Annotated in this window: 103 protein-coding genes, 3 tRNA genes, 1 pseudogene and 1 riboswitch (2 of these 108 running past the window's edge); of the genes and pseudogenes, 36 read left to right on the top strand and 71 right to left on the bottom strand. The window is 70.8% G+C overall.

Annotation, left to right across the window (positions count from 1 at the left end; genetic code table 11):
* The 11 genes from KV102_RS15880 to KV102_RS15830 form a co-directional block, all read right to left on the bottom strand.
* Positions 1-595, bottom strand: the 5' portion of a protein-coding gene (locus KV102_RS15880) for a TenA family protein (protein WP_220346853.1). 86 nt of this gene lie to the left of the window's left edge; only the first 595 of its 681 coding nucleotides appear in the window; its start codon is at positions 593-595; its stop codon lies beyond the left edge, outside the window.
* The gene (gene thiD, locus KV102_RS15875) at positions 592-1,377 is read right to left on the bottom strand and encodes a bifunctional hydroxymethylpyrimidine kinase/phosphomethylpyrimidine kinase (RefSeq protein ID WP_220346852.1); all 786 of its coding nucleotides are present in this window, start codon (positions 1,375-1,377) and stop codon (positions 592-594) included. The genes KV102_RS15880 and thiD overlap by 4 nt, the downstream gene beginning before the upstream one ends.
* 14 nt (positions 1,378-1,391) lie before the next feature.
* Entirely contained in the window at positions 1,392-2,057 is a 666-nt protein-coding gene (gene thiE, locus KV102_RS15870) for a thiamine phosphate synthase (RefSeq protein ID WP_220346851.1), read from the bottom strand.
* The gene (gene thiM, locus KV102_RS15865) at positions 2,057-2,848 is read right to left on the bottom strand and encodes a hydroxyethylthiazole kinase (protein ID WP_220341184.1); all 792 of its coding nucleotides are present in this window, start codon (positions 2,846-2,848) and stop codon (positions 2,057-2,059) included. The genes thiE and thiM overlap by 1 nt, the downstream gene beginning before the upstream one ends.
* Positions 2,837-2,928, bottom strand: a riboswitch (TPP riboswitch). It overlaps the preceding gene by 12 nt.
* Positions 2,929-3,231: 303 nt before the next feature.
* Positions 3,232-4,260, bottom strand: a complete 1,029-nt coding sequence (gene ilvC / locus KV102_RS15860; RefSeq protein WP_220341183.1) for a ketol-acid reductoisomerase — start codon at positions 4,258-4,260, stop codon at positions 3,232-3,234.
* 81 nt (positions 4,261-4,341) lie between these two features.
* Positions 4,342-4,878, bottom strand: a complete 537-nt coding sequence (gene ilvN / locus KV102_RS15855) for an acetolactate synthase small subunit (protein WP_220341182.1) — start codon at positions 4,876-4,878, stop codon at positions 4,342-4,344.
* Positions 4,878-6,632 (bottom strand): acetolactate synthase large subunit, encoded by a 1,755-nt coding sequence (locus tag KV102_RS15850; RefSeq protein WP_220341181.1) that lies wholly within the window; start codon positions 6,630-6,632, stop codon positions 4,878-4,880. Before KV102_RS15850 ends, ilvN begins: the two co-directional genes overlap by 1 nt.
* Positions 6,633-6,916: 284 nt before the next feature.
* Complete coding sequence (gene ilvD / locus KV102_RS15845; protein ID WP_220341180.1) at positions 6,917-8,602, bottom strand: dihydroxy-acid dehydratase; 1,686 nt, start codon at positions 8,600-8,602, stop codon at positions 6,917-6,919.
* Between the two features lie 57 nt (positions 8,603-8,659).
* Positions 8,660-9,235, bottom strand: coding sequence for a hypothetical protein (locus tag KV102_RS15840; RefSeq protein ID WP_220341179.1), 576 nt, complete (start codon positions 9,233-9,235; stop codon positions 8,660-8,662).
* Positions 9,236-9,247: 12 nt separating this feature from the next.
* Positions 9,248-9,838 (bottom strand): SatD family protein, encoded by a 591-nt coding sequence (locus KV102_RS15835; protein WP_220341178.1) that lies wholly within the window; start codon positions 9,836-9,838, stop codon positions 9,248-9,250.
* A gap of 115 nt (positions 9,839-9,953) precedes the next feature.
* Entirely contained in the window at positions 9,954-11,075 is a 1,122-nt protein-coding gene (locus KV102_RS15830; protein WP_308290351.1) for an exo-alpha-sialidase, read from the bottom strand.
* On the opposite strand from KV102_RS15830, the pseudogene KV102_RS19765 reads away from it, so the two are divergent.
* From KV102_RS19765 to KV102_RS15815, 3 genes and pseudogenes are all read left to right on the top strand, one after another.
* Positions 11,029-11,367, top strand: a pseudogene (locus tag KV102_RS19765) (PadR family transcriptional regulator); the annotation flags it as partial. The gene KV102_RS15830 and the pseudogene KV102_RS19765 sit on opposite strands and share 47 nt — an antisense overlap.
* A gap of 359 nt (positions 11,368-11,726) precedes the next feature.
* Complete coding sequence (locus KV102_RS15820; protein WP_220341176.1) at positions 11,727-12,626, top strand: hypothetical protein; 900 nt, start codon at positions 11,727-11,729, stop codon at positions 12,624-12,626.
* Between the two features lie 9 nt (positions 12,627-12,635).
* On the top strand, positions 12,636-13,508 hold the full coding sequence (locus tag KV102_RS15815) for an oxygenase MpaB family protein (protein ID WP_220346849.1): 873 nt from the start codon (positions 12,636-12,638) through the stop codon (positions 13,506-13,508).
* On the opposite strand, the gene KV102_RS15810 is transcribed toward KV102_RS15815, so the two are convergent.
* The 10 genes from KV102_RS15810 to KV102_RS15765 form a co-directional block, all read right to left on the bottom strand.
* On the bottom strand, positions 13,483-14,400 hold the full coding sequence (locus tag KV102_RS15810) for a 2-hydroxyacid dehydrogenase (protein WP_220341174.1): 918 nt from the start codon (positions 14,398-14,400) through the stop codon (positions 13,483-13,485). The two genes, KV102_RS15815 and KV102_RS15810, sit on opposite strands and share 26 nt — an antisense overlap.
* A gap of 5 nt (positions 14,401-14,405) precedes the next feature.
* Positions 14,406-15,920: an Asp-tRNA(Asn)/Glu-tRNA(Gln) amidotransferase subunit GatB gene (gene gatB / locus KV102_RS15805; protein WP_220341173.1), complete on the bottom strand. Its 1,515-nt coding sequence runs from the start codon at positions 15,918-15,920 to the stop codon at positions 14,406-14,408.
* Positions 15,917-17,440: an Asp-tRNA(Asn)/Glu-tRNA(Gln) amidotransferase subunit GatA gene (gene gatA / locus KV102_RS15800; RefSeq protein WP_220346848.1), complete on the bottom strand. Its 1,524-nt coding sequence runs from the start codon at positions 17,438-17,440 to the stop codon at positions 15,917-15,919. Before gatA ends, gatB begins: the two co-directional genes overlap by 4 nt.
* On the bottom strand, positions 17,437-17,739 hold the full coding sequence (gatC, locus tag KV102_RS15795; protein WP_220341171.1) for an Asp-tRNA(Asn)/Glu-tRNA(Gln) amidotransferase subunit GatC: 303 nt from the start codon (positions 17,737-17,739) through the stop codon (positions 17,437-17,439). The genes gatA and gatC overlap by 4 nt, the downstream gene beginning before the upstream one ends.
* Before the next feature lie 76 nt (positions 17,740-17,815).
* Positions 17,816-18,754 (bottom strand): hypothetical protein, encoded by a 939-nt coding sequence (locus KV102_RS15790; RefSeq protein WP_220346847.1) that lies wholly within the window; start codon positions 18,752-18,754, stop codon positions 17,816-17,818.
* Between the two features lie 589 nt (positions 18,755-19,343).
* A complete protein-coding gene (gene ligA / locus KV102_RS15785; RefSeq protein WP_220346883.1) occupies positions 19,344-21,491 on the bottom strand; it encodes an NAD-dependent DNA ligase LigA in 2,148 nt (715 codons plus the stop codon).
* A gap of 53 nt (positions 21,492-21,544) precedes the next feature.
* Entirely contained in the window at positions 21,545-23,902 is a 2,358-nt protein-coding gene (locus tag KV102_RS15780) for an Ig-like domain repeat protein (protein WP_220346846.1), read from the bottom strand.
* Between the two features lie 72 nt (positions 23,903-23,974).
* Positions 23,975-24,922 (bottom strand): methionine synthase, encoded by a 948-nt coding sequence (locus KV102_RS15775; protein ID WP_220346845.1) that lies wholly within the window; start codon positions 24,920-24,922, stop codon positions 23,975-23,977.
* Between the two features lie 23 nt (positions 24,923-24,945).
* Positions 24,946-26,046 (bottom strand): tRNA 2-thiouridine(34) synthase MnmA, encoded by a 1,101-nt coding sequence (gene mnmA / locus KV102_RS15770; RefSeq protein WP_220341167.1) that lies wholly within the window; start codon positions 26,044-26,046, stop codon positions 24,946-24,948.
* The gene (locus tag KV102_RS15765) at positions 26,046-27,251 is read right to left on the bottom strand and encodes a cysteine desulfurase family protein (RefSeq protein ID WP_220341166.1); all 1,206 of its coding nucleotides are present in this window, start codon (positions 27,249-27,251) and stop codon (positions 26,046-26,048) included. Before KV102_RS15765 ends, mnmA begins: the two co-directional genes overlap by 1 nt.
* 62 nt (positions 27,252-27,313) lie before the next feature.
* Here KV102_RS15765 and KV102_RS15760 point away from each other — a divergent pair, with 62 nt between their 5' ends.
* From KV102_RS15760 to KV102_RS15750, 3 genes are read left to right on the top strand one after another with little or no spacing between them, the layout of a single operon-like run.
* Positions 27,314-27,748 carry a hypothetical protein gene (locus KV102_RS15760; protein WP_220341165.1) on the top strand — a complete coding sequence of 145 codons (435 nt, stop codon included), beginning with the start codon at positions 27,314-27,316 and terminating at the stop codon, positions 27,746-27,748.
* A complete protein-coding gene (locus tag KV102_RS15755; protein WP_220346844.1) occupies positions 27,738-28,595 on the top strand; it encodes an aldo/keto reductase in 858 nt (285 codons plus the stop codon). Before KV102_RS15760 ends, KV102_RS15755 begins: the two co-directional genes overlap by 11 nt.
* A gap of 9 nt (positions 28,596-28,604) precedes the next feature.
* Positions 28,605-29,477: an LLM class F420-dependent oxidoreductase gene (locus KV102_RS15750; protein ID WP_220346843.1), complete on the top strand. Its 873-nt coding sequence runs from the start codon at positions 28,605-28,607 to the stop codon at positions 29,475-29,477.
* 30 nt (positions 29,478-29,507) lie between these two features.
* On the opposite strand, the gene KV102_RS15745 is transcribed toward KV102_RS15750, so the two are convergent.
* The 12 genes from KV102_RS15745 to KV102_RS15690 all read right to left on the bottom strand — a co-directional run bounded on the left by KV102_RS15745 (position 29,508) and on the right by KV102_RS15690 (position 46,151).
* Positions 29,508-30,458, bottom strand: coding sequence for an SDR family oxidoreductase (locus KV102_RS15745; protein WP_220346842.1), 951 nt, complete (start codon positions 30,456-30,458; stop codon positions 29,508-29,510).
* Positions 30,455-31,402: a bile acid:sodium symporter family protein gene (locus tag KV102_RS15740; protein ID WP_220346841.1), complete on the bottom strand. Its 948-nt coding sequence runs from the start codon at positions 31,400-31,402 to the stop codon at positions 30,455-30,457. The genes KV102_RS15745 and KV102_RS15740 overlap by 4 nt, the downstream gene beginning before the upstream one ends.
* Positions 31,399-32,727 (bottom strand): NAD(P)/FAD-dependent oxidoreductase, encoded by a 1,329-nt coding sequence (locus KV102_RS15735; RefSeq protein WP_220346840.1) that lies wholly within the window; start codon positions 32,725-32,727, stop codon positions 31,399-31,401. Before KV102_RS15735 ends, KV102_RS15740 begins: the two co-directional genes overlap by 4 nt.
* Positions 32,728-32,840: 113 nt before the next feature.
* Positions 32,841-36,338 carry an error-prone DNA polymerase gene (locus KV102_RS15730; protein WP_220346839.1) on the bottom strand — a complete coding sequence of 1,166 codons (3,498 nt, stop codon included), beginning with the start codon at positions 36,336-36,338 and terminating at the stop codon, positions 32,841-32,843.
* A gap of 15 nt (positions 36,339-36,353) precedes the next feature.
* Positions 36,354-37,907 carry a DNA polymerase Y family protein gene (locus KV102_RS15725; protein ID WP_220346838.1) on the bottom strand — a complete coding sequence of 518 codons (1,554 nt, stop codon included), beginning with the start codon at positions 37,905-37,907 and terminating at the stop codon, positions 36,354-36,356.
* Positions 37,907-38,590: a hypothetical protein gene (locus KV102_RS15720; RefSeq protein ID WP_220346837.1), complete on the bottom strand. Its 684-nt coding sequence runs from the start codon at positions 38,588-38,590 to the stop codon at positions 37,907-37,909. Before KV102_RS15720 ends, KV102_RS15725 begins: the two co-directional genes overlap by 1 nt.
* A 128-nt stretch (positions 38,591-38,718) precedes the next feature.
* Positions 38,719-40,425: an ABC transporter ATP-binding protein gene (locus tag KV102_RS15715; RefSeq protein WP_220346836.1), complete on the bottom strand. Its 1,707-nt coding sequence runs from the start codon at positions 40,423-40,425 to the stop codon at positions 38,719-38,721.
* Positions 40,422-41,396, bottom strand: a complete 975-nt coding sequence (locus tag KV102_RS15710) for an ABC transporter permease (RefSeq protein ID WP_220346835.1) — start codon at positions 41,394-41,396, stop codon at positions 40,422-40,424. The genes KV102_RS15715 and KV102_RS15710 overlap by 4 nt, the downstream gene beginning before the upstream one ends.
* Positions 41,389-42,315 carry an ABC transporter permease gene (locus KV102_RS15705; RefSeq protein WP_220346834.1) on the bottom strand — a complete coding sequence of 309 codons (927 nt, stop codon included), beginning with the start codon at positions 42,313-42,315 and terminating at the stop codon, positions 41,389-41,391. Before KV102_RS15705 ends, KV102_RS15710 begins: the two co-directional genes overlap by 8 nt.
* 151 nt (positions 42,316-42,466) lie before the next feature.
* The gene (locus tag KV102_RS15700) at positions 42,467-44,101 is read right to left on the bottom strand and encodes an ABC transporter substrate-binding protein (protein ID WP_220346833.1); all 1,635 of its coding nucleotides are present in this window, start codon (positions 44,099-44,101) and stop codon (positions 42,467-42,469) included.
* Between the two features lie 300 nt (positions 44,102-44,401).
* Positions 44,402-45,358: an electron transfer flavoprotein subunit alpha/FixB family protein gene (locus KV102_RS15695; protein ID WP_220341152.1), complete on the bottom strand. Its 957-nt coding sequence runs from the start codon at positions 45,356-45,358 to the stop codon at positions 44,402-44,404.
* Positions 45,359-45,371: 13 nt separating this feature from the next.
* Entirely contained in the window at positions 45,372-46,151 is a 780-nt protein-coding gene (locus KV102_RS15690; RefSeq protein WP_220341151.1) for an electron transfer flavoprotein subunit beta/FixA family protein, read from the bottom strand.
* Between the two features lie 270 nt (positions 46,152-46,421).
* Between KV102_RS15690 and KV102_RS15685 the strand changes: the two genes are divergently transcribed.
* From KV102_RS15685 to KV102_RS15665, 5 genes are all read left to right on the top strand, one after another.
* Positions 46,422-47,546: an AI-2E family transporter gene (locus KV102_RS15685; RefSeq protein ID WP_220346832.1), complete on the top strand. Its 1,125-nt coding sequence runs from the start codon at positions 46,422-46,424 to the stop codon at positions 47,544-47,546.
* A gap of 30 nt (positions 47,547-47,576) precedes the next feature.
* The gene (locus KV102_RS15680; protein ID WP_220341149.1) at positions 47,577-48,089 is read left to right on the top strand and encodes a DUF6069 family protein; all 513 of its coding nucleotides are present in this window, start codon (positions 47,577-47,579) and stop codon (positions 48,087-48,089) included.
* A 28-nt stretch (positions 48,090-48,117) separates the two neighbouring features.
* The gene (locus KV102_RS15675) at positions 48,118-48,864 is read left to right on the top strand and encodes a class I SAM-dependent methyltransferase (protein ID WP_308290350.1); all 747 of its coding nucleotides are present in this window, start codon (positions 48,118-48,120) and stop codon (positions 48,862-48,864) included.
* Between the two features lie 94 nt (positions 48,865-48,958).
* Positions 48,959-49,570 carry a ClpP family protease gene (locus KV102_RS15670; protein ID WP_220346831.1) on the top strand — a complete coding sequence of 204 codons (612 nt, stop codon included), beginning with the start codon at positions 48,959-48,961 and terminating at the stop codon, positions 49,568-49,570.
* Positions 49,567-50,181, top strand: coding sequence for a ClpP family protease (locus KV102_RS15665; protein ID WP_220341147.1), 615 nt, complete (start codon positions 49,567-49,569; stop codon positions 50,179-50,181). Before KV102_RS15670 ends, KV102_RS15665 begins: the two co-directional genes overlap by 4 nt.
* Here the strand turns inward: KV102_RS15665 and KV102_RS15660 are convergent, their stop codons facing one another.
* The 4 genes from KV102_RS15660 to KV102_RS15645 form a co-directional block, all read right to left on the bottom strand.
* The gene (locus KV102_RS15660) at positions 50,182-50,577 is read right to left on the bottom strand and encodes a helix-turn-helix domain-containing protein (protein WP_220346830.1); all 396 of its coding nucleotides are present in this window, start codon (positions 50,575-50,577) and stop codon (positions 50,182-50,184) included. It lies immediately after the preceding gene.
* Between the two features lie 85 nt (positions 50,578-50,662).
* Positions 50,663-51,364 carry an acyltransferase gene (locus tag KV102_RS15655; RefSeq protein WP_220346829.1) on the bottom strand — a complete coding sequence of 234 codons (702 nt, stop codon included), beginning with the start codon at positions 51,362-51,364 and terminating at the stop codon, positions 50,663-50,665.
* A 27-nt stretch (positions 51,365-51,391) separates the two neighbouring features.
* A complete protein-coding gene (locus KV102_RS15650) occupies positions 51,392-52,342 on the bottom strand; it encodes a class I SAM-dependent methyltransferase (protein ID WP_220341144.1) in 951 nt (316 codons plus the stop codon).
* A 9-nt stretch (positions 52,343-52,351) separates the two neighbouring features.
* On the bottom strand, positions 52,352-53,131 hold the full coding sequence (locus KV102_RS15645; protein ID WP_220346828.1) for an enoyl-CoA hydratase/isomerase family protein: 780 nt from the start codon (positions 53,129-53,131) through the stop codon (positions 52,352-52,354).
* A gap of 142 nt (positions 53,132-53,273) precedes the next feature.
* Between KV102_RS15645 and glgX the strand changes: the two genes are divergently transcribed.
* Both glgX and KV102_RS15635 read left to right on the top strand, forming a co-directional pair.
* Entirely contained in the window at positions 53,274-55,238 is a 1,965-nt protein-coding gene (glgX, locus tag KV102_RS15640; RefSeq protein ID WP_220346827.1) for a glycogen debranching protein GlgX, read from the top strand.
* A 32-nt stretch (positions 55,239-55,270) separates the two neighbouring features.
* On the top strand, positions 55,271-57,190 hold the full coding sequence (locus KV102_RS15635; protein ID WP_220341141.1) for an alpha-1,4-glucan--maltose-1-phosphate maltosyltransferase: 1,920 nt from the start codon (positions 55,271-55,273) through the stop codon (positions 57,188-57,190).
* 37 nt (positions 57,191-57,227) lie between these two features.
* Here the strand turns inward: KV102_RS15635 and KV102_RS15630 are convergent, their stop codons facing one another.
* Positions 57,228-57,878, bottom strand: a complete 651-nt coding sequence (locus tag KV102_RS15630) for a hypothetical protein (RefSeq protein ID WP_220341140.1) — start codon at positions 57,876-57,878, stop codon at positions 57,228-57,230.
* A gap of 50 nt (positions 57,879-57,928) precedes the next feature.
* Here KV102_RS15630 and treS point away from each other — a divergent pair, with 50 nt between their 5' ends.
* The 4 genes from treS to KV102_RS15610 are packed head-to-tail and all read left to right on the top strand — an operon-like array spanning position 57,929 to position 63,767.
* Entirely contained in the window at positions 57,929-59,644 is a 1,716-nt protein-coding gene (gene treS / locus KV102_RS15625) for a maltose alpha-D-glucosyltransferase (protein ID WP_220341139.1), read from the top strand.
* Positions 59,644-61,119 (top strand): aminoglycoside phosphotransferase, encoded by a 1,476-nt coding sequence (locus tag KV102_RS15620; protein ID WP_220346826.1) that lies wholly within the window; start codon positions 59,644-59,646, stop codon positions 61,117-61,119. The genes treS and KV102_RS15620 overlap by 1 nt, the downstream gene beginning before the upstream one ends.
* Before the next feature lie 13 nt (positions 61,120-61,132).
* Positions 61,133-62,938, top strand: coding sequence for a 1,4-alpha-glucan branching protein GlgB (glgB, locus tag KV102_RS15615; RefSeq protein WP_220346825.1), 1,806 nt, complete (start codon positions 61,133-61,135; stop codon positions 62,936-62,938).
* Positions 62,931-63,767: an NUDIX hydrolase gene (locus KV102_RS15610; RefSeq protein ID WP_220346824.1), complete on the top strand. Its 837-nt coding sequence runs from the start codon at positions 62,931-62,933 to the stop codon at positions 63,765-63,767. Before glgB ends, KV102_RS15610 begins: the two co-directional genes overlap by 8 nt.
* A gap of 8 nt (positions 63,768-63,775) precedes the next feature.
* Here KV102_RS15610 and KV102_RS15605 read toward each other — a convergent pair whose 3' ends face one another.
* The 4 genes from KV102_RS15605 to KV102_RS15590 are packed head-to-tail and all read right to left on the bottom strand — an operon-like array spanning position 63,776 to position 66,821.
* Positions 63,776-64,780, bottom strand: a complete 1,005-nt coding sequence (locus KV102_RS15605; RefSeq protein ID WP_220346823.1) for a hypothetical protein — start codon at positions 64,778-64,780, stop codon at positions 63,776-63,778.
* Complete coding sequence (locus tag KV102_RS15600; protein WP_220341135.1) at positions 64,777-65,505, bottom strand: hypothetical protein; 729 nt, start codon at positions 65,503-65,505, stop codon at positions 64,777-64,779. Before KV102_RS15600 ends, KV102_RS15605 begins: the two co-directional genes overlap by 4 nt.
* Before the next feature lie 46 nt (positions 65,506-65,551).
* Positions 65,552-66,469, bottom strand: coding sequence for a tetratricopeptide repeat protein (locus tag KV102_RS15595; protein WP_220346822.1), 918 nt, complete (start codon positions 66,467-66,469; stop codon positions 65,552-65,554).
* A gap of 37 nt (positions 66,470-66,506) precedes the next feature.
* The gene (locus KV102_RS15590; protein ID WP_220346821.1) at positions 66,507-66,821 is read right to left on the bottom strand and encodes a hypothetical protein; all 315 of its coding nucleotides are present in this window, start codon (positions 66,819-66,821) and stop codon (positions 66,507-66,509) included.
* Between the two features lie 44 nt (positions 66,822-66,865).
* Here KV102_RS15590 and KV102_RS15585 point away from each other — a divergent pair, with 44 nt between their 5' ends.
* Positions 66,866-68,281 carry an amidase gene (locus KV102_RS15585; RefSeq protein ID WP_220346820.1) on the top strand — a complete coding sequence of 472 codons (1,416 nt, stop codon included), beginning with the start codon at positions 66,866-66,868 and terminating at the stop codon, positions 68,279-68,281.
* A gap of 10 nt (positions 68,282-68,291) precedes the next feature.
* A complete protein-coding gene (locus KV102_RS15580) occupies positions 68,292-69,326 on the top strand; it encodes a mechanosensitive ion channel family protein (RefSeq protein ID WP_220346819.1) in 1,035 nt (344 codons plus the stop codon).
* Here the strand turns inward: KV102_RS15580 and KV102_RS15575 are convergent, their stop codons facing one another.
* On the bottom strand, positions 69,327-69,749 hold the full coding sequence (locus KV102_RS15575) for a globin (protein WP_220341130.1): 423 nt from the start codon (positions 69,747-69,749) through the stop codon (positions 69,327-69,329).
* A gap of 22 nt (positions 69,750-69,771) precedes the next feature.
* The gene (locus tag KV102_RS19655; protein ID WP_220365470.1) at positions 69,772-70,509 is read right to left on the bottom strand and encodes an acyl-CoA thioesterase; all 738 of its coding nucleotides are present in this window, start codon (positions 70,507-70,509) and stop codon (positions 69,772-69,774) included.
* A gap of 167 nt (positions 70,510-70,676) precedes the next feature.
* Between KV102_RS19655 and fabG the strand changes: the two genes are divergently transcribed.
* Genes fabG through KV102_RS15555 form a run of 3 tightly spaced genes read left to right on the top strand, consistent with a single transcriptional unit; the run spans position 70,677 to position 73,690 of the window.
* Positions 70,677-71,432 carry a 3-oxoacyl-ACP reductase FabG gene (gene fabG, locus KV102_RS15565; protein ID WP_301022839.1) on the top strand — a complete coding sequence of 252 codons (756 nt, stop codon included), beginning with the start codon at positions 70,677-70,679 and terminating at the stop codon, positions 71,430-71,432.
* A gap of 1 nt (position 71,433) precedes the next feature.
* Positions 71,434-72,462 carry a phosphotransferase family protein gene (locus KV102_RS15560; protein ID WP_220346817.1) on the top strand — a complete coding sequence of 343 codons (1,029 nt, stop codon included), beginning with the start codon at positions 71,434-71,436 and terminating at the stop codon, positions 72,460-72,462.
* 19 nt (positions 72,463-72,481) lie between these two features.
* A complete protein-coding gene (locus KV102_RS15555; RefSeq protein WP_220341126.1) occupies positions 72,482-73,690 on the top strand; it encodes an acyl-CoA dehydrogenase family protein in 1,209 nt (402 codons plus the stop codon).
* A gap of 12 nt (positions 73,691-73,702) precedes the next feature.
* On the opposite strand, the gene KV102_RS15550 is transcribed toward KV102_RS15555, so the two are convergent.
* From KV102_RS15550 to KV102_RS15535, 4 genes are read right to left on the bottom strand one after another with little or no spacing between them, the layout of a single operon-like run.
* A complete protein-coding gene (locus KV102_RS15550) occupies positions 73,703-74,485 on the bottom strand; it encodes an SDR family oxidoreductase (RefSeq protein WP_220346816.1) in 783 nt (260 codons plus the stop codon).
* Between the two features lies 1 nt (position 74,486).
* Entirely contained in the window at positions 74,487-75,251 is a 765-nt protein-coding gene (locus KV102_RS15545; protein WP_220341124.1) for an SDR family oxidoreductase, read from the bottom strand.
* Entirely contained in the window at positions 75,248-76,471 is a 1,224-nt protein-coding gene (locus KV102_RS15540; RefSeq protein WP_220346815.1) for an acetyl-CoA C-acetyltransferase, read from the bottom strand. The genes KV102_RS15545 and KV102_RS15540 overlap by 4 nt, the downstream gene beginning before the upstream one ends.
* Positions 76,472-76,510: 39 nt before the next feature.
* Positions 76,511-77,656 carry an acyl-CoA dehydrogenase family protein gene (locus KV102_RS15535; RefSeq protein WP_220341122.1) on the bottom strand — a complete coding sequence of 382 codons (1,146 nt, stop codon included), beginning with the start codon at positions 77,654-77,656 and terminating at the stop codon, positions 76,511-76,513.
* Between the two features lie 101 nt (positions 77,657-77,757).
* Between KV102_RS15535 and KV102_RS15530 the strand changes: the two genes are divergently transcribed.
* A complete protein-coding gene (locus KV102_RS15530; RefSeq protein ID WP_220341121.1) occupies positions 77,758-78,339 on the top strand; it encodes a TetR/AcrR family transcriptional regulator in 582 nt (193 codons plus the stop codon).
* An 85-nt stretch (positions 78,340-78,424) separates the two neighbouring features.
* Here KV102_RS15530 and KV102_RS15525 read toward each other — a convergent pair whose 3' ends face one another.
* Complete coding sequence (locus KV102_RS15525; protein ID WP_255559266.1) at positions 78,425-78,961, bottom strand: YceI family protein; 537 nt, start codon at positions 78,959-78,961, stop codon at positions 78,425-78,427.
* Between the two features lie 143 nt (positions 78,962-79,104).
* On the opposite strand from KV102_RS15525, the gene KV102_RS15520 reads away from it, so the two are divergent.
* Positions 79,105-79,590 carry a MarR family winged helix-turn-helix transcriptional regulator gene (locus KV102_RS15520; protein WP_220341119.1) on the top strand — a complete coding sequence of 162 codons (486 nt, stop codon included), beginning with the start codon at positions 79,105-79,107 and terminating at the stop codon, positions 79,588-79,590.
* A 15-nt stretch (positions 79,591-79,605) separates the two neighbouring features.
* On the opposite strand, the gene ettA is transcribed toward KV102_RS15520, so the two are convergent.
* The 5 genes from ettA to KV102_RS15495 form a co-directional block, all read right to left on the bottom strand.
* Positions 79,606-81,288: an energy-dependent translational throttle protein EttA gene (gene ettA, locus KV102_RS15515; protein ID WP_220346814.1), complete on the bottom strand. Its 1,683-nt coding sequence runs from the start codon at positions 81,286-81,288 to the stop codon at positions 79,606-79,608.
* A gap of 91 nt (positions 81,289-81,379) precedes the next feature.
* Complete coding sequence (locus tag KV102_RS15510; RefSeq protein WP_220346813.1) at positions 81,380-81,850, bottom strand: single-stranded DNA-binding protein; 471 nt, start codon at positions 81,848-81,850, stop codon at positions 81,380-81,382.
* A gap of 102 nt (positions 81,851-81,952) precedes the next feature.
* The gene (locus tag KV102_RS15505; protein WP_220346812.1) at positions 81,953-83,578 is read right to left on the bottom strand and encodes a GTPase; all 1,626 of its coding nucleotides are present in this window, start codon (positions 83,576-83,578) and stop codon (positions 81,953-81,955) included.
* Between the two features lies 1 nt (position 83,579).
* Positions 83,580-85,298, bottom strand: a complete 1,719-nt coding sequence (locus KV102_RS15500) for a dynamin family protein (RefSeq protein ID WP_301022093.1) — start codon at positions 85,296-85,298, stop codon at positions 83,580-83,582.
* Between the two features lie 105 nt (positions 85,299-85,403).
* Positions 85,404-86,819, bottom strand: coding sequence for a PrsW family intramembrane metalloprotease (locus KV102_RS15495; protein ID WP_220346811.1), 1,416 nt, complete (start codon positions 86,817-86,819; stop codon positions 85,404-85,406).
* Positions 86,820-86,879: 60 nt separating this feature from the next.
* On the opposite strand from KV102_RS15495, the gene KV102_RS15490 reads away from it, so the two are divergent.
* Positions 86,880-86,953, top strand: a tRNA-Arg gene (locus tag KV102_RS15490).
* A gap of 1 nt (position 86,954) precedes the next feature.
* Here KV102_RS15490 and KV102_RS15485 read toward each other — a convergent pair.
* The 3 genes from KV102_RS15485 to KV102_RS15475 form a co-directional block, all read right to left on the bottom strand.
* Complete coding sequence (locus KV102_RS15485) at positions 86,955-87,401, bottom strand: OsmC family peroxiredoxin (RefSeq protein ID WP_220341114.1); 447 nt, start codon at positions 87,399-87,401, stop codon at positions 86,955-86,957.
* Between the two features lie 111 nt (positions 87,402-87,512).
* Entirely contained in the window at positions 87,513-88,313 is an 801-nt protein-coding gene (locus tag KV102_RS15480) for a thioredoxin domain-containing protein (RefSeq protein WP_220341113.1), read from the bottom strand.
* A 3-nt stretch (positions 88,314-88,316) separates the two neighbouring features.
* A complete protein-coding gene (locus KV102_RS15475) occupies positions 88,317-89,111 on the bottom strand; it encodes a thioredoxin domain-containing protein (RefSeq protein ID WP_220341112.1) in 795 nt (264 codons plus the stop codon).
* A 119-nt stretch (positions 89,112-89,230) separates the two neighbouring features.
* On the opposite strand from KV102_RS15475, the gene orn reads away from it, so the two are divergent.
* The 3 genes from orn to KV102_RS15460 all read left to right on the top strand — a co-directional run bounded on the left by orn (position 89,231) and on the right by KV102_RS15460 (position 91,212).
* The gene (orn, locus tag KV102_RS15470) at positions 89,231-89,917 is read left to right on the top strand and encodes an oligoribonuclease (RefSeq protein WP_220341111.1); all 687 of its coding nucleotides are present in this window, start codon (positions 89,231-89,233) and stop codon (positions 89,915-89,917) included.
* A 48-nt stretch (positions 89,918-89,965) separates the two neighbouring features.
* A tRNA-His gene (locus KV102_RS15465) sits at positions 89,966-90,038 on the top strand.
* 127 nt (positions 90,039-90,165) lie between these two features.
* Entirely contained in the window at positions 90,166-91,212 is a 1,047-nt protein-coding gene (locus KV102_RS15460; RefSeq protein ID WP_220346810.1) for a biotin/lipoate A/B protein ligase family protein, read from the top strand.
* A 39-nt stretch (positions 91,213-91,251) separates the two neighbouring features.
* Here KV102_RS15460 and KV102_RS15455 read toward each other — a convergent pair whose 3' ends face one another.
* The 4 genes from KV102_RS15455 to KV102_RS15440 all read right to left on the bottom strand — a co-directional run bounded on the left by KV102_RS15455 (position 91,252) and on the right by KV102_RS15440 (position 96,404).
* Positions 91,252-92,076, bottom strand: coding sequence for a pseudouridine synthase (locus KV102_RS15455; RefSeq protein WP_220346881.1), 825 nt, complete (start codon positions 92,074-92,076; stop codon positions 91,252-91,254).
* Positions 92,077-92,245: 169 nt separating this feature from the next.
* Positions 92,246-93,988: a glycerol-3-phosphate dehydrogenase/oxidase gene (locus tag KV102_RS15450; protein WP_220346809.1), complete on the bottom strand. Its 1,743-nt coding sequence runs from the start codon at positions 93,986-93,988 to the stop codon at positions 92,246-92,248.
* Position 93,989: 1 nt separating this feature from the next.
* A complete protein-coding gene (gene glpK, locus KV102_RS15445; protein WP_220341108.1) occupies positions 93,990-95,507 on the bottom strand; it encodes a glycerol kinase GlpK in 1,518 nt (505 codons plus the stop codon).
* Between the two features lie 9 nt (positions 95,508-95,516).
* Positions 95,517-96,404 (bottom strand): LysR family transcriptional regulator, encoded by an 888-nt coding sequence (locus KV102_RS15440; RefSeq protein WP_220346808.1) that lies wholly within the window; start codon positions 96,402-96,404, stop codon positions 95,517-95,519.
* A 92-nt stretch (positions 96,405-96,496) separates the two neighbouring features.
* On the opposite strand from KV102_RS15440, the gene KV102_RS15435 reads away from it, so the two are divergent.
* On the top strand, positions 96,497-97,852 hold the full coding sequence (locus KV102_RS15435) for an MFS transporter (protein ID WP_220346807.1): 1,356 nt from the start codon (positions 96,497-96,499) through the stop codon (positions 97,850-97,852).
* A gap of 103 nt (positions 97,853-97,955) precedes the next feature.
* Here the strand turns inward: KV102_RS15435 and KV102_RS15430 are convergent, their stop codons facing one another.
* Complete coding sequence (locus KV102_RS15430) at positions 97,956-98,360, bottom strand: hypothetical protein (protein ID WP_220346806.1); 405 nt, start codon at positions 98,358-98,360, stop codon at positions 97,956-97,958.
* Between the two features lie 8 nt (positions 98,361-98,368).
* Positions 98,369-98,674: a pirin family protein gene (locus KV102_RS19285; RefSeq protein ID WP_255561121.1), complete on the bottom strand. Its 306-nt coding sequence runs from the start codon at positions 98,672-98,674 to the stop codon at positions 98,369-98,371.
* Positions 98,675-98,759: 85 nt separating this feature from the next.
* On the opposite strand from KV102_RS19285, the gene KV102_RS15420 reads away from it, so the two are divergent.
* The 4 genes from KV102_RS15420 to KV102_RS15405 all read left to right on the top strand — a co-directional run bounded on the left by KV102_RS15420 (position 98,760) and on the right by KV102_RS15405 (position 105,218).
* Positions 98,760-100,277, top strand: a complete 1,518-nt coding sequence (locus tag KV102_RS15420) for an NAD(P)/FAD-dependent oxidoreductase (RefSeq protein WP_220346805.1) — start codon at positions 98,760-98,762, stop codon at positions 100,275-100,277.
* A gap of 251 nt (positions 100,278-100,528) precedes the next feature.
* Positions 100,529-104,020, top strand: a complete 3,492-nt coding sequence (locus tag KV102_RS15415) for an indolepyruvate ferredoxin oxidoreductase family protein (RefSeq protein ID WP_255561119.1) — start codon at positions 100,529-100,531, stop codon at positions 104,018-104,020.
* A gap of 12 nt (positions 104,021-104,032) precedes the next feature.
* The gene (locus tag KV102_RS15410) at positions 104,033-104,536 is read left to right on the top strand and encodes an Lrp/AsnC family transcriptional regulator (RefSeq protein ID WP_220341104.1); all 504 of its coding nucleotides are present in this window, start codon (positions 104,033-104,035) and stop codon (positions 104,534-104,536) included.
* 4 nt (positions 104,537-104,540) lie between these two features.
* Entirely contained in the window at positions 104,541-105,218 is a 678-nt protein-coding gene (locus KV102_RS15405; RefSeq protein ID WP_220346804.1) for a bifunctional 2-polyprenyl-6-hydroxyphenol methylase/3-demethylubiquinol 3-O-methyltransferase UbiG, read from the top strand.
* Here KV102_RS15405 and KV102_RS15400 read toward each other — a convergent pair.
* Both KV102_RS15400 and KV102_RS15395 read right to left on the bottom strand, forming a co-directional pair.
* A complete protein-coding gene (locus tag KV102_RS15400; protein WP_220346803.1) occupies positions 105,207-105,812 on the bottom strand; it encodes a class I SAM-dependent methyltransferase in 606 nt (201 codons plus the stop codon). The two genes, KV102_RS15405 and KV102_RS15400, sit on opposite strands and share 12 nt — an antisense overlap.
* A 16-nt stretch (positions 105,813-105,828) precedes the next feature.
* Positions 105,829-106,935: an alpha/beta hydrolase gene (locus tag KV102_RS15395; RefSeq protein WP_220346802.1), complete on the bottom strand. Its 1,107-nt coding sequence runs from the start codon at positions 106,933-106,935 to the stop codon at positions 105,829-105,831.
* A 140-nt stretch (positions 106,936-107,075) separates the two neighbouring features.
* On the opposite strand from KV102_RS15395, the gene KV102_RS15390 reads away from it, so the two are divergent.
* Positions 107,076-107,148: transfer RNA gene (locus tag KV102_RS15390), tRNA-Lys, on the top strand.
* Between the two features lie 483 nt (positions 107,149-107,631).
* On the opposite strand, the gene KV102_RS15385 is transcribed toward KV102_RS15390, so the two are convergent.
* Positions 107,632-108,597 (bottom strand): excalibur calcium-binding domain-containing protein, encoded by a 966-nt coding sequence (locus tag KV102_RS15385; RefSeq protein ID WP_220346801.1) that lies wholly within the window; start codon positions 108,595-108,597, stop codon positions 107,632-107,634.
* A gap of 477 nt (positions 108,598-109,074) precedes the next feature.
* A complete protein-coding gene (locus tag KV102_RS15380) occupies positions 109,075-109,557 on the bottom strand; it encodes a DUF6326 family protein (protein WP_220365626.1) in 483 nt (160 codons plus the stop codon).
* A 162-nt stretch (positions 109,558-109,719) separates the two neighbouring features.
* On the opposite strand from KV102_RS15380, the gene KV102_RS15375 reads away from it, so the two are divergent.
* Positions 109,720-110,859 carry a histidine kinase gene (locus KV102_RS15375; protein ID WP_220346799.1) on the top strand — a complete coding sequence of 380 codons (1,140 nt, stop codon included), beginning with the start codon at positions 109,720-109,722 and terminating at the stop codon, positions 110,857-110,859.
* Complete coding sequence (locus KV102_RS15370; RefSeq protein ID WP_220346798.1) at positions 110,856-111,512, top strand: response regulator transcription factor; 657 nt, start codon at positions 110,856-110,858, stop codon at positions 111,510-111,512. Before KV102_RS15375 ends, KV102_RS15370 begins: the two co-directional genes overlap by 4 nt.
* A 50-nt stretch (positions 111,513-111,562) precedes the next feature.
* On the opposite strand, the gene KV102_RS15365 is transcribed toward KV102_RS15370, so the two are convergent.
* The 4 genes from KV102_RS15365 to KV102_RS15350 all read right to left on the bottom strand — a co-directional run.
* The gene (locus KV102_RS15365; protein ID WP_255559270.1) at positions 111,563-111,880 is read right to left on the bottom strand and encodes a YciI family protein; all 318 of its coding nucleotides are present in this window, start codon (positions 111,878-111,880) and stop codon (positions 111,563-111,565) included.
* A 298-nt stretch (positions 111,881-112,178) separates the two neighbouring features.
* Positions 112,179-113,105 carry a hypothetical protein gene (locus KV102_RS15360; RefSeq protein WP_220346796.1) on the bottom strand — a complete coding sequence of 309 codons (927 nt, stop codon included), beginning with the start codon at positions 113,103-113,105 and terminating at the stop codon, positions 112,179-112,181.
* An 85-nt stretch (positions 113,106-113,190) separates the two neighbouring features.
* The gene (locus tag KV102_RS15355; RefSeq protein WP_220341094.1) at positions 113,191-113,916 is read right to left on the bottom strand and encodes an AAA family ATPase; all 726 of its coding nucleotides are present in this window, start codon (positions 113,914-113,916) and stop codon (positions 113,191-113,193) included.
* Positions 113,917-114,214: 298 nt separating this feature from the next.
* Positions 114,215-114,599: the 3' portion of an AAA family ATPase gene (locus KV102_RS15350; RefSeq protein ID WP_220346795.1), read on the bottom strand. 53 nt of this gene lie beyond the right edge of the window; 385 of the gene's 438 nt are visible here — the last part of the coding sequence; its start codon lies beyond the right edge, outside the window — the gene reads right to left on this strand; its stop codon occupies positions 114,215-114,217.

Below are 114,599 nucleotides of genomic sequence, written 5' to 3'. Positions count from 1 at the left end.
TCTTCGTACGGTGCTCGGGCGTCGCCGCCGTCGCGAGGTGGTCGGCCCACCCCTCGGCCCGCGTGACCGCGGCGTCGAAGGCCGGGTCGGAGTAGGTGTCGATCCAGGCGCGGTAGGGATGCGCAGCGTCGGTCGCCTGCGCCGCGATCGCGCGCCCAACCTCCAGATAGACGCGGAAGCACGGCAGAACGCCCGCAAGACCGACCTCGACCGGTGCGTACGCGGCGTCGGCGAGCAGCGTGCCGGCGTAGGCCTGACAGGTCGGCGTCGGCTCCGCCGCATCAGGCCCGTCCGGGTCGAGGCCGCGAGGCACGAGGAACTCCGCGTGCATCAGCCGCTCGGCCTCCACCGCCTCGGCGGCCGCGCGTGCGAGGCCGGCTGACAGCGCCGGGTCGCCCGCACGCGCGGCCAGCATCGCGAGCGCGCTGCCGTAGCGGGAGAGGTAGTGGGCATCGTCGAGCAGATAGCGGCCGAACACGTCCTCCGGCAACGTCCCGGCGGCGAGACCGACCACGAAGGGGTGCTCGAGGATCGCGTCGTACCAGCTCGCGACGTGCGCCCACGCGGCCTCGGAGAACGTCCTCTCGTCCGTCACCCGCGCGACCTCCAGAGGTGGTCGACAGGTCCGTGGCCGCGACCCACCGAGTGCTCGGCGCCGCTGCGCAAAGCCCCGGTCAGGTAGTCCTTGGCCTCACCCACCGCCTCGCGCAGCGGCAGGCCGAGCGCGAGGCCGGACGCGATCGCCGACGCCAGCGTGCAGCCTGTCCCGTGCGTGTTGGGGCTGTCGATCCGCGGTGCACGATAGGTGCACGCACCCTCCGCGTCGACGAGCACGTCGATGCTCTCCGGACCCTCGAGGTGTCCGCCCTTGACCAGCGCGGCTGCAGCGCCCGCTGCGCGCAACGCGCGCCCGGCGGCCGCCAGCCCGTGGGGATCGGTCGCCGGCGCGGTGCCGGTCAGGACCGCAGCCTCCGGCACGTTGGGCGTGACGACGGCCGCCAGCGGCAGCAACGTCGTACGGATGGTGTCCACCACGTCCTCCCCGACCAGCGTGTCGCCGGAGGTGGCCACCATGACCGGGTCAAGCACGACGGGCACGTCCGCGGCGTGCAGGACGTCGGCGACCGCGAGCACGATCTCCACCGTGCCGAGCATCCCGATCTTGACCACGCTCACGTCCAGGTCGTCCAGCACGGCACGCACCTGCTCGGCGACGAACGCCGCAGGCACCGGGTGGATCCCGAAGACGCCGCGGGTGTTCTGGACGGTGAGCGCGGTCAGGGCCGCGGCGCCGTACACGCCGAGGGCGGTCGCCGTCTTGAGGTCCGCCTGGATCCCGGCGCCGCCTGAGGGGTCGGAGCCGGCGATGGTGAGCATGACGGGCACGGCGCTCAGGGCTGGACCTCCGAGCGTGCGGCGAGGGCGGCGTCGACGACCTCGCGGAGCGTGCGGGCGGCCGCACGCGGCTCGGGTGCCGAGCAGATCGCGGAGACCACGCAGATGCCGTCGGCGCCGGCGGCGACGACCGACGCGGCGTTCGATGCGGAGATGCCCCCGATCGCGACGAGCGGGAGGTCGTCCGGCGTTGCCGCGCGCAGGCGGCGTACACCGTCGAGTCCCCACGGCGCGGTCGTGTCGGGCTTGGTCGGCGTCGCCCACACCGGGCTGACCGCGAGGTAGCTGCACGCGGCGAGCGCCTCGGCGTCGTCGAGCTGGGCCAGGTCGTGCAGCGACCACCCGACGACCGCGTCGTCGCCGAGCACCTCTCGCACTCGCGCGGGGTGGAGATCATCGGGCCCGACGTGCAGGCCCGCACCGGGCACGGCGCGCGCCGCCGCGAGGTCGTCGTTGAGCACGAACGACGCACGGTCACCGACGCGCGCGGCGATCCTCGTGGCCAGCCGGATGCGTTCGTCGGTCGACGCGTGCTTGTCGCGGAGCTGGACGGTCGTCGCTCCCCCGTCGACGGCGTCGGCGACGACGTCGACCAGGTCCGCACCGTGAGGCACGGACCCGGTGACGAGATAGAGACGGACGTCTCCGGCCGGGCCGACCATCAGCGCGCGACGACCTCGGCGACCGCCTCGGAAGACAACGTGGACAGCGCGTCCAGCAACCGCCAGCGCAGCGATCCGGGACCCTCGGCGAGCGGCGCGGCCTTCTCGATCGCGGCCGTCAGGATCGCCAGTGCGCTCGCCGACGCCTCGAACGCGTCGTCATGGACCGCGCAGGCCGCGGCGACCAGGGCGCTCGCGGAGCACCCGAGCGCGGTGATCATCGGGGCGCGCGCATCGCCGCCGTGGATCTCGGTCGTACGGGTGCCGTCCGTGACGATGTCGACGGCACCCGTCATGGCGACGACGGTCTCCAGCTTGGACGCGAGCGCCTCGGCGTCCGTACGGACGTCGGCCGTATCGGCGTCGGCGTCGACCCCTCGCCCTGCTCCCGTCGACGTCGCGATCGCAAGGATCTCGCTCGCGTTGCCCCGGATCACCGTCGGGCGGTGCTCGATCAGGGCAGCGGCGGACTCGCGCCTATAGGTGGTCGCGCCGACCGCGACCGGGTCGAGGACCCACGGCTTGCCCGTGGCCGAGGCGACCTCGACCGCGGCGAGCATGCCGTCGACCCACGGCGGGGACAACGTGCCGATGTTGGCGACGACGGCCTGGGCGATGCCGGCGAACTCCGCGGACTCGTGCGGGTCGTGGACCATCGCCGGAGAGGCGCCTGCGGCATTGAGCAGGTTGGCGGCGATGTCCATCGACACGTAGTTCGTGATGACCTGCACCAGCGGGGTCTGCGCCCGGAGCTGGTCGTGGACGTGGGCAGCGGTACGGGGTTCGAGCATCAGGCTCCCTCTCGCCGGTATGACCCGGATCAGGTTCGGCGGGTGTGTTCTCAGCCCTTCGGGCACCCCGGCCTTGCAACTGCTGGCGACGATAACAGAAGTGCCGGGAGCCCCTTCCGCGACGTCGCACCGGCCCGCTAGCGTTCGGGCAACCCACCCAACTCCTTCCCCCGAGGGGTATGCATGGCTTCCGCCCGTCGCGTCCGTCGCGCCTGGCGCCGCGGAGGGGTTCACGAGGTCTATCTCGCGTCCCGCCGCTGGCTCGCTCGTCTCATCTACCCCGGAGACCTCCCCGCGGCCCGCCAACGCCGACGGCGGTGAGTCCGGTCCCACGCCGTGATGCGCGTGGGACCGGGCTCACCGCCGGTCGGGACGTACGAGGGTCAGCGCGCAGCGGTGCCCTCGGTGTAGTCGTCGTCGCCGCTCTTGACCCAGGCCATGAGCTTGCGCAGCTCGCGGCCGGTGCCCTCGATCGGGTGCTCCTCGCCCTCGGCGCGCAGCTTCTTGAACTCCGCCGCACCGGCGTCCTGGTCGGCGATGAAGCGCTCGGCGAACGCGCCGTTCTGGATGTCGGCGAGGACCGCCTGCATGTTCTCCTTGACGCGCGCGTCGACGACCCGCGGACCGGAGACGTAGTCGCCGTACTCGGCCGTGTCGGAGACCGACCAGCGCTGCTTGGCGATGCCACCCTCGTACATGAGGTCGACGATCAGCTTGAGCTCGTGCAGGCACTCGAAGTAGGCGACCTCGGGCTGGTAGCCGGCCTCGGTCAGGGTCTCGAAGCCCGCCTGGACCAGTGCGGAGACGCCGCCGCAGAGGACCGCCTGCTCACCGAACAGATCGGTCTCGGTCTCCTCGGTGAACGTCGTCTTGATGCCGCCGGCACGCAGGCCGCCGATGGCCTTGGCGTAGGAGAGGACCAGGGGCCACGCGTTGCCGGTGGCATCCTGCTCGACGGCGACGAGGACGGGGACGCCACGGCCCTCGACGTACTCGCGGCGGACGAGGTGACCGGGACCCTTGGGGGCGATCATGCCGACGTCGACACCGGCCGGCGGCTTGACGTAGCCGTAGCGGATGTTGAAGCCGTGCCCGAAGATCAGGGCGTCGCCGTCGTTGAGGTTCGGCTCGATCGCCTCGGTGTAGAGGCTGCGCTGCGCCGGGTCGGGCGCGAGCACGACGATGACGTCGGCCTCGGCGCACGCCTCGGCCGGGGTGAGCACCCGAAGGCCCTCGTTCTCGGCCTTCTCACGGCTCTTCGAGCCCTCGGGGAGTCCGACGCGGACGTCGACGCCCGAGTCGCGCAGGGACAGCGCGTGGGCGTGGCCCTGGCTGCCGTAGCCGAGGACGGCCACGCTGCGGCCCTGGATGACGCTCAGGTCGGCGTCGTCGTCGTAGAACAGCTCAGGCACGGGGTTGCTCCTTCTCGTGGTGCCGTGTGGCACCGGGTGGTGCCGCTCGGATCAGACGTACGGCCCCTATCGACCGTACGCTCAGGCGGTCTGGGTGGACGCGCCGGGGACCGCCCGCAGGGTGCGGTCGGTGATCGACCGTCCTCCGCGACCGATCGCGACGCGTCCGGACTGGGCGATCTCGCGGATGCCGAAGGGCTCGAGCACCTTCAGCATCGCGTCGAGCTTGCCGGGGTCTCCGGTCGCTTCGATGGTCACCGCGTCGACGCCGACGTCGACGACCTTCGCCCGGAACAGCTGGACGGTCTCCAAGACCTGTCCGCGCGTCCGTGAGTCGGCGCGGACCTTGATCAGCATGAGCTCACGCTCGACCGAGGTGGTGGGCTCGAGCTCGACGATCTTGAGGACGTTGACGAGCTTGTTCAGCTGCTTGGTGACCTGCTCCAGAGGCAGCTCGTCGACGTTGACCACGATCGTCATCCGCGAGATCTCGGGGATCTCGGTCGGCCCGACCGCGAGCGAGTCGATGTTGAAGCCGCGGCGCATGAAGAGGCTCGCGACGCGGGCGAGCACACCAGGGGTGTTCTCGACCAGGACGGACAGGGTGTGCTGGCTCATCACAGTTCCTCGTCACCGAACTCGGGCGCCATGTCGCGCGCGATCTGGATCATGTCGTTGCTGACTCCGGCCGGGACCATCGGCCACACCATCGCGTCGCGGTGCACGACGAAGTCGATGACGACCGGCGCGTCGGTGATGGACATCGCCTTCTCGATCACCGCGTCGAGGTCCTCGGCCTTCTCGCACCGCAGCCCGACGCAGCCGTAGGCGTCGGCGAGCTTGACGAAGTCGGGGATGCGGGCCTCGTCGGCGCCGGTCTGCAGGTCGGTGTTGGAGTAGCGGCCATCGTAGAAGAGCGTCTGCCACTGCCGGACCATGCCGAGCGACGAGTTGTTGATGACGGCGACCTTGATCGGGATGCCCTCGAGCGCGCACGTCGCGAGCTCCTGGTTGGTCATCTGGAAGCAACCGTCACCGTCGATGGCCCACACCACCTCACCGGCGCGGGCGACCTGCGCTCCCATGGCGGCAGGGACGGAGAAGCCCATCGTGCCCATGCCGCCGGAGTTGATCCAGCGGGCGGGGCGCTCGTGCTCGATGAAGTTGGCAGCCCACATCTGGTGCTGTCCCACGCCGGAGGTGTAGGTCGCGCCGGGGCCGGCGATCTGGCCGATGCGCTGGATCACCCGTTGCGGCGACAGCGACCCGTCGTCCGGCTCCTCGTACCCGAGCGGGTAGCGGGCGGAGAGCGCCTGCATCTGCCCGCGCCACGGGGTGTAGTCGGCGGGGTGCTCGGCGTACTCGGCCTGCAGCGCGACGACCAGGTCGGCGATCACCTCACGGCAGTCTCCGACGATCGGCACGTCGGCGGTGCGGTTCTTGGAGATCTCAGCCGGGTCGATGTCGGCGTGGATGACCTTGGAGCCGGGCGCGAACGACTCCAGGTGCCCGGTCACCCGGTCGTCGAAGCGCGCACCCAGCGAGATGAGCAGGTCGCTCTTCTGGAGCGCACCGACGGCCGCCACCGTGCCGTGCATGCCCGGCATCCCGAGGTGGAGGGGGTGGCTGTCGGGGAACGCGCCGCGCGCCATCAGCGTCGTGACGACAGGGATGCCGGTCATCTCGGCGAGGACCTTGAGCTCGGTCGAGGCGTTGGCCTTCACGACGCCGCCGCCGACATAGAGGACCGGGCGCTCGGCCGCCGCGATGAGACGCGCCGCCTCACGGACCTGCTTGTTGTGCGGCCTGCTGGTCGGCCGGTAGCCCGGGAGGTGCAGCTCGGTCGGCCATGCGAAGGTCGTCGCGGACTGCAGCGCGTCCTTGGAGATGTCGACCAGCACCGGCCCGGGTCGGCCGGTGGACGCGATGTGGAACGCCTCGGCGATCGCTCGCGGGATCTCCGCGGCATCGGTCACGAGATAGCTGTGCTTGGTGATCGGCATCGTGATGCCGCGGATGTCGGCCTCCTGGAACGCGTCCGTGCCGATCGCGCGGCTCGCGACCTGCCCGGTCACGGCGACCATCGGGACCGAGTCCATGTAGGCGTCGGCGATCGCGGTCACGAGGTTGGTCGCCCCGGGGCCGGACGTCGCCATGCAGACACCGACCTTGCCGCTGGCCACCGCGTAGCCCTGAGCCGCATGACCGGCGCCCTGCTCGTGACGGACGAGGATGTGGCGGACCTTCTGCGAGTCCATCAACGGGTCGTACGCCGGAAGGATCGCGCCGCCCGGGATCCCGAAGACGACCTCGACCCCGGCGTGCTCCAGTGCCAGGACGAGGCTCTGGGCCCCGGTGACCTGCTCGCTCATCGCTGTCCCTTCGTACGGACCGGTCTCGCCGGCGTGTGGTGGGCGGCTGCCCTCGTGCTGGGGTCTTCTCGGACGGTCTGGTGGCAACAAAAAACCCCTCGGCCCGAGCGGGCATTCGAGGGGTGACGCGGAACCGTTGCCGGTCGCGCGTCAGTGGGGTACGAGAAGGAGGTTGCGCACGAGACAAGAGTGCGCGACGGGCCCCCGAGGGTCAAGCCAGCATCACTCGCGTCTCGCATCCTGAGATGTCCGTCCCACATGACGGCGTGCGCCCCTCCTCACGCTCAGCCCAGGACCGCCCCGTCCGCTGCCGAGCCGACGAGCTTGGCGTACTTCGAGAGCACGCCGCGCGGCGGCACGACGGGCAGCTTCGGCGTCCATCCGACCTTGCGCGCCTCGAGCTCGTCGGCGTCGATCTCCACGTCGAGGCGACGGTTCGCCACGTCGAGCGTGATGGGGTCTCCGTCGCGCACGAACGCGATCGGGCCGCCGTCGACGGCCTCCGGCGCGACGTGGCCGACGCAGAGCCCGGTGGTCCCGCCCGAGAAGCGGCCGTCGGTGAGGAGCAGGACGTCCTTGCCGAGACCGGCGCCCTTGATCGCACCGGTGATGGCGAGCATCTCCCGCATGCCGGGGCCGCCCTTGGGCCCCTCGTAGCGGATCACGACGACGTCACCGGCACCGATGGTGTCGTCGGCGAGCGCGGCCATCGCGGCCTGCTCACCGTCGAAGACCCGCGCCGTACCGCTGAAGACGCTCTCGTCGAACCCGGCGCTCTTGACGACTGCTCCCTGCGGGGCGAGCGTGCCCTCGAGGATCGTGAGTCCACCGGTCGCGTGGATCGGGTCGTCGAGGCGGCGGATGACGTCGCCGTCGACGGGCTGCACGAGCTCCGCGAGGTTCTCCGCCATCGTCTTGCCCGTCACCGTGAGGGTGTCGCCGTTCATCAGACCGGCGTCGAGCAGCGCCTTCATGACGACCGGGATGCCGCCGACCTTGTCGACGTCGTTCATCACGTAGCGGCCGAAGGGCTTGAGGTCACCGAGGTGCGGCACCTTCTCACCCACCCGCACGAAGTCGTCCAGCGTGAGGTCGACCTCGGCCTCGCGGGCGATCGCCAGCAGGTGGAGGACGGCGTTGGTCGAGCCCCCGAGCGCCATCACGACCGCGATCGCGTTCTCGAACGCCGGCTTGGTCAGGATCTGCCGGGCCGTGATGCCACGACGGAGCAGGTTGACCACGGCCTCGCCGGAGCGGTGCGCGAAGCCGTCGCGTCGACGGTCGACCGCCGGCGGGGCGGCCGAGCCGGGCAGCGACATGCCGAGAGCCTCGGCGACCGAGGCCATCGTGTTGGCGGTGTACATGCCGCCGCAGGCCCCCTCCCCCGGACAGATCGCGCGCTCGATGCGGTCGACCTCGTCACGCGAGATCATGCCCTTCAGGCAGGCGCCGACGGCCTCGAAGGCGTCGATGATGGTGACGTCCTTGCCGTCGACCTGCCCCGGCATCGTCGAGCCGGCATAGAGGAACACGCTCGACAGGTCGAGCCGCGCCGCGGCCATCAGCATGCCGGGCAGGCTCTTGTCGCAGCCGGCGAGGAGCACCGACCCGTCGAGCCGCTCGGCCATCATGACGGTCTCGACGGAGTCGGCGATGACCTCGCGCGACACCAGCGAGTAGTGCATGCCCTCGTGACCCATGGAGATCCCGTCGGAGACGGAGATCGTGCCGAACTCGAGGGGGTAGCCGCCCGCCGCGTGGACGCCGTTCTTCACTGCTCCGGCGAGACGGTCCAGCGAGAGGTTGCAGGGCGTGATCTCGTTCCAGCTGGAGGCGACGCCGATCTGCGGCTTCTGCCAGTCGTCGTCTCCCATGCCGACGGCACGGAGCATGCCGCGGGACGCGGTGCTCTCCAGTCCGTCGGTCACGTCACGACTGCGGGGCTTGATGTCGGGGGTCTCGGACGCCATGACTCAAGATTACGGCGGACGAGGCGGGGTCTGGACGACGGTCCCGGGGGCTGGGACTCAGCGGCCGGGCGGGAGCACGTACGGGGCGAAGGCGAGGTAGGCGCAGGTGACCGCCCAGATCACACTGGTCATCGTCCCGATGATGAAGCGCTCGGCCGTCCCCGTCGTCTCGCCCCGAACCCCGGTCGCCGTGCCCATCTTGAGCTCCGGATAGCGGCCCAGTCCTTTGACGGCGAGCACGATGGCGACGCCCTCGGGCCACCGGGCGGCGAGCGAGCCGAAGACGGCGAGCCGCTCGAGCGCCCCGATCCACACCCCGCCGCGCAGGATGTCGGCCGCGGCGCTCATCGTCTGGCCGTGCGTGGTCGCCGGTGAGCGCGAGGAGTCGATGGTGTCGAAGACGGCGGAGGTCACCACACCGCCCCCGGCGACCGCCAGGACCATGGCGAAGAGGATCAGGATGTCGTGCTGGACACCGGTGACGGGCTCTCCGAAGATGCTCGCGACGACGGCGAGCGCGACCGCGAGACCGAGCACTGCGCCGACCACCTGGCGTCCGGGCTCGCTCTGGACGAAGGCCCATCCGACCAGCGCCAGGCAGGCGGCAGCGACCACCAGCACGTAGGTCGTCATCGGCCTCGCTCCTCAGTGATTCTTCTGCTCCGGGTCGCAGGCTGCCAGGAGGTGCGCGGCGAGCGTACGGCCTCGGCGCTCCTCGGTCCAGCCCGCGACGGCGAGGCGGCTGCTCATCGCCTGCGCCGTGATCCCCAGCCCTGCCGCCGCGGACCGCTGGGTCCCGCCGTCCGCCATCGCATCGACCGCCTCCCACCCGGCGTCGGTACGCCGGGACAGCAGGCCGGCGAGCAGCCACAACGCAGTCTCGGCATCCTCCGCCGGACCGGTGTCCTCGGCGCGGACGCACACGGGCTGCGGCTCGGACTTGGCACGCTCGACGGCCTCTCTCGCGTAGACGTAGGCAGGGCCGCGCCCGGCCCGGGTCGTGTCGGGGAGCGGCCCTTCGACCACGCCGGCCCCGATCCCGATCCACCACCGGCGCTCGCGCAGGGCGTGCACGACGAGATCGGCGACCTGTCTCGGATCCTCCACCAGGCCCTGGACCTCGTCGCCGGCGGTGCGCTCGAAGGGGCGTACGGGATCGGCGATGCCCGCGAGGGTGACGAGGAGCTCGGGCACGGCGTCACGGTCTCGGCGGCTTCGCCGCTGGTCGAGCGTCATGACATACACGACGACCCTCCATCAAGGTTGCAGAGTGGATCCTTAGAGATCAAGCCTGCATCTTTGATTGTATGATGTCAAGCGGTCAGGGTTGATGATCGCTCTGCACGTCACCTCAGACCATGGCCGCACGCACGCACATCACGTCGGGAAGGTGCGAGGCGACCTCTGCCCAGGTCTCCCCCTCGTCGGCGCTGGCGAACACACTGCCGTCGCGCCCACCGAGATAGAGGCCTGCCGGCAGTCCGTACGCCGGCGCATCATCGGCCCGGAACGCGTCACGCATCACGGCCGCGTAGTAGGGGTCGGGCAGACCCTTGCCGAGATCGCGCCAGGTCTCCCCCGCGTCGTCGGAGCACCACACCCGCGCCTGCGCCCCCGGCGGCATCCGGTCGGAGTCGGCGACCAGAGGGAACACGTACACGGTGTCGGGCTGGGCGGGGTGCACCACGATCGGGAAACCGAAGTCGCTCGGCAGCCCGTCAGCGATCGACGTCCACGAGTCACCGCCGTCGTCGGACCGGTAGACACCGTGATGGTTCTGGGCGTACATCCGCTCCGGCCGGTCGGGGTGCGAGGCGACCTTGTGCACGCACTGCCCGAACTCCGGCCAGGGGTCGGGGAAGAAGTAGGCCTTGATGCCGACGTTGTGCGGGTCCCAGCTCGTCCCCCCGTCCTCTGTGCGATAGACACCGCCCGTCGACATCGCGACGGTGACGCGCGCCGGGTCGACCGGGTCGGGCACCACGGTGTGGACGGCCTGACCGCCGAAGCCGGCGTCCCACTCCGTCCGGTGAGGGTGGTCCCAGAGTCCGCGCACGAACGAGAAGGTCTCGCCGCGGTCGGTCGACCGGAACAGCGCGGAGGGCTGGGTCCCGGCCCACACCTCGTCGGTCTCGGTGCCCGGCGTCAGCTGCCAGACCTGCTCCAGCGCGACCCCCGCGTCCTCGGGGAAGCGGATGCCACCGCCGGGGGTCTCCGACCACGTCTCGCCGAGGTCGTCGGACCAGGTGACCTGAGGACCCCAGTGCTCGCTCATCGTCCCGACCAGCAGGCGTGGCGCCTCCCTGCGGGTGTCGATGCACGTCGCGTAGACCGCGTTCATCCCGAACAGCGGCCCACGCAGCTCCCACCTCGAGCGGTCGTCCGAACGACCGATCCACAGTCCTTTGCGCGTGCCGATCAGCAGCATGGCCTCCATGACGTCCCACCCGGTCTTCTCGCTCGACGTGCTCACCAGTGTTCCTAATTGGAATACTGGCTACGCTAAGGACGTGCCGAGCGCCCTGTCAACGACCTCGTACGCTCTCCTCGGTCTGCTCACGCTCGACCCGCACGACGCCGCGGGGCTTACCGGCTACGAGCTCAAGCAGCGCTGCGACCAGACGCTGCGCTACTACTGGGTCTCCCCTGCCACCAGCCAGGTCTACACCGAGCTGGCACGGCTCGCGCAGAACGGGCTGGTCGAGGTCGCCGACGCCCCGAACGGACGGCGGAGCACCCGCCGGTACGCGGTCTCGGAGGCCGGCAGGACCCACCTCCTGGAGTGGCTCGAGTCCTCCGAGCCGGCGTTCCCGGTCCTCAAGCACCCGGTGGCGTTGCGCCTGATGTTTGCCCACATGGTCTCGCCGGAGCACGTCCAGCGATGGCTGGACGTCTACATCGCCCAGCTCGAGGAGCGCACCGCCGAGCTCCGTGGCGTCCGCGAGATGCTCGGTGACGACCCCCGCCTGAGGTCGCCGGCGACCGTCGCCGACTGGGGGCTCGCCTACTTCGCGAGCGAGCGCGCCATCGCCGAGGACCTCCGCGAGGTCGGAGGGGACGTCCAGGGCTGACGCACGGGTCGCGTACCGTCAGGTCGGCTGTTCCACCTCACGAAGGGATCCCCGTGGCTCGCATCGCCCTCGCCAGCTCCGCGTCCGACGTCGACGACGCCGAGGTCACGCTGCTGAGCGACGCGCTCGGCGCCGACGGCCACGACGTCGCCGTCGAGGTGTGGGACGACGACGCCGTCGACTGGCATGCCTACGCGCTCACCGTCGTGCGCTCGACCTGGGACTACACCCCGCGTCGCGAGGCGTTCCTCGAGTGGGCCCGGCGGGTGCCGCGACTGCGTAACCGGGCGGAGGTGATCGCCTGGAACACCCACAAGACCTACCTTCGCGACCTCGCCCAGGCCGGCTGCCCCGTGATCCCGACCGCCTGGGACGTCACCGACGAGGAGACGCTCGTCGCCCACGCCGATGCCTGGGCGATCCCGGTCGACGAGACCGAGTGGGTCGTCAAGCCTGCCGTCTCGGCGAGCTCGCGCGACACCGCGCGCTGGTCGGACGTCGACGACGCGCTGGCCCACAGCCGGTCGCTCGTGGAGGCGGGCCGTACGGCGATGCTCCAGCCCTACATCGCCTCGGTGGACGACGAGGGTGAGACCGCGCTCCTCTTCGTCGGCGGCGAGCTCTCGCACGCCGTCGTCAAGGGCGCGATGCTCCGCCGAGGCGAGGGGGTGCGTCACGATCGTGACGCGCGCGAGAGCATCACGCCGACCACCGCCACCGACGCACAGCTCGCCGTCGCCGCGCAGGCGCTCCGGGCGGCCACCCAGGCGCTCGGTGGCGGCCCCGACCTGCTGTACGCGCGGGTGGACGTCGTCACCGGTCGGGACGGGGCCCCGCAGCTGCTCGAGCTGGAGCTGACCGAGCCGTCGCTGTTCCTTCCGTCGGTCGACGGGGCCGCCGAGCGGTTCGCGGCGGCGATCACCTCGACGGTGAACTCTTTGGGACGCGTCTAGAGTCGACGCATGGGCGTACGCGACCGGCTCGGGCACGAGCTGTTCGCCCGCGTTGCGGGCGACGACGGGGCGCGTCGTCGCGTGCGCATCCATGGCGCCGACGGTCCCCGTCGGTTCGGACCGGACGACCCGATCCAGCGTGTGCACGGGGACGCCTCGATGTTCGTGGGAGGCATCCGTGCCCTCCTCCTCCAGTCGCTCCACCCGCTCGCGATGGCGGCCGTGGACCAGCACTCCGGCTTCCGCGGCGACCCGTGGGGGCGCCTCCAGCGGACGAGTGGCTTCCTCGCCGAGACCACCTTCGGCACGGTGGAGACCTCGGAGCGGGCCGTACGCATCGTCCGGGCCATCCATCGACGGGTGCGCGGGACGGCACCGGACGGACGGCCGTACGCCGCCGACGACCCCCATCTGCTGACCTGGGTGCACGTCGCCGAGGTGGACAGCTTCCTGCGGGCGCACGACCGGTACGGAGGATCGCCGCTCTCTCCGGACGAGCGCGACCTCTACGTCGCGCAGGCGGCCGAGGTCGCGCGGGCCCTGGGAGCCGACGATCCGCCCACCGACACCGCCGGGCTGGCCGACCGGCTCCACGCCTTCCGGCCCGAGCTCGCCTCCACCGCCGCCGCGCGGGAAGCCGCGCGCTTCCTGCTGCTGACTCCGCCGGTGCCGTGGGCGCTGCGACCGGGCTACGCCGCACTGTCGGGCGCCGCGGTCGGTCTGCTCCCCCGCTGGGCTCGCAGGCCGCTACGGCTGCCGTGGCTCCCCGTCACCGAGACGCTCGCCTTCCGAACGGCCGGGTCGGCGGCGACGAAGACCATCAGATGGGCGATGCAGCCGGGACCGCCGAACGCGGTCAGCGGTGGAGCCGGACCTGGTTGAGCAGGTCCTCACCGGCCGCGAACCGCTGGAGCTGATCTCTGACCAGCGCGAGGATCCGGGGTCGCATCGCCGAGGTCCCGCCCGCGACGTGCGGCGTCAGGAGGAGGTTGGGCGCTTTCCACAGCGGGTGGTCGGCCGGCAGCGGCTCGGGGTCGGTCACGTCGAGCGCCGCGCGCAGGCGTCCGTCCTCGAGCTGGGCGAGCAGCGCCTCGGTGTCGACCACGGGGCCCCGTGCGAGGTTGACCAGCAGCGCACCGTCGCGCATCGCGGCGAGGAACTCCGCGTCGACCAGGTGACGGGTGGCGTCGGTCAACGGCGTGAGGACGACGACCACGTCGGCCGTCGGCAGCAGCTCGGAGAGCTCCGAGGAGGCGTGCACCCCTTCGCGTGCGTGCCCGGCCACGCGGACGATCTCGACCTCGAAGCCGGCGAGCCGGCGTTCGAGAGCGTGACCGATGCTCCCGTAGCCCACGATCATCACGGTCTTGTCCGCCAGGGAGTCCCACCACCGGTACGGCAGCCAGTGCTGCTCGTCCTGTGCCCGAACGAAGGCGGGGATGCCGCGCAGGGACGCGATGATTGCGCCGACCCCGAGCTCGGCGGTCGCCGCGTCGTGGACGCCGCGCGCGTTGCACAGGGTGACGCCGTCCGGGATCTGCGCCGCGATGCCGTCGGTGCCGGCCGACTGCGCCTGGATGACGCGAAGCCGAGGCATCCTCGCCGCGATCTCGCCGACGGAGAACGACAGGTCGTACGGGAGCACCCACATCTCCGCCTCAGCCAGGACGTCGTCCGGGGGGAGGTTCGACGCATCTCCCGAGAACGGCACGACGGTCAGCCCTTCGGGCGCCGACAGCTCGTCGGCGCCGAACGGCGTCACCACCACGGTCATCGCCGTCAGCCGAGCTTGCTGAGGATCAGCTCGCGGACCCTGCCTGCGTCCGCCTGACCCCGCATCTCCTTCATGACGGCACCGATGAGCGCACCCGCGGCCGCGACCTTGCCGTCACGGATCTTGGCGGCGACGTCGGGGTTGGCCTCGATCGCGCGGTCGACGGCCGCGGTGAGCGCGCCGTCGTCCGAGACGACCTCGAGTCCACGGGCCACCACGATCTCCTCCGGCGTGCCCTCGCCCGCGACGAGGCCGTCGAAGACCTGGCGTGCGAGCTTGTCGTTGATCCGCTTGGCGTCGACGAGCGCCTGCACCTCGGCGACGTGCGCCGGGGTGACACCGAGCCCGTCGATCGGCGTGCCCGTGTCGTTCGCACGACGCGCCAGCTCACCGAGCCACCACTTGCGGGCGGCCGTCGGGGTCGCGCCGGCGGCGACGGTCGCCTCGATGAGGTCGAGCGCACCCGCGCCCACGACGTCGCGCATCTCGAGGTCGGAGTATCCCCACTCCCCCTGCAGGCGCGCGCGGCGCTGTGCCGGCGGCTCGGGCAGGCTCGCGCGGAGCTCGTCGATCCACTCCTCCGAGGGGGCGACCGGGACCAGGTCGGGCTCGGGGAAGTAGCGGTAGTCCTCGGCGTCGGACTTCTCGCGACCGGACGTGGTGACGCCGGTGTCCTCGTGCCAGTGCCGGGTCTCCTGGACGATCTTCTGACCTGCGTCCAGGACGCCTGCGTGGCGCTCGACCTCGTAGCGCACCGCGCGCTCCACCGAGCGCAGGGAGTTGACGTTCTTGGTCTCCGACCGGGTGCCGAGCACGTCGGCGCCCTTGGGCATCAAGGACAGGTTGACGTCGCAGCGCATCGAGCCCTGCTCCATGCGTGCGTCGGAGACGCCGAGCGCCTTCACGAGCTCACGGAGGTGCGCCACGTACGCCCGCGCGACCTGCGGGGCGTACTTGCCGGTGCCGACGATCGGCTTGGTGACGATCTCGATCAGGGGGATGCCCGCACGGTTGTAGTCGACCAGCGAGTAGTCGGCACCGTGGATGCGCCCGGTGGCGCCGCCGACGTGCAGCGACTTGCCGGTGTCCTCCTCCATGTGGGCGCGCTCGATCTCGACACGGAAAGCCTGAGGGCCCTCGTCGGTCTCGATCGTCACCTCGGTCCAGCCCTCGAAGCAGATCGGCTCGTCGTACTGCGAGGTCTGGAAGTTCTTGGGCATGTCCGGGTAGAAGTAGTTCTTGCGTGCGAACCGCGACCACGGGGCGATCGAGCAGTTGAGCGCGAGCCCGATCCGGATGGCCGACTCGACCGCCTTGCCGTTGACGACCGGGAGCGCCCCAGGGAGCCCCAGGCACGTCGGGCACACCTGGGTGTTGGGCTCGGCGCCGAACACCGTCGAGCAACCGCAGAACATCTTGGACGCGGTGTTGAGCTCGACGTGGACCTCCAGCCCCATCACCGGGTCGTACGTCTCGAGCGCCTGGTCGAACGGGACCAGCTCCGTACGGGTGGCGGTCACTTGCTCTCCTCCTGGGGCGTCGCGGCGAGCCCGGGTGCGCGGCTCAGCAGCGGCGCTCCCCACTGCTCGAGCAGCAGCCGCTCGAGCGCGGCTCCGACGTTGTACAGACGGTCGTCGGCCATCGCAGGCGCGAGGACCTGCATGCCGACCGGCAGCCCGTCCTCGTCGGTGACGCCGACCGGCAGCGAGAGGCCCGGGATGCCGGCAAGGTTGGCCGGGATCGTGGCGACGTCCTGCAGGTACATCGACATCGGGTCGTCGAGCTTGCTCCCGAGCGGGAACGCCGTCGTCGGCGACGTCGGGGAGACGAGCACGTCGACCTGCTCGAAGGCGCGGGCGAAGTCCTGCGCGATGAGCGTGCGGACCTTCTGCGCGGAGCCGTAGTAGGCGTCGTAGTAGCCGCTGGAGAGCGCGTAGGTGCCGATGATGATGCGGCGCTTGACCTCGTCACCGAAGCCGGCCTCGCGGGTGGCCGCCATCACCTGCTCCGCGCTCGGGTCGGGCACGCCCTGCGGGCTGACCCGCAGGCCATAGCGCATCGCGTCGAACTTGGCGAGGTTGCTGCTGGCCTCAGCGGGCAGGATCAGGTAGTACGTCGAGAGCGCATAGTCGAAGCTCGGGCACGAGACCTCGACGATCTCGGCTCCGGCCTTGGTGAGGAGCGCGACGGCCTCGTCGAAGCGGGCCCGGACTCCCGCCTGGTAGCCCTCTCCGCCGAGCTCGCGCACGACACCGATCCGAAGCCCGGACACGTCGGCGCGGCGAGCGGCCTCGACCACAGGCGGGACGGGCGCATCGATACTCGTGGAGTCGAGCGGGTCGTGCCCGCCGATCAGCTGGTGCAGCAGCGCCGCGTCCAGGACGGTGCGGGTGACGGGACCGGCCTGGTCGAGCGACGACGCCAGTGCGATGAGCCCGTAGCGGGACACGCCGCCGTAGGTCGGCTTGACGCCCACGGTGCCGGTGACCGCGGCCGGCTGCCGGATCGAGCCACCGGTGTCGGTGCCGATCGCGAGCGGAGCCTCGTACGCGCCCACGGCGGCCGCAGAGCCGCCTCCGGAACCGCCGGGGATGCGGTCACGGTCCCAGGGGTTGCGGGTGGGGCCGTACGCGGAGTGCTCGGTCGAGCTGCCCATCGCGAACTCGTCCATGTTGGTCTTGCCGAGGATCGGCAGCCCGGCCTCGCGGAGGCGGCGTACGAGGAAGGCGTCGTACGGCGGGACCCAACCCTCCAGGATCCTGGAGCCCGCGGTGGTGGCGATGCCGGCAGTGGCGACGACGTCCTTGACCGCGATCGGCACGCCGGCGAGCGGGTGCAGCTGCTCCCCCGCGGCGCGGCGGGCGTCGACGTCGCGTGCCGTCGACAGCGCACCGTCGGCGTCGAGCGCCAGGAACGCGTTGAGGTCGCCGTCGACGGCGGCGATCCGGTCGAGGTGGTCCTGCGTCACCTCCGCGGACGAGACCTCGCCCGCGGCCAGCCTGTCGGCGATCTCCGCCGCACTCAGACGGATGGTGCTCATGCGTCCTCCCCGAGGATCTTCGGGACGGCGAATCGCTGCTGCTCCACGGCCGGCGCACCCGCGAGCGCCTGCTCGGGTGTGAGCCCCGGAGTGACGACGTCCTCGCGGAAGACGTTGGAGAGCGGCACGGCGTGAGAGGTGGGCGGCACGTCGGCGGCCGCCACCTCGGCGACCTTGGCGACCGACTCGAGGATGACCGTCAGCTCAGGCGTGAGACGGTCGAGCTCGGCGTCGGTGAGGTCGATGCGTGCGAGGTTCGCCAGGTGGGCGACGTCAGCGCGCGAGATCCCGTCGGACAACGGAGAGTCCCTTCGAGCGTGGGTGGGGATTACCGATCCATCCTAGGGCGTCGACCGAGAGGTCCGGTGCCCGCGCTCACCGGATCTGGCGCACCATCACCGACAGGTAGGTGCCTGCGCTGGAGCCGTAGGAGTCGAAGCCCAGCACGTAGCTCTTGAAGTCGCCCTCCTGACGGGCCGCGGCCGCTCCTGTGAACGCGGCACCGGACTCGTCGGTGAGACCGAGCGCGACCAGCTCCTGACCCACGACCGTGCGGCCCTGCCTCTCGTCGAGAGGTGCGTCGTACGACGAGCTGCGGACCGAGAGGTTCCAGGTGGTCGAGGTGGTCGACGTGGTCGAGGACTTCTGATCCATCCCCATCACGCGGATCGTCGCCGCGCCCTTCTCCTTGCCGCACGAGAGCGAGCCCAGCTCGGTCTGCTCGCAGGTGTAGCCCTGCGCCTCCAGAGTCGGCGTCAACGCCGTGGTGGTGGCCGGGGACGGCCCGCTCGCCGGGACCGACGGAGCATCGGATGCGCGGACCTGGAGGCCGTCGCCGTAGGCGTTGAGCGAGGCCTCGGTCCCCAGGTCCTCAGGCCCCAGCGACGCCTCGTTCTGGACCGCGGCGACCACCTCGTCACCGCGACCCGCGAACAACGCGTCACCGACCAGACGGGCGACGGCCTCGGTGATCGAAGCCGGGTCGTCGACCCGGTAGGCGAGGAGACTGACGGTGTCGACGGCACCGTCGGCGAGGTCGATCCGCAACATCGCCCGCTGCGGCTCCTTTGCGGCGACGAAGTAGTGGCACCGCATCAGCGAGCCCGGGACCGAGGCGTAGCAGGACCACCCGTCCTGCTCGCCCAGCGCCGCCGTCAGGGCAGTGGCGGCGCCCTCGCTCATCGGCTTTCCCTCGCCCGAGTCGTCGGACGAGGACCCGACCTTCTCGGGCTTGCTGGCCGACCCGCTGGCGTCGTCGTCACCGCCGAGAACGGTCATGCCCACGAAGACCATCGCCACGACGAGTGCGACCACGAGGACGACGCCGCCGGTGACGAGCGCGATCGTCCGTCCACGGTTGCCGCTGCTCGTGACGCCCTGCGGCGCGGGGGCCCACTGCGCGGTGCCCTGACCTGGCTGTGAGGAGTAGCCCGGCTGCGCCGGATAGCTGCTCTGCCCGGGTGGCGGGCCGTACGGCGGCGGGGGCGGACCCTGCGGCGGGCCCCAGGCCTGCGTCGGCGGGCCCTGATGAGGCGGAGGTCCCTGCGGCGGACCCCAACCCCCCTGCGGGCTCTGCGGCGGACCCCAACCCTGCGCCGGCGGGCCCTGACGGGGCGGAGGTCCCTGAGGCGGGCCCCAGCCTTGCGCGGGAGGGCCCTGCGGCGAGGCCCACCCTGGTGGCGGACCCTGCGGTCGGTCGCCGCGGGGAGGCTCGCCATCGGGAGACGGGCTCTGAGGCGGGACAGGCGGCTGCGGGCCGTTCGGGTTCGACATCGGTCCTCCGGGGAAGGGTGCGCTCCATTGTGGACCAGCCACATCTCGTCGCCGACGCCGGAGGTCGACGACCGTCACGACCGATCTGCGACCGTCCGTGCCGAGGACTCGCCGCCCTCAGGACGGGCGATCAGGCGTCTGCGGCCGGGGCCTCGTCGACCGCAGGCGGGCCCTCGCGCAGCAGGTCGACGAACCCGGCCTCGTCGAGCAGCGGCACCCCGAGCTCCTCGGCCTTGGCGGCCTTCGTGCCGGCCGCCTCACCGACGACGACGAAGCTCGTCTTCTTGGAGACCGACCCCGCCGCCTTGCCGCCTCGGGTCAGGATCGCCTCGCGGGCCTCGTCGCGCGTGAAGCCCTGCAGGGAGCCGGTCACGACGAGCGTCAGGCCCTCCAGCGTGCGCGCGATCGACGCGTCACGCTCGTCGGCCATCCGGACACCGGCAGCAGCCCACTGATCGACGATGTCGCGGTGCCAGTCGACCCCGAACCACTCCACGACCGACGCCGCGATGGTGGGGCCGACCCCCTCGACGGCAGCCAGCGTCGCCGAGTCGGCGTCGCGGATCGCGTCCAACGTCCCCAGCTCCGCGGCCAGCCCTCGTGCGGCGGTCGGGCCGACGTGCCTGATCGAGAGCGCGACCAAGACCCGCCAGAGAGGTTGCTCCTTGGCGTTGCCGAGGTTGTCCAGGAATCGGCGTCCGTTGGCCGACAGCACCCGGTCTCCGGCCCCGGCCTCGCGCTCGGCCTTCTTGGCCGCTCGGGTGAACAAGGGGACGCGGAGGAGCTGCTGCTCGTCCAGGGAGAACAGACCGCCCTCGTCGGTCAGCACACCCGCGTCGAGCAGCGCGCTCGCCGCCTCATAGCCCAGCACCTCGATGTCGAGCGCGCCCCGGCTGCCCACGTGGAAGAGACGCTCGCGCAGCTGCGCGGGGCAGCTGCGGGTGTTGGGGCACCGGATGTCGGCGTCGCCCTCCTTGGACGGCGCCAGCGTGGTGCCGCACGAGGGACACTGCGTCGGCATCACGAATGCACGCTCGCTGCCGTCGCGCAGTGCGGGGACCGGTCCGACGATCTCGGGGATCACGTCGCCGGCCTTGCGGAGCACGACGGTGTCACCGATGAGCACGCCCTTACGCTCCACCTCGGACGCGTTGTGCAGCGTCGCCATCTCCACCGTCGACCCCGAGACCAGGACGGGCTCCATGACGCCGTACGGCGTGACGCGGCCGGTGCGGCCGACGTTGACGCGGATGTCGAGGAGCCTGGTGTTGACCTCCTCGGGCGGGTACTTGAACGCGATCGCCCAGCGAGGCGCACGAGACGTCGACCCGAGCGCCCGCTGCAGCGCGATCTGGTCGACCTTGACCACGATGCCGTCGATCTCGTGCTCGACGTCGTGCCGGTGCTCGCCGTAGAAGGTGATGAACTCCTCGACCTCAGCCATCGTCGGCAGCACACGCACCCGGTCGCTCGTCGGCAGGCCCCAGGCGGCGAGGGCGGCGTACGCCTCGGACTGCCGCTCGGGCACGTAGCCCTCCCGGTCACCGATGCCGTGGCACACCATCTGCAACGGCCGGCTCGCGGTGACCCGTGGGTCCTTCTGGCGCAGCGACCCGGCGGCGGCGTTGCGCGGGTTGGAGAACGGCGTGTTGCCGGCCTCGCTCCACGCCGCGTTGAACTCCTCGAACGCCCGCGTCGGGAAGAAGATCTCGCCCCGGACCTCGAGCAACGACGGCACCGGGTGCTCGTCGGAAGCGGTCAGCCGGTGCGGGATGCCGTCGATCGTGCGGACGTTGGCGGTGACGTCCTCGCCGACCGTGCCGTCACCGCGAGTCGCCGCCCGAGTCAGACGGCCGGCCTCGTAGGTCAGGTTGATCGCGAGACCGTCGACCTTGAGCTCGACGAGGAAGTCGCTCTCCTTGCCCGCCTCCTTCTCGACGCGGGCCCCCCAGGCCGCCAGCTCCTCGAACGAGAAGCAGTTGTCGAGACTCTCCATCCGGCGCCGGTGCCGGACCGGCGAGAACGCCGTCGAGATGCCGCCGCCGACCGTCTGCGTCGGCGAGTCGGGCGTGCGCAGCTGCGGGAACGCGTCCTCCAGCTTGCGCAGCTCGACCATCAGCTGGTCGTACTCGGCGTCGGAGAGGGTCGGCGCGTCCTCGACGAAGTAGCGGGTGCGGGCCTGCTCGATGCTCTCGCTCAGCTCGGCATGTCGCGAGCGCGCGGCGGCCTCGTCCGGAGGGCTCTCGATGCGTTCGTCAGAGGTCGGCACGGACGCCAATCTACCGCTGCCCACGGACAGCCGTACGAGGTGAACCGGGCCTGGCCCGGAGGTCAGCGCACCCGTAGCGTGAACGCCTTCGACCGGTACGGGAGCACGTAGCCCTTCGGCCTGATCGCGACCCGCAGCCTCTGCGTGCCCCGACGGGAGGTCGGCATCTTCAGCACGACGCGCCCGCTGAGCTTCTTGGTCATCGCAGCCGACCGCAGCACCCTGCCTCCGCGGTAGACCGTCACCCGGCCCACGACCCGTCGGAAGCCCGGCGCCGTCGCCCGCACTCGCAGGACGACCCGTTGGCCGCGTCGCGCCGACCGGTCACTGAGCTTGCGGGTGACCTTGAGCTTGGCCTTCGCCACGGCCACCGTCCGGCGGGCGGTCGGGGCGGCGTTCAGGCTCCGCGACCCGGCGTACGAGATCGTGAACGCGCGCCGCTTCGTACGGCTCGGGGTGAGCCTCACGTCGGCGACCCCGCGCGACAGAGCCCGGGAGCCCACGACCCGCGCGCCCTCGCGGACGACGACCGTGCCCGTCGGCGTCTGCCCGTTCGCCCAGGCCCGCACCCGGAGCACGGGCTGCGCCCGCCAGCGCGGGACACCGACCCAGGCGTGCGACAGCGAGGAGCGGCCCTTCGCCACCCGGAGGGTCGCGGCGGGCGCCGTGGAGCCCGAGATCGCGTAGTGGCCGTCGTAGCGGGCGACGAGCCGGTGGGTGCCACCGGGGAGGTCGCGCCGCAGGCGTACCGTCGCGGCCGCGGCGTACCGGTCGCCCACCCGGGAGACGGTCGCTCGGCCGAGGAGCGTGGAGCCGGCGAGGATGCTGACCGTGCCGCGGGGCACCACGTTGGCGCCCTCCACCGTGACGCGGGCCGAGACCTGGTCGCCGGACGTCACCGATGTCTTGTCGAACGTGGCAGCGGTCGTGGTGGCTGCCTTCGTGACGTTGACCGTGAACGGCGCCGCCTGCCGCCAGGCGACCGCCGCATCCCCGCTGTAGATCACCGCGAGACGTCGCGCACCGGCGTACATGAGCTTGGGGAGCTTGATCGAGGCCTTGCCCGACGCCAGCGTCGCTTGGCCCAGCACGTCTCCGCGCTGGGTGTCGACCACCTGCACGGTGCCGGTCGGGACCCGCCCGGAGGCAGCCACCGTGATCGCGACGTCCACCCGGTTGCCACCGACGGTGTAGGCGGTCGGCGCGGGGGTCGCGGTGATCGTGGGGGTGATCCCGGTGTTCTTCATCAAGGCGCCCACCCGCGTGCGGATCGTGCCCATCTTGGAGTAGAGGTTGCGGCCCGGGCACGCCGTCTGGCCGACGTCACGGTGCCCGACGATCTTGGTGCGCGAGACCTTCTTGCCGGTGTTGGTGGTGAAGGTCCGGTAGCCGGTCGGGATCACGTGGTTGAGGGAGAACTTCCACGCGATCACGCGGGAGATCGTCTCGACCACCGCCGAGGACGCCTGGGCCGACTCGAAGTTGCCGAGGACGGAGATCCCGAACGTCGTCGAGTTGTTGTTGAGCGCGTGCGCGCCGACGACGTTGCGCGCCAGTCCACCCCAGCGTCCCTCCCACGCCTGGCCCCACTTGTCGACGACCACGTTGTAGCCGATGTCCCGCCACTTCAGCGCCTTGGTGTGGTAGGCGTAGATCGCCCGGATCACGGCGGGCACCTCGCCACGCGAGTACGAGTTGGAGCCGGCCGTGTGGTGGACGACGGCGCCCTGGACGGACCCGTAGTCGGGCGCGGAGCGGTCCCGGATGCGCTCGTCGGCTCCCCAGGCCGCCCGCGACTTGATCGAGGGTCTCGGCGTCGCCGCCGACGCCGCCGCGAGGGGCTCGACCTGCTGCGTGGTCGTGGTCGTCCCGAGGTCGAGCAGGTCGACCTGGACGTCGTCGGGGACCGATCCGTCCGGCGTGGCCACGGTGACCTGGATGGCGTCGGACTCGCCGACGATGAGCGGGGCGGTGCCCCCGCGTGCCTTCGCCGCCTCCCGGGAGCCCGGGTCGGGGCCGTCGTCGGTGGCGTCGTCGAGCCGGTACCACTTCGTCCAACCGCTCGTCTCGCGCGTACGGACGTAGGTGACCACCTCGCCGTCGACCGAGCCCCGGTCCCACGTGACGCCCGCGACGCGGAAGTCCTCGGTCGGCAGCTTGGGCGAGTCGACGGCGGTCGCGACGGCGTGCGTGGGGTCCGGTGCCGGACTCCCGTCGGGCGCGAGGGCCCCGTCGACCGGCGGATCGGTGCTCGGCTCGTCGTCAGCGCCGGCGGTGTACGCCGCGAGGGCGTACGTGGTCGGGTCCGGCGTCGTGCCGACGGTCACCGTCTCGTTCCAGGTGACCACGGGAAGAACGACCAGTCCGGCCGCGACGGTCGGTAGGACGGCGAGTGCGATGGCGCTCCGAGATGTGCTCATGCTGACCCCCCAGGGGTGGTGTGCTCCCAGGCAGCGTACGTGAGCCACGTCACGGCGCTACTCGGAGCGAGATCAGAGTTTTGTCGTGGCCGCGACACCGCGCAGAACGCGGCGGGCGTCGTCCGGCGACGCGTCGGCGAGCCCGCAGGGCGGCGACAGGACGGTCCGTGGGACGGTCGCCTCCTCCCCGAACCCGAGCCCGCTGAAGAAGCGGTCGCTCGTACGCCGCATCGCGCTCACGTCGTCGTCGGCAACTCCTGGCCACAGGTCCACCCCGGACTCGAGCACCGAGGCGTACGCGTCGCGCTCCTCGCCGCTCACCAGGCCGAGGTCGAAGGAGATCGCCTCGAATCCGGCCCCTGCGAGCAGCGACAGCGGCACCCGGGGCGCACAGGTGTGGACCACCGGGCGCGCTCCCGCGCCACGCGCCGCGTCGGCGACCTCGCGCAGCGCGGCGTCCACCTCCGGGGGGTGCACCCGCCGGTGGTTCCCGGCGCCGCTCGCGGTCGGGACCTGCCCATCGAGCACCGAACGCAGGCCCGGCTCGTCCACCTGGACGACGATCGAGGCCGCGGGGACGCGGCGACGCACCTCCTCGACGTGGGCGGCCAGACCCGACGCGAGCGACTGGGCGAGCTCTCGGCGGGCTCCGTGGTCGGCCAGCAGGCGGTCGCCCCGCGGACGCTCCATCGTCGCGGCCAGCGTCCACGGTCCGGCGACCTGGACCTTGAGGTCGCCCTCGTAGCCGTCCGCCTCCTCCTCGAGCACGTCGAGGTCGTGGGCCAGGAGCGAACGGGCACGTCGCTGGTCGAGGCCGGGACGGTCCGTCAGACGCCAGCCGGCCGGCTGGAGGTCCGCACCGAGACCGTCGAGGAGGCCGGCCGCCCGCCCGATCATCCCCGCCCCGTCACCGCGCGCCGGCAGCTCGGGCAGGAACGGCAGGTCGAGCGACTCCAGGACGAACCGGACGACGCCACGGAAGTCCTCCCCCGGCATCGAGCCGATACCGGTCGCGCGCATGCCTGTGGCTCCTCCGTCGACGCTCATCGGACCGGCACCGCACCGGCGACCCGCCGGGTGGCGGAGATCGTCGCGGACCCGACCACACGCGTGCCGTCGTAGACGACGACCGCCTGCCCAGGGGCGATGCCGTCGGCGGGGTCGTGCAGGTCGACGTGCAGCCGGTCGCCGTCGAGACGGACGGAAGCGCGGTGCTCGTCGCCGTGGGCGCGCAGCTGGACCGTGCACGAGAGCTCGCCGTCGGGCGGCGCCCCGCACCACAGCGGCCGGATGCCCACCAGACCGTCGACCGCCAGGTGCTCGCGGGGACCGACCGTCACCGTGCCCGAGACGGGCTCGATGTCGAGGACGAAGCGCGGCCTGCCGTCCGCGGCGGGACGGCCGAGCCGCAGCCCACGACGCTGACCGATCGTGAAGGCGAAGGAACCTTCGTGCTCGCGGAGGACCTCGCCGCCCTCGTCGACGACCACACCGGGACGGGTGCCGAGCTTGTCGTGCAGCCAGCCGGGCGTGTCGCCGTCGGCGACGAAGCAGATGTCGTGGCTGTCCGGCTTGTGCGCCACCTGCAGGCCCCGGCGCTCCGCCTCCCGCCGTACCTCGTCCTTGGTGTCGGTGCCGAGGGGGAACATCGAGTGGGCGATCTGGTCGGCGGTGAGCACGCCGAGCACGTACGACTGGTCCTTGGCGTGGTCGACGGCGCGGTGCATCTCGACCGTGCCGTCCGACGCGGTCTCGAGACGCGCGTAGTGACCGGTCACCACGGCGTCGAAGCCGAGGGCGAGAGCACGGTCGAGGACGGCGGCGAACTTGATCTTCTCGTTGCACCGCAGGCAGGGGTTCGGGGTGCGGCCGGCGGTGTACTCGGCGATGAAGTCCTCGACGACCTCCTCGTGGAACTCCTCGCTCATGTCCCACACGTAGAACGGGATGCCGATCACGTCAGCGGCGCGGCGGGCGTCGTTGCTGTCCTCGATCGAGCAGCACCCGCGCGCTCCGGTGCGGTACGACTGCGGGTTGCGTGAGAGAGCCAGGTGCACGCCGGTCACGTCGTGGCCGGCGTCCTTCGCGCGGGCTGCGGCGACGGCCGAGTCGACTCCCCCGGACATGGCGGCCAGGACACGCATCAGCGCCTCCCCGCCGTCGAGGCAGCACGTGCGCGCTCGTAGATCCCCGGGAGTGTGGCGAGCAGCCGGTCGACGTCGGCCGCGGTCGTGGTGTGCCCCATGCTGAAGCGCAACGACCCGCGCGCCGCGAGGTCGTCCAGACCCATCGCGGTCAGGACGTGGCTCGCCTGAGGCACCCCGGCCGAGCAGGCCGACCCGGTCGAGCACTCGATCCCGGCCGCGTCGAGGAGCATGAGGAGCGAGTCTCCTTCGGCGCCGGGGAACGTGAGATGGACGACGTGCGGCAGACGCGACTGCGGACCGGGCTCCGGGTCGCCGTTGACGACCGCCTCGGGGACCGCCTGACGCAACCCTTCGACGAGACGCCGCCGCAGCGCCTCGAGCCGCGCGGACTCGTCCTCACGGCGGGTGACGGCGAGGTCGACCGCGACCGCGAACGCGGCGATCGCCGCCGTGTTCAACGTGCCGGACCGCAGGTCGCGCTCCTGTCCGCCGCCGTGTACCAGCGGGACCGCCTCCAGCTCGCGACGGGCGACCAGGGCGCCGACGCCGGTCGGGCCGCCGACCTTGTGCGAGGCGAGAGACATCGCGTCGAGGCCGCTCGCGGCGAAGTCGACGGGGAGATGGGCGAGCGCCTGCACGGCGTCGCTGTGCACAGGGATGCCGTGCTCGCGGGCGAGCGCCACGATCTCGGGGATCGGCTGCACCGTGCCCAGCTCGTTGTTGGCCCACATGCAGCTGATCAGCGCGACGTCGCTCGGGTCACGCTCGAGGGTGGCGCGCAAGGCGTCGACGTCGAGCCGGCCCACCGCGTCGACGCCGACGAGGTCGACGACCGCCCCCTCGGACTTCTCCAACCAGGCCAGGGAGTCGAGCACGGCATGGTGCTCGATCGCCGACGCGACCGAGCGGCGGCGGGCGGGGTCGGCACGGTGGCGCGACCAGTACAGGCCCTTGACTGCGAGGTTGTCGGCCTCGGTGCCTCCGGACAGGAACACGACCTCGCTGGGGCGGGCACCGATCCGCTGGGCGATCAGCTCACGCGCCTCCTCGACCCGGCGCCGAGCCCGGCGTCCGGACCCGTGGAGCGAGGAGGGGTTGCCTCCCTCGAGCATGGCGTCCTGCATCGCCGCGATCGCCTCGGGGACCATCGGCGTGGTCGCTGCGTGGTCGAGGTAGGAGGTGGTGGCGGGCGCGAGACTCATGACACCTCCAACCTAGTCGCCGGTGTTCTGTGCGTGCGTCCGGTGCCTGCGACGCTAGAGGGATGAAGCACCTTCCGACGGGCCGGATGCGCACTCACGACAAGCATATCGACCTCGTCTACAACCGGATCCTGCCGCTCGACCGAGACGACGCCTGGGCGGCGGTGACGGGTCCTGAGCCGCTCGGCGACATCGAGGTGACGGTGATCGGCGAGAGCGAGCCCGACCATCTCGCGGTTCGCCTCGACACCGGCACCGTGGTCGACGCCTACCTCCGCACACGCGAGGACAGCACGACCGACATGCAGCTGGTGATCCACGACGTCACACCGGCCGACGTCGGCGAGCAGGGCCCTCGCGGCGACTACCTGCTCGGAGTCCTCGGAGCGAGGATCGTCGACGAGCCCGAGCCTGTCTGGACCGACTACTACCCTGCAGGTCGGGCGTACTACGACACGCTCGCCGATCTCGAGGAGGACGACAGCGATGACCGTTGAGGGCACCAGCGCGACCACGTTCGACATCGACGGTGTGGGCACCGTCAACCGGCTGGGATTCGGCGCGATGCGCATCACCGGCCCGGGGATCTGGGGCGAGCCTGCCGACCGTGAGACGGCGCGCGCGGTGCTCCGGCGGGCCGTCGAGCTGGGAGTCGACTTCATCGACACGGCCGACTCGTACGGGCCCGAGGTGAGCGAGTCGATCATCGCCGAGGCGCTGGCGCCGTACGGAGAAGGTCTGACCATCGCCACGAAGGCCGGCCTCGTCCGCACCGGTCCGGACGAGTGGTGGCCGGTCGGCCGTCGTGAGTACCTCCGGCAGCAGGTCGAGATGAGCCTGCGTCGGCTCCGGACCGACGTGATCGACCTCTTCCAGCTGCACCGGATCGACGAGCGCACGCCCCGCGACGAGCAGTTCGAGACGCTGGCCCAGCTGCGCGAGGACGGCAAGGTCCGAGCGGTCGGGCTGTCGCAGGTCACGGTGGCCGACATCGAGGAGGCGCGGACGTACGTGCCCGTCGTCACGGTCCAGAACCGCTACAACCTCGTCGACCGCTCCTCGGCCGACGTCCTGGCCTACTGCACCGAGCACGGCATCGGGTTCATCCCGTGGGCACCGGTCGATGCGGGCGAGCTCGCCGGGCCGGACGGACCCGTCGGCCACGCGGCCGAGCGGTACGACGCGACACCCGCCCAGGTCGCGCTGGCGTGGCTGCTCCAGACCTCGCCGGTGATGCTGCCCATCCCCGGCACCGGGTCGGTCGCGCACCTCGAGGAGAACATGGCCGCAGCCGCGCTCACCCTCGATCCCGAGACCGTTAATGAGCTGGACCGCGCACTGTAGCGTCTAGCCATGCATGTCTCGCTCCACCTCCCCCGTTACGACGTTCCCGGTGGCGCGACAGCGATCGCGCCGGCGTACGCCGAGGTGGGCGCGGTCGCCGACGCCGGCGGCCTGCGGTCCCTGTCGGTGATGGACCACTTCTTCCAGATGGAGGGCTACGCCGGTGGTCCGCGCGACCCGATGCTCGAGGCCTACACGACGCTCGGGTTCCTCGCCGCGCGGACGGAGCGGGTCGGGTTCCAGGTCCTCGTCACCGGTGTCCCCTACCGCCATCCCGGGCTGCTGGCCAAGATCGTCGCGTCGCTGGACGTGCTGAGCGGTGGCCGCGCGACCCTCGGGATCGGCGCCGGCTGGTACGAGCGCGAGCAGCGCGGGCTCGGGGTGCCCGTGTGGCCGGCGGGTGAGCGGCTGGCGCGGCTCGAAGAGACGCTGCAGATCGTCACGCAGATGTTCGGCGACGACGACGGCCCGTACGAGGGGCGCTACTACCAGCTCGCCGAGACGCTGTGCGAGCCGAAACCGCTCGGACCCGTGCCGATCATGGTCGGCGGAGGCGGCGAACGCAAGACGCTGCGGCTGGTCGCGCAGTACGCCGACGCCTGCAACCTCTTCGCGCAGGCCGGCGACGGGACAGACGGCGTGGCGCACAAGCTCGACGTACTGCGCAGCCACTGCGAGGACGTCGGGCGGCCGTACGAGGAGATCCGCAAGACGATCCTCTGGAACGGCTCGGTGCCGCTCGACGGCTCGTTCACGGGCTCTCTCGCCCCGTACGCCGAGATCGGCGTCGAGGAAGTGTTCGTGACGCCGTCCGACGACGACCCGGTGGGGTTCGCCCGCGAGCTGGTCGACACCGTCGTCGAGCCGGTCGCTGCGTTGTAGCGGCGGCGCCGTGCCGGGTGGGCCGCGACGTCACAGCCCCTGCGCGGCCCTCCACGCCTCGAACGCCTGCGCAGACGTGTAGGCAGGCTCGTACCCGAAGACCGTCTTGAGCCGTGTGTTGTCGAGCACCGGGCGGAACTGGAGGAACTTCGTCTGCTCGGGGCCGTACTGCGTCAACCGCAGCGGCTTCGCGACCGTGAGCGCCCCGCGGAGCACGACCTCGGGGATCGCCAGCGTGCCCCGTCCGAGGCGCACCGCGATCTCGTCGATCGTCAGCGCCCCGTCGCCCGCGACGTTGAAGGTGCCCGTCACGTCGGCGGTGACGGCGTGCACGACGATCGCGGTGAGGTCGGTGTCCCAGACGAACACGAAGGGTGAGTCGGCCCCCGCGATCTTGAGGAGGCGCTTCTTGCGGAACAGGTCGGTGATCTGGTTGTCGACCCGCTCCCCCAGGATCGTCCCGATGCGGAGAACCGTCTGCTGCAGCTCCGGGTGGTCGCGCCGGGCGTCGGCCAGCATCTCCTCGACGAGCCGCTTGTGCCGGCTGTACGCGAAGGCGTCGTTGCCGCGTACGGGCTGATCCTCGGTGATCCACGCGGGATTGTCGGCGTGGTAGCCGTACGCCGCGCCGCTGGAGGAGACGACGAGCCGGCGTACGCCGTGGGTGAGGGCCGCGTCGAGGACGTTGCGGCTGCCGTCGACGTCGACCCGGTAGGCCACGTCGTCGGTCATGCCGGGGGGCGGGTTCACGATCGAGGCGAGATGGACGATCGTGTCGACCTCGTACGAGGAGACCGCGTCGGACACGGCGCCGGGGTCGGTGACGTCGACCGTCGCGTACTCGACGCCCGTGACCCGCTCGCGCGGCTCCCGCACGTCGGCGCTCACGACGAGCGCGACCCCGGGGTCGGCCGCGAGACCAGGGACGACGGACGAGCCGAGGAAGCCCGAGCCACCGGTGACGAGGACGCGACGACTCATGCCGGCACCTCGACCTTCTCCTCGCGGACGGGTCTGCGCGCCCACAGGGACGCCACCACGAGACCCGCGATGATGTCCCAGATCCCCCACCAGGCCGCGACCAGCGCCATGCCCCCGAGCCCGTCGAAGAACTCGAAGACCAGCAGCAGCCCGAGCCCGGCGTTGCGGATGCCGACCTCGAACGTCATCGCCCGTGTCGACCGGTCGGACAGGCGTGCACCCCGAGCGACGCCGTACCCGAGGGCCATCGCGAGGGCGTCGTGGAGGAAGACGGCGATGACGACGACGCCGATGTAGTCGACGAACACGCCCCAGTTGCTGGCGATGCCGACCACGATGATGGCGCCGAGCGCGACGAACGCGACCTTGCTGACGATGCCGTGCGCACGCGCGGCGACCCGCGGCCACAGCCGCGCGATCGTGATCCCGAGGACGAACGGCAGGCCGATCACGAGGAGGACCTCGCTGAGCATGTCCCAGGGGCTCACCTCGATGTCGGTGAGGAAGTTCTGACCGGTCGGGTGGAGGCCGCCCCAGAAGGCGAAGTTGAGCGGCATCAGGAAGATCGCCAGCACGTTGCCGACCGACGTCATCGCGACCGAGAGCGCGACGTCACCGCGGGCGCGGTGGGTGAGGATGTTCGAGACGTTGCCGGGAGGGCAGCACGCCACGAGGATCATGCCGAGCGCGATCGACCCGCGGACGTTGAGCAGCAGCGTGAGAGCGAAGGTGATCGCGGGCAGCAGGAGGAACTGCCCGGCGATCGCGACTCCCATCGCCAAGGGCTTGCGTGCGGCGGCACGGAAGTCCTCGAGCCGCGTGTCGAGGGCGATGCCGAAGAGGATCGTGCCGATGACGATCTTGAGCAGCGTCAGCGACGACTCGTTGAACGAGATGCTGATCGCGTCGACGTCGCCGGCGGCGAGGAACACGAGGTCGGTCACGAGAGCTCCTCGATCGCGGCACGGACCGCCGTACGGTAGGCGTCCTTGTTGACGTAGTAGCTCATGCGCTCCAGGCCGAGGTAACGGTAGCCGCCGGACAGGTCCGGCAGCGGGCCACGGGTCTTGGCGGCGAACGCCTCCGCCTGGGCCGGGCGTGTCCGCCGAGCATCGACGTACGACGCGATCAGCTCGGCCTGCTCGTAGCGGCCCTGCCAGCCGAGCCCCGACGCCTCGACCATGCCCATCACGAAGAGGTCGTCGCGCTCGGGAGTGAAGATGTTGAGGTAGAGCTGCGGCGACCAGCCGTTCCAGCGCAGCAGGGCCGGATCGATGAACGGGTAGTGCAGCGTGTAGCCCGTCGCGAGCACGATCGTGTCGTAGTCGCGGCTCGTGCCGTCACGGAAGTGCACCGTCGAGCCGTCCACGTGGTCGACATCGGGCTTGATGCTGAGGTCGCCGTGGCCGAGGTGGTGGAGGATCAGCGAGTTCACGATCGGGTGCGACTCGTAGATCTTGTAGTCGGGCTTGGGGAAGCCGAGCTTGACGGGGTCACCGGTGAAGAGCTTGAGCACGCGGGTGTCGATCGCCTGCTTGACCCGAGGAGGGAGCGGCTTGCCCTGGTTGAGCGTGTCCGCGGGCTTGCCGAAGAGATACTTCGGCACGAAGTAGTAGCCGCGCCGCACGCTCATGTCGACCGATGCGGCGTGGTGCACCGCGTCGACGGCGATGTCGCAGCCCGAGTTGCCGGCGCCGATGATGAGGACGCGCTTGCCGGCGAAGGTGGTCGCCTTCTTGTACGCGCTGGTGTGGAACACCTCGCCGTCGAACTGGCCCTTGAGCTGGGGCAGGTTCGGCTCGGACAGGGTGCCGTTGGCGATGACGACTCCGGAGACACGGTCGGTGCTCGTCGAACCTGAGGACACCTCGCGGGTCGTGACCACCCAACCCCCGTCGGCGTGCGGCTCGACGCGGGTCACCTCCGTGCCGAAGCGATAGTGGTCGCGGAGACCGAAACGGTCGGCGTACGCGCGGAAGTAGCGCTTGAGCTCACGGTGGCTCGGGTAGTCGGCGGCCTCGTCGCCCATCGGCATCTCGGCGAACTGGGTCGTGGTCTTGGAGGAGATCAGGTGCGCCGACTCGTACATCGTGCTGCGCGGCCCATCGATGTCCCACAGGCCGCCGACGTCGTCATGGAGCTCGTACCCGACGACGTCGAGGCCGCGCTTGGTCAGTGCCCGGGTGGCCGCGAGGCCGGACGGGCCGGCGCCGATGACGGCGTACGGGAGTGCGGGCGGGGCATCGCCACCTGATGTGATCTTGGACACGCGCCCTAGTGTGCCAGACGGTTTGCGGCTGCTGGAGGGTATCCCAGAAGATCCTCCCGTTCGGCCGCCTTCCGCTCATCGTGGGGCGAACGGGCGAACCGCCCCCGCCGGCCTCAGTGGAAGTCGCGCGACGTCGTCCGCATCGTGATGGGGAGGCGCTCGAGCCGGTCGGCGTGCAGGTTGGTCGCGCCGTCGCGCCGCTCGACGATCCCGCGGACGACGAGCGCGCTGGAGTCGCGGGCGATCCGCCGGTAGCGCGACCACAGTCCTGCCGTGCAGATGACGTTGAGCATCCCCGTCTCGTCCTCGAGGTTGAGGAACGTGACTCCCCCGGCCGTCGCCGGGCGCTGCCGGTGCGTGACCAGGCCGGCGACCTCGATGCGGGTCCCCGGCTCGACCGCCGCCAGGTCGGACACGCGCAGCGCTCCGCGTACGCGCATCGCCTCCCGGACGTGGTCCATCGGGTGGCTGTCCGGCGCGATCGCCGTCGACCAGAGATCGGCCATCGTGATCTCGGCCTCGCTCATCCCCGGCAACGTCGGCGCGTCGCTGAGCACCGTCGTCCCCTCGAGCTGCCCAGGACTCTCCTGCGCGGCAGGCCCCGAGGACCACAGCGCCTCGCGCCGCGACAGCCCGAACCCGTCGAACGCCCCTGCGGTCGCCAGCGCCTCGACCTGCGTCGCGGTCAGTGAGACCCGGCGGGTGAGGTCGGTCATCGAGGCGTACGGCCCACCGCGAGAGCGCTCCGCGACGATCCGCTCTGCCGCGTCCTTGCCCACCGAGGTGACCCCGGCCAACCCGAGCCGTACGACGAAGCGTCCGTCGCGGCGGTGCCACGCGTGGTCGAACGGCACGTCCGCGTCGAAGTCACCGACCGGTGGCTGATCCTGCTCGAGGCAGGCGTCGTGACCCGCGGACGCCGGAGAGTGACCCGCGGGCGCCAGAGAGTGACCCGCGGTCGCCGGAGAGTGACCCGCGAGTGCCGGAGAGTGACCCGCGAGCTCGAGGTCGGCGCCTGCACCCGAGCGGTTCACGTCGGGGCGCAGCACCTCCACCCCGTGGCGCCGCGCGTCGGCGACCAGGCTCGCCGGCGAGTAGAACCCCATCGGCTGCGAGCGTAGGAGCCCCGCGAGGAACGCCCCCGGATAGTGCAGTCGCAGCCACGTGCTCGCATACACCAGCAGCGCGAAGCTGATCGAGTGCGACTCGGCGAACCCGAAGCTCGCGAACGCCTCGATCCGCTGGTAGATCTCGTCGGCCAGGTCGCCGGTGATGCCGTGCGCGGCCATGCCTGCGTACAGCGTCGCGCGCAGCCGCTCGATCTTCTCGACGCCGCGCTTGGACCCCATCGCCCGCCGCAGCAGGTCGGCCTCGTCCCCGGTGCAGCCGCCGACCTGCATCGCGATCTGCATCAGCTGCTCCTGGAACAGCGGCACGCCGAGGGTACGGCGAAGCACCGGCTCGAGCGCCGGGTGCAGATAGGTGATCTCCTCCTCGCCGGTCCGCCGCCGGATGAACGGGTGCACCGCGCCACCCTGGATCGGACCCGGCCGGATCAAGGCGATCTCGCACACCAGGTCGTAGAAGCGTCGCGGCTTCAGGCGCGGCAGCGTCCCGATCTGAGCGCGGCTCTCCACCTGGAACACCCCGACCGAGTCGCCGCGGCAGAGCTGGTCGTAGACACCGGCCTCCTCCTTGGGGATCGACGCCAGGCTCCACTGCTCGCCGGTGTGCTCGGCGACGATGTCGAACGTGTGCTGGATGGCGCCGAGCATCCCGAGACCGAGCAGGTCGAACTTGACCAGACCCATCCAGGCGCAGTCGTCCTTGTCCCACTGCAGGACCGTGCGGTCCTCCATGCGGGCGTGCTCGATCGGGCACACCTCCCCCACCGGTCGGTCGGTGAGCACCATGCCGCCCGAGTGGATGCCGAGGTGGCGCGGCGCCTTGAGGAGCTGCTCGGCCAGGTCGAGCACCGGCTCGGGTACGTCCTCGGTCGCCTCGTCGCGCGGCAGGCTGCTCCAGCGGTCGATCTGCTTGGACCACGCGTCCTGCTGCCCCTGGGAGTAGCCGAGTGCTTTGGCCATGTCACGGACCGCAGACTTCGGACGGTACGAGATGACGTTGGCGACCTGCGCGGCGTTGTGGCGGCCGTACTGCTCGTACACCCACTGGATCACCTCCTCGCGCCGGTCAGAGTCGAAGTCCACGTCGATGTCGGGCTCCTCCTCACGGCTCGCCGACAGGAACCGCTCGAACGGCAGGTCGAACGTCACCGAGTCCACCGCCGTGATCCCCAGGGCGTAGCAGACCGCGGAGTTGGCGGCCGACCCCCGACCCTGGCAGAGGATCCCGCGACCCTTCGCGAACGCGACGATGTCGTGGACGATGAGGAAGTAACCCGGGAAGTCGAGCTCCTCGATCACCGCGAGCTCCGCCTCCAGGCGCTCGTAGGTGCTCGGCGGGGCGTCGCGATAGAGCTCGGCAGCCCCGCGTCGCACCAGCTCGCGCAGCCACGACATCGGGGTGTGCCCGTCAGGCACCTTCTGCTTGGGCAGTCGCGGCTTGGCCCGGCGCAGCTCGAACGCGAGGTCGGCGGCGATGTCGACGGTCCGCTCCACCGCGCCGGGATAACGGGCGAAGAGGCGGGTCATCTCGAAGCCCGAGCGGAGGTGCGATGGCCCCGCCGCGGGCAGCCATCCGTCCATCGCGTCCAGGCTGCGACGCGCCCGGACCGCAGCGACCGCCCCCGCGAGACGGCGGTCGTGGGGCGTTGCCGCGTGCACGTTGCCGGTCGCCACGGTGGGAAGCCCCAGGCGGTCCGCGATCGCCGCGAGCGCGTCGTTGCGGACGGAGTCGTACGGGTCGCCGTGGTCGGTGAGCTCGACGAGGACCTGGTCCTCGCTGAACCGGTCGAGCAGCGCCCGCACCTCCTTCTCGGCGGCGAGCTCGTCGACCTCGACGCCGGTCGGACCGACCAACGCCTGGCGTACGGCGCCCTTGCGGCAGCCGGTGAGCACGACCGCGTGCCGGCCGAGGCGGTCGGCGAGGTCGTCGAGGTCGTAGAGGGGTCGGCCCTTCTCGCCGCCCGCCAGGTGCGCGGCGGTGAGTGCCCCGGCGAGGCGGTGGTATCCCTCCTGTCCACGGGCGAGCAGCAGGAGATGAGTGCCGTCCGGATCTGCGGCGCCGTTCTGAGGACCGCGCAGGTCCAGCGACAGCTCCGCTCCGAACACGGTCGGCAGACCGTGCACTGCAGCGGCCTCCGCCATCCGCACCACCCCGTAGAAGCCGTCGTGGTCGGTGAGCGCCAGCCCGGTCAGCCGCAGCCGCACCGCCTCCTCGACCAGCGCCTCCGGGCTGCTCGCACCGTCGAGGAAGCTGAAGTCGGAGTGCGCGTGGAGCTCGGCGTAGGGCACGTACGGCTCGTCCGGCTCCGGCGACGACTCCTCGACGGCGCCCGACGGCTCGTAGGGAGCACGCTTGCGGGAGAACGCCGGACCGTCGCCGCCGTCGGGGACGTCGAAGGCAGGCGACTGCTTCGCCGGCGGCAGCCGCCCCGACAGCCGCCGCTCGAGCTCGGACCAGGGCATGTCGGGGTTGTTGAAGCCCATCAGTCGGCCCCGGCCTCAGTCATATCGGGCCTCCACGCACCAGACTCCGTCGCTGACTCGCAGCAACCACGCGCTGCCGTCGACCCCGACCACCTGGAACCGAGCCGCCCGCACCGCCTCCCGCGCGTCCCACCAGCGCTCGTCGACCGGCCACGGCCCTGCCCAGGCGGCCACCGGCCGGAGCCCGGCGTCGCTCGCGGCGAACCGCGCAGGCGCGGCCGTCACCATGCCCCGCTCGCTGACCCTGACCGGCTGTCCGGAGGAACCGACCACCTGTGCCGGACGCGGTGGGTCGTAGACGGTGGCCGGCGCCGGTGCCGGCAGGCTGCCGGGCCACGGTGGTGCGGCCGGGCGCTCAGCTGAGAGCGGATCGCCCCACGGCACCAGCGTCCGTCGGTCGGAGGGACCTCGTCCGCCTCCGACGACCGCCGAGACCACGGCCTCCCGGCCGAGCATGCTCTGCACCTTGGACGCGGCTCGGTGGATGCGCGCGTCGGGGCCGCTCCCCCACAGGCCCTCGGCATGGTCGGTCACCGGCGCCACGTCCTCCGGGATCAGCTTCACCCCGATGATCGGCGCACTGACGGCCGAGACGGCCGTGCCCGATCCCGACGACGCCTGCAGCTGCCAGCGGACCCGGTCGACGATGTCGCCGGCGTCGAACCAGCGGGGATGCAGCCACTGACGCTCGGCGATCTGCCCGTCGTCGGTGTGCACCTCGACCCACAGGCTGGTGCAGACCAGCTGCCGCTCGGCGTGACCGGTGACGAACGCCTCGGCCGTCCGCCGGACGCTGAACGCGACCGCCTCCGCATCCTCGAGCGGCGGCTCGAACGAGACCTCGCGCTCGAGGTCCGAGGGAGGGCGGCGCGCCGCGAACGCCCGGTCGTCGGCGCCTCGAGCGAGCCGATGGGCGAGTGCCCCGTCGGGCCCGAACCGGGTCAGCACGTCGGCCGGACGCAGAGCGGCGAACGCCCCGAGCGTACGGAGCCCGAGCCGCTGCAGCAGGCTCACCATCTCGGGCCGGTCGAGGACGCTCACCGGCAGGTCGGCGAGGAAGGCGGCCGACTCCCCCGGCGGCACCACGAGACTGTCCTGCACGCTCGCCTGCCGAGCAGCCTGCTCGGCAGCGAACACGGCATCGGCGACACCGAAGCGCACGTCGTCGATGCCGTGCTCGACCAGCCTCTCGGCGAGGACCGCAGCCGCGTGCTGCTCACCACCGAAGTAGCGGCCGGGACCCGCCACGCGGACCGCGCAGGTCCCCGGACGCAGCGGCTGCACCCCAGGAGCGATCTCCTCGACCGCGGCGAGCACCGGCTCGAACGCACGCACGTCGAGCCCGGGGTCGTAGTCGAGCGTCACCAGGTCGGGACAGCGCGCCTGCGCGTCGCGCATCCGCTGGCCACGGCGCACCCCCTCGGCGCGCGCGGAGGTCGAGCACGCCCGGACCTCGCCGCGCTCGAACAGCGCGATCGGTGCCCCCGGCGGCAGCCCGGCGCCGGCACCGGTGTGCCGGACCGCCCGGACGGGCCAGTCGGGGCACCACGCCACCAGGGTGCGCGCCATCAGCTCGCCACCCCGTAGCCGAGCGCCCCGGGCAGCGCCACGACCGTGTCGTCCCCGACAGCAGCCGGCTCGACGACCGCGTCCAGCCACAGCCGGGTGCGGTGCGGCCGCCCCCAGCGACCGGTCGCGGTCACGGTGACATGACGACGGCGCAGGTGACCGTGCCCGTCGCCCATCCCGGTCCAGGAGCTCTCGGTGACCTCGAGCCGGCCGGCGGCACGGGGCCACACGCCCGGGTGGGGCGTCAGCGCGACCGCCGTGGTGCCGTGCTGTCGCAGACGTGCCGTGATCCGCTGCGCGTCACCGTCACGGACACGAGAGGAAGGGCGTACGACGATCGCGTCCGTCACGTCGGCGAGCGTGCTCACCACGTGCTGCCAGTGCTCACCGGGCGCCGGGACGAGGATGGTCCGCTCGAGCGCGAGACCGAGCGAGGCTGCGGCCTCGGCTCCCATCTCGGGCACCCCCACCACGGCGCACCAGGCCCCGTCGATCGACGGGCCGGCGGCCAGCGCGAGAGCCAGGGCGAGGGAGTCAGCCACCTCGTACGTGGTGCCGCGCAGCAGCCCACCCGGCACCACCTGGGCCAACGCGGGCAGCGTCGGAAGGCGGTCCCGCACCTGCGGGGACCCCTCCATCGCCCGCATCCGCGCGGCAAGCTGATCGAGAACGGCTCCGGTCACCTCTCCATGTTCGAACAGATGTTCGAAGGAGTCAAACGGGTGTCCACCGCCTGGCCGAGGGTGTGAACGACAGCACCGCCGTACCCCCGATCAGGGGGTACGGCGGCGCTGCGGCGTGCGCGTCGAGGTCAGGCCGAGGCCAGGAGATCCCGTCCGGGGATGGCGTCGAGCAGCCTGCGCGTGTAGCCCTCGCGCGGGTTGTCGAACACCTCGCCCACGCCGGCGGCCTCGACGATCTTGCCGTCCTGCATCACCAGCACGTTGTCGGCGATCTGACGGACCACCGCGAGGTCGTGGGTGATGAACAGATAGCTCAGACCCATCTCGGCCTGGAGGTCGTTGAGCAGCTCCAGGATCTGAGCCTGGACCAGCACGTCGAGGGCGGAGACCGCCTCGTCGAGCACGACCACCTCCGGCTCGAGCGCCAACGCGCGCGCGATCGCGACCCGCTGGCGCTGTCCACCGGACAGCTCGTTGGGGTAGCGCCGCATGATCGACCCCGGCAGCGACACCTTCTCGAGCAGGTCGCGGACCTTGGCCTCGCGCTCCGCCGACGAGCCGATCCCGTGAGTCGCCAGGGGCTCCTCGATCGACTTGAAGATGGAGTACATCGGATCGAGGGAGGCGTACGGGTTCTGGAAGACGGGCTGCATCTGGCGGCGCAGCGCCATCAGCCTCTTGCCCTTCAGCTGACCCGTGTCGTACCCGTCGAAGTGGACGGTGCCGCCGGTCCGATCGAGCAGGCCGAGGACCATCCGCGCGACCGTCGACTTGCCCGAGCCGGACTCGCCCACGATCGCGGTGGTGGTGCCACGACGCAGCCGGAAGCTGACGTCGTCGACCGCTCGGAGCTCGGTCTTGCGCCACGGACGGTCGCCCGGCAGCATGAACACCTTCGTGAGGTTCTCCACGACGATGATGTCGTCGTGGCCCTTGCCGACCTCACCCTGCGTCGTCGCGACCTGGGCCGCGATCTCGCCGGCGGTCTGCACCGCCTGCTCCCGGACCTCCGCGCGCGCCCGCACCGAGCTCAGGCGCTGCGACGCGATCGAGGGGGCCGAGGACACGAGCCGCTGGGTGTAGGGGTGCTCGGGGTTCTTGAGGATCTCCAGCGCCGGACCGGACTCCACGACCCGGCCCTTGTACATGACGACGATGTGGTCGGCACGCTCTGCCGCCAGACCCAGGTCGTGGGTGATCAGCAGCACCGCGGTGCCCAGCTCGTCGGTCAGGCCGTCGAGATGGTCGAGGATCTGCTTCTGAACGGTTACGTCGAGCGCAGAGGTCGGCTCGTCGGCGATGAGGAGCTTGGGACGTGCGGCCAGACCCATCGCGATGAGCGCACGCTGGCGCATGCCGCCGGAGAACTCGTGCGGGTACTGGCGTGCACGACGCTCGACGTCGTTCAGGCCGGCCTCGGCAAGCAGCCCGTTCACGCGGCGATCGGCGTCCTTGCCCTTGGCGATGTCGTTGGCGACCAGGGACTCTTTGATCTGCGTCCCGACCCGCCAGAGCGGGTTGAGGTTCGACATCGGGTCCTGGGGCACGAGGCCGATCTGGTCACCACGCAGGGACTCGAAGTCCTTCGTGCTCGAGTGCGCGATGTCCTTGCCGTCGAAGAGGATCTCGCCGCCGGTCACCCGCCCGGTGCCCGGAAGCAGCCCGATGATCGCGTGCGCGGTCGTCGACTTGCCCGAGCCGGACTCACCGACGATGGCGACGGTCTGGCCCGGGTAGACGGTCAGGTTCGCCCCCTCCACGGCAGGGATGGCCTTCTTGTCGGCGTAGAAGGCGACGTCGAGGTTGCGGACCTCGAGGAGTGGCTGCTGGCTCATCGCTTCTTCGCCTTCGGGTCGAGGGCATCACGGACAGCGTCACCGAGCAGGATGAAGCTCAGCACGGTGAGCGCAAGAGCGGCGGCGGGGACGAACATCACGCCGAGCCGGGTGCCGGACCGGATCAGCCGCTGCGCCTCCGCGATGTCGTTGCCCCAGGAGACCACCGTGAAGGGCAGGCCGAGCCCGAGGAACGACAGCGTGGCCTCGGCGACGATGAAGATGCCGAGCGACACGGTCGCGGTGACGATCACGGGAGACATCGCGTTCGGGACGATGTGACGCCACAGGTTGCGCGAGTCCTTGGCGCCGATCGCGCGGGCGGCATCGACGAACTCGAGGTTCTTGACCTCGATGACCGAACCGCGCATGATGCGGGCGATCTGCGGCCAGCCGAAGACGGCCAGCGTCACGACGACGGCGGCGATGCCGCCCCAGAACCCGCGGTCAGGGAACGCGTTCGTGAGCGCCGAGAGGCTCACGATGGCTGCCAGGATCAGCGGGATCGCGAAGAAGATGTCGCTGATGCGCGAGATGATCGCGTCGGCCCAGCCTCCCTTGAAGCCGGCGATCGCTCCGGTGATGCCACCGATCACGACGACGAACAGCGTGGTGAGGACACCGACGGCGACCGAGGCACGCGCTCCGTACAGGGTCCGCGACCACACGTCGCACCCCTGGAAGTCGAACCCGAAAGGATGGCCGGGCGACGGGGGGGCGAGGCTTCGGCCGACCTCGCAGAATCGCGGGTCGGCGTTGGTGAAGAGTCCGGGGAACGCGATCACCACGGCCAGGACGGCCAGGAGCGCGGCGGAGATGAGGAACATGGGGTTGCGGCGGAGCTGCTTCCACGCCTCCTTCCACTGGCTGGAGGGCGCCTCGTCCACCTGGATCGAGTCGACCGCCGCGAGCGGGGTCTCCTCGATCGGGGCCACGTAGCGCTCCTGCCCCGCGAGCGTCGGCTTAGGCATAACGGATCCTTGGGTCGAGGAAGGCGTACAGCAGGTCGACGAGCAGCGCCGCGATGACGTACACGAGGACCATGATCGTCACGACCGAGACGATCGTCGGTGTCTCTCCGCGGATGACTGCCTGGTAGGCCAGATTGCCGACGCCGGGGATGTTGAAGATGCCCTCGGTCACGATCGCGCCTGCCATCAGGGAACCGAGGTCGACACCGAGGAACGTCACAACCGGGATCAGGGAGTTGCGCAGGACGTGGCGCCGGACGACGGTCCCCTCGGGGAGCCCCTTGGCCCGCGCGGTTCGCACGTGATCGGCGCCGAGGTTGCCGGCGACCGAGGTCCTCGTGAGTCTCAGGACGTAGGCGAACGAGACGAGTCCGAGCACGATCGCGGGAAGAAGAAGGTTGCGGAACGAAGCGTCACCGCCGACGGTCGCAGGGAACCACTCGAGCTTGACGCCGAAGATGAGCTGCAGCACGAAGCCGAAGACGAAGATGGGGACGGCGATGACCAGCAGCGACACGACGAGCATCGTCGAGTCGAAGAGCTTGCCCTTGCGGAGACCGGCGATGGTGCCCGCGATGATGCCGAAGACGGCCTCGAAGACGAGGGCCATCAGCGCGAGCTTGATGGTGACCGGGAAGGCATCGGCCACGAGATCGATGACAGGACGGCCGGTGAACGACTGTCCGAGGTCGCCGGTGACGGCGCCCTTGAGGAAGAGGAGCCACTGCACGAGGAACGGCTCGTCGAAGTTGTACTGCTCCCTGACCTGAGCCAGCGTCGCCTCGGAGACCGGCTTGTCGCCGAACAGCGCACGGACGGGATCACCGGGGCGAAGGAAGACTAGCGCGTAGATGAGCAGCGTCGACCCGAGCAGGACGGGGATCGTCTGCAGGATTCGCCGCGCGGCATACCACCACATGTCAGTGGCCTCCTACGGGATGGTCTCTCCGAGAGGAGAGAGATGGTTTCAGGGCCCGTCGGCGCCGGTAGGCACCGGGGACCCGCGCAGGCCGCGCGGGGGGCAGCTGGTGAGCTGACCCCCGCGCGCCCCGCATGCGGTGTTGGTGCGACTACTTTGTGATGTTCTGGTAGATCGGAACACCCTGCCAGTTGAACTTGACGTTCTTGACGCCCTTCGCAGCGGCGCCAGTGGCATCGGTGTACCACATCGACAGACCCGGCAGCTCCTCCATGAGGATGGCCTGCGCGTCGACGAACGCCTGGTAGCGATCCTCGTCGTTCTCCGCGCCGGCCGCCTTGGCGATGAGGGCGTCGAACTCCTTGTTGGACCAACGCGCGTCGTTCGAGGCCGCCCCGGTGCCGTAGATCGGGCCGAGGTAGTTCGAGATCGACGGGTAGTCGGGCTGCCAGCCGGCGCGGAACAGCGCACCGGTCTTGTTGTTGTCACGGTCGTCGAGGAACTCGTCGAACGTGGCGTAGTACTTCGGCTCAGCGTTGATGCCCAGCGTGTTCTTGATCTGGTTGGCCATCGCGTCGACCGATGCCTTGTTGCCGGCGCCATCGGTGTTGGTGGCGATCAGCAGCTTCTTGTTGCCCCAAGGCTCGATCTTCTCGGCCTCGGCCCAGCGCTTCTTGGCCTCGTCGGCGTTGAACTCGAGAACCTCGTTGCCGGGGATCTCGTCGGTCCAGCCCGGCATCGGCGGCGCGCTGAAGTCGAGCGCCGGGGTGCGGGTGCCGAAGAACAGCTTCTCGGTGAGCTCCTCGCGGTTCAGGGCCATCGAGACGGCCTGACGGCGAAGCTTGCCGGCCTCACCGGTGAAGCCGGGGAGGTCGACCGGGAACTGGAACGAACCGTTGACCGAGCCGGGTGCCTCGATGGGCTGGATGGCCGAGTCGTCGGCGAAGGTCGCCAGCGCGCTGTCCGGGACGGTGTCCAGGACGTCGAGGTTGCCCGACTGGAGGTCGGTGTAGGCGGCCTCGGTGTCGGTGTAGACCACGAAGGTCACGCCGCCGTTCTGGGCCTTGCGGGCGCCGTCGTACTCGCCGTTCGGGACGAGACGGATCTCCTTGTTGTTCTCCCAGGCCTCGAGCTTGTACGGGCCGTTGCCGACCGGCTTCTCGCCGTACGCCTTGATGTCGGCGAAGGCCGACTCAGGCAGCGGGTAGTAGGCCGAGTAGCCGAGACGCAGCGGGAAGTCGGACTCCGGCTGCTTCAGCGTGATCGTGAAGGTCTTGTCGTCGACGACCTTCAGACCCGAGATCGTCTGGGCGTTCTTGTCGAGGGTGCCCTCGGCGGTCGTGCCCTCGATCGGGTAGTAGAAGTACGAGGCGTTCTGCGCGTTCTTGCCCCCGGGGCCGGCGCCGTAGTTCCAGGCGTCGACGAAGGACTTCGCGGTGACGGCGGTGCCGTCGCTGAACTTCCAGTCCTTGAGCTTGATCGTCCAGGTCTTGTTGTCGTCAGAGGTGATCGACTCAGCGACCTCGAGCTCCTGCGAGCCGTCTTCCTTGTACGTGATGAGGCCCGCATAGAGCAGATCGATGACGTTGCCGCCGCCGACCTCGTTGGTCGCCTGCGGAACCAGCGGGTTCTGAGGCTCGGTCGAACGAGCGGTGATGACGGCGTCGGTCGAATCGCTCGAACCGTTGCCCTCATCTCCCCCGTCGCCGCCGCAGCCGGACAGTGTCAGTCCGATGGCTGCGAGCAGCGCCACGCCTCCAAGGCGAGTACGCCGGGAGAGTCGCATGGGAATCCTCCTGTTGTGTGTGGGAACGCGCAGAAAACTTTCCGCGGACCCATCGTTGCTCGGGATCTTCGACCAGAACAGGTCGGGAGCCAGACACTTATCGAAGTGTTACAACCGCCAGGCTCCTTGATCGTGACCACAGTATTATCAGATCCCCGAAATTGAGGTGCGCAGAGGGGCCCTAATGTGCCTTCGCGGGCCCTGCGGGACGCCAGAGCGAGGTTTCGAGCACAGCAAGACCGCCACGCCTCCCGGTTCGGGGGACGTGGCGGCCTGGGGTCGTACGGACCTGGTGCTGGGTCAGCCCTTGCGCTTGTTGACCTCGTCGGTCGCCTGCGGGAGGACCTCCTTGAGGTCGCCGACGACGCCGAAGTCGACCAGCTCGAAGATGGGCGCCTCCTCGTCCTTGTTGACGGCGACGATCGTCTTGGAGGTCTGCATGCCGGCGCGGTGCTGGATCGCTCCGGAGATGCCGTTGGCGACGTACAGCTGCGGCGAGACGGTCTTGCCCGTCTGACCGACCTGGAAGCTGTGCGGGTACCAACCCGAGTCGACCGCCGCGCGCGAGGCGCCGACTGCGGCACCCAGCGAGTCGGCGAACGCCTCGACCTGCGAGAAGTCGCCGCCGGTGCCACGGCCGCCGGAGACGACGATGGCCGCCTCGGTCAGCTCGGGACGACCGGTGGCCTCGCGAGGCTTGGAGTCGGTGATCCGAGCGCCCTTGGCCACGTCGGACACGGTGACGGACACCGGCTCGAGGGTGGCGGCTGCGGACGACTGCTCCGGGGTGACGGAGTTCGGCTTGACCGCGACGATCGGGGTGCCCGTGGTGACGGTCGCCTCGACGGTGAAGTTGCCGGCGAAGACCGACTGCGTCGTCTCCACGCCGTCACCGGCCGCGCGTACGTCGACCGCGTCGGTGATCAGACCGGACTGCGTCTTGATCGAGAGGCGGCCCGCGATCTCCTTGCCCTCCGCCGAGCTCGAGACGAGGACGGCGGCCGGCTGCTTGCTCGAGACGAGCTCGGCGAGGGCCTCGGCCTTGGGGGCCACGAGGTACTCGGTGAGCTCGGGGGCGTCGAGGACGTAGACCTTCTCTGCGCCGTACTGGGCGAGGTAGGCCTGCGCGGCGTCGGCGCCGGACCCGATGAACACGGCCGACGGGGTGCCGAGACGACGCGCCAGCGTCAGGAGCTCACCGGTGGTCTTGCGGACGGTGCCGTCGACGTGGTCGACCAGAACGAAAATCTCACTCATCTGTCGCTGCTCCTCAGACGAACTTCTTCGACGCGAGGAACTCGGCCAGCTTGACGCCGCCGTCTCCCTCGTCGGTGACGATCTCGCCTGCGCTGCGGGGCGGGCGCGGCGCGAACGAGAGGACCTTGGTCCAGGCGGCGTCGAGGCCGACCTCGGACGGATCGATGCCGAGGTCGGAGAGGGTGAGCTCCTCGACCGGCTTCTTCTTGGCCGCCATGATGCCCTTGAACGACGGGTAGCGAGGCTCACCGGACTGGTCGGTCACCGACACGACCGCCGGAGCGGTCGCGGTGATGGTCTCGGTCGCGACGTCGCCGTCGCGGCGGACGGTCACCGTCGAGCCGTCGACGCTGATCTCGGAGCCGTAGGTGACGGCCGGGAGACCAAGTCGCTCGGCGACCATGGTGGGGACGACGCCCATGGTGCCGTCGGTCGAGCTCATGCCGAAGAACACGAGGTCGTACTCGAGAGTGCCCAGGGCCTTGGCGATGATGAGCGACGTCGCCGCGGCGTCCGAGCCGGCGATGTCGTCGTCCTCGACGTGGACGCCCTTGTCGGCGCCCATCTGGAGTGCCTTGCGGACGGCGTCGGCGGCGTCGGCCGGGCCGACCGTCAGGACGGTCACCTCGCCGTCGCTCTCCTCCGCAGCCAGGAGCGCCTGCTCCACGGCGTACTCGTCGAGCTCCGAGAGGAGGCCGTCGACGCCCTCACGGTCGACGGTGCTGTCCGACGAGTCAAAGGACCGGTCCGCCGTAGCGTCCGGTACGTACTTCACACAGACGACGATGTTCATGGCCTGCTCGGCCCCTCCTGTGGAGTCGACTTCTTGGACACGGCGCTCGCACGGGACGCGCGTCGTTGCAGCCGCGGGCGACTGCGTGCCGGGTCGCGCTACGACCACGGCACCCCCAGGTTACCGACAGGTAACCTTTATGACGACTTCGTCACGGGTGGCGTGGGTCACACCACGGACCCTGCGACCCTCCGGCTTCCCGCAGCGGTGGCCCGTAGCCGGGGGGACTTCGAGAGGTCGTCAGCGCGGCACGCTGCGACACTGAGCCACATGTCCGAGCCTAGGGCACTGCCAAGGACGCTGACCATCCTGGTCGGGACGGCGGCCTTCGTGGTCGTCGTCGCCGGAGTCATGAGGATCCAGGGGATCGCAGGCCCCACCTTCCTCGCGGTGTGCCTCACCGTCACCGTCCACCCGCTGCGCGGAGTCCTCACCCGCTGGGGACTTCCTCGCTGGGTCGGGACCGTGACCTGCGTCGTCACCGTCTACGCGATCCTCGTCGTCCTCGCCGTGACCCTCGTCCTGTCCGGGGCGCGCTTCGTGCAGCTCGTCGGCTCGTACGAGGACGAGTTCGACCGCTGGGTGGCCGACATCAAGAAGGCGCTCGACAGCTTCGGCATCGGTCAGGGAGAGCTCAACCAGATCTTCTCCAGCGTCGACATCAAGAGCGTCGCGCCGTACGTCGCGGACGCGGTCTCCAGCGCCACCTCGGTGACCGGCAACGTGCTGCTCATCCTGATCCTCCTGCTGTTCATGGCCCTCGACGGCGGCATCTTCCCGCGTCTCTCCACCCAGGTCCCCGAGCGCCACCGGGCGACCCTCGAGGCGCTGGCCGACTTCGCCACCGGGACACGGCGCTACTTCGTCGTCGCGACCGTGTTCGGGCTGATCGTCGCCATCGGCAACGTGATCCTGCTCTACGCCCTGGGGGTGCCCGAGCCGATCCTGTGGGGCGTGCTGTCGCTCATCACCGGCTACATCCCCAACATCGGCTTCGTGCTGGGCCTCGTGCCGCCGGCGATGCTGGCGCTGCTCGACTCGGGCTGGGAGACCGCGTTCTGGGTGGTGGTCGGATACTGCGTGATCAACGGCGTCGTGCAGTCGGTCATCCAGCCCAAGATCGTGGGCGACTCGGTGGGCCTGTCGGCGACCCTGAGCATGCTCTCGCTGATCTTCTGGACGCTCGTCCTCGGCGCGTGGGGGGCGATCCTCGCGATCCCGGCCACCCTGCTGGTCAAGAAGCTCCTGGTCGACCGTGATCCCGAGACGCGATGGCTGTCGCCGTTCCTCGCCGGGCGCGAGGTCGCGGGCCCCGGGCGCGAGGTCGCGGACGCCGGTGGCGGCGACGCGAGATCAGGGGCACGAGATCGGCGGCGCGGGGCGGATCACCGGTAGCGTGACGGAGACCCCGTACCAGGAGGAATGATGTCCTACCAGCAGCCACCACAGAACGATCCCCGCCGAGTGCCCCAGCCCGCTGCGGACGCCGACTCCGAGACACCGAGCGGCCTGACGGTGAACACGGGCAGGCTCTGGGCCGGCGGGGTCGCCACCGCGGTGGTGGCCGGCCTGGCCGCCGTGGTGGGTCTCCTCGTCTTCCGAGGGGTGTTCGACATCGCGGTGCTCGTGCCGTCGGGCGGGGGGCGGTGGGACGTCGTGTCCACGATCCCCTTTGCCCTGGTCGCGGCGGGCGGTGCCCTGCTCGCCACGGCCTTGATGCACCTCCTCGTCCTGGCGACGCCGCGGCCCCGGCTGTTCTTCGGGTGGATCATGGTGCTGGTGGGTGTGATCGCCGGCGTACTGCCGTTCACCATCAACGTCGAGACCAGCGAGCAGGTCGCCAGCGCGGTGGTCGGTGTGCTGATCGTGGTGGTGATCGCGAGCCTCGTCTCGAGCACCGCTGATCGCGCCGTGACGGTCGCCCCTCCCGCCTACTGAGCGGGGACCTGACCCGTACGCTGCGGACGTGAGCAGCGAGGACGACGACACGAGACCTCAGATGGTGATCACCGGTGAGCGCACCGTGCCGGGGATCTGGCACGAGAACTACTGGTTCCGTCGCCACGAGGTCGTGTACGAGTCCCTGCGTGATCGCGTCCGCAGCGCCCGCGTGCTCGAGGCCGGCTGCGGCGAGGGGTACGGAGCCGACCTCCTGAGCCGCGCGGCGGGCTCGCTGTTCGCGCTCGACTACGACGAGTACGCGGCCGGTCACGTCCGCACGGCCTACCCCGACGTGCCGGTGGTGCGCGGCAACCTCGTCGCCCTCCCCTACGCCGACGCCTCGTTCGACGTCGTCGTCAGTCTGCAGACCATCGAGCACCTCTGGGACCAGGACGGGTTCGTCGCCGAGTGCGTGCGCGTGCTGCGTCCGGGTGGTGTGCTCGTCGTCAGCACCCCCAACACGCTGACGTTCCCGCCGGGCAACATCTACCACCCGAAGGAGCTCGAGCCCGGCGAGCTGCGCGACCTCGTGGCCCGGCACGCGACCGTCACCTCGCTCGTCGGCCTCCACCACGGGCCCCGCGTCGCCGCGTGGGAGCAGGACCACGGGTCCCTGGTCGATGCCCAGATCGCCACGCCGTACGAGGAGTGGCCGACAGCGGTCGCCGAGGTCGTCCGCTCGGTGCGCACCGACGACTTCGTGCTGCGCGAGGGCGACGACGCGGACCTCGCGGCCTCGCTCGACCTCGTGGTCACCGCGGTCCGCGACTGACGCTCCGGCACGGTCCCGGTCGTGCTGCCGAGGGCAGATCCGCTCTCGGACGAAGCACTGGATCGGCAGGACCCTCGCGGCGCACCGTAGGTCCATGACCGACACCAGAACACCCCTCTTCGACGCCGCGACGCGACAACAGCTGCTCGGCCAGCGCATCCTCGTGCTCGACGGCGTCCTCGACGACGACAACGGGACGCTGCTCACGACCCAGATCCTCACGCTGGCCGCCGACGACGCCGTCCCCGACATCGCCCTGTGGATCCACTCCCCCGGCGGGTCCGTGCCGGCGATGCTCGCACTGCGAGACGTCATGCGGCTCGTGCCGTGCGACGTCTCGACGCTCGCCCTCGGCCTCGCCTGCAGCGCCGGGCAGTTCCTGCTCTCTGCCGGGACGCCGGGCAAGCGGCACGCGCTCGCCCACGCTCGGGTCCTGATGCACCAGGGATCAGCGGGGATCGGTGGCAGCGCGGTGGAGATCGAGGTCCAGGCCGACGATCTCCGCCACACCCGTGACACCGTCCTCGCCCTCATCGCCGAGGACACCGGTCAGCCGTTCGAGCAGATCTTCGAGGACTCCCTCCACGACCGCTGGTACACCGCACCCGAGGCGCTGGCGTACGGCTTCGTGGACCACGTCGTCGATCGCTTCGACCAGGTCATGCCCGCTCGTCGGCGCACGGTCGGGATCGGGGTGACGCGATGAGCCAGTACACGATCCCCAACGTGATCGCCCAGCACCCGCGCGGCGAGCGGATCATGGACGTCTACTCCCACCTGCTGACCGAGCGCATCGTCTATCTCGGGACCGCGATCGACGCCGGTGTCGCCAACGCCCTCATCGCGCAGCTGCTGCACCTCGAGGCCGACAACCCCGACGCGGAGATCAGCCTCTACGTCAACTGCGAGGGTGGCGACGAGACCGCGATGCTGGCCGTCTACGACACGATGCAGCACATCCGTTCCCCGATCGCGACCGTCTGCGTCGGGCAGGCGATCGCGGCCGGCGCCGCCCTGGTCGCCGGTGGTGCGCCGGGGCGTCGCGCGAGCCTCCCGCACGCACGCTTCGTGCTCCACCAGCCTGCAGCGCGCGGCCAGGGGACGATCCCGGACCTCATCCTCCAGGCCGACGAGGTGGTCCGGGTGCGCAACGAGATGGAGGCGATCCTGTCCGCGCACACCGGACAGAGCGTGGAGACCCTGAGGCACGACACCGACCGTGACCGGGTGTTCTCGGCGACAGCGGCGCGGGAGTACGGCCTCGTCGACGCGGTCATGGAGCAGGCGGTGCTCCCGCCCGCGGCGTACGCCTCGTGATCAGGCGACCGCGGCCATCGCCTTCGGGCCGCGGCTCGTCGACGAGCTGATCACACGCGACGCGAGGTCGTGGTGGACGACGCCGGTGAGCTCGCGCAGCGAGGTCTCCAGCGCACCGGCGACCGCGGCGATGATCTCGCTCGACGGCTCCTTGCGGCCACGCTCGACCTCGGACAGGTATTGCACGGAGATGCCGGCGAGGCCGGCGACGTCGACGAGACGGAGGCCGAGCGCCGCACGACGCTGCCGCATCCGCTCGCCCAGGACCTCCCGCCAGAGCGGCTCGGGCTCGGCAGGGACACTCGGACGACGCAGCGGACTCGGCGGCTGCGGCCGGGTGGCGGGCTCGGCTGCTGCCGACTGGTGCGGCGCCGGGAAGCGGATCAGATCGCCCATGCCCCGATGCTAGGGCGCCGCGGCGCTGTCGTGACCGGCGTTCCGCTCTCCGCAGAACGCCATCCCCCTCGCGTCGACGTCCCGGTCAGACGGCCGGTCCGTCGCGCTGGTCGCGAGCCTCGGCCTGCTCGTCGGCGACCTCGGCGGTGTAGCGCTGGATCTCGGCCCACTCAGCCAGGTCGTCGCGGCGGCTCTTGACCACGCGGCCCGGGAGCCCGGCGACGATCGCGAAGTCGGGGTACTCGCCGCGTGCGACCGTGTGGGCCGCGAGCACGACGCCACGGCCGGTACGCGTCCCGCGGAGGACCGTCGCCTTGACCCCGATCCAGGAGTCGGGGCCGATACGGACGGGCGACACGACCAGACCCTGGTCCTTGATCGGCACGGCCAGGTCGAGCGTCACGTGGTCGAAGTCGCAGATGTAGGTCCAGTCGGAGATGATCGTCGACGCACCGATCTCGATGTCGAGGTGGGCGTTGACGGTGTTGTCCGACCCCATCACGACCTTGTCGCCCAGCCGGAGCGTCCCGTTGTGCGCGCGCAGCGCCGTCCGGTCGCCGAGGTGCACGAACGCACCGAGGACCACCCGGCCGTACGGGGGGTGGTCCTCGACGACGACGTCCTTGCCGAGGAACACCATCCCCTCCGTCACCACGTGGGGATAGCGCCGCTTGAACCTCCAGAGCCGCCAGTAGCGGACGATGTGATACCACGTCCACGCGCGGTGGCGCCTCACCCAGCGGAGCGAGTCCAGGGTGAGGAAGCGTGCGGGCTGCGGAGCGGGCATCAGCCGACGGGCGTCATCGAAGGCGGGTCACGGCTTGGTCGCTGCCACCGAGACGTTGTAGTAGAGGCCCTTGGGGACGACCGGCGCGAGCGCCTTGTCGAGCGCGGACAGCCGCACCCACGAGCGGTAGGCGAACATCCGCCAGCGCGGGCCGAGCTTGTCCTCGGGGACCGCGGCCTCGAAGGTGCGTACCGGCCACCCGAACCAGGACGCGGTCAGCTCCTCGGTCTGCGTACGGACGTCGACCCCGCCCGCGCGCAGCACCAGACGCTCCAGGTCGGCGGGCTCGAACGTGTGCAGGTCGACCACGGCCTCCAGCGCGGCCGCACGCGAGGACTCGTCGAGCTCCTCGGCCGGACGCGCCCAGTCGCGCAGCGGACCCAGCCGGGTCGCGCGGGTCGCCGCCCACCAGGTCAGGCGCGACAGGCGGCGGGCCACGAAGTCGCCACGCGTGGTCGGCTCGCCGCAGATCACGATCCGTCCGCCCGGACGGAGCACGCGCAGCATCTCTCGGAACGCCTTCTCGACGTCGGGGATGTGGTGGATGACGGCGTGGCCGATGACGAGGTCGAAGGACTCGTCGGGGTACGGCAGCTCCTCGGCGTCGGCGGCCTGCCCGTCCAGCGAGAGGCCGAGGCCCTCGGCGTTGCGCTGGGCGACCTGGACCATCCCCGGGGAGATGTCGGTGACCGTGCCCTTGTCGACCACGCCGGCGAGCATCAGGTTGAGGGTGAAGAAGCCGGTGCCCGCACCGATCTCGAGACTGCGTCCGTACGGCCAGTCTCCCTCGCCGGCGACGGCGACGAAGCGCTCCCGGGCGTAGGAGATGCAGCGCTCGTCGAACGAGATCGACCACTTCTCGTCGTAGGTCTGCGCCTCCCAGTCGTGGTAGAGCACCTGGGCGAGCTTGGTGTCGGACCAGGCGGCCTCCACCTCGTCGGCGCTGGCATGGGGGTTGGGGGTGGCGATCGTGCTCATGCTTGCTGCTTACTTTCCTTCGAAGGTGGCCTTGCCAGGCCCGTTCTCGATGAACGACCGCATGCCGGTCTTCTGGTCCTCGGTCGCGAACAGGGCGGCGAACGCGTGGCGCTCGATCTCGAGCCCGGTCACCAGGTCGACCTCGAGACCACGGTCGACGGCCTCCTTGACCGCCCGCAGCGCGAGGGACGCGCCGCCGACGAACTGGCGGGCCCACGCGACGGCCTCCTCGTAGACAGACGCGGCGGGAAGCACGCGGTCGACGAGCCCGATCGCGAGCGCCTCCGCAGCGTCGACCTGACGGCCGGTGAACATGAGGTCCTTCGCCTTCGCGGGGCCGACGAGTCGCGGCAGGCGCTGGGTGCCTCCGGCGCCGGGGACGATGCCGAGGAGGATCTCGGGCTGGCCGAGCTTGGCGTTGTCGGCGGCGAAGCGGACGTCGGTGCACATCGCCAGCTCGCAACCGCCGCCGAGGGCGTAGCCGGTGATCGCGGACACCGTCGGCTTGGGGATCGCCGCCACGGCGTTGAGCGCCGCCTGGAGCTGCTGGGCGCGCACGTTCATCTGCGGATAGGTGAGGTCGGCCATCTCCTTGATGTCCGCACCCGCGGCGAAGACGCGCTCTCCGCCGTAGACGACGACCGCGGCGACGTCGTCGCGCGCGGAGGCCTCGACGGCGCACTCCGCGAGCTCGGTCTGGAGCTGCGCGCTGATCGCGTTCATCTTCGGCCGGTCGAGCCGGATCGTGCCGACGCCGTCCGAAACCTCGAGCCTGACGAGCTCGCCCATGCGCGCTGCCTCTCTTGTGGGATGCCGGGTCCGGCGGAGCGTCGTGACAGTGCTGCTGTCGACGTCCGCCGTGGCTCCGAGGGTAGCGAACGCTACGGATGCGGGGCCGAGCGCGTGGTGGTCGTACCGCATGATGGGGCTCATGGCCGAGACCTGGGCGTACGAGCGTCACCCGAGCGTGGCGGGGAGCTGCCACCCCCTCGGCGCCCGGCCCGTCGTCGGCGGCACCAACTTCGCGGTGCACGCACCGCAGGCCCGCAGCGTGCGGCTCCACCTCCCGGGGGTGGGGACGTACGAGCTGGAGTCCCGGACCGGGTCGGTGTGGCACCTCGAGGTGCGTGGCACCGGTCCCGGGCAGGAGTACGCCTTCGAGGTCGACGGCACCCGGGTCCTCGACCCGTACGCCATGCACGTCCGCGGCGGGCTGGACGGCAATGCCTCCCGGTTGCGGGCGTACGTGGCCGAGACGGCGTTCGACTGGTCGGGCGACAGCGCACCGCGCACGCCCTGGGACCGCACGGTCATCTACGAGGCGCACGTGCGGGGCCTCACCAAGCAGGACCCCGACGTGCCGGAGGAGCTGCGCGGCACCTACGCGGGTCTCGCGCACCCCGCGACCCTGGACCGTCTCGTCGCGCTCGGTGTCACCGCGGTCGAGCTGCTGCCGATCCACCACTTCGTCACCGAGCCGACCGTTGCCGACCGCGGGCTCGTCAACTACTGGGGCTACAACAGCGTCTCGTTCCTCGCGCCCCACGCCCCGTACGCCGCGTCCGACGATCCGGTGCGCGAGTTCAAGGAGATGGTGCGGGCGCTGCACGCCCGCAACCTCGAGGTGATCCTCGACGTCGTCTACAACCACACCGGCGAGGGCGGCGACGGCGGGCCGACGATCCATCTCCGCGCCCTCGACGACGACGGCTACTACCGGCACTCCGACGGCCACTACTTCGACGTGACCGGCTGCGGCAACACGGTGCGGTCCGACTCCGGGCCCGGGTCGGAGCTCATCCTCGAGTCGCTGCGCTACTGGGTCCGCGAGATGCACGTCGACGGGTTCCGCTTCGACCTCGCCTCGGCCCTCGCCCGCGACGAGGCCGGTCGAGTCACCCTCGCCGAGTCGCTGATCGCCGCGATCGGCCGCGACCCGGTGCTGCGCGACGTCAAGCTGGTGGCCGAGCCGTGGGACGCGAGCATGGACGGCTACCTGGTCGGGGGGTATCCCCAGGGCTGGAGCGAGTGGAACGACGGCTTCCGCGACGACGTGCGCGACTTCTGGCGCGGGCACGGCGGCGGCGTCGCCGGGATCGCGACCCGCCTCGCCGGGTCGTCTGAGGTCTTCGCACCGAGCGGACGGCCACCGCAGGCGTCGGTGAGCTTCGTCACGGCGCACGACGGGTTCTCGCTGCGCGACCTCGTCTCGTACGACGACAAGCACAACGAGGCCAACGGCGAGGACAACCGCGACGGGCACTCCGACAACCGCTCGTGGAACTGCGGCGTCGAGGGCGAGACCGACGACGTCGACGTCCTGACGCTACGGCGACGCCAGTCGGCGAACCTCGTGGCGACCACGCTGGTCGCAGCCGGCGTGCCGATGCTGCGCGCGGGCGACGAGCTCGGTCAGACCCAGGGCGGCAACAACAACGCGTACTGCCACGACTCCCCCACCACCTGGCTGCCGCCGGTGCCGGAGGTCGGCTGGGAGCACGTCCGCGAGGTGGTCTCGCGGCTGACGACGCTGCGGGCCGAGCACCCGGCGCTCCGGACCACCCGCTTCTTCACCGGCGAGGTGTCGGACGAGACCGGCCGCGAGGACCTTCGCTGGCTCCACCCCGACGGGCGGCCGTGGGCCCCCGACGACTGGCACGACGAAGGCCTCCGCACGATCGGGATGGCGCTCGACGGCGGCGCCGACGCGGCGTGCGCGGTCGTGCTGCTCAACGCCGGAGACGAGCCGCAGGAGTGGGCGCTCCCCGACGGCGCGTGGGAGCAGACGTACGCCGTGGCGCTCGACACCGCCGATCTCGACCACGCCACGTCCTACGGTCCTGGTGCCGCGGTGCCGGTCGCCGCGCACAGCATGGTGCTGCTGATCGCCTCCTGAGGGGCCGCGTCGCGTCGGATAGCGTCGGGCCCATGTTGCGCATCCCCGTGATGGACGTGTGCCCTGTCGTCGAGAATGGCGCCTACGCCGCGAAGGCCGCCGTGGGGGAACCGTTCCCGATCCGTGCCCGGATCTTCCGTGAGGGCCACGACGCCCTCGGCGCGGGGGTGGTGCTCGCCGGCCCGGACGGACGCGACCGGCCCCTGCTCCCACTGCCGCACCTCGACAACGACCACCACGAGCTGTGGGTGACCCTGGACGAGGTCGGACCGTGGACGTTCCGGATCGAGACCTGGTCCGACCCGTTCGGCACGTGGCTGCACGACGCCCCGGTAAAGGTCGCCGCGGACGTGGACAGAGAGCTGATGCCCATCGAAGGAGCGGTCGTGCTGGAGCGCGCGGCGACGACGCTCCCCCGCGACCGGACGGCGGAACGAGCGGCGCTTCGCAAGGCGGCGAAGGTCCTCCGTGACCCGAGCCTCGACGCCGCCGAGCGGGTCGACGCGGCGAGGACGCCGGAGATCCTCGGCATCATGAGCCGGTTCCCGTTGCGGGACCTCGTCGGCAGCACCGGACCGTACCCCGTCTTCGCCGACCGCGAGCGGGCCCTCGCGGGCGCCTGGTACGAGCTGTTCCCCCGATCGTTCGGGGGTCTGCGGCCGGCGATCGACCAGCTCGACCGGGTGGCGGCGATGGGGTTCGACGTCGTCTACCTGCCGCCGATCCACCCGATCGGGCGGGTCAACCGCAAGGGGCGCAACAACTCGCTCCACGCCGAGCCGGGCGATCCCGGGTCGCCGTGGGCGATCGGTGCCGCGGAGGGCGGCCACGACGCGATCCACCCCGAGCTCGGCACCCTCGAGGACCTCGACGCCTTCGTGGCCGCGACGCGTGACCGCGGCATGGAGGTGGCACTCGACCTCGCGCTCCAGTGCGCTCCTGACCACCCGTGGGTGGCCGCGCACCCGGAGTGGTTCACGACCCGCGCCGACGGCACCATCGCCTACGCCGAGAACCCGCCGAAGAAGTACCAGGACATCTATCCGCTCAACTTCGACAACGACCCCGAGGGACTGCATGCGGAGGTGCTGCGAGTGGTGCGGCACTGGATGTCCCACGGGATCCGGATCTTCCGGGTCGACAACCCGCACACCAAGCCGGTCCCGTTCTGGGAGCGGCTGCTCGCGGAGATCCGCCGCACCGACCCCGACGTCGTGTTCCTCGCCGAGGCGTTCACCCGTCCGGCGATGATGCGGGCCCTCGGGACCATCGGGTTCCACCAGTCCTACACCTACTTCACCTGGCGCGAGACCAAGGAGGAGCTCACCGCCTACCTCGAGGAGGTCACGGGCCGCAAGGCCGACGTGATGCGCCCGGCGTTCTGGGTGAACACCCCCGACATCCTCCCGGTCCACCTCCAGACCGGCGATCCGGCGATGTTCCGGCTGCGGGCCGTGCTGGCGGCCACAGGTGCGCCGACGTGGGGGATGTACTCGGGCTACGAGCTGCTCGAGCACACCGCGCTGCGTCCAGGCTCGGAGGAATACCTCGACTCGGAGAAGTACGAGATCAAGCACCGCGACTACGGCGTCGCCGACTCGCTGGCGCCGTTCGTGGCGAGGCTCAACGATGTACGGCGCCGGCACCCGGCACTACGGCAGTTGCACCGGCTCGCCGTGCACCCGAACGACTCCGAGCACATCCTCTGCTTCTCGCGCCGCCACCTCGGCGACACCCGCGACGACGCCGTGATCGTCGTCGCGAACCTCGACCCCGGCGCCGCCCACGAGACGATCGTCCGCCTCGACCTGCCGGCGCTCGGCATCGGCTGGGGTGAGCGCTTCGCGGTCCGCGACGAGCTCAGCGGCGAGGTGTTCGACTGGACCGAGGAGAACTACGTCCGGCTGGGCGGTGACGCCGAGGTCGCGCACGTGCTGACCGTGCTGCGGTAGGGACCTCCCCGAGTCGTCGCTCCCGCTCGGCTCCCGCTCAGCCGCCGGGCGGACGCTCGACCGGGGCGGGCCGTACGACCGGGGCCGGCTGCACGACCGGGGCCGGCTGCACCACGATGGTCGGCTCGGTCGTCGACGGGACCGCCTCCGGGACGTCGACGGGAAGCCGAGCGGCGCTGGGGGTCCGGAGGAGTGCGTCGAGGTAGTGCATGGCGTCGATGAGCCGCATCGTCGTCCGGCGCCGGAGCACCTTGAGCGCGCGCCATCGTCCCCACCGCCGGCTGAGCAGCTCGCGCAGGTCGCCCGCGAGCGTCTCGTCGATCTCGGCGTGGTCGAGGTTGACGGCGTCGGCATATGCCTGGCCGAGCAGGCGACGCTCGACCGCGTCGGACCACTCCTCGATGCGGGCCTTGGCCTGAAGCAGCGACATGTCGGCGCTGGCGTGGAGGAGCCGGGTCGCCTCCATCTTGCGGCCCGACTCGAGCAGACGGGTGATCTCCGAGCGCGTCACCTCGTCGACCGGGCGGTTGCCGCGCGTCTCGAGCGCGGCCTTCTTGAGCTCGGGCGCGATCGGCGTGAGCTGCCGTCCGGTGATCGGCTCGGGCGCGCCCTGGCGTGCGCTCAACCACACGATGAGCGCCCCGATGGCGACTCCCGTGAGGGCTGCGGCGACCACGGCCAGAAGCATGGGAACAGCCTAGTGCCGCGACCTTCGGGGCTGTGGGAGGCCGTGCGAGGATGGCGCGCATGGACGCCCCCGTGCCCGTGCCGGGCTCCCCTACCGACCGGCGCGACGACGATCCGCTGTGGTTCAAGCGTGCCGTGTTCTACGAGGTTCTGGTCCGGTCGTTCCACGACTCGACCGGTGACGGGATCGGCGATCTCGCCGGCATCACCAGCAAGCTCGACTACCTCCAGTGGCTCGGCGTCGACTGCCTGTGGCTCCCGCCGTTCTTCCCCTCCCCGCTGCGTGACGGCGGCTACGACGTCGCCGACTACACCAGCGTGTCGCCCGAGCTCGGGACCGTCGAGGACTTCAAGACGCTCCTCGACGCCGCCCACGAGCGCGGCATCCGCATCATCATCGACGTCGTCATGAACCACACGTCCGACGCCCACCCGTGGTTCCAGGAGTCGCGCACCGATCCCGACGGGCCGTACGGCGACTTCTACGTGTGGCGCGAGGACGACGAGGCCTACTCCGACGCCCGCATCATCTTCGTCGACACCGAGAGCTCGAACTGGACGTACGACCCCGTCCGGGGTCGCTACTTCTGGCACCGCTTCTACAGCCATCAGCCGGACCTCAACTTCGAGAACCCGGCGGTGCACGAGGCGATGCTCGACGTCCTCCGCTTCTGGCTCGACCTCGGTGTGGACGGGTTCCGGCTCGACGCCGTGCCCTACCTGTACGAGCAGGAGGGGACCAGCGGCGAGAACCTCGAGCCGACCCACGCCTTCCTCCGCACGGTCCGTCGCTACGTCGACGAGCACTATCCGGGCCGCGTCCTGCTCGCCGAGGCCAACCAGTGGCCCTCCGACGTGGTCGACTACTTCGGCGACCCGGCCGTCGGCGGCGACGAGTGCCACATGTGCTTCCACTTCCCCGTGATGCCGCGCCTCTTCATGGGCGTGCGCCGGGAGTCGCGCTACCCGATCAGCGAGATCATGGAGCAGACGCCCGACATCCCCGAGGGGTGCCAGTGGGGCATCTTCCTGCGCAACCACGACGAGCTCACCCTCGAGATGGTGACCGACGAGGACCGCGACTACATGTGGAGCGAGTACGCCACCGACCCGCGGATGAAGGCCAACATCGGCATCCGCCGCCGGCTCGCCCCGCTGCTGGACAACGACACCAACCGCATGGAGCTGTTCACGGCGCTGCTGCTGAGCCTGCCCGGCTCTCCCGTGCTCTACTACGGCGACGAGATCGGCATGGGCGACAACATCTGGCTCGGCGACCGCGACGGCGTCCGGACGCCGATGCAGTGGACGCCCGACCGCAACGCCGGCTTCTCCGTCGCCAACCCCGGCAAGCTGACGCTCCCGGTGATCATGGACCCCGTCTTCGGGTACCAGTCGGTCAACGTCGAGGCAGAGCGCGAGAACACCTCCTCGCTGCTGCACTGGACACGACGCATGATCCACATCCGCAAGCAGCACCCGGCGTTCGGCGTCGGCACGTTCCGTGACATCGGCGGCTCCAACCCGTCGGTGCTGTCGTTCCTGCGCGAGCACGAGGGCGACGTCATGCTCTGCGTCAACAACCTGTCGCGGTTCCCGCAGCCGGTCGAGCTCGACCTCCACGCCTACGCCGGGGTCCGCCCGATCGAGACGTTCGGAGGCGTGGAGTTCCCGGCCATCGGCGAGCTGTCCTACCTGCTGACGCTGGCGGGGCACGGGTTCTACTGGTTCCGCCTGGGCCGACCGGCCGAGACCGAGGGGGTCTGATGAGCACCGACCGTACGACGGGTGACCGAGGGACGGCCGATCGGAGGACGGCCGAGCGCAAGGACCTGCTCGACTACCTCGTCCGACGCCGCTGGTTCTCCGGGGAGGGCGAGGGCTGGGAGCTGGAGCGCGTCGCGCCGCTGGGCTGGCTGAGCCGGCCGGCGACCGGCCTCGGCGTCCGCTTCGAGCTCGTGACCGTGCGCGGCCCCGGCGGCACGCACACCTACAACGTGCCGCTCGCCTACCGCGCCGAGCCGGTCGAGGCCAATGCGTACGGCTTCATCGGCACCTACTCCCCCGGGCTCGGCGAGACCGTCGACGACCTCTTCGTCTACGACGCGCTGCACGACCCGGAGGCGCGGCGGGTGATCATGCAGGGGTTCTTCGCCGAGGACACCGGGTCCGCGGCGACGTACGTGTCCCGGATCCCGTCCGACGACGACGGCACCTCGTCGATCGGCTCGGAGTCGGAGTCCGTCCTGCTCTCGGTCGAGCAGTCCAACACCTCCGTCGTCGTCGACGAGCGCGCGATGCTGAAGGTCTTCCGCAAGGTCGTCCCCGGCCGCAACCCGGACGTCGAGATCCACGACGCGCTCGCTGGTCCGGGTGAGGACGCGATCGCGCCCATGTGGGGATGGATCTCGGCGACACCGGCCGAGGGTGAGACCTCGTACGACCTGGCGATGCTGCAGAAGTTCCTCCGTACGGCCACCAACGGGTGGGAGGGCGCCCGAGCCAGCGTGCGCGACCTCCTCGCCGAGCCCGGCCTGGCGCCCGAGGAGGCCGGCGGCGACTTCGCCGCCGAGTCCGCCCGTCTGGGTGCGACCGTCCGGTTCGTGCACGCCCTGATGGCCGACCGCCTGCCGACCACCGAGTGGGCGGCCGCCGACCTGCAGGCGCTGGCCGACCGCCTCGACGCCCGTCTCGACCGGCTCGCCGAGCGCTGCCCCGAGGTGGAGGGCTACACCGAGGGCGCGAGGCAGCGCTACGGCGTCCTGCGCTCTCTCGACGGACCGGTCGTCGCCCAGCGGGTCCACGGTGACCTCCACCTCGGCCAGACGCTGCGCACGACGGCGGGGTGGAAGCTGATCGACTTCGAGGGCGAGCCGGTCGCGCCGCTCGAGGAGCGGGTGACCCTCGACTCCCGGCTGCGTGACGTCGCCGGGATGGTCCGGTCGTTCGACTACGCGGCCTTCTCCTACCTCCTCCAGACCGGCACGCGCGGCGAGGACGAGGTGGACCAGGCCCGCGCGTGGGTCCGGCGCAACCGGCAGGCGTTCCTCGACGGCTACCACGGGCAGCCGGACGAGAGTGCCGACCGCACGGGGCCGACGCGAGTCGAGGCGGCGCTGCTGCGGGCGTACGAGATCGACAAAGCCGTCTACGAGCTCGTCTACGAGCTCGACCACCGACCTGACTGGCGCGCGGTTCCCGAGCAGGCGCTGGACCAGCTGCTCGCCGACGACCGGACGTGAGGGGCCTCCGACCATGACTCGAGACCTGTGGCACGACCTCGGCTCACACCTGCGCCGCGGCGGCGTCGACTTCGCCGTCTGGGCACCGAACGCCCGTGACGTCCAGGTCCTGGGCGACTTCAACGGATGGGACGGCGGCGGCCACCCGCTGGTCCGCGGCGACGACGGCGTGTGGCGGGGTCGCGTCGAAGGGCTCGGTGCCGGCGCGCTCTACAAGTACGCCGTGCACGGCGCCGACGACGTCTGGCGTCAGAAGGCCGATCCTCTCGCCCTCTGGACGGAGGTCCCGCCGGCCAACGCCTCACGCGTGTTCGCGTCGGGCTACACCTGGGCCGACGACGACTGGATGGAGCAGCGGCGCGATCGGCGACCGTGGGCGGAGCCGATGAGCGTCTACGAGGTGCACCTCGGCTCGTGGCGCACCGGTCTCGGCTATCGCGAGCTGGCCGAGACCCTCGTCCCCTACGTCGCAGAACGCGGCTTCTCCCACGTCGAGCTGATGCCGGTGATGGAGCACCCGTACGGCGGTTCGTGGGGCTACCAGGTGACCGGCTACTACGCGCCGACCTCGCGATGGGGCGACCCCGACGACTTCCGGGCGCTCGTCGACGCCTTCCACGCCGCGGGCATCGGCGTGATCCTCGACTGGGTCCCGGCCCACTTCCCGCGCGACGAGTGGGCGCTCGCGCGCTTCGACGGCACCCCCCTCTACGAGCACGCGGACCCGCTCCGCGGCGAGCACCCCGACTGGGGGACGTACGTCTTCGACCTGGGCAAGAAGGAGGTGCGGGAGTTCCTTCTCGCCAACGCCTTCTGGTGGTTCGAGGAGTTCCACGTCGACGGCCTGCGGGTCGACGCCGTCGCGTCGATGCTCTATCTCGACTACTCGCGCGGACCGGGCGGCTGGGTGCCGAACGCGCACGGCGGCAACATCGACCTCGACGCGGTGACGTTCTTCCAGGAGCTCAACGCGTCGTGCTATGACCGCTTCGGCGCGATCGCGATGATCGCGGAGGAGTCGACGGCCTACGACGGCGTGACGCGCGACGTGACCCACGGCGGTCTCGGCTTCGGGTTCAAGTGGAATCTCGGGTGGATGCACGACACACTCGACTACTTCGCCGTCGATCCCGTGCACCGCAGCGGGGAGCACAACCGGCTGACGTTCGCGATGATGTACCACGACGCCGAGAACTTCGTGCTTCCCTTCTCGCACGACGAGGTCGTGCACGGCAAGGGCTCGCTGCTGGGCAAGATGGCGGGCGACCGGGAGCAGCAGCTCGCCAACCTGCGCTCGTTGCTGGCCTACCAGTGGTCCCACCCGGGCAAGCAGCTGCTCTTCATGGGCGGGGAGATCGCCCAGCTCTCCGAGTGGTCCGACGAACGCTCGCTCGACTGGTCGCTGCTCGACGATCCCGGGCACGCCGGCGTGCAGCGGCTCGTCACCGATCTCAACGCGGTCTACGGCGCGAACCCGGCGCTGTGGGCCAAGGACCACGACCCGGACGGGTTCCGGTGGCTGGAGGCCGACGACGCCGCCGGCAACGTCTACGCCTTCGTGCGGCGCGGCGGCGGTCGTACGCTCGTGTGCGTGGCAAATCTGTCCGGCCGCACCTGGCCGACCTACCGCGTCGGGCTGCCCCTGGCGGGCGCATGGCGGGTCGCGCTCTGCACCGACGACGCGGCGTACGGCGGCACGGGCGACACCCCCGGTCCCGAGATCGTGGCCGACGAGGTCGCGTGGCACGACCAGCCGCACTCGGTCGAGCTCCGTCTGCCTGCCCTCTCGGTGACCTGGCTGGAGCCCGCCGATGGCTGACCTCACGCTGCGGCCGGTCGACGCGGAGACGTTCGAGGTCCTGGACGACGGCCGTGCGCTCGGCACCGTCTCGCTGCGTCTGGACGACGCGCGTACGGCGTCCCTGCGGTGGGACCTCGGGCCCACGGAGGAACCCCTGCGCTCCCAGGCGGTCAACCTCGCGATCACCCATGCGTTCGACGAGCTGGGCGTCACCCGGGTCCAGACACTGACCGACGAGGACGCCGTGCCCGACCGCCGGGCCGCGGCGCGTGCGGGCATGCGACGCGACGGACTGATCCGCCACGTCGACGGTCCCGACCAGGAGCTGTTGTCGCGACTCGCCGACGACCCCCAGCCGCAGAGCCGCGAGGGCTTCGTCGCGATGCTCAACGCGGCGCTGCCCAAGAAGCGCGCGATCGCGCAGGCGCTCGTGTGCGACCCCGACGGCCGGGTGCTGCTGTGCGAGCTGACCTACAAGCGCGAGTGGGACCTGCCCGGCGGGGTCGTCGACCCCGGTGAGTCACCCGCCGACGCGGTCGTGCGGGAGCTCCGCGAGGAGCTCGGTGTCGAGGCACGGATCCGCGGGCTGCGCACCGTCAACTGGCTGCCGCCGTGGAGCGCCTGGGACGACGCGGTGCTGTTCGTGTTCGACGTCGAGGCGTGGGACCCCGACGCCCCGCTCACGCTTCAGCCGACCGAGATCGCCGCGGTCCACTGGTGCGACCGCGACCTCCTGCGAGAGCGCGCCGCGGCAGCGACGATCGACCTGCTCGACAGCCTCGACGCCGACCCGGACGGCACCTACCGCGAGGCGGGCCACGTCTTCCGGCCCTCGCCCGAGCGCTGACCTGGACGTCAGGGGCTCGCCTCCACCGGGCCGGTCTCCTCGACGTCGACCACTCCCCCGTACTGCCCGAGGACGCGGGGCAGACCGACCCCGCCCTGCGGCGGGACGTACATCAGCACCTGGTGGTAGTAGCGCAGCACGCCGGATCCCGTCATCGGGCTCCCGAGGTAGGCCTTGTGCTCCGACCCCTCCGGCCAGGTGACCGTCGCGCCGGGTGCCAGGACCCAGCCGTCCTGGCGCATCAGCGTCCCGAAGACCAGCGCACCGCCGTCCTGCGTCCGCATGGTGTGGGTGACCGGCTGCGACGACCAGGTCCGGCGGAAGGTCGTGCCGGGCTTGGCGAGCCCGGCAGCCTGGGCGCGCATCTGGGTGACGAACGAGTCCGCGGTGACCTGGTCGGCGCGCGGCGAGCTCGGGTCGCCCAGGACCGCCGCGTACGCCTGCATCGCGGCCGCCGGGCTCGAGACCAGACCGTCGCCGTCGTCGGCGGAGACCGTCTCGAGCACCCCGTCGACCGTCCTCGGCACGGGGAGGACCGTGCTGAGGAGCGCCTCGGGGGAGGCGGTGAGCTCCCACTGCTCGGTGGACGACGCGCGTTCGAAGACCTGGACCCTCCGCATGCCGCGTGCCGCGTCGCGCGCGGTCACGACGAACCACAGGGGGTAGGCGTCCAGGCGCGGCGTGTAGACGTCCTCGATCTCCGCCGGCGCCACCGCTGCCCCGGTCGACGCGCTGCCGTGCACGCGCTTCGCCACGTCGATCGCACGTCCGTCGACGGCGAGCACCGGCCCGGTCTCGACGAGCGCCAGGATGTCGGGATCCAGCGCGCCGAAGGCGGCGGCTCGGGCCTTCTCGTAGTTGCGGTAGGTACGGTCGACCTCGTCGTGGTCGGCCGCGATCTTCGAGACGTCGGTGCTGGTCTTCTCGAGTGGCACGATGCCGCACCCGCTGACCAGCGCCCCGACGAGGAGTCCTGCAGCGAGCACCGCGCCCGGACGGCGGCCGCTGATCATGCGGTTGCCTTCTCGGTGAGGAAGTCGTCCCACGTGTCGGCGTCGGCGGGATCGGTCTCCAGCCAGGGAGCGTCCCACTCGTCGTCGGCGAACCCGGGTGCATCGGCAGGCGGCGGCGGACGGCGTACGCCCGCGACGGCGCCGAGGGCGACGAGACCCAGGACCACGGCGCCGAGACCGGCGAGCGTCGTCCCCACCGCCACCCCGAAGGCACCCGGCACCTCGTACGCACCGGTCAGGCGCAGGCCCGCGAGGTCGGAGTCGCCGACGGCCAGCACAGCCAGCGAGACGGTCTCGTCGGGCAGCCGGAAGCGGAGCTCGGCACCGCCGACGCCGGAGGCCTGCTCGAGCCACCAGTCGAGCGCGGTCGGTGCCGCGGGAAGCTGCGGCTCACCCTCGACGGCCCGGGTGCGCACCGACCACGGGACGCGGTAGCGCGTCAGCTCCAGGTGCGAGGTCGACGAGAGGTAGTCGGCGACGTCGAGGGAGTGTGCCAGTCCGACGAACACCGGCTTATCGTCCGGAACCTCGACGAGAACGCTGACCTGAGGGCCGTGGCGAGCGAGCACCGACGGGCTGGTCGCGACCGCACGCGAGTCGGTGTCGAGCGTGCGCGTCCCGGTCGTCATGCGGTCGTCCGGGCCGACAGCGAACGCGACCACAGCGCCCAGGATCGCCAGCAGGATCCCGAGCGTCAGCAGCCCGGCCCCCGCCACCCGTCGCATGGAGCCAGTATGCAGGGGCCGCCACAGCGGACGCCGGGGCCCGCGCTCAGAACAGGGCGGAGGCGAGCTTGCGGCGCGCCTGGGCGACCCGGGGGTCGTCCGAGCCGACGATCGTGAACATCTCGACGAGCCGCCCGCGGACCCGCTCGCGCTCGTCACCGGCCGTGCGTCGCACGAGGTCGATCAGGCGACCGAACGCGTCGTCGACGTGGCCGCCCGAGAGGTCGAGGTCGGCGACGAGCATCTGCGCGTCCAGGTCGTCGGGGTTCTGGGCGGCCGCCTCGCGCGCCGCCGTCAGGTCGGCGTCGGCGGTGCGGTCGAGAAGTCGCGCACCGGCGAGCCGCTCGGCTGCCTCGGTGTCGGCAGGGTTGGCGGCGAGCAGCTTCTCGTACTCGCTGATCGCGGTGGCGTAGTCGCCCTCCGCGAAGGCGTCGTCGGCCGCGGCGAAACGCGGGTCGTCTGCGGGCTCCTCCTCGGCAACCTCGGCCACGCCGCCGACCGGCGGGGCGGACCCGGTGACGCCGTTGGCCTGGGCGACGCGGAGCAGCTCGTCGAGGTACTGACGGACCTGCGCCTCGTCAGCCGTCCCCTGGAACAGCGGGACCGGCTGACCCTTGACGACACCGACGACGAACGGAACGCCCTGCGCACCGAGCATCTGCGCGATCTGCGGGCTGGTGTCGACGTCCACCCGCGCCAGAAGGAGCCGACCGCCGTAGGAGTTGGCGACGGTGGCGAGCACCCGGTTGAAGTCGTCACCCTGCGGGGCACGGGACGACCAGAGCGCCAGCACGACCACATGGTCGAGGGAGCTCTGGAGAACGTCCTGGAAGTTCTGCTCGGTGACGTCGAGCACCCACGAGGCACCCGCGGGTGCGGGGCCGCGTGGAGCGCCGGCCGGAGCACCGGGAGCAGCGTTCTTGAGGGCGGACAGATCGATCGCACCAGGACGGGAGAAGCTCACGGGCGGGTCTCCTCGAAGGCTCGGGTAGGACGGACGGTCAGCGGTGGGACTCGAGCGTCTTGCGCTCGGACGACGAGGCGACCGCCTTGCCCGGCGCCACGACGTACGGGAGGTAGCTCGGTGTCGTCCGGCGTGCCAGGAGGTAGCCGAAGACGGTCAGGACCAGCGCGATCCCCAGCGGGATCCCGGCGAAGATGAGGATCAGTTGGAGGGTCGTCAGCGACTGGGGGTCCTCCCAGCCGACCGGGACGTCGGCGGCGGCGGGTGCGGCAGCAGCGACCGCAAGCAGCGGCGACGCGACCAGCGCACCGGCGACGGCAGAACGGACAGCGGTACGGCTCCGGCTCAGCATGGCGACATTCTAGCCGAGGGGGGACCGCGTCTAGGCTCGGCGGTATGCCCGCTCAGCTCGGCACACCTCCCGCCTCCGCCCTCGCGCTGGCCGCCGCCTACCGCAGCGACCAGACCGATCCCGTCGCAGTGGTCGACAGGCTGCTGGAGCGGATCGGCGCTCTGGACGCGGAGGTCGGTGCCTTCGTGACCGTCACCGCCGACGAGGCACGCGCCGCCGCGCTGTCGGCCCGCGACGCGCTGCGCGGGTCCGGAGCCGACGCCCTCCCGCCGATGTTCGGGGTGCCGACGGCGCTGAAGGACCTCACGCCGACCGCGGGTGTCCGTACGACGTACGGCTCTGCCGCCTTCGCCGACCTGGTGCCGGAGACCGACGGCTCCATCGCCGTACGGGTCGCGTCGGCCGGGATGATCAGCCTCGGCAAGACGAGCACCCCCGAGCTCGGGCTCCCCTGCTACACCGAGCCGGACGTGGCACCGCCGTCCCGCACCCCGTACGACCTGAGCCGTGGCGCCGGTGGTTCGTCGGGCGGCGCCGCGGCAGCGGTGGCGGCAGGCCTCGTCCCGGTGGCCGTCGGCTCCGACGGAGGCGGTTCGGTCCGCATCCCCGCATCCTCGTGCGGACTGGTCGGCATCAAGGTGAGCCGGGGGTTGGTCGCCGGGACCCCCGAGGAGATCGACGTCTCCGGCCTCTCCGTGCCCGGCACCCTCGCTCTCACCGTCGGTGACGCCGCGGCGATGCTCGACGTCGTCGCGCTCACCGGGAGCCGCATGCTCGACGCCTGCGGCCGGGCACCCGGTCGGCTGCGGGTGGCACGCTTCTGCGACCCGGTGATCAGCGAGCTGCCCCCCGACCCCGAGGTGGTCGCCGCGTACGAGGAGACCAGCCGCCTCCTCGAGCGCCTCGGGCACGACGTGGTCGACGTCGACCCTCCGTTCGGGCCGGACACGGTCGCCGCGTTCGAGACCGCCTGGTTCGTCGGCGCGGCCTCGGTCGACGTGCCCCCCGAGCGCGAGGAGCTGCTGCGACCCCTCACCCGCTGGGAGCGGGACCGTGGCCGCGCCGCCACCGGCGTCGAGTACGCCGCCGCGCTGCTCGCGATGCGCCAGGCCGAGCAGCGCACCCTCGAGGCCTACGCCGGCTATGACGTCGTCCTCACCCCCACGCTCGGCCAGCTGCCTGCCCTCGTCGGCTCGTTGCGCGACGATGCCGATCCCGTTGCCGACTTCGAGGCGCAGAAGGGCTTCACTCCCTACACGTCGGTCTGGAACATCGCCGGTGCCCCGGCCCTCTCGCTGCCCACCGGGTGGAGTCGGGCGGGCCTCCCGATCGGCACGATGATCGCCGGGAAGCCGGGCGCCGAGCCGCTCCTGCTGAGCCTCGCGGCCCAGGTCGAGCACGAGTGCTCGAGCCGGGGCAACCCCTGGAGGCGTCCGCGGACGGTGATGACCGACCGCTAACGTCGAGGGCATGCTCGTGACCGCCGACGCCACCGAGAACCCGTGCTGGGCGGACTCGGACAACACCATCTGCCGGCTCGTCCACCGGTGGACCGACAACGACACCCTGGCCGAGCTCTCCGACCTGCTGCTGGCCAAACCGCTCGCGATCCTCGTCCTCGTGCTCGCGGGGGTCGCGGCCCGGTGGCTCGTGAACCGCCTGATCGACCGCATCACCCGGACCGCCGCGGCCGGCACCGTCCCGGGTGCGCGGGCCGCCGAGGCGATCACCCCCATCCTGCACGAGCGGCGCGAGCAGCGCGCCCGGAGCATGGGCTCGCTGCTCAAGAACATCTCGACCATCGTGATCTTCACCGTCGTCGCCTTCATGGTGATCGCGACGATGGGCTACAACATCGGGCCGCTGCTGGCGTCCGCGGGGATCCTGGGCGTGGCGCTCGGCTTCGGCGCCCAGAGCCTCGTCAAGGACTTCATCTCCGGCATCTTCATGATCCTGGAGGACCAGTACGGCGTGGGCGACGTCGTCGACCTCGGCGACGCGACCGGCACGGTCGAGGCGGTCAGCATGCGCGTCACGCGGTTGCGCGACGTCAACGGGACGGTCTGGTACGTCCGCAACGGCGAGATCCTGCGCGTCGGCAACCAGAGCCAGAACTGGGCCCGCACGGTCCTCGACGTGCCGGTCGGCTACGACGTCGACCTGGGCGAGGTCCGCGCGACCCTGCACGAGGTCGCGCTCGCGCTGTGGCAGGACCCGGCCTGGAGCGGCGCCGTCCTCGAGGAGCCCGAGGTCTGGGGGGTCGAGCGGTGGACGCCCGAGGGTGTCGTCGTCCGCGTCGTCCTCAAGACCGCCCCGATGAAGCAGTGGGAGGTCGCGCGCGAGATGCGCGAGCTGATCAAGGAGCGGTTCGACTCGCTCGGGATCGAGATCCCGTACGCGCACGCAGCGGCGTACGGGGCCCCTCCCCTGCCCACGCAGGACCGGGACTCAGACCGGGACCAGGACGGGCAGCAGGACCCGGACCAGGCGAGCGACGCGGGCTGATCAGCGCGGCTGTGCCGGTCCGAGGTCCTGCGGCGCGTTGATCATGAACTGCGCGGCATGAGTGACGTACGCCCAGAACTCACGGTCGTGCTCGGGCGACAGACCGACGCGGTCGAGGGCCGCCCGGAAGTGGCGCAGCCAGTGCTCGGCGGCGGTCGGCGTCACGGCGAAGGGCGCGTGGCGCATCCGCAGGCGCGGGTGACCCCGGCGCTCGGAGTAGGTCGTCGGGCCGCCCCAGTACTGGACGAGGAAGTCGGTGAAACGCTCCTGCGCCGGGCCGAGGTCCTCCTCCGGGTACATCGGACGGAGGACCGGGTCGTCGGCGACACCCTCGTAGAAGGCAGCGACGATCGACGCGATCGTCTCGTACCCGCCGATCGCGTCGTAGAAGGTCTGCTGCTGCTCCGCCTGGTTCTGGCTCACGCCACCATTGTCACCGGTCGCCTCAAGCCCGGGCGAGGTGCGGTAGGAGATGGGACCTCTCGTGCTCGGTCAGCGGCCGCGACCGCTGCTCCCCAGGGTCGAACCCGACGATGACCGCGCGCGAGGTCACGAGGACCACCGGACCGTCGACCTCGGCCGGCTCGTCGTCGACCATCTCGGCACGGATCTCGAAGGACGACCGGCCGACGCGGGTGACGGCGGTGCGCACGGCGTACGGGCGCTCGCGGTGCACGATCGGGCGCAGGTAGGTCAGCTCGCTGCGCCCGATGACCCAGGGGAGCTCGGGATCGCGGGCACCGATCGACGAGACGAAGGCGACACGACCCTCTTGGAAGAGCTCGAGTGTGGCTGCCTCGTCCACCGCTCCGTCGGGACCGAGGTCGCGGGCCCGCACGAGCACGGGGACGTCCGTGGCGGGCCCCGACGACGGTGCGACCGCGGGCAGTCGTCCCCGCGTACGGACGAGCACGCTCCGGCCCCGGGCATAGACCGTGCGGCCGCCGTCCTCCCGCAGGTCGATGATCTGCTGCTCCAGGACGGTGTCACCCCGGGTCCTCGACCCGAAGACGCTCGACTCGACCAGGACCGGCTCGGGACGGAAGACCAGCGGTGCGCGGTACTCCAGCTCGAGGCGGACGAGCCGCGCTCCCTCCCCGGCCGCCAGCCGGGCCTCGCGGAAGTAGTCGGCGTAGGTGACGTTGTTGACGTGACCTTGGGAATCCATGTCGGCCCAACGCATCGGACACGAGTAGACGTGGTGCACCCGACGATCGTGGCAGACTCGGCCCCCAGGTCTGGGGCGAACCGTGATGTGACCCTGTGTTTCGCCCCACTGCCATGCGGTACCTTGCTAAGCGACCGCTTAGCGGTACCACGAGCACTCACCCGAAGCCACGAGGAGAAGTTGTGAGCCAGCAGCGCACCGCCATCGTCACCGGCGCCGCACGCGGGATCGGCGCCGCCGTCGCCAGGCGGCTGTCGTCGGACGGACACGCCGTCGCCGTCATCGACCTCGACGAGGACGCGTGCGCGGGCACCGTCGACGCGATCACCACCGCGGGCGGCAAGGCGATCGCCGTCGGCGCCGACGTCTCGGACGAGGAGGCGGTCACGGCCGCCTACGCACGCGTCGAGGCCGAGCTCGGGGCTCCCACGATCCTGGTCAACAACGCGGGCATCATCCGCGACAACATGCTCTTCAAGATGAGCGTCGCCGAGTGGGACGCGGTCATGAACGTCCACCTGCGTGGCGCGTTCCTCATGTCCCGAGGCGCCCAGAAGCACATGGTGGACGCGAAGTTCGGCCGCATCGTCAACCTCTCGTCGACCTCGGCGCTCGGCAACCGCGGCCAGGCCAACTACTCCGCGGCCAAGGCCGGTCTCCAGGGCTTCACCAAGACCCTCGCGATCGAGCTCGGCAAGTTCGGCATCACCGCCAACGCGATCGCTCCCGGGTTCATCGAGACCGAGATGACCGCGGCGACCGCCGCGCGCGTGGGCGTCGACTACGAGGACTTCAAGAAGTTCAGCGCCCAGCAGATCCCGGTGGCGCGCGTCGGTCAGCCCGAGGACATCGCCGCGACGGCGTCGTTCCTCACCAGCGAGGAGTCCGGCTTCGTCTCCGGCCAGGTCATCTACGTCGCCGGCGGACCGAAGGACTGACATGACCGACCTCCCAGGCCTGGACCTGGACCGGCTGGGCACCTACCTCGAGGACTCGGTGCCCGGCCTGGTCGGAGGTCCGCTCACCGGATCCGTCATCCCGGGCGGGCGCTCCAACCTGACGTACGACGTGACCGACGGCGAGACCCACGTGGTCGTGCGTCGCCCGCCGCTGGGGCACGTGCTCGCCACCGCGCACGACATGCGGCGTGAGTTCACCGTCATCAACGCGCTCGGCTCGACGAACGTCCCGGTCCCCCACGCGTACGTCCTGTGCGAGGACACCGACGTCATCGGCTCGCCGTTCTACGTGATGAGCAAGGCCGAGGGCCGTGCTCTGCGGCGTGCCGGAGAGCTCGAGGAGCTGGGGCCCGAGCGCACCGCCGACATCGCCGGCCTGTTGATCGACACGCTCGCCGACCTCCACGCCGTCGACCCGGCCTCCGTGGGCCTCGAGGAGTTCGGGCGGCCGCAGGGCTACCTCGAGCGCCAGGTGCGCCGGTGGACCAAGCAGGCGGAGGCATCGAAGAGCCGCGACCTCGCCGGGTACGAGGAGCTACGTGACTTCTTGGGCACGCACGTGCCGACCCACTCCGACGCGACGATCGTGCACGGCGACTACCGTCTCGACAACGTCCTCGTCGACACCTCCCCCGACGGCAAGGACGCGATCACCGCGGTCCTCGACTGGGAGATGGCCACGCTCGGCGACCCGCTCTCCGACATCGCCCTCACGATCGTCTACCAGGAGATGGGCCGGTCGACCCGCAACAACGCGGTGGCCGACGCGACGGCAGCGCCGGGCTACCCGACGGTCGACGAGGTGCTCGAGCGCTACTCCTCCCGGAGCGGACGCGACGTCTCGACGATGGGCTTCCACCTGGCGCTCGGCTACTTCAAGCTCGCGATCATCACCGAGGGCATCCACTACCGCTACACCCAGGGCCAGACGGTCGGCGACGGCTTCAGCCGCATGGGCGCGGCGACCGAGCCGCTGATCGCCGCCGGCCTCGCCTCGGCCCGCACCTGACCCCCGAGCAAGGAGCACCATGGACTTCGGGTACGACTCCACGACGATCGAGCTGCGCGAGCGGCTGCTGGGCTTCATGGACGAGCACGTCTATCCGGCCGAGAAGGAGTTCCACGCGGCGGTCGACGCCCACCCCGACCACTGGGGCCCACCACCGATGATCGAGGACCTGAAGGCGGAGGCGCGCAAGCAGGGCCTGTGGAACCTCTTCCTTCCCGGTGACGGCGGCGCCGGGCTCACCAACCTCCAGTACGCTCCCCTCGCCGAGATCACCGGCCGCAGCTCCGCCATCGCGCCTGTCGCCCTCAACTGCGCCGCGCCTGACACCGGCAACATGGAGGTGCTCCACGCCTTCGGCACCGAGGAGCAGAAGCGCGACTGGTTGGAGCCGCTGCTCGCCGGTGAGATCCGGTCCGCGTTCGCGATGACCGAGCCCGATGTCGCCTCCTCCGACGCGACCAACATCGCGACGTCGATCGTGCGCGACGGCGACGACTACGTGATCAATGGGCGCAAGTGGTGGATCACCGGCGCGATGAACCCCAACGCCGCGATCTTCATCGTGATGGGCAAGACCGACCCGACCGCCGGACGGCACCGCCAGCAGTCGATGATCCTGGTCCCGCGCGACACTCCCGGCGTCGAGATCGTCCGCGGGATGCACGTCCTCGGCTACGACGACCGTGACCACGGAGGTCACGCGGAGATCGTGTTCACCGACGTGCGCGTGCCCGCGTCGAACCTGATCGCGGGCGAGGGCGACGGATTTGCGATCGCCCAGGCCCGTCTCGGGCCCGGCCGGATCCACCACTGCATGCGGGCGATCGGGATCGCCGAGCGCGCGATCGAGGCCATGTGCCGACGCGCCAGCAGCCGGGTGGCCTTCGGTCGGCCGCTGTCCGAGCAGGGCGTGGTCCGCGACTGGATCGCCGAGTCGCGGGTCAAGGTCGAGCAGCTGCGCCTGCTGACGCTCAAGACGGCCTGGCTCATGGACACCGTCGGCAACCAGAGCGCGCACGCCGAGATCCAGGCGATCAAGATCGCCACGCCCCGCACGGTGGAGTGGATCCTCGACAAGGCGATCCAGACGCACGGGGCCGCCGGGCTCTCGCAGGACTTCCCGCTGGCCGCCGCGATCGCCGGCATCCGTACGCTCCGGTTCGCCGACGGCCCGGACGAGGTGCACAAGAACGCCCTCGCCAAGGCCGAGCTCCGTCGGCACGCCTGACGCGGCGCCGGCTCAGAAGTCGGCGCGCAGCTCCTCGACCCGCTGCTGGAGCCGGTTCATGCCACCCAGCCAGCGGTCGGGGTCGGCTGCCTTCGCCCGCACGTAGTCGGCGACCTCGGGATGGGGCAGGATCAGGAACCGGTCGTCCTCGAGCGCGTCGAAGACCGTCGCCGCCACGCGCTCCGGCGTGATCGCGGTCTCGGTGAGGGTGACGTCCCCCGCCGGCCCGGAGTCGTCGAGCATCGCCGTACGCACTCCCTGCGGGCACAGCGCCTGCACGACGACACCCCGGTGCCGGTAGGTCGCCGACAACCACTCGGCGTGCGCCACGGCAGCGTGCTTGCTCAGCGTGTACGGGGCAGAGCCCAGCATCGTCAGCAGGCCGGCGGCCGAGGCGGTCGCGACGAACCGCCCCTCCCCCTGCTCCAGCCACTCCGGCAGCAGCGCCCGCGCGGCGCGGACGTGCGCCATGACGTTGACCTGCCACGACGTCTCGAAGTCGGCGTCGGTCGCCGTCGCGGCGTCGCCGCGGGCGATCCCGGCGTTGGCGAAGAAGACGTCGATCGACCCGAGGTGGTCGCGTGCAGCGTCGACGAGGGCCTGGACGCCGTCGGCCGAGGCCGCGTCACCGGCGACCGCCAGCCCTCCGACCTCCTCCGCGACCCGTGCGGCAGCGTCGCCATCGAGGTCGTTGACGACGATCCGCGCACCGGCTGCGACGAGCCGGTGCGCGATCGCCCGTCCGATCCCGTTGCCGCCGCCGGTGACGACGACACCCGCGCGATCGGGAAGCACGTCAGACCCCGCCGGTGAGGGTGAGCCCGCCGTCGACGACGATGTTCTGCCCGGTCAACCACCCGGAGTCGTCCGACAGCAGGAACGCGACCACGGAGGCGATGTCGGCCGGGACACCGAGGCGCTTCATCGGGTACGCCGACGCCACCTCGTCCTCTCGACCCTCGTACAGCGCCGACGCGAACCGCGTCTTCACGACCGCCGGCGCGACCGCGTTGACGCGCAGCTGCGGGCCGAGCTCGACCGCGAGCTCCTGGGTGATGTGGATGAGCATCGCCTTGGTGGCTCCGTAGAAGCCGATCCCGGGCGCCGGCTTCGTGCCCGCGACCGAGGCGACGTTGACGACCGTGCCGCCGTGGGTCTCCATCCAGGCAGCGTAGGCCCGCTGCGTCCAGGACAGGGCACTCAGCACGTTGACCGCGAACATCTTCTGCGCCGCCGCCAGGTCGAGATCGATCATGCGCCCGTAGACGGGGTTGATGCCGGTGTTGTTGACCAGGTGGTCGAGGGACCCGAACACCTCCAGCGTGCGCGCGACCGCCTCCTCCTGGTGGGCAGGGTCGTCAGCCTTGCCCGGGACGCCGATCGCCACCTCGGGGCCACCGAGGTGGACCACGGCCTCCTGCAGCGCCTCGTCGTTGCGGGCAGTCAGGCACACCCGCCCACCCTCGTCGACGATGCGCTGCGCGATGCCGAGCCCGATGCCACGGCTCGCCCCGGTGATGATCGCGGTGCGGCCCTCGAAGCGCTTCGCGCCGCCGGTCACGACAGCCTCTCGAGCACCATCGCCATGCCCATGCCGCCGCCGACGCACATCGACTCGACGCCGAACTGCTTGTCGTGGGTCTGGAGCGAGTTGATCAGCGTCGCCGTGATCCGAGCACCGGTCATGCCGAACGGGTGACCGACCGCGATCGCACCGCCGTTGACGTTGAGCGTGTCGATGTCGATGCCGAGCTGCTGGGCCGAGCCGAGCGACTGGACCGCGAACGCCTCGTTGATCTCGAACAGGTCGATGTCGCCGAGAGCCATCCCGGCGTTCTTGAGCGCCTGCGGGATCGCCTCCACCGGGCCGAGCCCCATGATCTCCGGGGAGAGACCGGTCACGCCGGTGGACACGATGCGCGCCAGCGGGGTGAGGCCGAGCTCCTTGGCGCGGGTGTCGCTCATGATCACCAGGGCCGCGGCGCCGTCGTTGAGCGGGCAGGCGTTGCCGGCGGTCACGGTGCCGTCGGGTCGGAAGACCGGCTTCAGCTGCGACACCGCCTCGTACGTCGTGCCGGGGCGGGGGCCGTCGTCGACGGTGACCTGGGTGCCGTCGGGCAGCGTGACCGGGGTGATCTCCCGCTCCCAGAAGCCGTCCTTGATGCGCTCCTCGGCGAGGTTCTGGCTGCGCACCGCGAAGCGGTCCTGCTCCTCGCGGCTCATGCCGAGGATCTGGGCGACGTTCTCGGCGGTCTGGCCCATCGCGATGTAGACGTCAGGGAGCCGGTCGTCCTCGCGCGGGTCGGTCCAGGTCTGACCACCCTTCGAGAGCTCCTCGGTGTGCTGCGCAGCATCGGCGAAGACCGGGTTGGTGATCTCCTGACCGGGGATCGCGTCGCTGTTGCCCTTGACGAAGCGGCTGACCATCTCGACACCGGCCGAGATGTAGGCGTCGCCCTCGCCCGTCTTGATCGCGTGGAACGCCATCCGGGTGGACTGGAGGCTCGAGGAGCAGTAGCGGGTCACGGTGGTGCCGGGCAGGAAGTCGTAGCCGAGGAGCACAGAGACGACGCGCCCCATGTTCATCCCCTGCTCGCCACCCGGCAGACCGCACCCGAGGATGAGGTCGTTGATCTCGCGCGGGTCGAGCTCGGGCACCTTGTCGAGCGCGGCACGCACCATCTGCGCGGTGAGGTCGTCAGGACGCATGTCCTTGAGCGAGCCCTTGAAGGCGCGGCCGATCGGCGAGCGCGTGGTGGAGACGATGACGGCTTCGGTCATGAGGATTCCTTGTCTGAGGGGCCGGATCTTGTCGTGTGGTCAGAGCCCGAGGTCGCGACCGATGAGCTCTTTCATGATCTCGTTGGAACCCGCCCAGATCTTGGTGACACGGGCGTCACGCCAGGCACGGGCGACTCGGTACTCGTTCATGTAGCCGTACCCGCCGTGGATCTGGACGCAGTGGTCGAGCACCTCGTTCTGGACCTGCGACGACAGCCACTTGACCTTGGCCGCGTCGATCGCGGTCAGCTCGCGCGAGGTGTGCGCGAGCACGGCGGCGTCGACGTACGCCTCGACCGACTCGATCCGCGTCACGAGCTCGGCGAGGAGGAACTTGTTGTGCTGGAACGACCCGATCGGCTGCTTGAACGCGTGCCGCTCCTTGGCGTAGGCGATCGTCTCGAGCAGGATCTGCTTGGCGTGCGCGACGTTGGAGACGGCGCACGACAGCCGCTCCTGCGGGAGACGCTCCATCATCGCGATGAACCCGCGGTCGACCTCGCCGATCACCTGGTTGTCGCTCACCCGCACGTCGGAGAAGAACAGCTCGGCTGTGTCGGACTCGCTCTGGCCGACCTTGTCGAGCTTGCGGCCACGGGTGAAGCCGTCCATGCCGGTCTCGACGGCGAACAGCGTGATGCCCTTGGCGCCCTTCTCGGGGCTGGTGCGGGCCGCGACCACCACGAGGTCGGCGGACCAGCCGTTGGTGATGAAGGTCTTGGAGCCGTTGATGACCCACCCGTCACCATCGCGCACGGCGGTGGTCTTGAGCGCGGCCAGGTCGGAGCCGCCCGACGGCTCGGTCATCGCGATCGCGGTGAGCAGCTCGCCGGTCACGAAGCGCGGGAGCCACCGCGCCTTCTGCTCGTCGGTGGTGAGCTCGACGAGGTACGGCGCGACGATGTCGGAGTGGATGCCGGTGCACGACGGGAGGGCGGCGTTGACCTTGGACAGCTCCTCGGCGAGCACGGCGTTGAAGCGGAAGTCGCGTGCCTCGGCGCCGCCGAACGCCTCGGGGACCTCGAGGCCGAGCAAGCCCTGCTTGCCGGCCTCGAGCCAGTAGTCACGCGGCAGGCCCTTGTCCTCGGCGTACGCATCGGCGTGGGGCAGGACGCTACGCTCGACGAACGCCGCGACCGATGCGCGGAATGCCTCGTGGTCGTCGTCGAAGATGGCTCGTTTCACGGAGTGCCTCCGGGTCATGGGGTCACGATCACCTAGAGTGTACTAAGCGATCGCTTAGCGCCAGGGGTCCCCCACCCCGCCGTCGAAGACCAGGAGCGCCCATGACCGAGGTTCCCGCACGCGAGCGGCTGATGGACGCCGCAGTCGAGGCGTTCGCCGAGCGTGGGTTCCACGCCACGACGACTCGCGACATCTCGACGCGGGCGGGCATGAGCCCGGCAGCGCTCTACGTGCACCACGCGTCCAAGGAGCAGCTCCTCTACGAGATCAGCTCGGCCGGCCACCTCAATACCCGCAACATGATCGCCGCCGCGTACGCCTCCACCGCCGACCCCGTCGAGCGGCTCGCCACCATCCAGTTCGAGTTCACGCGGTGGCACGCGGTCCACAGCAAGCGCGCCCGGGTGGTCCAGTACGAGATCTCTGCGCTCACGCCTGAGCACCGCAAGGAGGTCGCGGGCTACCGGCGCGACATCGAGCGCGTCTACCGCGACGCGATCGGCGAGGGCGTCGACAAGGGCGTCTTCGAGGTCAGCGATGTCCCTGGCACCGCGCTCGCCCTCATCTCCATGGCGATCGACCTCGTCCGCTGGTATCAGCCGGGTGGGCCTCGTACGCCCGAGGCTGTCGGCAACCTGTATGCCGACCTGGCGCTCCGAGCCGTGGGGGCCGTGCACCGCTGAGCACAGCAAGACGGCCGCCCCGGTGCCGTGGGCTCCAGGACGGCCGTCGTCGTCATCGACGTCCTCGGGACGTCGGTGTCGCGTGCTACTGGGCGAGGACGGCCTCGCCGGTGATGATGATGCTGATCTTGTCGCCGATCATGACCTTGTCACCCTCGAGCGGGATGTTGAAGTCGATGCCGAAGTCCTTGCGGCTGATCGTCGTGGTGGCCTCGATGCCCACGCGCGTCCCGCCCCACGGGTCCTGACCCTCGCCGAGGAAGTCGACGGCCAGCTCGACCGGGCGAGTGACGTCCTTGATCGTGAGGTCGCCACGCAGGACGAACTCGGTGTCGGACTTCTCGACGACGCCGGTCGACGTGAAGGTCATCGTCGGGTGGGTCTCCACCGAGAAGAAGTCGGACGAGCGCAGGTGGGCGTCACGATCAGGCGTGCCGGTGTTGATCGAGACGAGGTCGATCGTGGCGGTGGCGGTCGAGTCGGTGATCACGGGCGCGGTGGTGATGCTGCCCTCGAACCTCTCGAACTTGCCGCGAACCTTGCTCATGAGGTGGCGGACGGTGAAGCCGATCTCCGTGTGGGTCGGGTCGAACGTCCAGGTGCCTGTGGTGATCTGTGCCATGGGTTGCATCCTCTTCGGGCGGGTTGTGCTCGTCGGTCTGGTCTGGCGCTGGCGATCCGCTAGGTTCCTGCGGTTTCAACCAACTGCCGTCACGATAGCACAACTGATTTAAGATCCAACTATTCCCGCGCTACACTTCTCGCATGACCTCGACCACGCAGGCTTCCCCCGAGACACGCTGGCTCGACGACGGCCAGCAGGCGATCTGGCGGTCGTTCCTGGGCGGCTCGACGGTCTTCTTCGACCAGCTCGACCGCGACCTGAGGCGCGAGCACGACCTCTCGATGCCCGAGTACGAGATCCTCGTCCGCCTGTCCGAGGCCGACGACTGGACGCTGCGGATGGCCCAGCTCGCCGACCAGGTCTCCCACTCTCGCAGCCGGGTCACCCACACCGTCGCGCGCCTCGAGCGCGCAGGGCTGGTCGTGCGCCGCTCGTGCGTCTCGGACGGCCGCGGGGTCAACGCGCAGCTCACCGAGGCCGGCATGGAGCGGCTGCGCGAGGCAGCCCACACCCACGTCGGCGGCGTACGCCGATATCTGTTGGACAACGCCACCGACGAGGAGTTCGAGGTGATCGGTCGGGTTTTCGAGCGCATCCGCAACGACCTCGGCGGCGCGCGCTTCTGACCGACCCTCGGTGGATCAGTCGCGGGTGAGGCGCCGATAGGTCAGCGCGTGCGGCCGTGCAGCCTCGGGGCCGAGTCGCTCGACCTTGTTGGCCTCGTAGTCGGCGAAGTTGCCCTCGTACCAGTACCAGCGGGCTGGGTTCTCGGCGTCGCCCTCCCAGGCCAGCGTGTGGGTGGCGACCCGGTCGAGGAACCACCGGTCGTGGGAGACGACCACGGCACAGCCGGGGAAGTCGAGCAGCGCGTCCTCGAGCGACTGAAGCGTCTCGACGTCCAGGTCGTTGGTCGGCTCGTCGAGCAGCAGCAGGTTGCCGCCCATCTTGAGCGTCAGCGCCAGGTTGAGGCGGTTGCGCTCACCGCCGGAGAGGATGCCGGCACGCTTCTGCTGATCGGGCCCCTTGAATCCGAACGACGCGACGTAGGCGCGGCTCGGCATCTCGAAGTTGGCCACCTTGATGTGGTCGAGGCCGTCGGACACGACCTCCCACACGTTCTTGGAGGGGTCGATGCCCGACCGGGACTGGTCGACGTAGGAGATCTTGACCGTAGTGCCCACAGTGAGGTCGCCGGAGTCAGGCTGCTGCTCACCGGTGATCATCTTGAACAGCGTCGTCTTGCCGACGCCGTTGGGACCGACCACGCCGACGATCCCGGCACGCGGGAGCGAGAAGCTGAGGTTGTCGATCAGCGTCCGCTCGCCGAACGACTTCTTGAGGTCGCGGACGTCGAGGACCACGTCACCCAGGCGGGGGCCCGGCGGGATGTTGATCTCGGAGAGGTCCACCGCCCGGCTGCGCTCGGCCTCGGCGGCGAGCTCCTCGTACCGGGCCAGACGCGACTTGCTCTTGGCCTGGCGCGCCTTCGGGTTCGAGCGGACCCACTCGAGCTCACGCTCGAGGATCTTCTGCCGCTTGGCGTCCTTCTTGCCCTCGACGACCAGCCGCTGCTGCTTCGTGTCGAGGTAGGTCGAGTAGTTGCCCTCGTACGGGTGGGTCTTGCCGCGGTCGAGCTCCAGGATCCACTGCGCCACGTTGTCGAGGAAGTAGCGGTCGTGGGTCACGGCCAGGACGGCGCCTGGGTACTTGGCGAGGTGCTGCTCGAGCCAGAGCACGCTCTCGGCGTCCAGGTGGTTGGTGGGCTCGTCGAGGAGGAGCAGGTCAGGCTGCTGGAGCAGGAGCTTGCACAGCGCGACACGCCGCCGCTCTCCACCCGACAGCTTGTCGACGAGGGCGTCCGGCGGCGGGCACCGCAGCGCGTCCATGGCCTGCTCGAGACGCGAGTCCAGGTCCCACGCGTTGGCGTGGTCGAGGGCGGTCTGGAGGTCGCCCATCTCCGCGAGAAGGGAGTCGAAGTCGGCGTCGGGGCTCGAGAGCTCCTCGCTGATCGCGTTGAAGCGGTCGAGCTTGCCCTTGATGTCGGCGACGGCCTCCTCGACGTTCTGGAGGACGGTCGCGCCGTCGGTGAGAGGCGGCTCCTGGAGGAGGATGCCGACGTTGGCCCCGGGATCGAGGTGGGCGTCGCCGTTGCTCGGCTGCTCCATGCCGGCCATCAGCTTGAGCAGGGTCGACTTGCCGGTGCCGTTAGGCCCGACGACACCGATCTTGGCCCCGTGGAGGAAGGAGAGCGTCACGTCGTCGAGGACGACCTTGTCGCCGAGCGACTTGCGGACGTTGCGCAGGGTGAAGACGTAGTCAGACATGATGGGTCAAGGGTAGGCGCTCCCCCGGCCGCCGCGTGAATCGGACCGTCGAGCGGCCTGCGGCCGCGACGGCCGGGACGGAAGCGGGGCGTCAGACAGCCACCGGCTCGCCCCGCGGAGCGGCCCCGTCGACGACGTGCGTGCTCTCGAACGCCGCGACCGCCTGGCCCTCGCCGCCTGCGGGCTCGGGTGTCGCCGCGGGCTCGTTGCGGTGGAACTCGGTCGTCCCACGGTTGAGGTCGTGGCAGACCGCCGTCGCCTCGAGGACGTCGCGGCGGTGCTGCTCTCCGGTCTCCCGGTCTTGCCAGGAGTGGGTCCGGAGCCTGCCGATCACGACGACCGGGTCACCGAGGGCGAGGGAGGCGCCGGCGTTCTGGGCGAGAGCGCGGGTGGCCTTGACCGTGATCCACACGGTCTCGAGGTCGCGCCACCCGCCCTGCTGGCGGTCGTAGTAGCGAGGCGTGGATCCGACCCGGAACATCGCCCAGGCGAAGCCGTTGCTCTCCCTGAGATCCACCGGCGTGCCGAGGTTGCCGTACACGGTCATCTGGTTGTCGCTCATGTGCTGCTCCAATCATCGGGGACATCCCGATGGTGGGGCCCGCCAGAGCGCGGCGGCAGCACGCCGCCGCCGGCTGTGGACGGCGGCGCGCTGTGCGCGACGTCAGATGCGGCGGCCCAGGGCCGTCGCGATGCCGCGGCGAACCTGGTCGTACGCGGCGAGCTCGTTGTCGACGGGCGCGAGGACCCGCTCGCTCGCGACGTCGACGATCGTCGCTCGGAGCGCCTCGTCGATCTCCTGCGCCCGGCGACTCGCTGAGGACTTCGCTGCCACCGTCGCGACCATCGCGAGCACCAGACCGATCACCAGCCCTCCGACCGAGAGGTAGACGGGCAGCCAGACTCCGCCGATCATCGGCGCCGCTGCGTCGCCGGTCACCTCCGCGCCGACCAGCGCGAGCAACCAGAGCAGACCCGCCACCGTCACCGCGAGCGCCGTCCACTGGACCGTCTTGACGACCGACCACCAGGTCGGCGCGCGGTCGAGACCCAGCCCGGTGCGGGACATCGCGTGGTCCAGCACGTCGGCCAGGTCGCGGTTCGGGACGACGACGGCGCGGCGTACGGACTGCACCCACGGCGGGGTCAGGCCGATCGTGGCCTTCTCGGCGACGTCGCGGACAGCCACGTCGACCGCCGGCCGCTGCACCCTCGCGCTCACGTCATCGAACTCGAGCGACCGCAGGGCCCCGCCCTCGGCGGCCGAGGGCCGCTTCGAGCGGCCGACGAACCGCAGCGGCGGCCACGTCGTCGCCGTGACCGCACGCGAGACGAGGGCCTTCTCGGCCGAGTCCGCGACCGCCGACACGCCCGCTGCCTCGGCGAGGGTCGCCACCAGCTGGTCGCGGTCGGAGTCGGTCAACCCGATCGCCGGCACGTCTCCGCTCATCTGCTCGAACGCCTTGGCGATGTGCTCGACGTCGGCACCGGTCCGCATCCCGGCGGCCTGCTTGTCCCGGATCTTGCGGACCAGCGCGCGCTTGAAGTCGTCCACGCCGTCGCCCCGCAGGGCGGACACCGCGATGAGCGGGACCCCCGCCAACCCGTCGTCGGCCAGGAGCCGGCGGACGTCCTGCAACGTCCCGTCCCACTTCTCGGGTGGCAGCCTGTCGATCTGGTTGAGCACGACCATGGTCACGCCGGCGTGGCGGGCCAACGGGCGGAGGTAGCGGTCGTGGATCGCCGCGTCGGCGTACTTCTGGGGATCGAGGACCCACACCAGGACGTCGGCGTACTGCACGAGCCGATCGACCTCGAGGTGGTGGCTCACCTCGGTCGAGTCGTGGTCGGGCAGGTCGAGGAGCACCAGCCCGTCGAGGTTCGTGTCGTCGGGGACGGTCCCGAGCGGGCTGGTCAGCGACATCTGCTGGCGCTCGGGGATGCCCATCCACTCGAGCAGGTCACGGGACCCGCTCTCGCCCCAGGCGACTGCCATCGCCCAGGAGGTGGTCGGGCGGCGCACGCCGACGGCCGACAGCTCGATGCCGGCCACCGCGTTGAACAGCGACGACTTGCCGGAGCCGGTGGCACCGGCGAGTGCGACGACCGTACGGTCGCTGGCCAGGCGCAGGCGGTCCGCGGCGCGACGGACGACGGTGGCGCCCTCGTTCACCAGGCCAGGGTCGAGCCGGCCGGAGGCGGCATCCACGGCGGCGGCGAGGCCGTCGACGCGCGCGGCGACGTCACCGCCATTCGTGCTGAACAGCGGTGCGGGTGGGGTGTCGTTCACGTCAGTCCCAGTCCTCGGGGATCAGGTCGGTGTGGCGTGCATCCTCGGCGGCCCGAGCAGCGGCTCGAATGCTATCGGCTGCCGAGGGTGCTGCGGCAGCCCGTGCGAGCACGTCGTAAAAACGCTGGCGTTCGTCTCGCAGAACGGTCGCGGCTCGCCGGAGAAGGTCTTCTTTGGCGAGGTCGAGCAGCTGTCGCGCCGTCGTCTCCCCGAAGACGTCGATGAGCAGCTCACGGGCCGTCGAGGCCCCGGTGGCGATCTCCTCGTCGCGGGGTGCGAGCTCGTTGATGACGCAGACGCCGAGCGTGACCGCGGAGCCGGTCGTGCCGAGGGCGAGGAAGCGGGACGTCATCCGGCGTTCGGAGCCCTCCGCGCGCACGATCTCGGTGCAGGCCTCGATCCAGTCGGCGGCGATCCGCTCGGCTCGCGGACGCAGCATGCGGTTGGCACGCTCCAGGTCGCGGCCGGCGTTGCGCAGGAGGATGGCGCCGGCAGGCACCTGCTCCCACAGCTGGTACGCCGCGTGGGCGCCGGCCTCGGCCTGCTCGAGCAGCAGCAGCTCGACGTTGTGGGACAAGCTCTCCTGCACCTCGTTGACGCGCGCTCGACGGCCGCGGACGCTGTCCACGATGCGGTCGCGCAGTCGCCCGATCTTGTCCTCGTTGCCGCGCAGCAGGTCGCCGGAGCCGGCGAAGTCGCGCCAGCGCGCGGCCAGCTCGCCGCGCATCAACGTGCCGTCGGAGAGGCTCTTGGCGAACGCGGCCTCAGCGCCGTTGTAAGCGCGGTCCACGTCCTCGACGAGCCCGGTGAGCACCGTGCCCTGCTCGGCGACGGCGTCGGCGACGTCGAAGGCCCCGAAGACGATCTTGCGCACCGCGCCGTCGAGGGTCTGGGTCACGATCGACGCACGCACCTCAGGGTCGCCCGCCAGGTCGTGGAGCCAGTTGAGGATCGGGGCGACCGCGCTCGGCGGCAGAAGTCCGTCGTCGTCGACCTCGGCCTCCAGGACCGTGAACAAGGGCGAGTCCTTCAGGCCACGTGCGGTGAGCATGCGGGCCAGGTGGCCGCGGACCTCGCCCATCGACTGGTCGGGCGTACGGTCCAGCACGATCGCGACGGCGGCACTGCGCTCGGCGGCCTCGCGCAGGTAATCCCACGGGACCTGGTCGGCGTACCGTGCGGCCGAGGTGACGAACAGCCAGAGATCTGCCGCGGCGAGCAGCTCGCTCGCGAGCCGACGGTTCTCGGCCTCGACGGAGTCGACGTCAGGGGCGTCGAGGAGCGCGAGGCCCTTGGGGACGGTGTGCGCGGGCACCAGCGTCAGCGCCCGGGTGTCGTGCGACTGGGTGGTCGCACGCGCCAGGTCGGGCAGGATGCGGTCGGGCTGGAACCACTCGGCGTCGGCGGGGTTGTGCACCAGCACCGCTGACCGCGTCGTGGGCCGCAGGACCCCCGAGGCGGTGACCCGGCGGCCGACGAGCGAGTTGACCAGCGTGGACTTGCCTGCGCCCGTCGACCCGCCGACCACCGTCAGCAAGGGCGCGTCGAGCTGCACCAGGCGAGGCAGCACGTAGTCGTCGAGCTGTGACAGCAGTCGGCGCTGCGCCTCGCGCCCGTCGGACGCCCCCGCGATCTCCAGCCCGAGAGCAGCACCGCTCAGCTCGGCGCGCAGCTTGAGCAGCGCAGCGAGCAGGGTGGCGGTAGAACCGTCCCTCGACACTCGGACCTCCGGGAGAGTGGGTGTGCTTGCCCCGGCCTCAGCGTAGTGGAGAGCACCACGCTTGACGCACCGGTGACCGGGGACGAGCCCGTCAGGTGGTCGCGGTCACTCTCGACGATGCGGCTCGGGGCTGTCAGGCCCCGGCGCGTTCGGGGGTACGTCGGCCGGTCGCGGCTGCGGCCGAGGGGCGTACGGGGTGTTCATCCCGTAGTGCGGCGCAGCAGGCCCAGGCGGGACGGACGGCGCCCGACCGTAGGGAGGGACCGCGTACGGGCCGGGACCGTGGGTCTGGCCGTAGCCCTGCCCGTACGGGCCGACCGGGGGCGAGGCGAAGCGCAGCGGCGGCGGGAGGACGGCGTACGGCCGGAGGATCCGCATCTCGGCGAGGAAGGCGTCGACGCGCTCCACGGCGTGCGGCTTGGGCATCCGGTCGATCACTCCCGCGTACAGGAGCGCCATCGTGATCGCGTCGCGCTGGTAGCGCCGCGTCGCCTTGGCCGAGATCCGGCCACCGTGCGTCCGTGCGTGCTTGACCGCCTTGCGCCGGTAGGAGAGGGAAGCGATGAACGGGATCTCGTCTGCGACGAGCCATCCTCGGCGCGCGATGTCGGTCAGCGCACGCGTCAGGTAGCGGCCCTGGTTGCGTCGCGCGACGGCGGCGAGGACCACGGTGGCCGCGAGCAGGAGACCGGTGAAGGCGTACGCGATGAGGAAACCGCCGCCCCCCAGATAGCTCACGCCGCCGTTCCAGATGCCGTGCAGCAGGACGCTCCCGAGCAGACCCGCGGACCACAGGAGTGCGCGCTTGAGGCGGGAACGCTGACTCACGGCGAGACCGACCGCGATGCCGAAGGCGGCGGTGAACATCGGGTGCGCGAACGGGCTCATGATGCCGCGGAGGACGAAGGTCACGGTCGTGGCGCCGGCCCCCTCGATGCCTGTCTCGTCGATGCCGACGTACGCGCCGGCGTAGTAGCCGATGTTCTCGACGAAGGCGAAGCCCAGCCCGACGAGCCCGGCGAAGACCAGCCCGTCGATGACCCCGTCGATCACGCGTCGCATCCGCAGGAAGGTCAGCACGAGGAAGAGGCACTTGGCCGGTTCCTCGGTCACCGGTGCGATGAAGGTCGCGAGCACCGGGTCGGAGAGGTCGAACGTCTCGGAGACGAAGATCTGCGCCGCGAGCGCGATCGCGACGGCCACGACTCCACCCCAGACCACCGCGGCCAGCTTGTAGTGCCACGGCTCCGGCTCGTAGCGGTCGAGCCAGAAGAAGCAGCCGAGCAGAGCGGGCAGAGGGAGAAGCGCGTACAGCAGGCTCAGCCCGCTCCCGGCCGCGTCGCCGCTCCCGACGGCGAAGAAGCCGGCGCCCACCACACCGATCACCGCGGTGATGAGCATGAGCACGACCAGCAGCGTGTGCCCCCGCTGCCACATGGGGTCGCGCAGCCGAGGAAGCGGCCCTGGCGGGACCGGCGACGAAGGGGGCTGCGGCAGACGCGCCGCAAACGGCGGGGACACAGGGAGAACCCTAGCGGCGAGCGCCGAGAGCGACGTCGCCGCTAGGGTTGGTTCCCGTGAGCGCCCGTAGCTCAGCTGGACAGAGCAGCGGCCTTCTAATCCGCCGGTCGCAGGTTCGAATCCTGCCGGGCGCGCTCAGCTCTCCAGAGCAGCGTCGAGCTCGATCTCCGGGACGGAGGCGAGCGCCTTGCTCACCGGGCAGTCCTTCTTGGTCTGCTCGGCGACCTCGGTGAACTGCTCGGCCGTCAGGCCGTCGACCTTCGCACGGACGGTCAGCGTGATCGTGGAGATGAGCAACCCACCACCCTCACGGTCGGGACGGACGGTGACGTCGGCCCGCACCGTAGAGGACTGCGGCGTGCCTCCGGCCTTCGCGATCCCGCCCGACAGCGCCATCGCGTAGCAGGCCGCGTGCGCCGCCGCGAGGAGCTCCTCCGGGCTGGTCACCCCCTCGGCCTCGTCGGCGATCCGCCGCGGGAACGAGACCTCGTACGATCCGGCTCCGGAGGTGTCGAGGTTGACCCGTCCTGATCCGTCCTGCAGCCCGCCGGTCCACTGTGTCGTCGCGGTGCGTGTGGCCATGGTGTCGCTCCCGTCGTTCGTCGGTGGTGTTCCTGCCCCACCGTAGAGACGCGACGCCCCGCACGCACAAGGCGTACGGGGCGTCGATCGCGATCGCTCGACCTGCGGGCGTCAGCCTGCCTTCGCGGCGGTCACCGCCGCCTCGAGGTCTGCGGGCGTCGGGATGTTGCCGCCGGAGCCGGTCACCGCGGTGCCGTCGACCCACACCGTCGGGGTCCCGGACACCTGCTGCCCCTCGGAGTCCTTGGAGGCGAACGCCTCGTCGGTGACCTCGCTCGTGCTGCCCGGCGGGTTGCCGGCCCACTCACGGAACGGACGACCCTTGATGCAGTCGGTCGCTGCCCCGGCGCCGACCTGGTCGGCCCACTCGACGAGCTGGTCCTCGTCGACGTCGGTGCTGGTCTCGTCGGGCTGGTTCTGATAGACGGTGCGCGTGTAGTCGACCCAGCCCTTGGCGCCGGCCTCCTCGAACACGCACATCGACGCCGCCAGCGCGGCGCCGGAGAACTCGTTGAGGAACGCGACCGGGCGGTACTCGACCTCGATCGCCCCGGCGGCGACCTGCTCGTCGATCCAGCCACCCGAGGTCTCCTCGAAGGCCTTGCAGACCGGGCACTGGAGGTCCTCGAAGATGGTCAGCTTGACCGGGTCCGGCTGGGCGGTGCCGCCCAGGTCCTCGGCGGTGACCAGCACGCCACCGTCCTTGGTGAGCCCCTTGGGAGTGCGGACCTCGTCACCGGCGGAGTCGTCCATCACCGACTTCACGGCGAAGCCCGCACCGGCGATGACGATGAGCACCGCGGCGACGACCGCCGCCGTGATGAGGGTGCGGCGACGCTTGTCCTGCCGCTCCTTCTCCTTGCGCATCTGCTCAGCGCGTTCACGACGGCTTCGCGAGCTCTCGGCTGCCATGGGTCACCTCGCCTTCGCGGCCGCGACGGCCTTCTGGATGTCGGCGAGCCCGGGGACGGTCGGCTTGCCGTCGGAGCCCTCGGGTCCGTTGACCGTGGCGCCGTCCACCCACACCGTCGGCGTGCCGGAGAGCTTCTCGCCCTCGGAGTCGGGCTGGTCGAACGACGCCTTGGTCGCCGGGTCGGTCCAGTCGCGGAAGGGACGACCCTTGATGCAGGTCGCTGCTCCGGGCGCTCCGGCCTGCTCGGCCATGTCGACGTAGTCCTTCTCGTCCAGGCCCGAGCCCTCCGTGGGCTGGCTGGCGAAGGCGAGCTTCGCGAAGTCGCGGTAGGCCTTGGACCCGCCCTCCTCGAAGACGCACATCGCGGCGCCCATCGTGTCGTGGGAGAAGTCGGACAGGAACGCCACCGGACGGAACTCCACGTCGATCGCACCTGCCGCGACCTGCTCGTCGATCCAGTCGCCGGTCTCGTCCTCGAAGGTCTTGCAGTGCGGGCACGCGAAGTCCTCGAACACCGTCACCTTGACCGGGTCGGAGGCGGCGGAGCCGCCGAGGTCGGTGGCGGTCAGCACCACGCCACCGTCGTCGGTCAGGCCGCCGGGAGCACGCGTGGGCTCGTCGGCGGAGTTGTCGACCGCCGACTTCACGGCGAAGCCTGCTCCACCGATCACGACCAGCACGACCGCGACGATCGCGGCGGTGATGAGGGTGCGGCGACGCTTGTCCTTCCGCTCTCGCTCCATGCGCATCTGCTCCGCGCGCTCACGCCGCGCGCGCTTGTCATCCCTGCTGGCCACCTGGCTCAACCATCCTTCGCCTACGGACACGTGTCCCCCGTCCAACGCGCGGCACAGCGTCGCACGTTCCCAGGGACAGCTACCAGGCTACCGGTCGGTGTCCGCCCTTCCCGCTAGGGTTGATCGTCGTGGACACGCTTGTATGGATCGACTGCGAGATGACCGGGCTCGACCTCGAGCGCGACGCGCTCATCGAGGTGGCCGCGATCGTCACCGACTTCGAGCTCAACCCGATCGCCGACGGCATCGACGTGGTGATCAAGCCGCCACGTGAAGCCCTCGACCAGATGAACGAGGTCGTCACGCAGATGCACACCGCGTCGGGCCTCCTGACCGAGCTCGATGCCGGTCTGCCGCTCGCCGACGCCGAGCAGGTCGTCCTCGACTACATCAAGCAGCACGTCCCCGAGGCCGGCAAGGCGCCGCTCGCAGGCAACTCGATCGGCACCGACCGCGCGTTCCTCCTGCGCGACATGCCCGAGCTCGAGGGCTACCTGCACTACCGGGTCGTCGACGTCTCCTCCATCAAGGAGCTCTCGCGCCGCTGGTATCCGCGCACCTACTTCAACAGCCCGGCCAAGACCGGCAACCACCGGGCGCTGGCCGACATCCTCGAGAGCATCGAGGAGCTGCGCTACTACCGCGCCGCCGTCTTCGTCCCCGAGCCCGGGCCGGACAGCGAGACCGCCAAGGCGCTCGCCGCAGAGCACTCCGGATCGCTCCGGGCGACGGTTCCGGCGGCGCCGGAGACAGACGCCGCGGTGGAGCAGGTGGACCCGACCCGGATTTCGGACGACGAAGGCTGACCCGCTACACTCGTCTGGCCGCACTCGGTACGAGCCGGGTCGCGCGCGGTGGGTGTAGCTCAGTTGGTAGAGCACCGGCTTGTGGTGCCGGTGGTCGCGGGTTCAAGTCCCGTCATCCACCCCGATGAGGCCCGGTCAGGACGATGTCCCGACCGGGCTTCTCCCGTTCCTGGGAAGCCTTGCCCCTCGTCGGGCGTTGACCCCGACGTCGACGCGTCCACGTCGGCGCAGTCGAGGAGGAGGTCGCGGTGCACGGCGAGTACAAGGTCCCCGGTGGCAAGCTGGTGGTCGTCGACCTCGAGGTGGTCGACGGCCGGCTCAAGGACGTCCGGCTGTCGGGCGACTTCTTCCTCGAGCCCGACGACGGGCTCGACCGGATCACCGACGCGCTCGAGGGTCAGCCGGCCGACGCCTCGGTGGGGTCGTACGCGAGCGCCGTCGAGGACGCGCTCGAGGACGCCACGATGATCGGCTTCGACCCGCGCTCCGTCGGCTTCGCGGTGGCACGCGCGCTCGGACGCTCGACCGCGTGGCACGACCTCGACTTCGAGCTCGTGGACGCCGGCCCGCTCCACCCTGCGCAGCAGATGGCGCTCGACGAGGTCCTCGCGACGCAGGTCGGTGAGGGTCTGCGCGCACCGGCGCTGCGCGTCTGGGAGTGGGCGTCCAACGCGGTCATCATCGGCTCGTTCCAGTCGCTGTCGAACGAGGTCGACCTCGACGCCGCGGCACGGCACGACGCGACGGTCGTACGTCGCATGTCCGGCGGCGGCGCGATGTTCGTCGAGCCCGGCAACACGATCACGTACTCGCTTTACGTCCCCGCGTCGCTCGTCGAGGGCATGACGTTCGCCGAGTCGTACGCATTCCTCGACGCCTGGGTGATCCGTGCGCTGCGCGGGCTCGGCCTCGACGCGTCGTACGTGCCGCTCAACGACATCGCGACCCCGCACGGCAAGATCGGCGGCGCCGCGCAGAAGCGGCTGGCCAGCGGCGCGGTCCTGCACCACGTGACGATGTCGTACGACATGGACGCCGCGAAGATGCTCGACATCCTGCGGATCGGGCGCGAGAAGCTGTCGGACAAGGGGACGGCCAGCGCCGCCAAGCGGGTCGACCCCTTGCGGAGCCAGACGGGCATGACCCGCGACGAGATCGTCCGCGCGATGGTCGACCACTTCGACGCCAGCTATGGGCTGAGGCCGGTCGCGCTCGACGAGGGAACACGCGAGGCGATGGAGTCGCTGGCCGCGGCGAAGTACGCCACCGAGGAGTGGACCGCGCGCGTGCCGTGAGCCGGCCCGTCTCGTCCCGGCCGAGCGGCGCCGAGGACGCTAGTCCTCGGGGAGGAGCGGCAGCGCGCGCTCGCTGACGAAGCGGCGCTCGGAACCGTCGATCGGGTCGGTGAACGCCAGCTCGCTCGCCAGCAGCTGGAGCGGTCGCGTGAAGTCGTCCAGGTCGACATCGAGGACCTCGGGATAGACCGGGTCGCCGACGATCGGGATGCCGAGGCCGTGGAGATGAGCCCGTAGCTGGTGGGTCCGGCCGGTCTCGGGCTCGAGGCGGTAGACGCCGTGCTCGCCGAGGCGGCCCTCGAGGACGACGCGGGTGACGGCGTTCACCCGCAGGTCCGGGACCACCGCCACCTGGAAGAGCCCGCGGCGCTTCACGAGGTGGTTGCGTACGGTCACCGGCAGGTCCAGCCCGGGGTCCACCGGCGCGAGGGCCCGGTAGGTCTTGCGCACCTCCCGCCGCTGGAACAACATCTGGTACGCGCCGCGCCATCTCCGCTCGGTGGTCAGCACGAGGACGCCCGAGGTGATCCGGTCCAACCGGTGCACGGGCGAGATCTCGGGCAGGCCGAGCTCGTCGCGCAGCCGGACCACGACGCTCTCGCGCACGTGGCGTCCCCGCGGGATCGTCGCGAGGAACGGCGGCTTGTCCACCACCACGAGGCGCTCGTCGCGATGCAGGATGCGCAGCTCCCCCGGCACCGGGGCCTCCTCGCGCAGGTCGCGGTAGAACCACACGAAGGCGTGCGGCTGGTACGGGTCGTCGGCGGCCACGGGACTTCCCCCGTCGTCGACGAACCGTCGCGTCGCGAACATGCCGGCGACGTCGACCTGCTCCGGCAGCCGCCAGCGCAGCCACTCCCCCATCGTCGCCCAGGTCACCGCCTCGCGACCGCGGTCCGGCGTCCGCAACCAGACGGCGCCGAGGCCGTTCTGGGGTGGGAGCGGGGAGCGAGGTGGCACACGTCGATCGTAGGTGGGGCGCTCTACCCGCCGCGCGCCACCGGCGCTCTACCCGCCGCGCGCCACCGGCGCTCTACCCGCCGCGCGCCACCGGCACGACGTCCCCCGCCCCCATCCTCGCCGCATCTGCTGTCTCGTCATCCGGCATCGTCTGGCTCTCGCGCTCCGCGGCCACCCGCGCGAGATAGTGCTCGACCTCCCGGCGCACCTGCTCGGGTCCCCATCCGAGCGGGCCCGCCATGAGGTCGGCCACCTCGTCGGCCGAGTCGACACCACGGTCGAACGTCTCGATCGAGATCCGCGTACGGCGGGTGAGGACGTCGTCGAGATGGCGCGCGCCCTCGTGGGTCACGGCATAGACGATCTCGGCCCGCAGATAGTCGTCCGCGCCCGCGAGCGGCTCCGCCAGCGTCGGGTCGGCCTCCATGAGCTCGAGCAGCTCGTGCACCAGGGCGCCGTACCTCCGGAGCAGGTGCTCCACCCGCACCTCGTGCAGCCCGCTGCGCGCAGCGATCAGGCCGCGACGGTTCCACAGCGCCGCGTACCCGTCGGCGCCGAGCAGCGGCACGTCCTCGGTCACGCACGCCGGGATCGCTCGCGACAGCTGGACGCCGAGCGCGTCGGCGGCCGCGTCGACGGCGTCGCGCGCCATCACCCGGTACGTCGTGTACTTGCCGCCGGCGACCACGACCAGGCCCGGCACCGCGTGCGAGACCGCGTGCTCGCGCGACAGCGTCGAGGTCGCGTCGGACTCCCCCTCCAGCAGCGGGCGCAGCCCTGCGTACACGCCCTCCACGTCGTCGTGGGTCAACGGCGTCGCCAGCACGCTGTTGAGGTGCGCGAGCAGATAGTCGATGTCGGTCCGGCTCGCCGCAGGATGGTCCCTGGACAGCGACCAGTCGGTGTCGGTGGTGCCGACGATCCAGTGCCGCTTCCACGGGATCACGAACAGCACGGACGTCTCGGTCCGCAGGATGAGCCCGACGTCGCCCTGGATGCGGTCGCGCGGCACGACGAGGTGCACGCCCTTGCTCGCCCGCACGTGGAACTGGCTGCGCTCACCCACCATCGCCTGCGTCTCGTCGGTCCAGACGCCCGTCGCGTTGATCACCTGCGACGCACGGATCTCGAGCTCGTCTCCGCTCTCGAGATCGCGCGCTACCACACCGGTGACGCGTTCGCCCTCGCGCAGCATGCCCGTCACGCGCGTGCGGGTGGCGACGTGCGCCCCGTACGAGGCAGCCGTCCGCGCGAGCATCATCGTGTGGCGCGCATCGTCGACCTGGCCGTCGTAGTACTCGATCGCACCGACGAGCGCGTCCTTGCGCAGCGCCGGCATCCGCCGCATCGCCTTGCGCCGTGAGAGGTGACGGTGACGGGGCATCCCGCGTGACTGCCCCGACAGCCACGCCATCGAGTCGTACATCGCGACCCCCGTGCCGGCGTACGCCCGCTCCCACCCGCGGTGCGTGAGCGGGTACAGGAAGGGGATCGGGCGGACGAGGTGCGGCGCGAGGCGCTCGACCAGCAGGCTGCGCTCGGCCAGCGCCTCGGCGACGAGCGAGAAGTCGAGCATCTCGAGATAGCGCAGGCCACCGTGGATCAGCTTCGACGAGCGGCTCGACGTGCCGGAGGCGAGGTCGCGTGCCTCGACCAGCCCGACCGTCAGACCCCGGGTCGCTGCGTCGAGGGCACACCCTCCGCCGACGACGCCGCCGCCGATCACGAGGACGTCGAGCGGGCCCTCCGAGGCCGTTGCGCGCAGCCGCTCGAGAGCCCCCCTGCGGGCTGCGTGGTCCAGCGCGACGGGCCGCACGTCAGTCGACCTCCACCCAGTCGAGGGTGCGTTCGACGGCCTTCTGCCACCCCGCGTACGCCGACTCGCGCCGCTCCTCGTCCCACTGCGGCTCCCAGCGCTTCGACTCCTGCCAGTTCTCCCGCAGCTCGTCGGTGCTGTCCCAGAAGCCGACCGCTAGCCCCGCCGCGTACGCCGCTCCCAGCGCCGTGGTCTCCGACACGACGGGCCGGCTGACCGGAGTCCCGAGCACGTCGGCCTGGATCTGCATGCAGAGCTCGTTGTCGGTGACTCCGCCGTCGACCTTGAGCACGTCGACGGCCACGCCCGAGTCCTCGCGCATGGCGTCGGCGACGTCGCGCGACTGGAAGCAGATCGCCTCCAGCGTCGCTCGCGCCAGGTGCGCGTTGGTGTTGTAGCGGGACAGGCCGACGATCGCGCCGCGGGCGTCCGAGCGCCAGTACGGCGCGAACAGCCCGGAGAACGCCGGCACGAAGTAGACGCCGCCGTTGTCCTCGACCTGGCGTGCCAGGGCCTCGGACTGGGCGGCCCCGGAGATGATGCCGAGCTGGTCTCGCAACCACTGCACCGCCGACCCGGTGACGGCGATCGAGCCCTCCAGCGCATAGACCGGGTCGGCGTCTCCGAGCTGGTAGGCCACCGTCGTCAGCAGACCCGCCTTGCTGCGCACGAGTTCGGTGCCGGTGTTGAGGAGGAGGAAGTTGCCGGTGCCGTAGGTGTTCTTGGCCTCCCCCGGCGCGAAGCACACCTGCCCGACGAGCGCCGCCTGCTGGTCGCCGAGGATGCCGGTGATCGGCACCTCGCCGTCGAGAGGACCGTTGTCGAGCGTGGTGCCGTACGCGTCGGTGAGCGACGACGGTCGGATGTCGGGGAGCATCGCGCGCGGGATGTCGAAGATCTCCAGCAGGTCGTCGTCCCAGTCGAGAGTCTCGAGGTTCATCAGCATCGTCCGGCTGGCGTTGGTCACGTCGGTGACGTGCACGCCGCCCCGGCGTCCGCCGGTGAGCTGCCAGACCACCCACGAGTCGGTCGTCCCGAACAGCGCGTCACCGCGCTCGGCGGCCTCGCGGACACCGGGCACGTTCTCGAGGATCCAGGCGATCTTGCCGCCGGAGAAGTAGGTGGCCGGCGGCAGGCCCGCCTTCTCGCGGATGACCTGGCCGCGGCCGTCGTGCTCCAGGCGGGAGGCGAGCCGGTCGGTGCGGGTGTCCTGCCAGACGATCGCGGGCCCGTACGGCCGTCCGGTGCGGCGGTCCCAGACGACGGTGGTCTCACGCTGGTTCGTGATCCCGAGGGCCGCCAGGTCCGACGACGAGAGGCCGGCCTTGGCGAGCGCGGTCTGGATGACGGCGCTCGTGCGCTCCCAGATCTCCAGCGGGTTGTGCTCCACCCAGCCGCTGCGCGGCATGATCTGCTCGTGCTCGAGCTGGTGACGGGCGACCTCGTTGCCGCCGTGGTCGAAGATCATGAAGCGGGTGCTGGTCGTGCCCTGGTCCACGGACCCCACGAAGTCGGCCATGCGACGTTTCTACACGCTCGCCCCCGCCTCCGGCACCCCGAGCATCGCGAGGAAGGCCGCTGCCGCCGGTGACGGGCGGAAGCGGCTCCAGGCGAGGTGCTCCTCGCGGACCGGGGCGTCGGTGATCGGGACGGTACGGACGCCGGGGAGCGTGGCCGCGTACGCCTCCGGCAAGAGCGCCACGCCCAGCCCCGCGGCGACGAGACGTCCGGCGAGGTCACCGGTCGTGACCTCGAAGGCGACGTGCCGCTCGACGCCCGAGGCGGCGAAGGCCAGATCGGACTGGACGCGTCCCGGAGTCCCCGCCGTGAAGTCGACGAAGTCGCCGCCTCCCAGCTCGGCGAGCCTGGTGCGGCGCCGGCCCGCCAGTGGATGGTCCGGTGCGAGGACGGCCACGAGCGTGCCGCTACCGAGGAGACGCGAGCGTACGCCGGCTGGCTCGCGCCCTGGCGGAAGGCCGAGGAACGCGACATCGATCGACGCGCCCGCGATCCGTGCCACCAGCTCCTCGCTCCCGTCTGTCCGCAGACTCACGTCGACGCGCGGGTGCTCGTCGCGGAAGGCGCGCAGGACCTGGGGGACGTCGACGGCGGTGACGGTCGGGATGGCGCCGAGACGCAGTCGTCCGCTCACGACGCCGGAGACGGCGGCCGCCTCCGCCCGCGCACGCTCGGCCGCGTCGAGAGCCTCCCGTGCCGCGGGAAGGAACGCCTCGCCCGCCGCGGTCAGCGCGACCCGGCGACTCGTGCGTTCGAACAGCCGGGCCCCGACCTCTCGCTCGAGCTTGGCGACCTGGTGGCTGAGCGCCGACTGGACGACGTGGCAGCGCTGTGCGGCGCGCGTGAAGCTGCGCGTCTCGGCGACGGCGACCACGTAGCGGAGTTGCTGGAGCTCCATCCGCCCATGGTGGCAGATCGATCTCAGATCGCGATCGCTGGCGTGACAAGCATGCGTTGGACTCATGCACCCTGACGGCTCAGGCTGGAGTCATGTCCGGCCCGCGCGACCTGCCCCGCTCCCTGCTCCTGCTCATGGCGCTGTCCACCGGGCTGTCGGTCTCGGCGAACTACCTCGCACTCCCCCTCCTCGACCTGCTCGCCGACGACCTCGGGATCAGAGACTCGACAGCGGGCATGATCGTGACCGCCGCGCAGGTCGGGTACGCCGTCGGCCTGCTCGCCATCGTCCCTCTGGGTGACCTCCTCGAACGGCGTCGGCTGGCGGTCTCCCTCCTCGGCGCGACGGCCGTCCTGCTGGTCGCGTCGTCGCTCGCGCCCGGCGGCCGCGTCCTCCTCGTCACCACCGCGCTCACGGCGCTGACGTCGGTCGCGGCGCAGGTCGTCGTCCCGTTCGCGGTGACGCTCGCCGAGCCGGAGCAGCGGGGCCGGGTGGTCGCTGTCGTGATGAGCGGTCTGCTCCTGGGGAGCATCGTGTCGCGGCCGATCTCGGGGGTGGTCGCGCAGCTCGCCGGGTGGCGGTCGGTCTACGTCGTGTGCGGGGTGCTGGTGGCGGCGGTCGCGGTGGCGCTTCGGGTGCGGCTCCCGACGCTCCACACACCGAGCGGCATCGCCTATCCCGCCCTCCTCGGCTCGACGCTCGCGCTCTTCGGGACGCAACCCGTGCTGCGCCGCCGTGCGCTCGTCGCCGCGCTGTCGCTGGCGTCCTTCAACACGTTCTGGACTGCGTCGACATTCCTGCTCGCCACCTCGTACGGGTGGTCGGAGGCAGCGATCGGCGCCTTCGGTCTGATGGGGATCGCCGGAGTCGTGGCGACGCCGGTCGCGGGGCGGCTGGTCGATGCCGGGCGTGCCCGTGCGGTCGCCCGGGCGTCGACGCTCGCCCTGCCGATCGCGTGGGGCCTGATCGCGCTCGGCGGAGGAGGCGGCGCGGCGGGGTTGACGTGGCTGCTGCTCGGCGTGCTGGCGCTCGTGGTGGCGCAGCAGATGCTGCTCAACGCGAACCAGAACGCGATCTATGCGCTCGACCCTGCGATGCGCAACCGGCTCAACGCGGCGTTCATGACGGCGTTCTTCGTCGGCGGGGCCGCAGGGTCGGCCGCGACGACCGCCGCCTGGGTGGCCGGCGGGTGGGCCGCGGTCAGCGCGCTCGGCGCCGTGCTCGCGGCCTCGACCTGCGTGGTGTGGCTCGAGGGACGGCGGGCGCCGAGGGATCTCGATACGAGCTCCGCTGGCGCTCCGCCCTACTCGACCAACGGGGCCCAACGCGGCGCCAGTGCCTCACGCGCCGGGCGCGGCTCCGCCGACGTCGCCGTGCGGCATCTCCTTCGCCGGGATCTGGCCGAACCGTCCCCTGCGGAAGTCCTCGTACGCCTCCATGCCTCCTGACGTGACAGGGAGACATGAGCGCGCAGTCCGCCAGGACGCCGGAGGCTGCTCACACAAAAGGCCCCGACCCCTCATGAAGAGGAGCCGGGGCCTTCAGGAACGGTCAGTCGTCGGCAGACGTGCGCAGGTCGATCGATGGGACGATCACCTCCGGCTTAAACGTGACCCGATAGTGGTTCGGGTCCGCGTACGCGCCTTCGATCTGCTCGACGAAGTACGAGACGTTGTCAGACAGCCCGAGGAAGTGCTTCTTGTAGGCGCCCTTCCCGACCTTGCACGTCACTTCGAGTTGCCCGCCATCGTCCTCGATCGCGCACCGGCCCTCGATCGTCAGAAGGTACTTGTCCGTGATCCCGTTGAAGAACACGACGCGGCGGTCGATCTCGAAGTTGTCGGCCGCCTTCGACAAGTTGTCGCTCACGACCACCGCATCATCTGAACACGCCGTCGTGAGTGTGCCGATAGCGGCGACACCAGCGAGCGCGGTGAGCGACTTCTTGAATCTCATGTGGCCTCTTAGGACGTCAGGGAACGATCGGGGAGGGAGTCCGCCAGGGGCGCCGCGCGCTGCTCAGGGCAAAAGCGAAGCCCCTGGACCCGAGTAAGGGTGCCAGGGGCCGGGGTCAGCGGATCGGGAGCGGGTCGCGGGTGTAGGGGCCCCGGTCCGCCGCGAAGGCCGCAGCCGTCGGTGATCGATCCGCCGCTGTGGGAGTCGGCGTGGTCGAAGACGCCATCGAGCATGTAGGTCACGGTCTCGAAGCCGCGGTGCGGGTGCCACGGCGTGCCCTTGGGCTCGCCCGGCGCGTATTCGACCTCGCCCATCTGGTCCATGTCCGCCCGCCGGCTGGCTGGCTGGCTGGCTGGCTGGCACAACTACTACTCGATCAGCCAGCCTAGGCTGACCCGCATGACTCACGACGTCGTCATCGTCGGAGGCGGCCACAACGGCCTCGTCGCCGCGACCCTCCTCGCCCGCAGCGGCCTCCGTACGGTGCTGCTCGAACGCCTCGACCACACCGGCGGAGCAGCCGTGAGCGAGCGCCCGTTCCCCGGCGTCGACGCCCGGCTGTCGCGCTATTCCTATCTCGTCTCGCTCATGCCGCACGAGCTGATCAAGGACCTCGGTCTCGAGCTCGAGCTGCGGGCACGCGACACCGCCTCGTACACGCCCTACGACGGTGGCGGGCTGCTCGTCAAGACGCACGAGGGACGGTCGACGGCGGAGTCGTTCCGGGAGACGACGGGGACCGACACCGAGTACGACGCATGGCGCGGGTTCTACGCCGACGCCCAGAGGCTGGCCCTCTCCGTGGCACCGACTTTGCTACGGCCGCTGCCCACGACCGAGGCGATCCGAGAGGACGTCGGCGACGCCGTGTGGAGCGACCTCGTGGCGCGGCCGCTCGGCCACGCCATCGAGCGTCGCTTCACCAGCGACCTCGTCCGCGGCGTGGTCGCGACCGACGGCCTGATCGGCACGTACGCCTCGCTGCACGACCCGACGCTCCAGCAGAACCGCTGCTTCCTCTATCACCTGGTCGGCAACGGGAACGGCGAGTGGCGGGTCCCGGTGGGCGGCATGGGCGCGGTGACCGACGAGCTGCGTCGCGTCGCCGAGGAGGCCGGCGCGGAGATCCGGACGGGGGTGACGGTCCGTGCCGTCGATGCGGACACCGACGGCGTCGTCGTCCACGCCGACGGCCTCGACGTCGAGGCCCGCTGGTTGCTGTCGGGCGTGGCACCGTACGTGCTGGCGGGGCTGCTCGGTGATCCCCTGCCCTCGAAGCCCGAGGGGTCCCAGCTCAAGATCAACCTGCTCGTCGACCGGCTGCCTCGGCTGAAGTCGGGCGTCGACCCGACGGTCGCGTTCGCCGGCACCTTCCATCTCGGCGAGACCTACGAGGAGCTCGAGCGGGCGTTCGCGACGCCGTCGCCCGACGTGGCCTGCGGGGAGCTGTACTGCCACACGCTCACCGACCGCTCGATCCTCGGTGCGGAGCTCGCGGGGACGGACGCGCAGACGCTGACGTACTTCGGGATCCACTGGCCGTACGCCGAGAGCAGCGATGACGCCAAGGCGCGCGGCTGGCGGGCGTTCGAGTCGGCGATCGACGCCTACCTCGAGGAGCCGATCGCGTCGGTGATCGCGCGCGACGCGAACGGCGACCCCTGTGTCGAGGTCAAGACTCCGGCGGACATCGAGAAGGATCTCGCGATGCCGGGTGGCCACATCTTCCACGGCGACCTGCAGTGGCCCTGGGTCGAGCAGCTGGGCCGTACGCCGGCGGAGCGGTGGGGTGTCCAGACCGGGCACGCGCGCGTGCTGATGTGCGGATCGGGCGCACGGCGCGGCGGCGCGGTCAGCGGCATCGGGGGCCACAACGCCGCGATGGCGGTGCTCGACCACGAGGGCCGCGCAGCCTGAGCGTCCCCGTCCGCCCCGTCCGCGTTTCGTCGAGTTCCGGTCTGTTATTCGTCGTGATTCGGTCCACAACTCGACAAAACGGGGACGGTGACGCACCCCGGCGTGATGCTGGTCACGTTGCGGTCCTGCTGTCCGTTACGGGCGTCACATTTGAGCATGATGCGTCGCTGCTGAACGGGCTGTTGCGCGATCCGTCACGCTCCTCCACCGTGGGGGCATCACATCGATGCCCGCCGCGTGAAGGAGCTCCCATGACCGAGCTGATGGTCGGCCGCCCGGACTCGCTTCCCGAGCCGGAGCCGTACGACCTGCGTGACCGCTTTCGCGCCGGCTCGCCGCCGGTGCTGCTGACCGGCGTCCAGGCCATCGCGCGCCTCCTGGTCGAGCAGCGCGAGCACGACCGGCGTGAGGGCCGGCGCACCGCGTCGTTCGTGTCCGGCTACCAGGGCAGCCCGCTCGGTGGCGTCGACCGCATGCTCGCCGAGATGCCCGACGTGCTCGAGGCGCACGACATCCGCTTCGTCCCCGGGCTCAACGAGGAGCTCGCCGCGACGTCGGTGTGGGGTACCCAGCAGCCGCTCGATCCGGCCGAGGCGGTCTTCGACGGCGTCGTCGGCTACTGGTACGGCAAGGCGCCCGGCGTCGACCGCGCGACCGACGCGCTGCGGCACGCCAACATGTACGGCGTCGATCCGCGCGGCGGAGCCGTGATCCTCGCGGGTGACGACCCCGCCTCCAAGTCGTCCACCGTCCCCGCTGTCAGCGAGCGGACGCTGGCCGCGCTCGGCATCCCCGTCCTCTTCCCCCGCAACGCCGCCGAGATCGTCACGCTCGGGCTCCACGCCGTCACGCTCTCGCGTGCGTCGGGCTGCCTGGTCGGGCTCAAGATCGTCGCCGACGTCGCCGACGGCTCGTGGGTGGTCGACCGCCCCGCCGACGCCTTCCGCCCGGTCGTGCCGTCGATCGAGTGGGACGGCAAGCCCTGGTCGTACGCCCAGGCGCCGATGATCGTGAACCCGGACGCGATCGTGGGGGCAGAGGCGCAGCTCGTCGGCCCGCGCACGGAGACCGTCCTCGCGTACGCCGCCGCCAACCCGCTCAACGTCGTCGACATCGACCCGCCGCACGCGACCATCGGCTTCGTCGCCGCCGGCACCACGTACGACGCGCTCCGTCAGGCGTTCCTCGACCTCAACCTCACCGACGACGCGCTGCACGCCGCCGGCATCCGGGTGCTGCGGCTCGGCCTGGTGACGCCCCTGGAGCCGGGGATCGTCGAGAAGTTCGCGACCGGTCTCGGCGAGATCGTGGTCGTCGAGGACAAGACCGCTTTCATCGAGACGCAGGTCCGCGAGATCCTCTACGGGATGCCCGACGCCCCCCGCGTGATCGGCAAGAAGGACACCGTCGGCCGTCGGCTCGTCCCCGCCGACGGCGAGGTCACCTCCGGCCGCCTGCTCGCACCTCTGCGCCACGTGCTCGACGGCCGCGTCCGCATCGAGATCCCGAGGCCCCAGACCATCCCGCTCCCCCTGCTGTCGACCTCGCGCGCGCCGTACTTCTGCAGCGGTTGCCCGCACAACCGCTCCACCGCCGTCCCGGAGGGCTCGCTGGCCGGCGGCGGCATCGGCTGCCACATCATGGTGTCGACGTCGGGCCGCGAGGACAGTGCCGTCACGGGCTTCACCCAGATGGGCGCCGAGGGCAGCCAGTGGATCGGCCAGTCCGGCTTCACACGCACCGGGCACATCTTCCAGAACCTCGGCGACGGCACGTTCTTCCACTCCGGCCAGCTCGCGATCCAGGCGTGCATCGCGGCAGGGGTCAACATCACCTACAAGATCCTCTACAACGACGTCGTCGCGATGACCGGTGCGCAGGACGCCCAGGGCGCGCTGACCGTCCCGGAGCTGACGCACAAGCTCACCGACGAGGGCGTCGCGCGCGTCATCGTGGTGGCCGACGAGCCGCAGCGGCACCGCAGGCGTTCGCTCGCCAAGGGCACGCTCCTGTGGCACCGCGACCGGCTCGACGAGGCGCAGCGGATCCTGCGCGACGTCCCCGGTGTCACCGTGCTCATCTACGACCAGCACTGCGCCGCCGACGCACGCCGTCAGCGCAAGCGGGGCACGCTGCCCGCGCGCAACACCCGCGTCGTGATCAACGAGGCCGTGTGCGAGGGCTGCGGCGACTGCGGCGTCAAGAGCAACTGCCTGTCGGTGCAGCCGGTTGACACCGAGTACGGCCGCAAGACGCGCATCGACCAGACGTCGTGCAACACCGACTACTCGTGCCTCGACGGAGACTGCCCGTCGTTCGTGACGGTCGAGGTCGACCCGGATGCGCGTCCGGCGCGCCGTACGACGCCGACGCCGCCCGCAGTCGCCGCCCCCACCGCTCCCCCGCTCGCCGGCACCCACGACGTGCTGATGGCCGGCATCGGCGGCACCGGCATCGTGACGGTCAACCAGGTGCTCGCGATGGCGGCCATGCGAGCGGGCTTCGACGCCGAGACGCTCGATCAGACCGGCCTGAGCCAGAAGGCCGGTCCGGTGACCGGGCACCTGCGCTTCTCGCCGCGCACAGAGTCCGGGGCGGGCCTCGAGCCGTCCAACCGGCTCACCCCGCAGGGCGCGCACTGCGTCCTCGCGTTCGACCTGCTCGCCGCCACGTCCCCGAAGAACCTCGGGTACGGCGACCCGGCGACGACCGTCGCGGTCGCGTCGACGAGCAGGACGCCCACCGGTGACATGGTCTATGACGCATCGGTCGGTTATCCCGAGCTCGACACGCTGATCGGCCGCCTGGGCGCGGTCACGCGTGACGTCCACGCCTTCGACGCCCTCGAGGCCGCCGAGGAGCTGTTCGGGAGCACGACCACCGCGAACTTCCTGCTCGTCGGTGCCGCCTACCAGGCCGGCGCTCTCCCGATCCCGGCCGAGGCGATCGAGGAGGCCATCAGGATCAACGGCGTCGCGGTCGACGCCAACGTGGCCGCCTTCCGGTGGGGCCGTGTGGCGGTCGCCGATCCGGAGGCGTTTGCTACGGCCACGCGTCCGCAGACGAGCGCAGCTCCGCTCGTCGCCGTGCCGGCCGTCGACGCTGCCGGCTTCAGCGACGAGATCCGCGCCATGGTCGCCCGCCGGGCCAGCGACCTCGTCGGATTCCAGGGCATGGCGACGGCGCAGCGCTACGTCGCGAGGGTCGCCGCCGTACGCGACGCCGAGCGCGCCGTGACCAGCGACGACCGGCTGACGCGGGCCGCGGCTCAGTACCTCTTCAAGCTCACCGCCTACAAGGACGAGTACGAGGTGGCTCGCCTGCTCACCGACTCCTCGTTCGCCGACGAGGTCGCGCGTCAGGTGCCCGGCGGCGCCACGCTCACCTACAAGCTGCACCCGCCCGTGATGCGCTCGATGGGCCGCAGCTCCAAGGTCGGATTCACGCCACGCTCGCACGTGCTGCTGCGCGGGCTCGCGCGGATGAAGGGCCTGCGCGGGACACCGTTCGACGTGTTCGGCTACGCCAAGGTCCGGCGCCTCGAGCGTCGTCTCGCCGCGCACTACGACGCGCTGCTCGACACGGTGACCGCCGGCCTGTCGGTGGACTCGTACGAGCGTGCGGTGCGGATCGCCGAGCTGCCGGACCTCGTGCGTGGCTACGAGGACGTCAAGCTGCGCAACGTCGCGACGTACGTCGAGCGGCTGCGTGCCGAGGGTGTGCCGGTCGACGGACTGGTCTGACAGACTCGACCCGTGCCTCGCCTGGACCGCCTCGACGCCGAGATCATCGGGAGACTGACCCGCAACGCGCGCGCCGGCGTCGTCGAGCTCGCGTCGGCGCTCGGCGTCGCCCGCAACACGGTGCAGGCGCGCCTGAAGCGGCTCGAAGAGACCGGCGTCCTCCGCGGCTTCCGCCCCGACGTCGACCTCGAGGCGATCGGCGTGTCCGTGCAGGCGTTCGTCGACGTCGAGCTCGACCAGCGGCGGATGGCCTACGTCGTGCAGGCGATCTCGGAGATCCCGGAGGTGCTCGAGATCATCACGCAGGCCGGACGTGAGGACCTGCGCGTACGGGTCGGCGCGGTGACGCACGCCGAGCTGCAGGAGGTCGTCGTCCGCATCATCGACACCGACGGCGTCCGCCACACGACCTCGACGCTGGCGATCTCGACTCCTCTCCCGTACCGCGTGCAGCCGCTGCTGGACAAGCTGACCCGCAGATCCGGCTACGGCCGCTCCACCCCCGTGGTCGACTAGCAGCATGAGCAACGACGCGACAGAGCCCACCGCCCCCGCCGAGCCCACGGATCCGACGGAGTTCTGGGAGCAGCGCTATGGCAGCTCCGACCGCATCTGGAGCGGCAAGCCCAACCCGCTGCTCGTCCGCGAGGTTGCCGACCTGACTCCCGGCACCGCCTTGGACCTCGGCTGCGGCGAAGGCGCCGACGCCGTGTGGCTGGCCACGCAGGGCTGGACGGTCACGGGCGTCGACATCTCGCAGACCGCCCTCGACCGCGCAGCGGTGCACGCCGCCGACGCCGGGGTGGCCGACCGTACGACGTGGGAGCGTCACGAGCTGGGCGTCACCTTTCCCGACGGCTCGTACGACCTCGTCAACGCGCAGTACCTCCAGTCCCCCGTCGCCCTCGACCAGGACGGCGTGCTCCGCAGCGCCGCCGAGGCGGTGGCACCGGGCGGCACGCTGCTCGTCGTCATGCACGGCGGCTGGCCCTCGTGGGCCGAGCCGCACGAGCACTCCGTGCCCCACGCCGTCTTCCCGACGCTCGAGGAGGTCCTCGACGTGCTGTCGCTCCCCGAGGCCGAGTGGACGGTCGTCACCAAGGAAGGCGTCGAGCGTGCGTCGACGGCACCCGACGGCCGTACGGGGACGCACGTCGACAACGTGTGGCGCCTGGAGCGGTCCGCCTCACGAGGCTGAGCCGAGTCGGGCCACGATCGCGCCGAGGGGCCGCTGCCCTTGTCCTGTCCTCGTACGGGTCTCGCTCACGGTGAAGCCGCTCGCCGCGAGGAGCCGGTGCAGCTCCTCGGGCGGCCACCGGTAGGCCGGCGTGACCGCGTGGTCGAACGCCTCGATCGCTGGTCCGTCGAAGAAGCCGAGGACGAGCCCGCCTTCGGGCCGGAGGACACGGGCGAACTCGTCGAAGGTGGCGGCGATCCGGGACGGGTGATGATGGATCGTCGAGTACCACGACAGCACCCCGCCGAAGGACTGGTCGGGCTCCTCGATCGCGTCGATGCTGCCGATCCGGAACGGCACGTCCGGATAGCTCCGCCGAGCATGCTCCACGAAGGCGGGGACGAGGTCGATGCCGCGAACGTCGAGGCCACGCCCCGCGAGGTGGTGCGTCCAGTGGCCGGGTCCGCACCCCGCGTCGAGCACCGGCCCCGTCACGGTGTCGGCCCAGCTCTCGATGAGCTGCCGGTCGGAGGGGTGCACCGCCTCCATCGAGCCAAGGACGTGCGCGTACTCGGCGGCTCGACGCGCGTACGCGTCGGTCACCGTCGTCGTCACGAGGCGCGCCCCGATGTCACCGGGTGCCTTGCCGGAAGGCGTTGTGGTAGCCCGAGGGGGTCGTCAGAAGCCTGGCCTTGATCGCCTGGGCTGCCCGCAACGTCGCCTCGTACGCGCTCGGACTGACGCCGGTGATGTTGATGAACGCGTGGATGAGGTCGCCCGTACGGGCCAGCTCGGTCGGGACTCCAGCCTCCTCGAGCCGGCGCGCGTACGCGATGCCCTCGTCGCGCAGCGGGTCGAAGCCGGCTACCGCGATGTACGCAGGCGCCACACCGCAGAGGTCGTCGGCGAGCAGTGGCGAGACTCGTGGATCGAGGGCGTGCGCGGGATCGGCGAGGTAGTGCTCGCGATACCAGTCCATCTGTCGCTCGGTGAGGAAGTAGCCGTCGGAGAACTCCTCGTACGAGGGGTGCTTGGTGGAGAGGTCGGTGACGGGGAAGAACAGCACCTGCAGGCACGGCTCGACCTCTCGCCCGCGGAGCTCGAGGGCGAGGACGGCGCTGATGTTGCCGCCGGCGCTGTCCCCCGCAACGACGATGCGGGACGGGTCGAGGCCCCACGCAGGCGCCTGCGCGACCGCGTACTCCCACGCAGCCAGCCCGTCCTCGATCGCCGCGGGGAACGGGTGCTCGGGCGCGAGCCGGTAGTCGACCGACAGCACGTCCACACCGGCGTGCAAGGCGAGGAACCGTACGGCGGAGTCGGTGCTCACGCGGCTCCCGAGCACCCAGCCGCCACCGTGGAAGTAGACCACGAGCCCACGCGACGCCCCTGCCGTGGCGCGGTAGCGGGTCGCGGGGATCGCGCCGTGCGGCGAGGGGATGAGGAGGTCCTCCTCGACCGCGAACGGCGGGAACGTGTCGGCGAAGACGAGCGCCTCGTCCTCGATCTGGTGACGCGCGACGTCGAGCGGCTTGGTGGAGAAGTCGGAGCCCGGGATGCGGTTGAGGACGCCCAGCGCTGCGGCGACCTCGGGCGCGAGGCGCTCACCGTCGCGGTTCACGGGGGCGCCTGCGCCCAGGCGTGCGATGACGGCCTGCGGGAGCCGGGCGAAGCCGCGGATCGCGGCCCGCTCGAGGCGCAGAGGCAGGGACAGGGGGCGCGACGTAGCCTGGCTCATCGGGGGACTCTCTCGATCGGTCGGAGCCGCATTCTTGCAGGTCGGGCGGTGTCCTAGGTCACACACCAGGGCTCGATTAGGACTGGTCTGGAGGCCCTGCTAAAGTTCCTACTGCTTCGGACGACGGTCTAGGGCACCACGCGCCATTAGCTCAATTGGCAGAGCAGCTGACTCTTAATCAGCGGGTTCGGGGTTCGAGTCCCTGATGGCGCACACACAAGCAGGTCAGACGCGGTCAGCGTCTGACCTGCTTCTCGTCTACCCAGCCTTTACCCTCACCTTTCGCGTTCGGAAGCCCGGCGGAGTCGCATCGAGATCATGAGCACGTTGGTGGCAGAGCTCATCCAGGGCCTCCGCGTGTGGCTATTCGACACGTTCCCACCCACGCCAAAGGGCTGTGGGTCGAGGGCGTCGACATGACCTCGATCGAGGGCTGGCTGCCTGACGGGGTCGCGCGGCAGCGCACACTCAGTGCACGAGGTGTGGCCGCCCTCTCCGGACTCGGCGAATGCAGACTCGATGAAGGAGCGCCAAGGTGCAGTTTTCCAGGCGCGGCCAGGTTCCCTCATTAGACACCGCGTGATTCGAGGACCTCCGCCGTGCCTCCAAGTGCACAGTCAGCGCCATCTCTTGAGCTACTCATTCGGAGGGCCGCGCTCGACTATGGACGAGCGCGGCCCGCCGATCAGACTGACGTCAGCGCTCGCAGGCGACGCCGTCCTTGTCCCTGTCCCTCTTGACATTTAGGCGGTAGACCCTGGCGAACACCTCGGCGCCATCGCTGTGCTTGCGAGCCGCAGACGCCGAGCGGGCGACCCCGCGCGGGTAGTCCTTAGCAAGTGCTGAGCATCGCGAGTACGCCTTGACGGGCTTCTTCACCTTGAAGGAGCGGGCAGCGTTCGAGCCGAACCCGACACGGTTGCGGGCCTTCACATAGACCCGATCCTTGCCGTTGTGGAGCAGGCGGCGGGGAACCTTGAACGAGCGCCGCGATGCCGCGACGTTCTTGGTGTACAGCGTCTTGCTGCCCTTCCTCACCATGATCTGGTAGCCATGGATACCCGCGCCACCGTTGCTCGACGGAGCCGCCCACGAGACCTTCCGCTTCTTTGCGTCGACCTGACTGGAAACCTTCAGCGACCGCGGCGCGCCGGGCTTCTTCGCGGTCGGGACCGGCGCGGCCTGACGGTTAACGGCGAAGAAGTTGTAGTCGCCCTCGGTGTAATAGTCGTCGCTCTCAGGGAGGTACTCCGCGTAACCCCAGAGCACTGTCCAGGTGCCTGTTACCGCCGATGCCGAGAAGGTCAGCGGGATCGACCCCGATGGCGCGTCACCGTAGAGGCTGCTCACCTCCCCAGTCGACACGAGGTTGTCGTTGCCGTCGTAGACCTCGTAGGACAACAGCCAGTCATCGTCAGGCGCGACCCAGTAGGTGGCACTGCGGGTCACACTCCCCGAGCGCGGAAGCGTGAAGTTGCCCAGGCTGACGTCGGAGTACAGCGCCGTCCCGGCCACGCCACTCGCCACGAGGTCTCCGGAAGGCTTCACGAACGCCTTCTTTGCCTCACGGCCGAGCTCGCTGGTGTCCGTTGCATTCGCGGTTCCGGCCAGGCCCACCAGCAAGGCGAGGGCTGCCAAGAGGGCGACGGGTATCTTGAACAAGGGTCTCACTCCTGTTGTTGGGTCCCCCTTTGTATCGCCCGTACGGGTCAGCCGTGGGCAGAGTTCATGACCTCATCCGAGCGAGTCGGCATGCAAGACGAGTAGGGACCGAGAGTTGGGCCGACGAGTCGACTGCCAAGATGTGCTCGCGTGGCGAGATCGATGTTCCACATCGACGCGGGCGCCCGCAAACGTGCGGTGTTCAGCGACGCGCTGATGCCGCGACCAGTGCTTCCTTGCCATCGGGCGCGTCTTGTCGCCGCAATCGACCTTGCGCACCGGAGCGTGCGGCGCGCCGCAGACACGGAACCTCCGGCTCATGCTCAACCGATCGAGCATCACCGGTTCGGGGTTGGAGTCCTTGACGGCGCACCACCCACGAAGGCCAGGCATCACGATGATGCCTGGCCTTCGTCGTACGCCCCCGCTGGTCGAGCGATCCCGTCCCGCCGCTGGCACGACGGGACTGCTCTTGGCTCACGCGTGCTGCTGGGCGCGAGCCGTTCCACGGTCCGGGGTGGTCGCCGACGATGCCGTGCGGGGCCAGGTCCAGGCCAACCGGACGATGAGGGCGAGAAGAATCAGCTCCAGGACGACGCCAAGGCCGAAGAAGTACAGCCAGGACTCGCCTGCCACGTTGAACGCCGTGACGGGGACGTAGACCGCGGCCACGACGAGGTTCGCGATACGGTTCGCCCGGGCCGGCAGCGTCGTCGACAGCACGACCATGAAGATCGGGAAGGCCATGAGGGTCAGCGCCGCGGTCGAAAAGGTCTGAGAGAGGTCGAACTCGAAGACCCTGCCGTCAAGGATGTCGTCGACGACGCCGGGCGTGAAGAAGTTCAGAATGTCCACGTAGGCGTACAGGAACATGAGGCTTGTCCACGCTGCGGCGAGCTTGACTCTCACCGGGATCGGCTGGTCTTCCAGCGCCGCGGTGGTGGGTTGACGCTTTCTCATCATGGGCTCCGTTGGTGTGGTGCGGATCGGTAGGTCCACGCTCGCTGAGCCCGGCGGCGGGCGCCTCGGTCCGGAGGCCGGAGTTCACCTGGCCGATGGCATGGTCTCTCGCTCGTACTTTCGGCGGGTACGCCGAGGCGCGCGGATCCCTAGGCTGGGCCCGTGGTCACTGTCCGGCGCTCCCTCTGGCACGAGCCGCGGCCTGCTGACGCCCCACCCGTCGGTCGTCTCGACTGGCTGCTGGTGGGAGTGTTCGCGGTCGCGGCCTTGGTCGAGGGCATCGTTCGTCCGGACCTGACCTGGCGACCCGTTGTCACGGTGCTCGCCCTGGCGCTGATTCCTGCCCTGCTCTGGCGGCGGGACCGCCCTCTGACAGCCGCCCTGGTCGGGTGGGGCGTCGCCGGGCTGCTCTCGGTCCTCCAGCTGACTGCGCACGCCGGGGACCTCGGCCTCTACTCCATGATGGCCGTGCTGATCCTGCTCTACTCCCTGGTGCGGTGGGGCTCGGGACGGGAGATTGTCCTGGGGACGGCGTTCGTGACCTTCGTCGTCGCGCTGGGGATGTACGCATCCTCCGTCGGCTGGGCCGACGTGTTCGGCGGAAGCGTCCTCTTGCTGTTGTTCGTCGCCCTCGCGGCGGTGTTCCGCTACCGCGCAGACCTCTGGCATCGCCAACAGCGCGAGATCCGCAATCAGGAGCGGGTGGCGCTGGCGCGCGAGCTGCACGACATCGTGGCCCACCACGTGTCGGCCATCGCGGTGCAGGCGCAGGCCGGTGGCGTGGTCGCCGGCATCCAACCTGAGAGGGCTGCCGAGATCCTGGCCGCGATCGAGTCCGAAGCGTCGTCGACCCTTGCGGAGATGAGATCCATGGTGCGGGTGCTGCGTGAGGAGGAAGCGGTCACCTACTCACCGCCGAGGGGTGTCGCGGACCTGCCCGCTCTCGCGCGCGCCGACGCGACGCCCACCGTCGAAGTCTCGCTGGACGGTTCGTCAACCCAGCTGGCACGACCCGTCGACGCCGCGCTCTACCGGCTTGCGCAGGAGTCGCTGACCAACGCCGTACGGCACGCGCGGAGCGCGACCCGCGTCGGGATCGACGTACGCCGGGAGGGCGACGCCGTCAGGCTGTGTGTCAGCGACGATGGACAGATCGAGCCGGGGCCAGCCCCGGACCCTGGGTTCGGCCTGCTGGGCATGGCCGAGCGCGCCCATCTCCTCGGTGGATCGCTCTCCGCGGGGCCGGGGCCTGATGGCGGCTGGGTGGTCGAGGCCGTGCTGCCGGTGGAGCCGCTGGCATGAGCATCCGTGTCGTCGTCGCCGACGACCAGGATCTGGTCCGGACCGGGCTGGTGATGATCCTCAGCGCGCACCCCGATCTCGAGGTCGTGGGGGAAGCGGCAGACGGGCTCGAAGCGCTCGACCTGGCGACCCGGCTGCGACCCGATGTCCTCCTCGTCGACATCCGGATGCCCGGGCTCGACGGCGTCGAGGTGACGCGGCGCCTGGCCGGGCCAGACGTGACGGACCCGATGGCGGTCGTCGTGATCACCACCTTCGACCTCGATGAGTACGTCCTCGGCGCCCTACGCGCCGGCGCTCGCGGCTTTCTGCTCAAAGACGCCGGGCCGGACATCCTCGTGCAGGCCATCCACGCGGCGGCCAACGGGGACGCGCTGATCGCCCCCAACGTCACCCGCCGGCTGCTGGCGACCTTCGCCGACCAGGCGCCGGTGGTGCCGTCCCAGCCGATCGATCCGCTCACCGAGCGCGAGGAGGAGGTCCTCGCGCTGGTGGCACAGGGCCGGACCAACGCCGAGATCGCCACGGAGCTCTTCGTCGGCCTGAGCACGGTCAAGACCCACGTCGCCTCGTTGATGACCAAGCTCGGCGCCCGCAACCGCGTCGAGATCGCGATGTGGGCATACGGCACCCGACGCGTGAGAGCCGATTAGCGGTACAGATCGCAGACCGCCAGCTCGGGAACCCCGCTCGGCGACCGAGCTCACTCCCCCGCCGGCACCTGGAAGGCCCGGACCTCGATCCGGCCGCCGAGGGCCTTCGACGCCCGGGCAGCCCAGCCGAGGGCTGCCTCCTCATCGGCGACGTCAATCACCCAGAAGCCCCCGAGGTACTCCGGCGCCTCCACGAACGGGCCGTTGACGGTGCTCAGCGACTCGCCGGTGTTGTCGACCGTGATCGCGCTCGAGGGCGGCATCAGACCACCCGCGAAGACGAAGGCTCCGGTCGACGTCAGCTCCTCGATGATCGCGCCGGTGGCCGCCATGGCCGCCTCGAGTTCAGCCGGGTCCATGGTCTCCATGGTCGGCTCCTCATCGGAGTCGTGCGGGACGGAAAGCAGGAATTGGCTCATGCGGTGTACGACCGTCCTCGACGCGGGGACTCATCGGCCCACGTACCGGCCCAGTCTTAATCATTCAGATTAGGAGTCAAGGCAGCACCCACGCTGACGTGAGCCAGCTGACCACCACGGCCCGGTCCGTGGCCGGAAGCCGGACTCGATGTCTCGCAGGCGGGAGACGCGCGCGGTGAGTCGTGCCGGCAGATGGCTACCTACACGGGTTCGAAGGCGCGCAGCTCCTCCGAGCCGCCGTGGACGATCACGCACGTCGACTCCGGGACCTCCCGCTACGCGCCGCGCAGGTCGCCGAGCAGCTCGGAGACCACGAGCCGGGTGTCGTCCGACAGTCCGTGCAGCGCCGCCGCAACCGATCGAACTGACGCCGCACCACACCGGCGAACCCGCCCGGTTCGTCCTCGAGCATCTCGGGAAAGCGGTGCTCCTGCCCCCGCCCGTCGACCGCCACCCAATAGCCCCCGGCCATCCTCCCTTCTTCGGGCGGGATTCCCTTGGAGCGTTCATCCTGCTCCTGGCTGATGGGAGGAAGCTCCGCGCGGATCGAGCACCACAGGCGCCCTCGGAACAGGACCGTGTGCTCCTCCCACAGCGCAGACCGTGTCGCCGCGAGGTCCTCCGTAGCCTGATCCCACCCGTGCTCGGAGACGTACCGGGCCCACTGGTCACTGGTCACATGGACCCACGTGGTGGGTTCGTCGAGCTGCTCAACCTCGAGGGTCCCCGGACCGACCTCCCGCGCCACGACGGCCTCACCACTCAGATCGTCGAGCAGAGCGGCCCACCACTCGTCGCGCGTGGCGCCGTCGATGGCCGGAGGGAGTGTGCCCGCGACATCGGAGTCGCGATCGCGGACAAGACCGTAGATCCTCCCATCGAGCTCCCGGACGAGGTATGGCGCAAACACCGCCGGATCCTCATACCCGGCGTCGCTGCGCCACTGCCGATCGAACAGCACCTGCGACCGCACCTGCAGCGCCCCGTCCGCACCGCTCCCGTTGACCTCAACATCGACGTCGACGTCGTCGAACCCATCCTCGTTGGCGACCACACGGAGGCCCGAAACACGCCATTCGCTGCCGTACCCGGTGAATCGATCGATGCCGATTCCAGGGTCGTTCGCGTCGAAGATCCTCTGCAGCTGCGCCAGATAGGCGTCGTCGTCGATCACGGGGGCAGTCTGCACCCTCGATGTCCACCCGTCCACCATCCGGGTGGCTCGCCCGTTCCTCGAGCGCAGGCACTCGCGGCGCTGGTCAGCCGCCGGGGTCGAGCAGGTGACGGAGGTACCGCTCGGGCGTCTCGAGGTATGCACGCCAGTGGCGTACGAGCTCGAGCTCCTCCCAGCGAGCGTCCCGCAGACCCCAGGGACCGACCTCGATGATCCGCGCGGCGGGAAGCGAGGCGAGGACCGGCGAGTGAGTCGCGCACAGCACCTGTGCGCCCGAGCGCGTGAGGTCGTCGAGGCGCGCCATCAGCCCCAGCGTCGACGCGAAAGACAGCGCGGCCTCCGGCTCGTCGAGCACGTAGAAACCCGTTGAGTTGAAGCGTGCCTCGAGCACCGCGAGGAACGACTCCCCGTGACTCATCGCGTGGAAGTCCGGACCGCTGCCCGGGTTGTCCTCGAGGAACGTGTACCAGCCGTGCATCGTCTCTGCGCGCAGGAAGAAGCCCCACCGCCCTGATCCGATGCCTCGCTGCAGCAACAGCGAGCCGTGCAGATCTGACTCCGTACGGCGCGTCTGGTGATGCCCGTAGGCGGTGCCACCCTCAGGCGACAACCCGTACGCGACGGCGATGGCCTCGACGATCGTCGACTTGCCCGACCCGTTCTCACCCACGAGGAACGTCACGCCGGGTGCGAGGTCAAGGCCCTCGCTGAGAAGCTGCTTCACAGCGGGGATGTCGCCGGCCCAGTCGTCGGGCAGCGGCGCGCCCGGGTTCGCCGATACTCGTACCACCGGCTGCTGATCGAAGCTCACGCGACCACTGTCGCATCACGGCAAAGGCGAGACCGCACGCGAAGCATCGCGATGGAAACACGTCGAGCATTCGGGATGGTTACCCCGCCAGGCGGTGCCATCCTCCGTGTACCCCGGCCGACCACGCCTCCCACCCAGGTCGGACAGCTGCGCGCAGCGACAGCCCACCGCGATCTTTCGTGCCCGCTCCCCCCGCCGCCTCGCGGTTCGGCAGCTCCAGGACGGCGAACCCGCCGCTGAGTTGCCGACGGAGGTCTGGCGAGAGGAACAGGTCGGCCACGCGGGTCGAACGAACCGACTACCTACGTTGCTCGCTCAGGTCAGGGAAGCTCGGCCACCGATGGGCAGCCCACGTCAGCCAGGGGCCGAAGCCACGTGGCGGACTGGGAATTGGGCCGTCGTGGAGCTCGTCCGCTGACGGGCGCTCGAAGACCGCAAGAGCTCGTTCGTGGTCCGACTCCTGCAGGTCGAAGGTGGTCTCCGGGTCGCTCTCCCATCGACCTGCGGCCCGGGCACGGCGCTCGGCGTCCGGCAGGTCGACGACGTGCATCTCGAACTGCGCGTCCGCGTGCTCGGCGATCGCACGTACGGCCCATCGCTCAGCCGCCACCCAGCAACCGAAGTCCACGACGACCGACGCCCCAGCGCGGAGGACCTGGTGGGCCGTCCAGAGGAGCCGCCCT

The sequence above is a fragment of the Mumia sp. zg.B53 genome (genome assembly GCF_019550935.1).
Classification (GTDB): Bacteria; Actinomycetota; Actinomycetes; order Propionibacteriales; family Nocardioidaceae; genus Mumia.
This window is presented reverse-complemented; position numbering and strand designations above follow the sequence as displayed.

Bases quoted from the DNA above. Each gene is read 5' to 3' on its own strand.
- thiD (WP_220346852.1), bottom strand. From the start codon at position 1,377: ATGCTCACCATCGCCGGCTCCGACCCCTCAGGCGGCGCCGGGATCCAG.
- thiE (WP_220346851.1), bottom strand. From the start codon at position 2,057: ATGGTCGGCCCGGCCGGAGACGTCCGTCTCTATCTCGTCACCGGGTCC.
- thiM (WP_220341184.1), bottom strand. From the start codon at position 2,848: ATGCTCGAACCCCGTACCGCTGCCCACGTCCACGACCAGCTCCGGGCG.
- ilvN (WP_220341182.1), bottom strand. From the start codon at position 4,878: ATGAGCCAGCACACCCTGTCCGTCCTGGTCGAGAACACCCCTGGTGTG.
- KV102_RS15850 (WP_220341181.1), bottom strand. From the start codon at position 6,632: ATGAGCGAGCAGGTCACCGGGGCCCAGAGCCTCGTCCTGGCACTGGAG.
- ilvD (WP_220341180.1), bottom strand. From the start codon at position 8,602: ATGGCGTCCGAGACCCCCGACATCAAGCCCCGCAGTCGTGACGTGACC.
- KV102_RS15840 (WP_220341179.1), bottom strand. From the start codon at position 9,235: ATGACGACCTACGTGCTGGTGGTCGCTGCCGCCTGCCTGGCGCTGGTC.
- KV102_RS15835 (WP_220341178.1), bottom strand. From the start codon at position 9,838: ATGACGCTCGACCAGCGGCGAAGCCGCCGAGACCGTGACGCCGTGCCC.
- KV102_RS15815 (WP_220346849.1), top strand. From the start codon at position 12,636: ATGGGCGTACGCGACCGGCTCGGGCACGAGCTGTTCGCCCGCGTTGCG.
- KV102_RS15810 (WP_220341174.1), bottom strand. From the start codon at position 14,400: ATGACCGTGGTGGTGACGCCGTTCGGCGCCGACGAGCTGTCGGCGCCC.
- gatA (WP_220346848.1), bottom strand. From the start codon at position 17,440: ATGAGCACCATCCGTCTGAGTGCGGCGGAGATCGCCGACAGGCTGGCC.
- KV102_RS15780 (WP_220346846.1), bottom strand. From the start codon at position 23,902: ATGAGCACATCTCGGAGCGCCATCGCACTCGCCGTCCTACCGACCGTC.
- KV102_RS15775 (WP_220346845.1), bottom strand. From the start codon at position 24,922: ATGCGCGCGACCGGTATCGGCTCGATGCCGGGGGAGGACTTCCGTGGC.
- mnmA (WP_220341167.1), bottom strand. From the start codon at position 26,046: ATGCGTGTCCTGGCCGCCATGTCCGGGGGAGTCGACTCGGCCGTCGCC.
- KV102_RS15765 (WP_220341166.1), bottom strand. From the start codon at position 27,251: ATGAGTCTCGCGCCCGCCACCACCTCCTACCTCGACCACGCAGCGACC.
- KV102_RS15760 (WP_220341165.1), top strand. From the start codon at position 27,314: ATGAAGCACCTTCCGACGGGCCGGATGCGCACTCACGACAAGCATATC.
- KV102_RS15755 (WP_220346844.1), top strand. From the start codon at position 27,738: ATGACCGTTGAGGGCACCAGCGCGACCACGTTCGACATCGACGGTGTG.
- KV102_RS15750 (WP_220346843.1), top strand. From the start codon at position 28,605: ATGCATGTCTCGCTCCACCTCCCCCGTTACGACGTTCCCGGTGGCGCG.
- KV102_RS15745 (WP_220346842.1), bottom strand. From the start codon at position 30,458: ATGAGTCGTCGCGTCCTCGTCACCGGTGGCTCGGGCTTCCTCGGCTCG.
- KV102_RS15730 (WP_220346839.1), bottom strand. From the start codon at position 36,338: ATGGGCTTCAACAACCCCGACATGCCCTGGTCCGAGCTCGAGCGGCGG.
- KV102_RS15725 (WP_220346838.1), bottom strand. From the start codon at position 37,907: ATGGCGCGCACCCTGGTGGCGTGGTGCCCCGACTGGCCCGTCCGGGCG.
- KV102_RS15715 (WP_220346836.1), bottom strand. From the start codon at position 40,425: ATGAGCCAGCAGCCACTCCTCGAGGTCCGCAACCTCGACGTCGCCTTC.
- KV102_RS15710 (WP_220346835.1), bottom strand. From the start codon at position 41,396: ATGCCTAAGCCGACGCTCGCGGGGCAGGAGCGCTACGTGGCCCCGATC.
- KV102_RS15705 (WP_220346834.1), bottom strand. From the start codon at position 42,315: ATGTGGTGGTATGCCGCGCGGCGAATCCTGCAGACGATCCCCGTCCTG.
- KV102_RS15700 (WP_220346833.1), bottom strand. From the start codon at position 44,101: ATGCGACTCTCCCGGCGTACTCGCCTTGGAGGCGTGGCGCTGCTCGCA.
- KV102_RS15695 (WP_220341152.1), bottom strand. From the start codon at position 45,358: ATGAGTGAGATTTTCGTTCTGGTCGACCACGTCGACGGCACCGTCCGC.
- KV102_RS15690 (WP_220341151.1), bottom strand. From the start codon at position 46,151: ATGAACATCGTCGTCTGTGTGAAGTACGTACCGGACGCTACGGCGGAC.
- KV102_RS15685 (WP_220346832.1), top strand. From the start codon at position 46,422: ATGTCCGAGCCTAGGGCACTGCCAAGGACGCTGACCATCCTGGTCGGG.
- KV102_RS15680 (WP_220341149.1), top strand. From the start codon at position 47,577: ATGTCCTACCAGCAGCCACCACAGAACGATCCCCGCCGAGTGCCCCAG.
- KV102_RS15670 (WP_220346831.1), top strand. From the start codon at position 48,959: ATGACCGACACCAGAACACCCCTCTTCGACGCCGCGACGCGACAACAG.
- KV102_RS15665 (WP_220341147.1), top strand. From the start codon at position 49,567: ATGAGCCAGTACACGATCCCCAACGTGATCGCCCAGCACCCGCGCGGC.
- KV102_RS15660 (WP_220346830.1), bottom strand. From the start codon at position 50,577: ATGGGCGATCTGATCCGCTTCCCGGCGCCGCACCAGTCGGCAGCAGCC.
- KV102_RS15655 (WP_220346829.1), bottom strand. From the start codon at position 51,364: ATGCCCGCTCCGCAGCCCGCACGCTTCCTCACCCTGGACTCGCTCCGC.
- KV102_RS15650 (WP_220341144.1), bottom strand. From the start codon at position 52,342: ATGAGCACGATCGCCACCCCCAACCCCCATGCCAGCGCCGACGAGGTG.
- KV102_RS15645 (WP_220346828.1), bottom strand. From the start codon at position 53,131: ATGGGCGAGCTCGTCAGGCTCGAGGTTTCGGACGGCGTCGGCACGATC.
- glgX (WP_220346827.1), top strand. From the start codon at position 53,274: ATGGCCGAGACCTGGGCGTACGAGCGTCACCCGAGCGTGGCGGGGAGC.
- KV102_RS15635 (WP_220341141.1), top strand. From the start codon at position 55,271: ATGTTGCGCATCCCCGTGATGGACGTGTGCCCTGTCGTCGAGAATGGC.
- KV102_RS15630 (WP_220341140.1), bottom strand. From the start codon at position 57,878: ATGCTTCTGGCCGTGGTCGCCGCAGCCCTCACGGGAGTCGCCATCGGG.
- treS (WP_220341139.1), top strand. From the start codon at position 57,929: ATGGCGCGCATGGACGCCCCCGTGCCCGTGCCGGGCTCCCCTACCGAC.
- KV102_RS15620 (WP_220346826.1), top strand. From the start codon at position 59,644: ATGAGCACCGACCGTACGACGGGTGACCGAGGGACGGCCGATCGGAGG.
- glgB (WP_220346825.1), top strand. From the start codon at position 61,133: ATGACTCGAGACCTGTGGCACGACCTCGGCTCACACCTGCGCCGCGGC.
- KV102_RS15610 (WP_220346824.1), top strand. From the start codon at position 62,931: ATGGCTGACCTCACGCTGCGGCCGGTCGACGCGGAGACGTTCGAGGTC.
- KV102_RS15605 (WP_220346823.1), bottom strand. From the start codon at position 64,780: ATGATCAGCGGCCGCCGTCCGGGCGCGGTGCTCGCTGCAGGACTCCTC.
- KV102_RS15600 (WP_220341135.1), bottom strand. From the start codon at position 65,505: ATGCGACGGGTGGCGGGGGCCGGGCTGCTGACGCTCGGGATCCTGCTG.
- KV102_RS15590 (WP_220346821.1), bottom strand. From the start codon at position 66,821: ATGCTGAGCCGGAGCCGTACCGCTGTCCGTTCTGCCGTCGCCGGTGCG.
- KV102_RS15585 (WP_220346820.1), top strand. From the start codon at position 66,866: ATGCCCGCTCAGCTCGGCACACCTCCCGCCTCCGCCCTCGCGCTGGCC.
- KV102_RS15580 (WP_220346819.1), top strand. From the start codon at position 68,292: ATGCTCGTGACCGCCGACGCCACCGAGAACCCGTGCTGGGCGGACTCG.
- KV102_RS19655 (WP_220365470.1), bottom strand. From the start codon at position 70,509: ATGCGTTGGGCCGACATGGATTCCCAAGGTCACGTCAACAACGTCACC.
- KV102_RS15560 (WP_220346817.1), top strand. From the start codon at position 71,434: ATGACCGACCTCCCAGGCCTGGACCTGGACCGGCTGGGCACCTACCTC.
- KV102_RS15555 (WP_220341126.1), top strand. From the start codon at position 72,482: ATGGACTTCGGGTACGACTCCACGACGATCGAGCTGCGCGAGCGGCTG.
- KV102_RS15540 (WP_220346815.1), bottom strand. From the start codon at position 76,471: ATGACCGAAGCCGTCATCGTCTCCACCACGCGCTCGCCGATCGGCCGC.
- KV102_RS15530 (WP_220341121.1), top strand. From the start codon at position 77,758: ATGACCGAGGTTCCCGCACGCGAGCGGCTGATGGACGCCGCAGTCGAG.
- KV102_RS15525 (WP_255559266.1), bottom strand. From the start codon at position 78,961: ATGGCACAGATCACCACAGGCACCTGGACGTTCGACCCGACCCACACG.
- KV102_RS15520 (WP_220341119.1), top strand. From the start codon at position 79,105: ATGACCTCGACCACGCAGGCTTCCCCCGAGACACGCTGGCTCGACGAC.
- ettA (WP_220346814.1), bottom strand. From the start codon at position 81,288: ATGTCTGACTACGTCTTCACCCTGCGCAACGTCCGCAAGTCGCTCGGC.
- KV102_RS15510 (WP_220346813.1), bottom strand. From the start codon at position 81,850: ATGAGCGACAACCAGATGACCGTGTACGGCAACCTCGGCACGCCGGTG.
- KV102_RS15485 (WP_220341114.1), bottom strand. From the start codon at position 87,401: ATGGCCACACGCACCGCGACGACACAGTGGACCGGCGGGCTGCAGGAC.
- KV102_RS15480 (WP_220341113.1), bottom strand. From the start codon at position 88,313: ATGGCAGCCGAGAGCTCGCGAAGCCGTCGTGAACGCGCTGAGCAGATG.
- KV102_RS15455 (WP_220346881.1), bottom strand. From the start codon at position 92,076: ATGGGGGAGTGGCTGCGCTGGCGGCTGCCGGAGCAGGTCGACGTCGCC.
- glpK (WP_220341108.1), bottom strand. From the start codon at position 95,507: ATGGCCGACTTCGTGGGGTCCGTGGACCAGGGCACGACCAGCACCCGC.
- KV102_RS15440 (WP_220346808.1), bottom strand. From the start codon at position 96,404: ATGGAGCTCCAGCAACTCCGCTACGTGGTCGCCGTCGCCGAGACGCGC.
- KV102_RS15435 (WP_220346807.1), top strand. From the start codon at position 96,497: ATGTCCGGCCCGCGCGACCTGCCCCGCTCCCTGCTCCTGCTCATGGCG.
- KV102_RS15430 (WP_220346806.1), bottom strand. From the start codon at position 98,360: ATGAGATTCAAGAAGTCGCTCACCGCGCTCGCTGGTGTCGCCGCTATC.
- KV102_RS19285 (WP_255561121.1), bottom strand. From the start codon at position 98,674: ATGGGCGAGGTCGAATACGCGCCGGGCGAGCCCAAGGGCACGCCGTGG.
- KV102_RS15420 (WP_220346805.1), top strand. From the start codon at position 98,760: ATGACTCACGACGTCGTCATCGTCGGAGGCGGCCACAACGGCCTCGTC.
- KV102_RS15415 (WP_255561119.1), top strand. From the start codon at position 100,529: ATGACCGAGCTGATGGTCGGCCGCCCGGACTCGCTTCCCGAGCCGGAG.
- KV102_RS15405 (WP_220346804.1), top strand. From the start codon at position 104,541: ATGAGCAACGACGCGACAGAGCCCACCGCCCCCGCCGAGCCCACGGAT.
- KV102_RS15395 (WP_220346802.1), bottom strand. From the start codon at position 106,935: ATGAGCCAGGCTACGTCGCGCCCCCTGTCCCTGCCTCTGCGCCTCGAG.
- KV102_RS15380 (WP_220365626.1), bottom strand. From the start codon at position 109,557: ATGAGAAAGCGTCAACCCACCACCGCGGCGCTGGAAGACCAGCCGATC.
- KV102_RS15370 (WP_220346798.1), top strand. From the start codon at position 110,856: ATGAGCATCCGTGTCGTCGTCGCCGACGACCAGGATCTGGTCCGGACC.
- KV102_RS15365 (WP_255559270.1), bottom strand. From the start codon at position 111,880: ATGGAGACCATGGACCCGGCTGAACTCGAGGCGGCCATGGCGGCCACC.